This window comes from Streptomyces sulphureus DSM 40104 (genome assembly GCF_000381025.1).
Lineage (GTDB): Bacteria > Actinomycetota > Actinomycetes > Streptomycetales > Streptomycetaceae > Streptomyces > Streptomyces sulphureus.
In genome coordinates this window covers 229,398-341,915 of record NZ_KB905813.1, presented here as the reverse complement: position 1 = coordinate 341,915, position 112,518 = coordinate 229,398, and the positions used below count along the sequence as shown (strand labels likewise).

General features: G+C 72.0%; 105 protein-coding genes and 1 pseudogene (2 of these 106 running past the window's edge). 28 read left to right on the top strand and 78 right to left on the bottom strand.

What is annotated here, in order from left to right; translation table 11 throughout:
- The 3 genes from F603_RS0101540 to F603_RS0101525 all read right to left on the bottom strand — a co-directional run.
- Positions 1 to 180, bottom strand: the 5' portion of a protein-coding gene (locus F603_RS0101540; RefSeq protein ID WP_019544257.1) for a methionine ABC transporter permease. 495 nt of this gene lie to the left of the window's left edge; 180 of the gene's 675 nt are visible here — the first part of the coding sequence; the start codon lies at positions 178 to 180; its stop codon lies beyond the left edge, outside the window.
- Positions 177 to 1,280 (bottom strand): methionine ABC transporter ATP-binding protein, encoded by a 1,104-nt coding sequence (locus F603_RS0101535; RefSeq protein WP_019544256.1) that lies wholly within the window; start codon positions 1,278 to 1,280, stop codon positions 177 to 179. Before F603_RS0101535 ends, F603_RS0101540 begins: the two co-directional genes overlap by 4 nt.
- A 379-nt stretch (positions 1,281 to 1,659) precedes the next feature.
- Complete coding sequence (locus tag F603_RS0101525) at positions 1,660 to 2,313, bottom strand: HAD-IA family hydrolase (RefSeq protein WP_019544254.1); 654 nt, start codon at positions 2,311 to 2,313, stop codon at positions 1,660 to 1,662.
- Positions 2,314 to 2,407: 94 nt separating this feature from the next.
- Here F603_RS0101525 and F603_RS0101520 point away from each other — a divergent pair, with 94 nt between their 5' ends.
- Both F603_RS0101520 and F603_RS0101515 read left to right on the top strand, forming a co-directional pair.
- Positions 2,408 to 2,779, top strand: coding sequence for a hypothetical protein (locus F603_RS0101520; protein WP_019544253.1), 372 nt, complete (start codon positions 2,408 to 2,410; stop codon positions 2,777 to 2,779).
- Complete coding sequence (locus F603_RS0101515; protein WP_019544252.1) at positions 2,769 to 3,233, top strand: hypothetical protein; 465 nt, start codon at positions 2,769 to 2,771, stop codon at positions 3,231 to 3,233. The genes F603_RS0101520 and F603_RS0101515 overlap by 11 nt, the downstream gene beginning before the upstream one ends.
- A 51-nt stretch (positions 3,234 to 3,284) precedes the next feature.
- On the opposite strand, the gene F603_RS0101510 is transcribed toward F603_RS0101515, so the two are convergent.
- Positions 3,285 to 3,773 carry a GNAT family N-acetyltransferase gene (locus F603_RS0101510; RefSeq protein WP_019544251.1) on the bottom strand — a complete coding sequence of 163 codons (489 nt, stop codon included), beginning with the start codon at positions 3,771 to 3,773 and terminating at the stop codon, positions 3,285 to 3,287.
- Between the two features lie 269 nt (positions 3,774 to 4,042).
- A complete protein-coding gene (locus F603_RS0101505) occupies positions 4,043 to 5,185 on the bottom strand; it encodes a glycerophosphodiester phosphodiesterase (RefSeq protein ID WP_019544250.1) in 1,143 nt (380 codons plus the stop codon).
- A gap of 406 nt (positions 5,186 to 5,591) precedes the next feature.
- Here F603_RS0101505 and F603_RS0101500 point away from each other — a divergent pair, with 406 nt between their 5' ends.
- Positions 5,592 to 6,272, top strand: a complete 681-nt coding sequence (locus F603_RS0101500; protein ID WP_019544249.1) for a lysophospholipid acyltransferase family protein — start codon at positions 5,592 to 5,594, stop codon at positions 6,270 to 6,272.
- Between the two features lie 127 nt (positions 6,273 to 6,399).
- Here F603_RS0101500 and F603_RS0101495 read toward each other — a convergent pair whose 3' ends face one another.
- From F603_RS0101495 to F603_RS0101465, 7 genes are all read right to left on the bottom strand, one after another.
- Positions 6,400 to 7,938, bottom strand: coding sequence for an MFS transporter (locus F603_RS0101495; RefSeq protein WP_019544248.1), 1,539 nt, complete (start codon positions 7,936 to 7,938; stop codon positions 6,400 to 6,402).
- On the bottom strand, positions 7,935 to 8,483 hold the full coding sequence (locus tag F603_RS0101490) for a TetR/AcrR family transcriptional regulator (RefSeq protein WP_019544247.1): 549 nt from the start codon (positions 8,481 to 8,483) through the stop codon (positions 7,935 to 7,937). Before F603_RS0101490 ends, F603_RS0101495 begins: the two co-directional genes overlap by 4 nt.
- 34 nt (positions 8,484 to 8,517) lie before the next feature.
- The gene (locus F603_RS0101485) at positions 8,518 to 9,486 is read right to left on the bottom strand and encodes an aldo/keto reductase (protein ID WP_019544246.1); all 969 of its coding nucleotides are present in this window, start codon (positions 9,484 to 9,486) and stop codon (positions 8,518 to 8,520) included.
- 104 nt (positions 9,487 to 9,590) lie between these two features.
- Positions 9,591 to 11,057, bottom strand: a complete 1,467-nt coding sequence (gene argH / locus F603_RS0101480; protein ID WP_019544245.1) for an argininosuccinate lyase — start codon at positions 11,055 to 11,057, stop codon at positions 9,591 to 9,593.
- A gap of 175 nt (positions 11,058 to 11,232) precedes the next feature.
- Positions 11,233 to 12,426: an argininosuccinate synthase gene (locus F603_RS0101475; RefSeq protein WP_019544244.1), complete on the bottom strand. Its 1,194-nt coding sequence runs from the start codon at positions 12,424 to 12,426 to the stop codon at positions 11,233 to 11,235.
- A gap of 115 nt (positions 12,427 to 12,541) precedes the next feature.
- Positions 12,542 to 12,919, bottom strand: a complete 378-nt coding sequence (locus F603_RS0101470; protein WP_019544243.1) for a DUF488 domain-containing protein — start codon at positions 12,917 to 12,919, stop codon at positions 12,542 to 12,544.
- Positions 12,920 to 12,968: 49 nt separating this feature from the next.
- Positions 12,969 to 13,565, bottom strand: a complete 597-nt coding sequence (locus tag F603_RS0101465) for a TetR/AcrR family transcriptional regulator (protein WP_019544242.1) — start codon at positions 13,563 to 13,565, stop codon at positions 12,969 to 12,971.
- Between the two features lie 147 nt (positions 13,566 to 13,712).
- Here F603_RS0101465 and F603_RS0101460 point away from each other — a divergent pair, with 147 nt between their 5' ends.
- The gene (locus F603_RS0101460; RefSeq protein WP_019544241.1) at positions 13,713 to 14,393 is read left to right on the top strand and encodes a pyridoxamine 5'-phosphate oxidase family protein; all 681 of its coding nucleotides are present in this window, start codon (positions 13,713 to 13,715) and stop codon (positions 14,391 to 14,393) included.
- A 9-nt stretch (positions 14,394 to 14,402) separates the two neighbouring features.
- Positions 14,403 to 15,299, top strand: a complete 897-nt coding sequence (locus F603_RS0101455) for an SCO6745 family protein (protein ID WP_019544240.1) — start codon at positions 14,403 to 14,405, stop codon at positions 15,297 to 15,299.
- A gap of 87 nt (positions 15,300 to 15,386) precedes the next feature.
- Here the strand turns inward: F603_RS0101455 and F603_RS0101450 are convergent, their stop codons facing one another.
- The 8 genes from F603_RS0101450 to F603_RS0101405 form a co-directional block, all read right to left on the bottom strand.
- Positions 15,387 to 16,460, bottom strand: coding sequence for a class I mannose-6-phosphate isomerase (locus F603_RS0101450; RefSeq protein WP_019544239.1), 1,074 nt, complete (start codon positions 16,458 to 16,460; stop codon positions 15,387 to 15,389).
- The gene (locus F603_RS0101445) at positions 16,457 to 17,296 is read right to left on the bottom strand and encodes an SDR family oxidoreductase (RefSeq protein ID WP_019544238.1); all 840 of its coding nucleotides are present in this window, start codon (positions 17,294 to 17,296) and stop codon (positions 16,457 to 16,459) included. The genes F603_RS0101450 and F603_RS0101445 overlap by 4 nt, the downstream gene beginning before the upstream one ends.
- Positions 17,297 to 17,612: 316 nt before the next feature.
- A complete protein-coding gene (locus F603_RS0101435; RefSeq protein ID WP_019544236.1) occupies positions 17,613 to 18,143 on the bottom strand; it encodes an arginine repressor in 531 nt (176 codons plus the stop codon).
- A gap of 34 nt (positions 18,144 to 18,177) precedes the next feature.
- A complete protein-coding gene (locus F603_RS0101430; protein ID WP_106431224.1) occupies positions 18,178 to 19,332 on the bottom strand; it encodes an acetylornithine transaminase in 1,155 nt (384 codons plus the stop codon).
- A 62-nt stretch (positions 19,333 to 19,394) separates the two neighbouring features.
- Entirely contained in the window at positions 19,395 to 20,357 is a 963-nt protein-coding gene (argB, locus tag F603_RS0101425; protein ID WP_019544234.1) for an acetylglutamate kinase, read from the bottom strand.
- On the bottom strand, positions 20,354 to 21,505 hold the full coding sequence (gene argJ, locus F603_RS0101420; RefSeq protein ID WP_019544233.1) for a bifunctional glutamate N-acetyltransferase/amino-acid acetyltransferase ArgJ: 1,152 nt from the start codon (positions 21,503 to 21,505) through the stop codon (positions 20,354 to 20,356). Before argJ ends, argB begins: the two co-directional genes overlap by 4 nt.
- A 97-nt stretch (positions 21,506 to 21,602) precedes the next feature.
- Complete coding sequence (gene argC / locus F603_RS0101415) at positions 21,603 to 22,631, bottom strand: N-acetyl-gamma-glutamyl-phosphate reductase (RefSeq protein ID WP_019544232.1); 1,029 nt, start codon at positions 22,629 to 22,631, stop codon at positions 21,603 to 21,605.
- A gap of 306 nt (positions 22,632 to 22,937) precedes the next feature.
- Complete coding sequence (locus F603_RS0101405; protein WP_019544230.1) at positions 22,938 to 23,876, bottom strand: alpha/beta fold hydrolase; 939 nt, start codon at positions 23,874 to 23,876, stop codon at positions 22,938 to 22,940.
- A gap of 104 nt (positions 23,877 to 23,980) precedes the next feature.
- Between F603_RS0101405 and F603_RS0101400 the strand changes: the two genes are divergently transcribed.
- Both F603_RS0101400 and F603_RS0101395 read left to right on the top strand, forming a co-directional pair.
- Complete coding sequence (locus F603_RS0101400; RefSeq protein ID WP_019544229.1) at positions 23,981 to 24,640, top strand: TetR/AcrR family transcriptional regulator; 660 nt, start codon at positions 23,981 to 23,983, stop codon at positions 24,638 to 24,640.
- A gap of 98 nt (positions 24,641 to 24,738) precedes the next feature.
- Positions 24,739 to 25,107: a hypothetical protein gene (locus F603_RS0101395; RefSeq protein WP_019544228.1), complete on the top strand. Its 369-nt coding sequence runs from the start codon at positions 24,739 to 24,741 to the stop codon at positions 25,105 to 25,107.
- 19 nt (positions 25,108 to 25,126) lie between these two features.
- On the opposite strand, the gene F603_RS0101390 is transcribed toward F603_RS0101395, so the two are convergent.
- Genes F603_RS0101390 through F603_RS0101370 form a run of 5 tightly spaced genes read right to left on the bottom strand, consistent with a single transcriptional unit; the run spans position 25,127 to position 29,522 of the window.
- Positions 25,127 to 25,924: a putative hydro-lyase gene (locus F603_RS0101390; protein ID WP_019544227.1), complete on the bottom strand. Its 798-nt coding sequence runs from the start codon at positions 25,922 to 25,924 to the stop codon at positions 25,127 to 25,129.
- A gap of 41 nt (positions 25,925 to 25,965) precedes the next feature.
- Positions 25,966 to 26,874 carry a 5-oxoprolinase subunit C family protein gene (locus F603_RS0101385; RefSeq protein ID WP_019544226.1) on the bottom strand — a complete coding sequence of 303 codons (909 nt, stop codon included), beginning with the start codon at positions 26,872 to 26,874 and terminating at the stop codon, positions 25,966 to 25,968.
- A complete protein-coding gene (locus F603_RS0101380; RefSeq protein ID WP_019544225.1) occupies positions 26,871 to 27,479 on the bottom strand; it encodes a 5-oxoprolinase subunit B family protein in 609 nt (202 codons plus the stop codon). Before F603_RS0101380 ends, F603_RS0101385 begins: the two co-directional genes overlap by 4 nt.
- Before the next feature lie 6 nt (positions 27,480 to 27,485).
- A complete protein-coding gene (locus F603_RS0101375) occupies positions 27,486 to 28,250 on the bottom strand; it encodes a LamB/YcsF family protein (protein WP_211231009.1) in 765 nt (254 codons plus the stop codon).
- A gap of 39 nt (positions 28,251 to 28,289) precedes the next feature.
- Positions 28,290 to 29,522 carry an NRAMP family divalent metal transporter gene (locus F603_RS0101370; RefSeq protein ID WP_019544223.1) on the bottom strand — a complete coding sequence of 411 codons (1,233 nt, stop codon included), beginning with the start codon at positions 29,520 to 29,522 and terminating at the stop codon, positions 28,290 to 28,292.
- Positions 29,523 to 29,738: 216 nt separating this feature from the next.
- Between F603_RS0101370 and F603_RS0101365 the strand changes: the two genes are divergently transcribed.
- Complete coding sequence (locus tag F603_RS0101365) at positions 29,739 to 30,437, top strand: GntR family transcriptional regulator (protein WP_019544222.1); 699 nt, start codon at positions 29,739 to 29,741, stop codon at positions 30,435 to 30,437.
- Between the two features lie 256 nt (positions 30,438 to 30,693).
- Positions 30,694 to 31,269 carry a hypothetical protein gene (locus F603_RS0101360; RefSeq protein ID WP_019544221.1) on the top strand — a complete coding sequence of 192 codons (576 nt, stop codon included), beginning with the start codon at positions 30,694 to 30,696 and terminating at the stop codon, positions 31,267 to 31,269.
- 5 nt (positions 31,270 to 31,274) lie between these two features.
- Here the strand turns inward: F603_RS0101360 and F603_RS0101355 are convergent, their stop codons facing one another.
- Positions 31,275 to 32,072: a class I SAM-dependent methyltransferase gene (locus F603_RS0101355; RefSeq protein WP_019544220.1), complete on the bottom strand. Its 798-nt coding sequence runs from the start codon at positions 32,070 to 32,072 to the stop codon at positions 31,275 to 31,277.
- 598 nt (positions 32,073 to 32,670) lie between these two features.
- Here F603_RS0101355 and F603_RS0101350 point away from each other — a divergent pair.
- Positions 32,671 to 33,087: a CBS domain-containing protein gene (locus F603_RS0101350; protein ID WP_026328050.1), complete on the top strand. Its 417-nt coding sequence runs from the start codon at positions 32,671 to 32,673 to the stop codon at positions 33,085 to 33,087.
- Between the two features lie 144 nt (positions 33,088 to 33,231).
- Entirely contained in the window at positions 33,232 to 33,492 is a 261-nt protein-coding gene (locus F603_RS0101345; protein ID WP_019544218.1) for a CDGSH iron-sulfur domain-containing protein, read from the top strand.
- A 5-nt stretch (positions 33,493 to 33,497) separates the two neighbouring features.
- Here F603_RS0101345 and F603_RS0101340 read toward each other — a convergent pair whose 3' ends face one another.
- The 4 genes from F603_RS0101340 to F603_RS0101325 form a co-directional block, all read right to left on the bottom strand.
- The gene (locus F603_RS0101340) at positions 33,498 to 34,532 is read right to left on the bottom strand and encodes an iron-containing redox enzyme family protein (RefSeq protein WP_019544217.1); all 1,035 of its coding nucleotides are present in this window, start codon (positions 34,530 to 34,532) and stop codon (positions 33,498 to 33,500) included.
- A 138-nt stretch (positions 34,533 to 34,670) separates the two neighbouring features.
- Positions 34,671 to 35,468, bottom strand: a complete 798-nt coding sequence (locus tag F603_RS0101335) for a GNAT family N-acetyltransferase (RefSeq protein WP_019544216.1) — start codon at positions 35,466 to 35,468, stop codon at positions 34,671 to 34,673.
- 137 nt (positions 35,469 to 35,605) lie between these two features.
- The gene (locus F603_RS0101330; protein WP_026328049.1) at positions 35,606 to 36,175 is read right to left on the bottom strand and encodes a histidine phosphatase family protein; all 570 of its coding nucleotides are present in this window, start codon (positions 36,173 to 36,175) and stop codon (positions 35,606 to 35,608) included.
- A gap of 67 nt (positions 36,176 to 36,242) precedes the next feature.
- Complete coding sequence (locus F603_RS0101325) at positions 36,243 to 36,689, bottom strand: GNAT family N-acetyltransferase (protein ID WP_037955186.1); 447 nt, start codon at positions 36,687 to 36,689, stop codon at positions 36,243 to 36,245.
- 155 nt (positions 36,690 to 36,844) lie between these two features.
- Here F603_RS0101325 and F603_RS0101320 point away from each other — a divergent pair, with 155 nt between their 5' ends.
- A complete protein-coding gene (locus tag F603_RS0101320) occupies positions 36,845 to 37,051 on the top strand; it encodes a DUF1918 domain-containing protein (RefSeq protein WP_019544213.1) in 207 nt (68 codons plus the stop codon).
- A 22-nt stretch (positions 37,052 to 37,073) separates the two neighbouring features.
- Here the strand turns inward: F603_RS0101320 and F603_RS0101315 are convergent, their stop codons facing one another.
- The 3 genes from F603_RS0101315 to F603_RS0101305 form a co-directional block, all read right to left on the bottom strand.
- Positions 37,074 to 38,249, bottom strand: a complete 1,176-nt coding sequence (locus F603_RS0101315) for a GDSL-type esterase/lipase family protein (RefSeq protein WP_019544212.1) — start codon at positions 38,247 to 38,249, stop codon at positions 37,074 to 37,076.
- 50 nt (positions 38,250 to 38,299) lie between these two features.
- Positions 38,300 to 38,869 (bottom strand): TetR/AcrR family transcriptional regulator, encoded by a 570-nt coding sequence (locus F603_RS0101310; protein ID WP_019544211.1) that lies wholly within the window; start codon positions 38,867 to 38,869, stop codon positions 38,300 to 38,302.
- A 99-nt stretch (positions 38,870 to 38,968) separates the two neighbouring features.
- Positions 38,969 to 40,222, bottom strand: a complete 1,254-nt coding sequence (locus tag F603_RS0101305; protein WP_019544210.1) for a glycoside hydrolase family 10-like protein — start codon at positions 40,220 to 40,222, stop codon at positions 38,969 to 38,971.
- A 226-nt stretch (positions 40,223 to 40,448) separates the two neighbouring features.
- Here F603_RS0101305 and F603_RS0101300 point away from each other — a divergent pair, with 226 nt between their 5' ends.
- Positions 40,449 to 41,306, top strand: a complete 858-nt coding sequence (locus F603_RS0101300; RefSeq protein WP_019544209.1) for a 3-hydroxybutyryl-CoA dehydrogenase — start codon at positions 40,449 to 40,451, stop codon at positions 41,304 to 41,306.
- A gap of 1,164 nt (positions 41,307 to 42,470) precedes the next feature.
- On the opposite strand, the gene pheT is transcribed toward F603_RS0101300, so the two are convergent.
- The 7 genes from pheT to infC form a co-directional block, all read right to left on the bottom strand.
- Positions 42,471 to 45,008, bottom strand: coding sequence for a phenylalanine--tRNA ligase subunit beta (gene pheT, locus F603_RS0101285; protein WP_026328048.1), 2,538 nt, complete (start codon positions 45,006 to 45,008; stop codon positions 42,471 to 42,473).
- Positions 45,008 to 46,156: a phenylalanine--tRNA ligase subunit alpha gene (gene pheS, locus F603_RS0101280; protein ID WP_019544205.1), complete on the bottom strand. Its 1,149-nt coding sequence runs from the start codon at positions 46,154 to 46,156 to the stop codon at positions 45,008 to 45,010. Before pheS ends, pheT begins: the two co-directional genes overlap by 1 nt.
- Before the next feature lie 232 nt (positions 46,157 to 46,388).
- Entirely contained in the window at positions 46,389 to 47,603 is a 1,215-nt protein-coding gene (locus F603_RS0101275; protein ID WP_019544204.1) for a sensor histidine kinase, read from the bottom strand.
- Between the two features lie 187 nt (positions 47,604 to 47,790).
- Positions 47,791 to 48,615 (bottom strand): TrmH family RNA methyltransferase, encoded by an 825-nt coding sequence (locus tag F603_RS0101270; RefSeq protein ID WP_019544203.1) that lies wholly within the window; start codon positions 48,613 to 48,615, stop codon positions 47,791 to 47,793.
- A 115-nt stretch (positions 48,616 to 48,730) separates the two neighbouring features.
- Positions 48,731 to 49,114: a 50S ribosomal protein L20 gene (gene rplT / locus F603_RS0101265; RefSeq protein ID WP_016905387.1), complete on the bottom strand. Its 384-nt coding sequence runs from the start codon at positions 49,112 to 49,114 to the stop codon at positions 48,731 to 48,733.
- Positions 49,115 to 49,193: 79 nt separating this feature from the next.
- Complete coding sequence (gene rpmI / locus F603_RS0101260; protein WP_019544202.1) at positions 49,194 to 49,388, bottom strand: 50S ribosomal protein L35; 195 nt, start codon at positions 49,386 to 49,388, stop codon at positions 49,194 to 49,196.
- 107 nt (positions 49,389 to 49,495) lie between these two features.
- Positions 49,496 to 50,116, bottom strand: coding sequence for a translation initiation factor IF-3 (infC, locus tag F603_RS0101255; RefSeq protein WP_078495568.1), 621 nt, complete (start codon positions 50,114 to 50,116; stop codon positions 49,496 to 49,498).
- Between the two features lie 363 nt (positions 50,117 to 50,479).
- Between infC and F603_RS0101250 the strand changes: the two genes are divergently transcribed.
- A complete protein-coding gene (locus F603_RS0101250) occupies positions 50,480 to 50,851 on the top strand; it encodes a DUF1844 domain-containing protein (RefSeq protein WP_019544201.1) in 372 nt (123 codons plus the stop codon).
- Positions 50,852 to 50,957: 106 nt separating this feature from the next.
- Here the strand turns inward: F603_RS0101250 and F603_RS0101245 are convergent, their stop codons facing one another.
- The 4 genes from F603_RS0101245 to F603_RS31375 all read right to left on the bottom strand — a co-directional run bounded on the left by F603_RS0101245 (position 50,958) and on the right by F603_RS31375 (position 54,969).
- The gene (locus F603_RS0101245) at positions 50,958 to 51,716 is read right to left on the bottom strand and encodes an MIP family channel protein (RefSeq protein ID WP_019544200.1); all 759 of its coding nucleotides are present in this window, start codon (positions 51,714 to 51,716) and stop codon (positions 50,958 to 50,960) included.
- 114 nt (positions 51,717 to 51,830) lie between these two features.
- Positions 51,831 to 52,589 carry an SseB family protein gene (locus F603_RS0101240; RefSeq protein ID WP_019544199.1) on the bottom strand — a complete coding sequence of 253 codons (759 nt, stop codon included), beginning with the start codon at positions 52,587 to 52,589 and terminating at the stop codon, positions 51,831 to 51,833.
- A gap of 56 nt (positions 52,590 to 52,645) precedes the next feature.
- Complete coding sequence (gene mycP / locus F603_RS0101235) at positions 52,646 to 53,791, bottom strand: type VII secretion-associated serine protease mycosin (RefSeq protein WP_019544198.1); 1,146 nt, start codon at positions 53,789 to 53,791, stop codon at positions 52,646 to 52,648.
- A gap of 86 nt (positions 53,792 to 53,877) precedes the next feature.
- Entirely contained in the window at positions 53,878 to 54,969 is a 1,092-nt protein-coding gene (locus tag F603_RS31375) for a hypothetical protein (protein WP_019544197.1), read from the bottom strand.
- Positions 54,970 to 55,348: 379 nt separating this feature from the next.
- On the opposite strand from F603_RS31375, the gene F603_RS0101225 reads away from it, so the two are divergent.
- The gene (locus F603_RS0101225) at positions 55,349 to 56,563 is read left to right on the top strand and encodes an amino acid deaminase/aldolase (RefSeq protein WP_026328046.1); all 1,215 of its coding nucleotides are present in this window, start codon (positions 55,349 to 55,351) and stop codon (positions 56,561 to 56,563) included.
- A 36-nt stretch (positions 56,564 to 56,599) separates the two neighbouring features.
- Here the strand turns inward: F603_RS0101225 and F603_RS0101220 are convergent, their stop codons facing one another.
- The 4 genes from F603_RS0101220 to F603_RS0101205 form a co-directional block, all read right to left on the bottom strand.
- The gene (locus F603_RS0101220) at positions 56,600 to 57,505 is read right to left on the bottom strand and encodes a DUF2510 domain-containing protein (RefSeq protein WP_078503492.1); all 906 of its coding nucleotides are present in this window, start codon (positions 57,503 to 57,505) and stop codon (positions 56,600 to 56,602) included.
- 66 nt (positions 57,506 to 57,571) lie between these two features.
- Entirely contained in the window at positions 57,572 to 58,351 is a 780-nt protein-coding gene (locus F603_RS0101215) for a helical backbone metal receptor (protein ID WP_019544194.1), read from the bottom strand.
- Positions 58,352 to 58,457: 106 nt separating this feature from the next.
- Positions 58,458 to 61,076 carry an ABC transporter permease/substrate binding protein gene (locus F603_RS0101210; protein WP_019544193.1) on the bottom strand — a complete coding sequence of 873 codons (2,619 nt, stop codon included), beginning with the start codon at positions 61,074 to 61,076 and terminating at the stop codon, positions 58,458 to 58,460.
- A complete protein-coding gene (locus tag F603_RS0101205) occupies positions 61,069 to 62,166 on the bottom strand; it encodes a quaternary amine ABC transporter ATP-binding protein (RefSeq protein ID WP_245600656.1) in 1,098 nt (365 codons plus the stop codon). The genes F603_RS0101210 and F603_RS0101205 overlap by 8 nt, the downstream gene beginning before the upstream one ends.
- 298 nt (positions 62,167 to 62,464) lie before the next feature.
- On the opposite strand from F603_RS0101205, the gene F603_RS0101200 reads away from it, so the two are divergent.
- Together F603_RS0101200 and F603_RS0101195 are read left to right on the top strand one after the other, a co-directional pair.
- Positions 62,465 to 63,388, top strand: coding sequence for a 5'-3' exonuclease (locus tag F603_RS0101200; protein ID WP_026328044.1), 924 nt, complete (start codon positions 62,465 to 62,467; stop codon positions 63,386 to 63,388).
- Between the two features lie 124 nt (positions 63,389 to 63,512).
- The gene (locus F603_RS0101195) at positions 63,513 to 64,379 is read left to right on the top strand and encodes a siderophore-interacting protein (RefSeq protein ID WP_019544190.1); all 867 of its coding nucleotides are present in this window, start codon (positions 63,513 to 63,515) and stop codon (positions 64,377 to 64,379) included.
- Positions 64,380 to 64,495: 116 nt separating this feature from the next.
- Here the strand turns inward: F603_RS0101195 and F603_RS0101190 are convergent, their stop codons facing one another.
- The 11 genes from F603_RS0101190 to F603_RS0101140 form a co-directional block, all read right to left on the bottom strand.
- On the bottom strand, positions 64,496 to 67,321 hold the full coding sequence (locus F603_RS0101190) for a DEAD/DEAH box helicase (protein WP_019544189.1): 2,826 nt from the start codon (positions 67,319 to 67,321) through the stop codon (positions 64,496 to 64,498).
- A gap of 71 nt (positions 67,322 to 67,392) precedes the next feature.
- Complete coding sequence (locus tag F603_RS0101185) at positions 67,393 to 68,289, bottom strand: diacylglycerol kinase (RefSeq protein ID WP_019544188.1); 897 nt, start codon at positions 68,287 to 68,289, stop codon at positions 67,393 to 67,395.
- A gap of 17 nt (positions 68,290 to 68,306) precedes the next feature.
- Positions 68,307 to 69,287 carry a twin-arginine translocase subunit TatC gene (gene tatC / locus F603_RS0101180; RefSeq protein ID WP_026328043.1) on the bottom strand — a complete coding sequence of 327 codons (981 nt, stop codon included), beginning with the start codon at positions 69,285 to 69,287 and terminating at the stop codon, positions 68,307 to 68,309.
- Between the two features lie 39 nt (positions 69,288 to 69,326).
- A complete protein-coding gene (gene tatA / locus F603_RS0101175) occupies positions 69,327 to 69,623 on the bottom strand; it encodes a Sec-independent protein translocase subunit TatA (protein WP_026328042.1) in 297 nt (98 codons plus the stop codon).
- Between the two features lie 213 nt (positions 69,624 to 69,836).
- Entirely contained in the window at positions 69,837 to 70,055 is a 219-nt protein-coding gene (locus F603_RS0101170) for a hypothetical protein (protein ID WP_016905368.1), read from the bottom strand.
- A 71-nt stretch (positions 70,056 to 70,126) separates the two neighbouring features.
- On the bottom strand, positions 70,127 to 71,089 hold the full coding sequence (locus F603_RS0101165) for a helix-turn-helix transcriptional regulator (RefSeq protein WP_019544185.1): 963 nt from the start codon (positions 71,087 to 71,089) through the stop codon (positions 70,127 to 70,129).
- Positions 71,090 to 71,100: 11 nt separating this feature from the next.
- Complete coding sequence (locus tag F603_RS0101160) at positions 71,101 to 72,123, bottom strand: helix-turn-helix transcriptional regulator (protein ID WP_019544184.1); 1,023 nt, start codon at positions 72,121 to 72,123, stop codon at positions 71,101 to 71,103.
- A gap of 277 nt (positions 72,124 to 72,400) precedes the next feature.
- On the bottom strand, positions 72,401 to 72,775 hold the full coding sequence (locus F603_RS0101155; RefSeq protein WP_019544183.1) for an FKBP-type peptidyl-prolyl cis-trans isomerase: 375 nt from the start codon (positions 72,773 to 72,775) through the stop codon (positions 72,401 to 72,403).
- 88 nt (positions 72,776 to 72,863) lie between these two features.
- Complete coding sequence (locus F603_RS0101150) at positions 72,864 to 73,832, bottom strand: FKBP-type peptidyl-prolyl cis-trans isomerase (RefSeq protein ID WP_019544182.1); 969 nt, start codon at positions 73,830 to 73,832, stop codon at positions 72,864 to 72,866.
- Between the two features lie 167 nt (positions 73,833 to 73,999).
- Positions 74,000 to 75,361, bottom strand: a complete 1,362-nt coding sequence (gene pafA / locus F603_RS0101145; RefSeq protein WP_016905363.1) for a Pup--protein ligase — start codon at positions 75,359 to 75,361, stop codon at positions 74,000 to 74,002.
- Between the two features lie 63 nt (positions 75,362 to 75,424).
- Entirely contained in the window at positions 75,425 to 76,642 is a 1,218-nt protein-coding gene (locus F603_RS0101140) for an MFS transporter (protein ID WP_019544181.1), read from the bottom strand.
- Between the two features lie 120 nt (positions 76,643 to 76,762).
- On the opposite strand from F603_RS0101140, the gene F603_RS0101135 reads away from it, so the two are divergent.
- Complete coding sequence (locus F603_RS0101135) at positions 76,763 to 77,824, top strand: LacI family DNA-binding transcriptional regulator (RefSeq protein WP_019544180.1); 1,062 nt, start codon at positions 76,763 to 76,765, stop codon at positions 77,822 to 77,824.
- A gap of 111 nt (positions 77,825 to 77,935) precedes the next feature.
- Here the strand turns inward: F603_RS0101135 and prcA are convergent, their stop codons facing one another.
- The 8 genes from prcA to F603_RS0101095 form a co-directional block, all read right to left on the bottom strand.
- Positions 77,936 to 78,688 carry a proteasome subunit alpha gene (prcA, locus tag F603_RS0101130; protein ID WP_019544179.1) on the bottom strand — a complete coding sequence of 251 codons (753 nt, stop codon included), beginning with the start codon at positions 78,686 to 78,688 and terminating at the stop codon, positions 77,936 to 77,938.
- Between the two features lie 3 nt (positions 78,689 to 78,691).
- Entirely contained in the window at positions 78,692 to 79,540 is an 849-nt protein-coding gene (gene prcB, locus F603_RS31370) for a proteasome subunit beta (RefSeq protein WP_051096080.1), read from the bottom strand.
- A 312-nt stretch (positions 79,541 to 79,852) separates the two neighbouring features.
- Positions 79,853 to 80,071, bottom strand: coding sequence for a ubiquitin-like protein Pup (locus F603_RS0101120; protein WP_016905358.1), 219 nt, complete (start codon positions 80,069 to 80,071; stop codon positions 79,853 to 79,855).
- A 220-nt stretch (positions 80,072 to 80,291) separates the two neighbouring features.
- On the bottom strand, positions 80,292 to 81,803 hold the full coding sequence (gene dop / locus F603_RS0101115) for a depupylase/deamidase Dop (RefSeq protein WP_078503490.1): 1,512 nt from the start codon (positions 81,801 to 81,803) through the stop codon (positions 80,292 to 80,294).
- 253 nt (positions 81,804 to 82,056) lie between these two features.
- Positions 82,057 to 83,823: a proteasome ATPase gene (gene arc / locus F603_RS0101110; protein WP_019544176.1), complete on the bottom strand. Its 1,767-nt coding sequence runs from the start codon at positions 83,821 to 83,823 to the stop codon at positions 82,057 to 82,059.
- 320 nt (positions 83,824 to 84,143) lie between these two features.
- Positions 84,144 to 84,683, bottom strand: a complete 540-nt coding sequence (locus tag F603_RS0101105) for a hypothetical protein (protein ID WP_026328040.1) — start codon at positions 84,681 to 84,683, stop codon at positions 84,144 to 84,146.
- Positions 84,684 to 84,869: 186 nt separating this feature from the next.
- Entirely contained in the window at positions 84,870 to 85,763 is an 894-nt protein-coding gene (locus F603_RS0101100; protein WP_019544174.1) for a tRNA (adenine-N1)-methyltransferase, read from the bottom strand.
- A gap of 53 nt (positions 85,764 to 85,816) precedes the next feature.
- Positions 85,817 to 87,496 (bottom strand): site-2 protease family protein, encoded by a 1,680-nt coding sequence (locus tag F603_RS0101095; protein WP_019544173.1) that lies wholly within the window; start codon positions 87,494 to 87,496, stop codon positions 85,817 to 85,819.
- A gap of 241 nt (positions 87,497 to 87,737) precedes the next feature.
- Between F603_RS0101095 and F603_RS0101090 the strand changes: the two genes are divergently transcribed.
- On the top strand, positions 87,738 to 88,583 hold the full coding sequence (locus F603_RS0101090) for a RecB family exonuclease (RefSeq protein ID WP_019544172.1): 846 nt from the start codon (positions 87,738 to 87,740) through the stop codon (positions 88,581 to 88,583).
- 96 nt (positions 88,584 to 88,679) lie between these two features.
- Positions 88,680 to 89,351 carry a response regulator gene (locus F603_RS0101085; protein ID WP_016905351.1) on the top strand — a complete coding sequence of 224 codons (672 nt, stop codon included), beginning with the start codon at positions 88,680 to 88,682 and terminating at the stop codon, positions 89,349 to 89,351.
- A gap of 72 nt (positions 89,352 to 89,423) precedes the next feature.
- Here the strand turns inward: F603_RS0101085 and F603_RS0101080 are convergent, their stop codons facing one another.
- From F603_RS0101080 to metH, 3 genes are all read right to left on the bottom strand, one after another.
- Complete coding sequence (locus F603_RS0101080; RefSeq protein ID WP_026328039.1) at positions 89,424 to 91,019, bottom strand: ABC transporter substrate-binding protein; 1,596 nt, start codon at positions 91,017 to 91,019, stop codon at positions 89,424 to 89,426.
- A gap of 399 nt (positions 91,020 to 91,418) precedes the next feature.
- On the bottom strand, positions 91,419 to 92,129 hold the full coding sequence (locus F603_RS0101075; RefSeq protein WP_019544170.1) for an HAD family hydrolase: 711 nt from the start codon (positions 92,127 to 92,129) through the stop codon (positions 91,419 to 91,421).
- Between the two features lie 95 nt (positions 92,130 to 92,224).
- Positions 92,225 to 95,740, bottom strand: coding sequence for a methionine synthase (metH, locus tag F603_RS0101070; protein ID WP_019544169.1), 3,516 nt, complete (start codon positions 95,738 to 95,740; stop codon positions 92,225 to 92,227).
- 254 nt (positions 95,741 to 95,994) lie between these two features.
- Between metH and F603_RS0101065 the strand changes: the two genes are divergently transcribed.
- From F603_RS0101065 to F603_RS0101040, 6 genes and pseudogenes are all read left to right on the top strand, one after another.
- Positions 95,995 to 96,780, top strand: coding sequence for an IclR family transcriptional regulator (locus tag F603_RS0101065; RefSeq protein WP_019544168.1), 786 nt, complete (start codon positions 95,995 to 95,997; stop codon positions 96,778 to 96,780).
- 404 nt (positions 96,781 to 97,184) lie between these two features.
- Positions 97,185 to 97,973 carry an MIP/aquaporin family protein gene (locus F603_RS0101060; RefSeq protein ID WP_019544167.1) on the top strand — a complete coding sequence of 263 codons (789 nt, stop codon included), beginning with the start codon at positions 97,185 to 97,187 and terminating at the stop codon, positions 97,971 to 97,973.
- 73 nt (positions 97,974 to 98,046) lie between these two features.
- Positions 98,047 to 99,571 (top strand): annotated as a pseudogene (gene glpK / locus F603_RS31365) (glycerol kinase GlpK).
- A gap of 5 nt (positions 99,572 to 99,576) precedes the next feature.
- On the top strand, positions 99,577 to 101,187 hold the full coding sequence (locus F603_RS0101050) for a glycerol-3-phosphate dehydrogenase/oxidase (RefSeq protein ID WP_019544166.1): 1,611 nt from the start codon (positions 99,577 to 99,579) through the stop codon (positions 101,185 to 101,187).
- A gap of 85 nt (positions 101,188 to 101,272) precedes the next feature.
- On the top strand, positions 101,273 to 102,445 hold the full coding sequence (locus F603_RS0101045) for a glycoside hydrolase family 18 protein (RefSeq protein WP_019544165.1): 1,173 nt from the start codon (positions 101,273 to 101,275) through the stop codon (positions 102,443 to 102,445).
- A 45-nt stretch (positions 102,446 to 102,490) separates the two neighbouring features.
- Positions 102,491 to 103,162, top strand: a complete 672-nt coding sequence (locus tag F603_RS0101040; RefSeq protein ID WP_019544164.1) for a FadR/GntR family transcriptional regulator — start codon at positions 102,491 to 102,493, stop codon at positions 103,160 to 103,162.
- A 37-nt stretch (positions 103,163 to 103,199) separates the two neighbouring features.
- On the opposite strand, the gene F603_RS0101035 is transcribed toward F603_RS0101040, so the two are convergent.
- From F603_RS0101035 to F603_RS0101020, 4 genes are read right to left on the bottom strand one after another with little or no spacing between them, the layout of a single operon-like run.
- Positions 103,200 to 104,006: an enoyl-CoA hydratase-related protein gene (locus F603_RS0101035; protein WP_019544163.1), complete on the bottom strand. Its 807-nt coding sequence runs from the start codon at positions 104,004 to 104,006 to the stop codon at positions 103,200 to 103,202.
- Positions 104,007 to 104,059: 53 nt separating this feature from the next.
- Entirely contained in the window at positions 104,060 to 106,207 is a 2,148-nt protein-coding gene (locus F603_RS0101030; RefSeq protein WP_019544162.1) for an acetate--CoA ligase family protein, read from the bottom strand.
- Positions 106,207 to 107,367: an acyl-CoA dehydrogenase family protein gene (locus F603_RS0101025; protein WP_019544161.1), complete on the bottom strand. Its 1,161-nt coding sequence runs from the start codon at positions 107,365 to 107,367 to the stop codon at positions 106,207 to 106,209. The genes F603_RS0101030 and F603_RS0101025 overlap by 1 nt, the downstream gene beginning before the upstream one ends.
- A gap of 11 nt (positions 107,368 to 107,378) precedes the next feature.
- Positions 107,379 to 107,936, bottom strand: a complete 558-nt coding sequence (locus F603_RS0101020; protein ID WP_026328038.1) for a thioesterase family protein — start codon at positions 107,934 to 107,936, stop codon at positions 107,379 to 107,381.
- Positions 107,937 to 108,115: 179 nt separating this feature from the next.
- Between F603_RS0101020 and F603_RS0101015 the strand changes: the two genes are divergently transcribed.
- On the top strand, positions 108,116 to 108,937 hold the full coding sequence (locus F603_RS0101015; RefSeq protein WP_019544159.1) for an IclR family transcriptional regulator: 822 nt from the start codon (positions 108,116 to 108,118) through the stop codon (positions 108,935 to 108,937).
- A 76-nt stretch (positions 108,938 to 109,013) separates the two neighbouring features.
- On the opposite strand, the gene F603_RS0101010 is transcribed toward F603_RS0101015, so the two are convergent.
- A complete protein-coding gene (locus F603_RS0101010; RefSeq protein WP_019544158.1) occupies positions 109,014 to 109,841 on the bottom strand; it encodes an SDR family NAD(P)-dependent oxidoreductase in 828 nt (275 codons plus the stop codon).
- Positions 109,838 to 110,056 carry a hypothetical protein gene (locus F603_RS0101005; protein WP_158678589.1) on the bottom strand — a complete coding sequence of 73 codons (219 nt, stop codon included), beginning with the start codon at positions 110,054 to 110,056 and terminating at the stop codon, positions 109,838 to 109,840. Before F603_RS0101005 ends, F603_RS0101010 begins: the two co-directional genes overlap by 4 nt.
- Positions 110,057 to 110,257: 201 nt before the next feature.
- Here F603_RS0101005 and F603_RS0101000 point away from each other — a divergent pair, with 201 nt between their 5' ends.
- Positions 110,258 to 111,301 (top strand): PAC2 family protein, encoded by a 1,044-nt coding sequence (locus F603_RS0101000; RefSeq protein WP_019544156.1) that lies wholly within the window; start codon positions 110,258 to 110,260, stop codon positions 111,299 to 111,301.
- A 48-nt stretch (positions 111,302 to 111,349) separates the two neighbouring features.
- On the opposite strand, the gene F603_RS31360 is transcribed toward F603_RS0101000, so the two are convergent.
- Together F603_RS31360 and mshC are read right to left on the bottom strand one after the other, a co-directional pair.
- Positions 111,350 to 111,700, bottom strand: coding sequence for a YrhK family protein (locus tag F603_RS31360; RefSeq protein WP_019544155.1), 351 nt, complete (start codon positions 111,698 to 111,700; stop codon positions 111,350 to 111,352).
- 140 nt (positions 111,701 to 111,840) lie between these two features.
- Positions 111,841 to 112,518, bottom strand: the 3' portion of a protein-coding gene (mshC, locus tag F603_RS0100990; protein WP_026328037.1) for a cysteine--1-D-myo-inosityl 2-amino-2-deoxy-alpha-D-glucopyranoside ligase. The gene runs 552 nt beyond the window's last position; the window shows 678 of its 1,230 coding nt (coding positions 553-1,230); its start codon lies off the right edge, out of view — the gene reads right to left on this strand; it ends in the stop codon at positions 111,841 to 111,843.

The following is a 112,518-nucleotide window of genomic DNA, read 5'->3' as shown; positions in this document are numbered from 1 at the left end:
GATCGCGCCGAGCACCTTGTTCACCACGGCGTTCTGGAGCAGCCCGCCGCGCTCGGTGAGGACGAGCAGCACCCCGATCGGCAGCCCGACGAGGACGGCGACCAGCGTCGACCAGGCGACCATGTAAACGGTGTCGATCACGCCCTGCCACAGCAGCGGCTGCATCTCGCCCCAGCTCATCGGCGGCCCTCCTCGCTCAACTCGGCGCCCGTCGCCGGGCGCTCCTTCGCGTCCTGGTCCTGAGCCGAGGCGCCGGAGAGCACCGAGGCCGGCTCGGGCCCGTCGACGACCGTCACGGTGAGTCCCTGCTCACGCAGGTAGCCGATGGGTACGACGTTGTCGTCGAAGCCGCCGGGCAGCGCGATCCGCATCCGGCCGACCTGCTTCCCTCCGACGGTGTCCATCGCGGCCCCGAGGATCGAGACGTCGATGTTGTAGGTACGCGAGAGCTTGGAGACGACGGGCTCGGTCGCGGTGCCCCCGTGGAAGGTGACGTCCACGACGGTGCGGTCGTCGCCCGAGGAGCCCCCGCCGACCGGGAAGAGTTCACCGGCGAGTTCGGAGCCCGGCGTCGCCAGCAGTTCGGAGACGGTGCCCGACTCGGTGAACCGGCCGTTCTTCATCAGGGCAGCCGAGTCGCAGACCGACTTCACCACGTCCATCTCGTGCGTGATGAGGAGGACGGTGAGGCCGAGCTTGCGGTTGAGGTCGCGCAGGAGTTGGAGGACCGAGCGCGTCGTCTCGGGGTCGAGCGCCGAGGTCGCCTCGTCGGAGAGGAGCACCTTCGGGTCGCCCGCGAGGGCGCGTGCGATGCCGACGCGCTGCTTCTGGCCGCCCGAGAGCTGCGCCGGGTAGGCGCGCGCCTTCTCGGAGAGGCCGACGAGGTCGAGGAGTTCGAGGGCCTTGCTGCGGCGCTGCTGCCCGCTGTAGCCGAGTATCTCCAGCGGCAGCTCCACGTTCCCCCGCACGGTGCGCGAAGAGAGCAGGTTGAAGTGCTGGAAGACCATGCCGATCCGGCTGCGCGCGGCCCGCAGCTCGCGCCCGGCGCGGGACCGCTTGCCGGCGAGCGCCGTGAGGTCCTCGCCGTCGACGGTGACGGTGCCGGACGTGGGGCGCTCCAGCAGGTTGACGCAGCGGATCAGGGAGGACTTCCCCGCTCCGCTCTGGCCGACCACGCCGAAGACCTCGCCTTCGTTCACGTGGAGGTCGACGCCGTCGAGTGCAGTGATCTCGCGGTCACGGGTGCGGTAGACCTTGGTGAGGTCCTTGGTGGTAATCACAGGGTTTCCGTCGTCGTGTGTGGGTGTGCCCGCGCGTGAGGGAGCCGGCGCGTGGCGCGGCTGCCCGGCAGGGGCGTGCTGGCTGAGCTCGGGACTTCCGGGCGCTTCGGCGCCTGTCGGGGGGTGCGCGGGGGCGCGCTCAGGACTCGCTTCGGGGCGCGGGTCCGCTTCGTCCGGCTCGGGTGAGGGCCCTCAGTGGGCGCACATTCGACGCATCGCACGGCGACAACGAGCACCGGGCGCCATCTTCGCCTCGGTCGCAGGGGTGCGGCAGCTCGTCGCGTTCATGCCTGTCAGTAAACCAGAAGGAAGCCGCACGGTCACCGGCTCGTGGACAACAGTGTCCGCATCGCGGACATGTGCCCGTGCGTCGCCCCCGTCAGGCCGCCGCGGAGACCTCCAAGCCGACGTCCGTGACCTGCACGGACAGCCCCGCGAGATCGGGTACGACGAGGTCGGCCTTGAGCTCGTCGGCACGGTGGGTTGTGGCCAAGCCCACGGTCCACATTCCGGCGGCCCGGCCGGCCTCCAGCCCCGCGGGGGCGTCCTCGAAGACGACGCACTCCGAAGGCTCGCACCCCAGCCGCTCCGCACCGAGGAGGTACGGCTCGGGGTCCGGTTTGCCGTGCGTGATGTCGTCGGCCGCGACGAGCACGGGCGCCTCGATGCCTACGCGGTGCAGCCGCGCCGACGCGAGCTCGCGAGTGGCCGAGGTGACCACGGCCCACACGTCGCGGGGCAGTCCCCGCAGCACCCTGGCGGTCCCCGGCAGGGATTCGACGCCGCCGCCCCGGCTGACGTCCTCCAGCTCCAGCGCGGCGATCCGCTCGACCGCCTCGGGTACCTGCTCGGGAGGGAGAAGGTCGGCGACGATCTCCGCGGCCGGGCGGCCGTGGAGCCCGACGCGGGCGTAGTCCTCGGCGGTGACGCCGTACTCCTCGGCCCATCGGGTCCAGCAGCGCACCACCGAGTCGAGCGAAGAGACGAGTGTGCCGTCGTTGTCGAACAGCAGGCCGGTGCCGTGGATCTTCATGAGCAGCCAGGCTACTTCGCTGCTCGCGCCCCGCCTCGGGTGGGGCACCGGGCCCGGGCGCAGGCGGCGGCCCGCGGCTGCATAGACTCGGCGCATGCTCACCCCGCTGACGGTCGCGCTGGCCGTTGCCGCGCTGGCGCTCGCCGCCTGGTGCGGCTGGGCCGCCTACCGCGACCAACCCACCAAGGACTGGCACTTCGCCGGCATGGCGGTCGTCTTCGCGCTGACGGTGGTGCAGTTGGTCGTCGGTATCGTGCAGTTGGCGCGGGGCGAGCACCCCGACGACGGAACGGTGATCTTCGTCTCGTACCTGCTCGGCGTCTTCGCGTGCATCCCCGTCGTCGGACTGCTCTCCCTCACCGAGCGGACGAGGTGGGGCTCGCTGACGGTGGTCGCAGGGGCGGTCGTGCTGGCCGTGCTCCAAGTGCGGCTCTACGACATCTGGGGAGGCGGAAGTGGCGCCTGACCACTCCGAGGGCGCGGTACGCGCCGAGCACGGGACAACCGCGGAAAGCACGGACGCGCCGCGCCCGCGGCGCCGTCTCGCCAGCGGACCGGGGCGGCTCCTCGTCACGCTCTACGGGATCTTCACCGTCGGCGCCGCCTCACGTTCGCTCGTACAGGTGACGACCCGCTTCGACGAGGCACCGCTCGCCTATGTGCTCTCGGCCGTCGCCGCACTCGTCTACGCCTTCATCACCGTCTCGCTCGTACGGGGCGGCGAGGGCGCGCGGAGGGCGGCACTCGTCTGCTGCTGCGTCGAGCTGCTCGGCGTCCTCGCGGTCGGCACCTGGACGCTCGTCGAGCCGGACGCCTTCCCCGACGCGACCGTCTGGTCCGACTACGGCATGGGTTACCTCTTCATCCCCGTCCTGCTGCCGCTCACCGGGCTGTGGTGGCTGCGGCGCGAACACGCCTGAGCCGCACGGGGGTTGGCGGCACCCGCGCGGAGCGGGTGCCGCGGGGAGCGCTCAGACGCCGGCCGGCTCGGCGGCGTCCTTCACCATCGTGAGCAGGACGACGTCGCGATCCCGCTCGGTGCCGGCCGGTGTGTACCCGTAACGGCGGTAGAGCCGCTGGTTCCCCTCGCTGCGCCCGCCCGTGACGAGCCGGTAGCGCCGGGCGCCCGCCTCCGCGAGCCGCTGCTCGACGCCGGCGAGGAGCCGCCCGCCGAGTCCGTGCCGCTGGAGCCTGGGATGGACGATGAGACGGCCCACGCTGACCGTGCCGTCCTCGTCGAGGCTCGCGCGTACGGCGCCGACGATCTCCTCGCCGAGCCTCGCCACCAGCACCGTCGTGCGGGCGAGTTGGGCGCGGAACTCCTCCTGCGTCTCGGTGAGCGGGGCGATGCCGTAGTCGCCGTACCGTTCGGCCTCGCTCTGGAAGCAGAGGTACTGGAGTTTGAGTATCTGTTCGGCGTCCCGCTCGCCCGCCGCAGAGATGGTCACGCTGGTGCCCATGTGCGCATGCCTCCCCAATGCTCGTCTCACCCGGGCGTCAAGCGATCGAGGGTCTGCCGCACCGGGTCGGTGGCACCGGCCCGGCCGGTCGCCTCTCGCACCATTCCCCCGGGCCGCCGCAGCGGAACCTCGCTCGTGGGCATTGTGCGCAGGCATCGGGGACAACGGGAACGTGGCGGGGCGCCGTGTGACTTTGCCAACTCCCCACGGACGCACGGGTTTCGCACGCCCCGGAGGCGGCCCCGGCGCGCTCGCGCCGGGGCCGTTCCTCAGCCGCGGAACTCCTCGGCGGCGAGCAGGGCTGTGTCGCAGTTGTCCGAGAAGAGGCCGTCGATGCCGGTGGCGTAGAGCTTCCGGAAGTAGCCGAAGGCGTCGCCGTAGGCGTTGGGGTCCTCGCCCCTGCGGAAGTCGGCGGGGAGGAAGCTGTTCTCGTTGCGGACGGTGTACGGGTGGACGACGAGGCCGGCGTCGTGCGCGTCGTCGACGAGGCTGCTCGGCTCGTCGAGGGTGTCGTCCTCGCGGCGCGGGATGACGAGTTCGAGCGTCGGGCCGATGCCTGCGGCGTACCCGGCGATCTCGGCGAGGCCCTCCGGCTCGACGAGGTCGGCGACGGTCCGCGGGTCGCCGGACTCCACGAAGTCCCACGGCTGCGAGTCGGCGTCGGAGAGCAGCACCACGCCCGGGCAGGCGACGAGGTGCGAGAGCTGCTCGATGCTGCTCGGCTCGAAGGACTGCACGAAGTTCGGCGAATCGGCCCGGTGGCGGCCGTACTTGCGGAGCAGCCTCGCCAGCGGCTTCTCCAGGGCGAGACCCAGTCCGCGGAAATAGGTGGGGTGCTTGGTCTCGATGTGGAGCCAGATCGGGCGCCCGCGCTCGCGGCCCTTCTCGCGCGCCCATCGCAGGACCTCCTCGAAGGTGGGCACCTCCCAACGGCCGTCGTAGAGCGTGTTGTGCTGGCGCTGGTCCGGGATGCGCTCGACGGCGCGGAGCGTCTTGAGCTCCCGCAGCGTGAAGTCCTCGGTGAACCAGCCGGTGAGTTCGGCGCCGTCGACGCTCTTGGTGGTCCTGCGGTCGGCGAACTCGTCGTGGTCGGCGACGTCGGTGGTCGCGGTGATGTCGTTCTCGTGACGGCACACGAGGTGCCCGTCCTTGGTCGGGACGAGGTCCTGCTCGATGACGTCCGCGCCCATCTCGAGCGCCAGTCGGTACGAGCCGAAGGTGTGCTCCGGGCGGTAGCCGCTCGTACCGCGGTGCGCGACGACCGCGGGGAACGGCAGCCCCTTGCCCCCTCGCCGGTGCGCGCGGGACGCCGCCTGGGCGCCGCCCGCCGTCCCGATCGTTGTCGCACCTGCGGCGCCGAGCACCGCGGCCGAGAGCAGGGTTCTTCGACCCGGACGCAACTCCTGACCCATGGGCCCTCCTCAACTCCGTGACGAGACGTGCATGGCGTTGCCGGCGTGCCGGACGCCCCGTGTCGCCGTCGCTGTACGGAACGGCACACGCGGGGTGCGTGGTACGCCTGTCCGCTGCCGTGCCGGCGGACGGGCCGATCGTAGGCGCGCCCCCGGTACGTACGGGAGACCTTGATGCGAACGCGCGGCGAACGAACGGGGGTCACGGCCCGTGTCGCCTGCGTCAACTTCCCGTACCGACCCGGTGAACCCGGTGTGCAACCTGCGGGTAGCGGCGAGTATCGTCCTCAACCGCGCGTTCCTGCGCTGCTGTCGGCCGGCCTCCGCGGTCGGCCCGGCGGGGCGGGAGGCGTCCAGCAAGTGCCGCCGGGCGAGGCGGCGTAGGCGAGAGTGGGCGGAGGATACGTTGTCCCGTTTCCTGCTGATCAAGGCAGTGCTCGGCCCGGTCCTCCGGGTGCTCTTCCGGCCGAAGGTCGAGGGCGGCGACCGCATCCCCGACGAAGGCCCCGTCATCCTCGCGGGCAACCACCTCACGTTCATCGACTCACTGATCCTTCCGCTCGTCACCAAGCGGCAGGTCTTCTTCATCGGCAAGGACGAGTACGTCAGCGGGAAGGGCTTCAAGGGCCGCCTCATGGCGTGGTTCTTCACCGGAGTCGGCATGATCCCGGTCGACCGGGACGGCGGGCGCGGCGGCGTCGCCGCACTGATGACCGGCCGGCGGGTGCTGGAGGAGGGGGGCCTCTTCGCGATCTACCCCGAGGGGACCCGCTCCCCCGACGGCCGCCTCTACCGCGGGCGTACGGGCATCGCCCGCCTGACGCTGATGACCGGAGCGCCCGTCGTGCCCTTCGCGATGATCGGCACCGACGAGGTGCAGCCGGGCGGGAAGGGCCTGCCCCGACTCGGTGGCGGACGGCGCATCCGGGTGCGCTTCGGCGAACCGCTCGACTTCTCCCGCTACGACGGCATGGACCGCGACCGCTACGTCCTCCGCGCCGTCACCGACGAGGTGATGAGCGAGGTCATGGAGCTCTCCGGTCAGGAGTACGTCGACATCTACGCCACCAAGGCCCAGGCGGCCTGACCCGGGCACGTCGGCCGACTGCCCTGCTGCTCGGGCGAGTCGGCTGCCCGGGCGCGAGGCGGCCGCGTCTCGCTCGACGGGCCGCCGTACCGCTCCCCCGGCAGCGGAGCCGCGCGCCGCGCGACCCTCACTCCTCGGGGACCGTCCCCAGCCGTTGCCCGCGCAGCAGGTGCCAGGCGAGCACCGCCGCACCGAGGAGGACGACGGCACCGGTGCCGGCGCCCGCGCGCAAGCCCTCGGTGAAGGTCCCGCGCGCCGCGTCGAGAAGCTTCGCCCCTTCCGCGGGCGGGAGTTGGTGCGCACGCTGCACCGCCTCCCCCAGCGACTCACGTGCTCCTTCGGCCGTCGACTCGTCGACGCCGTGCGGTGTGGGGAAGGAGCGGTAGAAGCCGGTGACCACGGAGCCGAGCAGCGCGATGCCGAGCGCCGAGCCGAGTTCGTATGCCGTCTCCGAGACGGCGGAGGCCGAGCCGGCCTGCTCCTTGGGGACGCTGGAGAGGATGACGTCCGCCGTGACCGTGAACGCGAGTCCCGCCCCTACGCCGACGGTGAGGAGCACCGCGCCGAGGAGCCAGTACCCCGTCGTCGCCTGGAGCCACACGCAGGCGCCGAGCGCGACGCCGACCGCAGCGAGTCCCCCGGAGACGGCGCCGCGCACCGAGGTGCGCCGCGCCACCCGGCCGGCGAGCAGCCCCGCGACCACGGAACCCACCGTGGCGGGCAGTTCGGCGAGCCCGGCCTGCAACGGCGAGCGCCCCTGCACCATCTGAAGGAACTGCGAGAGGAAGAAGACGAGACCCGCGAGGCCGAGGATGGTGAGCAGGTCGGCGAGGACGGCCCCGCTGAACCCGCGGTTGGCGAAGAGCCGCATGTTCAACAGGGGCGCGTCGAGCCGGAGTTGGCGCCGCACGAAAACGGTGACCGCGGCGACGCCGAGGACGACGGCCACGCCCGCCGGAAGCGTCGGCCCGTGCGCCGCCGCCTCCTTGATCCCGTAGACGACGGCGATCATGCCGATGGTGGAGAGCCCCACGCTCGGCAGGTCCCACGGCCCCGGATGGGGGTTCCGCGACTCGGGCAGCAGCCTGGCGCCGACGACGACGAGCACCGCCATCACGGGAAGGTTGATCAGGAAGACCGAGCCCCACCAGAAGTGCTCCAGCAGGAAGCCGCCGACCACGGGCCCGAGCGCGGCACCCGCCGAGGCCATCGCGCCCCAGATCCCGATGGCGAGGCTGCGCTCCTTCGGGTCGGGGAAGATGTTGCGGATGAGCGCCAGCGTCGACGGCATGAGCGTGGCACCCGCGACGCCGAGCAGCGCCCGCCACACGATCATCGCCTCGGGGCTGTGCGCGTAGGCGGTGAGCACCGAGACGACGCCGAAGACGGCCGCCCCCGCCAGCAGCAGCCGCTTGCGGCCGATCCGATCCCCGAGGCTGCCCATCGAGACGAGCAGCCCCGCGATGACGAACGAGTAGATGTCGCCGATCCACAGTAGCTGCGTGCTGGTGGGCCTGAGGTCCTCGCTGAGGAAGGGCGTCGCCAGCCCGAGCACCGTGGCGTCGACGGCGACGAGGAGGACGGCGAGCACGAGCACCGTGAGCGCCAACCAGCGGGCGCGGCGGGAGAGCGGCGCGGCGGTCGCGGGGAGCGGCGCCCCGCTCATCGGGCCCTCCGCAGGGCGCCGCCGAGGAGGAGTTCCGCCGTCATCGGGGTGGCGCTGCGGGCCGCTACCTTGCCGTCCTGGACCGCCCAGGCAGCGGCCGTGATCAGCGCGTACAGCGCCTCGGTGAGGAAGGCGGCCGTCAGGTCGACGCGGAAGTGCCCCGACTCCTGGCCGCGTGTGAAGAGGGCGCAGAGCCGGTCGTCGATGCGGCGCCAGCCCTCGTGCTGCCGGCCGGGCTCGAAGAGCTGGTTCTCCGTGATGAGGAAGGCGAGGAAGCCCGCGAGCGGCTCGGTCCCGGCGATCACGCGGCGGACGGCGTCCTGCGGATCGCCCTCCTCGGGGCGGACGGCGTCGAGTGCCGTGTCGAGCCGGCTGAGGGCGAGCTCTTCGAGGGCGCGCACGAGGGCGTCGCGGCCTGCGTAGTAGCGGTGGAGCGTGGCGCGGCTGACGCCGGCCGCCTTGGCGATCTCGTCCATGGAGGCCGCCGGGCGGCGGGTGAGCAGCTCCGCCGTGGAGCCGAGCAACGCCTCTCGATCGGTGGTCATGAGACGAGACTACACCGCGTGAGACACCCTCGTCTCACGTCCAGGGAAGCCCCGCCCGGTGCGCCCAGTACGCCTCCGCGTCCTCCGCGAGGCGACTCAGCCCGGTCTGCAACGTCGACCCCGGCTCTGCGACGGCACCGAGATTGCTCCCCAACTCCCCGACCGTCGCGGCTCCCGAGAGCACGACACCCGCCCACGGCTGGAGCAGGACGGCGGCGAGCGCGACGGCGTCCGGACTCTCGCCCACCTGCTCGGCCGCCGCAAGCAGTTCGGCGGGCGCGGCCCGGCCCGCGAGCCTGCCGTTGGCGAGCGCCTCCTTGACGATCACGGTCAACCCGGCTCCGTGCGCCTCGGCGAGCGCGTCCGACGCCGAGGGCTCCAACAGGTTCCAGGTGGACTGCACGGTACGGAAGAGCGGCGCCCCACCGCTCTCGATGCGCAGCGCGGCGCGGATCGCGTCGGCCTGCGCCGGCCCCGAGGTGGAGAAGCCGACGGTGGTGCCCTCGGCCGCGAGTTCGGCGAGGAGGCCGTGGAGCTCGGGGTCGGTGAGCGCCGGGCTGTCGGGGGTGAGCGAGTGGACCTGGTACAGGTCGAGGCGGTCGCCGAGGAGCGCGCGGGTCTCCTCGATCTGGCGGCGGTAGGCGGCCGTGCTGTGGTCCTTCACCTCGTGCACCTCGGCGTCGGTGCGCCACTCCCCGACGTAGGTGTAGCCCCACTTGCTCCCGACGACGAGGTCGGACGCCTCCGGGTGCGCATCCAGCCACTCGGCGAGGAACTCCTCGGCCCGCCCGTACGAGCGTGCGGCGTCGACGTACCGGACGCCCTGCGCGTAGGCGGCGTCGAGGAGTTGGTGCGTGCGGGCCCGCAGCGCCTCGACGGTGCGCGGGGCGGGAAGCTCGCCGTCGCGGCCGAGGGTCAGGTAGGCGGGGCGTCCGACGGCGGCGAGGCCGAGGCCGACGTGCGCGGTCGGGGTGGTCGCTGCGGCGAGGCGGGTGAAGGACATCGCAGGCTCCTGCGCGGTCGGTTTACGGGGAAGGGCCGCACCCCGCGCGCCGCGGAGCGCCGCACCACCGTACCGGCCGAAGCTGCAAGAAGGCGGACGCCCCGTCAGCGCAGCGGCGCCTCGGCCCACTTGCGCTGCGCCGCGAGGTCGGCGCGGAACTCCGCGAGCTGACGTGCGACGGCCTCGGGCGCCGTACCGCCGCGCCCGTTGCGCGCCGCCAGGGCCCCGGGGACGTTGAGGACCTCGCGCACCTCGGGGGTGAGGTGCTCCGAGATCTCGGCGAACTGCGCGTCGGTGAGCGCGTCGAGCTCGATCCCCTCGCGCTCGCAGACCTGTACGCACTCCCCCGCGACCTCGTGCGCGACGCGGAACGGCACGCCGCGCTTGACGAGCCACTCGGCGATGTCCGTCGCCAACGAGAAGCCCGCAGGCGCCAGTTCGGCCATCCGCTCCTCGTGCACGGTGAGCGTCGCGAGCATGCCGGTGAACGCGGGCATGAGGATCTCCAGCTGGTCGCAGGAGTCGAAGACGGGCTCCTTGTCCTCCTGCAGGTCGCGGTTGTACGCGAGCGGGAGCGCCTTGAGGGTGGCGAGGAGTCCTGTGAGGTTGCCGATCAGGCGGCCCGACTTGCCCCGCGCCAGCTCGGCGATGTCCGGGTTCTTCTTCTGCGGCATGATCGACGAGCCGGTGGAGAAGGCGTCGTCGAGCGTGACGAAGGAGAACTCCTTGGTGTTCCAGAGGATGACCTCCTCGGCGATCTTGGAGAGGTCGACGCCGATCATCGCGGTGACGAAAGCGAACTCGGCGACGAAGTCGCGCGAGGCCGTCCCGTCGATGGAGTTCGCCGAACTGCCGCCGTCGAAACCGAGTTCGGCGGCGACCGCCTCCGGGTCGAGGCCGAGCGAGGAGCCGGCGAGGGCCCCTGAGCCGTACGGCGAGACGGCGGTGCGCTCGTCCCACTGGCGCAGCCGCTCGGCGTCCCGCGCGAGGGCCTGCGCGTGCGCGAGGACGTGGTGTGCGAAGAGGACGGGCTGCGCGTGCTGGAGGTGGGTGCGCCCCGGCATGGCGGCCTCGGGGTGCTCCTCGGCGAGCTTGACGAGCGCGCCCTGCACATCGGCGAGGAGGCCGCCGATGAGCCTGGCGTGGTCGCGCAGGTACATCCGGAAGAGCGTCGCCACCTGGTCGTTGCGGGAGCGGCCCGCGCGCAGCTTGCCGCCGAGTTCGGCGCCGAGGCGCTCCAGCAGGCCCCGCTCCAGGGCCGTGTGGACGTCCTCGTCGGCGACGGTTCCCGTGAACGCGCCGGACTCGACGTCGGCGAGGAGCCGGTCGAGGCCCGCGTGCATCTGCTGGAGCTCCTCCTCGCTGAGGAGACCCGCCTTGTGGAGGACGCGGGCGTGGGCGCGGGAGCCGGCGATGTCGTAGGGGGCGAGGCGCCAGTCGAAGTGGACGGAGGCCGAAAGCTTCTCCAGCGCCTCCGCGGGCCCGTCGGCGAAACGTCCGCCCCAGAGCTTCACGTCGCCGCTCTGCTCCCCGCTGCCGACTGCCTGCTGCGGCTCGTCGCCCTTGCTCACGTGGTGCTCCTCTGTTCCCTGCGGGCCGCCTGCGCGGACATGTGCCCGCGCGGACCGGCCGTCGCGGCGCGTTTCGGTGGTGGGGTACGCGTCCGCCTCCCCGCGGGGCGAGGAGGCGGACGGAGTTGCGCGCGGGCAGGCTACCGCCCGCGGGGCGGGGCGTGCCCGTCGCCGGTCAGGACTGGTCGCGCTTGGCGGCGATCTTCGACGAGAGGCCGAAGATGTCGATGAAGCCCTTGGACATCGACTGGTCGAAGGTGTCGCCCGTGTCGTAGGTGGCGAGGTTGAAGTCGTAGAGCGACTGGCTCGACTTCCGGCCGGTGACGACGGCGCGGCCGCCGTGCAGCGTCATGCGCACGTCGCCGGAGACGTGCTGGTTGGACTCCTCGACGAAGCCGTCGAGCGCCTTCTTCAGCGGCGAGAACCAGAGCCCGTCGTAGACCAGCTCCGTCCAGCGCTGCTCGACCTGCCGCTTGTACCGCGCGAGCTCCCGCTCGACCGTGACGTTCTCCAGCTCCTGGTGCGCGGTGATCAGCGCGATGGCACCGGGCGACTCGTAGATCTCCCGGGACTTGATGCCGACGAGCCGGTCCTCGACCATGTCGATCCGGCCCACGCCCTGCGCACCCGCGCGCTCGTTGAGCTGCTCGATCGCCTGGAGGACGGTGACGGGCCTGCCGTCGACGGCGACCGGGACGCCCTTGTCGAAGGTGACGACGACCTCGTCGGCCGCACGCTGGGTGGCCGGGTTCTGGGTGTACTCGTAGACGTCCTCGACGGGGGCGTTCCAGATGTCCTCCAGGAAACCCGTCTCCACGGCGCGGCCGAAGACGTTCTTGTCGATCGAGTACGGCGACTTCTTGGTCGTCTCGATCGGGAGGCCCTTCTCCTCGGCGAAGGCGATCGCCTTGTCCCGCGTCATCGCGTAGTCCCGGACGGGGGCGATGCACTTCAGGTCGGGGGCGAGCGAGGAGATGCCGGCCTCGAAGCGGACCTGGTCGTTGCCCTTGCCCGTGCAGCCGTGCGCGACGGTGTCGGCGCCGTGCTTCCTCGCGGCGGCCACGAGGTGCTTGACGATGGTGGGCCGGGAGAGCGCCGAGACGAGCGGATAGCGGTCCATGTAGAGCGCGTTGGCCTTGATGGCGGGGAGGCAGTACTCGTCTGCGAACTCCTCGCGGGCGTCCGCGACCTCGGCCTCGACGGCGCCGCACGCCAGCGCACGCTTGCGGATGACGTCCAGATCCTCGCCGCCCTGGCCGACGTCGACGGCGACGGCGACGACCTCGGCCCCGGTCTCCTCCGCGATCCAGCCGATGCAGACGGAGGTGTCAAGGCCGCCTGAGTAGGCGAGTACGACGCGCTCGGTCACGGGGTTCTCCTTACGGTGCATGCGCTGACAGGTATAAGTATGCACCGCCCCGTATGGTTCGTCAACGCGCGAGGTCACGCGCCCGACGACGCCGAGGAGACCCGGACCGGAGGTGTCAGCGGGTGTGCCGCAGCTCCTCGGCGAGCACCTTGGTATGGCCGTGCTCCGGGTCCTTGACCGCGGTGAGGAGGGTCAGGGTGCCGGTCCCCGCTCGCTTGCGGAGGTCGTGGAGCGCCTCGCGCATCTCGGGGGTGGCCAGCTCCTCGCGGTAGCGGCGGGTGAACTCCGGCCAGCGCTGCGGGTCGTGGCCGTACCACTTGCGCAGCTCCGTCGAGGGGGCGATCTCCTTGTCCCACTCGTCGAACTCGGCGTCCGCCTTCGCGATGCCGCGCGGCCAGACGCGGTCGACGAGGACGCGCATCCCGTCGTGCTCGTGGTCCGGCTCCTCGTAGATGCGGCGCACTCGGACGTCGAGCTTCGGTTTCGTACTCATGCCTCCAGGCTGACGCAGGCCGGCGCGGACCGCAGCTCGCCCGCAGGAGCTACCCGGCGGCGCGCGAGAGGAGCTCCTCAGCGCGGGCCCGCGCCGTGTCGAAAGCCCCGTCGAAGAGGCGCATGCCGTACGCGACGAGCGCGCCCTCGTAGAGCAGGAGCAGGCTGCGGCCGAGCTCCGCCGCCGACTCGGGGGCGACTTCAGCGGCGAGCTCGGTGAAGCGGGAGAGCATCCAGCGCTTCGCCTCCTCGATGAGCGCGAAGGCCGGGTGGGCCGGGTCGCTGATCTCAGCGTGCGCGTTGACCATGCTGCAGCCCCTCGGGCTGTTCTCACCGGCCCACTCCTCGGCCGCGTCGAAGACGGCGCGGACACGGTCGGACGGGGAGCCTGCGGCCTCGACGCGGTCGGCGAGGAGGGCGCGCCAGCGGTCGTCCCGCTCGGCGAGGTACTCGACGACGATCCCGTCCTTCGAGCCGAAACGGTCGTAGAGCGTCTTCTTGGTGACGCCGGCCTCGGCCGCGATGAGGTCGACGCCGACGGCGTGGATGCCGCGCTCGTAGAAGAGCCTGCCCGCGGCTTCCCGCACCCGTAGGGCGCCGGGGGTCATCACGATCCGGTCCGGTCGCTGCGTCGTCTCGGCGGTCATGGCGTCGAGTGTAGACCGACCTGTATAGTTCAAGCCAGTCGGATTCGGGGGCGGTCGCCGTCCGGCCGCCGATCCCCTTGCCGTGGCAGCGGGTTCACCGAGCCGGCTCCGAATGCCGGGGTACGGGCGCGGGGCAGTACTGACCGTATGGGAAAGACATATCCGGGTATCGAAGGCCGGCTTCGGGACTTCATACTCGCGCAGCCCGTCTTCTTCACGGCCACCGCCCCGCTCTCGCCGGACGGCACCGTCAACCTCTCCCCCAAGGGCCTCTCCGGCTCGCTCGCCGTCCTCGACCCGCACACCCTCGCCTACCTCGACTTCGCCGGGTCCAACGCCGAGACCCTCGCGCACCTCCGGGAGAACGGACGCATCACGCTGATGTGGTGCGCCTTCCGCGGGCCGCCCACCATCGTGCGGGTACACGGCACGGGTGAGCCCGTCTTCCGCGACGACCCCCGGTTCGTTGCGCTGCTGGACCGCTTCACCGCGATCGACCCGGCAGACCACGGGCTGCGGGCGATCGTCCTCGTCCACGCCGAACTCGTCAGGGACACCTGCGGGTTCGCCGTTCCGCTCATGGAGTACGTCGAGGACCGCACCCTGCACGGCTCCCGCTTCGCACGCGAGGACGACGCCTCCCTCGACGCCTACTTCCACGGCAAGGAGCACGTCGCCCGCAGCATCGACGGCCTGCCGGGCCTGCCGCTTCCCCTGCCGCCCTCCCCCACAACCGACGCCGGAAAGACGCGAGTTGCCGAGCACACCGCCCCAACTCGGGGCGGACGAAGGCGGATCGGGGTGGCAGGCACCGATCAAGAACCCTAGCCTGACGGGATGACCGGTGCAGACGACCTCCCGACGCTCGCCCGCCACGTGTGGCAGCACCTCGAACCGCTCTACGCAGGCGTGTACTTCGCACCCGAGGTGGGTGAGGAGGTCGCGGCGCTCGGATACGGGACACAGGCGCGCTGGCCCTCCTACTTCGCTCTCCGGGCAGCGCCCCTGGGGCGCGCGACGGCGGAGCTGACCACGGCGACGTTCTACAGCTTCGCCCCGGCCCGCGTCGCCGCACACGTGCCGGCCGCCTGGCAGGTCGCCGACCCCGATGCAGTGCTCGCCGCCCGCACCCGCGGCGTCGACCGGGCGCTGCGCACTCTGCTCGGCCCCTCGATCGGCAGCGAGGGGCTCGAGGAGGCCGCCCGGCTCGCGCGTACCGCCGCGGAGTCGGCCGACGTCGCCGGGCGCCCTCTCGCCGCCGCCAACAGGGCGCTCGGATGGCCGCAGGAGCCGCACATGGTGCTGTGGCAGGCCGCCAACGTACTGCGGGAGCACCGCGGTGACGGCCACCTCGCCGCGCTCCTCGGTGCGCCCCTCGACGGCTGCGAGGCGCTCGTCTCGCTCGGCTCGACGGGAGCCGTACCCGTCGCCAACTTCGCCTCGCGCGGGTGGAGTTCGACCCAGTGGGAGGCAGCGGAGGAGCGGCTGCGCGTACGCGGCCTCGTCGACGCGGAGGGGAGCGCCACACCGGCCGGCCACCGCCTCCGTGCCGACGTCGAGCGGACGACGGACGAACTCTCGGCGGCTCCGTACGCGGCACTGGGGCGGCCGGCGTGCGAGCGGCTCGTCGAGCTGCTGCGTCCCCTCGTCCTCGACGTGGTGCAGTCGGGGTTGCTGCCGCAGGAGTCGACGCTCGGCATCCTCACGGTTCCGGCTCCCGGGCCGCGGGAGTAGCGTCCCTCGTCCACGACTGGCGGGCTGCGCCGGGGAGTTGGGCCGGTGGGCGCCCCCCCCCCGCTCGCGGTGGTGCCGTTCCGCGGGTCAGCAGGCGCCGAGGCGGGCGATCGCGTCCGGCGGGTAGCCGGCTTCCCGCAACGGTCCGCGGACGTCGCGGGCGAGGTCGGGGAGGTAGCCGAAGAGGACGTCGGCAGGCCCGCGGATCTCGACCTCGCCGCAGACCGCGGGCAACAAGAACGTCTGCGCCGGGCCCAGTTGCTCGCTGTGGCCGCCCGTCCGCACGTGTACGGTCGAGCCGACGTTGGAGAGGACCTGCCCGGTCGCGAAGGAGCGGCGCAGGGGCTCCGCCGTACCGGCGCGCCAGCGCTCCAGGGCGAAGTGCGGTCCCGCGGAGAGGAAGACGCGGTCCACCCCGTCACCGACCGCGACGCCGAGCCCGGGCGTGAACTCCGGTCGCGACGCCATGTCGACCTGCTGCATCAGCATGTCGAGGTTGGCGTCGAACTCGGCGTCGCCGACGGTCGAACCGTCCTCCATTCTCCAACGCATCGCGTGCTGTTGGATGTCGGACGTCTGCTCGATCTCGTAGACGAGCGTGTCGGGACCGAAGGTGTGCGGCGTGCCGCCCGGCACGTAGACGGTCTCCCCCGCGCGGACGGGCAGGCGGCGCAGTACCGCGTCGAAGTCCTGGGCCTCCAGCGCGGCGCGCAACCGGTCCGGCGTCACCCCGTCGCGGACGCCGCAGAGGGCGGTCGCGCCGGGGGCGGCGTCGAGGATGTGCCACGCCTCCGTCTTTCCGTTGTGCTGACCCTCCAGTCGGCGGGCGGCCTCGTCGTCCGCGTGCAGGTGCACCGGGAGGGCGCCGGTCGCGTCGATGAACTTGGTCAGCAGGGGGAAGTACCGGCCCGACCATCCGGCGCCCATCACTTCCTCCGGGTGGTCGATGAGCACCCGGCGCAACGTCCTGCCGGCCAGGGGCCCGGACTCCACGAAGGACTCGGAGCCGGTGACGTCGCTGCACTCCCACGTCTCCGCGACGCTCCGGTCCGGGAGGCCGCGCTTTCCCAGACGGCGGGCGATCGCCCGACCGCCGAAGACGAGCGACTTGGTGGGGGTCGTCAGCCGCAGCGGGTACGGGCCGACGCCGTACCGGCTCACAGGATCGGCTGCCCGCCGGTGACGGCGATCCGGGCGCCGGAGACGTAACTGGCCTCGTCGGAGGCGAGCATCACGTAGACCGGCGCCAGTTCGGTCGGTTGTCCCGGCCGCCCGAGCGGGACGCCGGACCCGAAGCTCTCCACCTGCTCCGGCGGCATCGTCGACGGGATGAGCGGTGTCCAGATGGGCCCGGGCGCCACGCTGTTGACGCGGATGCCCCTCGGCCCGAGTAGCTGCGACAGCGAGCCGACCATGTTCGCGATCCCCGCCTTGGTGACGTTGTACGGGAGCAGTTGGGGCGGTGGGGCGTCGGAGTTGACCGAGGTGCTGCCGATGATCGCCGCACCGGGCTCCATGTGCGGGACGGCCGCCTTGGTCAGGTGGAAGAAGGCGCTGATGTTGATTGCGAGCGTCCGGTCCCACTCCTCGTCGGGCACGTCCTCGATCGAGTCGTGCGTCATCTGGAACGCGGCGTTGTTCACGAGTACGTCGATGCGGCCCAGCTTCTCCAGGGCCTCGGCGATGACGGCCCGGCAGTGCGCGGGTTCGGCCACGTCCCCGGGGACCAACAGGCACCGGCGGCCCGCCTCCTCGACCCAGTGCCGCGTCTCGGACGCGTCCTCGTGCTCGTCGAGGTAGGAGAGGAGGATGTCCGCCCCTTCCCGCGCGTACGCGATGGCGACCGCGCGCCCGATCCCGCTGTCGCCACCGGTGATGACGGCCGCCTTGCCGGCGAGCCGCCCGCTTCCCCGGTAGCTCCGCTCGCCGTGGTCGGGGTGGGGGTCCATCTCGGAGGTGGTACCGGGCGGGGACTGCTGCTGTCGGGCCTTCGACATGGTGCCTCCGATCCCCGTGCGAGCAGGGTGGGAGAGTCGGCGGTGCTGCCTCACCCATGCTGCCCGGCGAGCGGGCCCGCCACCACCTGGACGACGGCGGTGCGCTCCGCTGCGGGCGCGTCGCGGACGGCGCGGACGGGCGCGAGACGGATCCGCATCGGGCGAAGGGCGTCGCGCCACGAGGGGGCTCGGCCCTGCCGAACCCCAACCGCCTTTTCCGCAGCCACGTCGCACGGCGAGAAGGGGGCACCCGGACACGGCGCCCAACTGCTGCCCGCTCCGCGCGACTTCACGAGAAGGTCCTCGCCGCAGCGGGTCAGCTCTCCTTCTGGGCCAGCGCGAGGAGGTGCCCGGCGAGTGCGTGACCGCCCTCGGGGTCGCGGCTGATGAGGAGCAAGGTGTCGTCGCCCGCGATGGTGCCGATGATCTCGTGGACGCCGGCCTGGTCGATCGCGGAGGCGAGGAACTGGGCCGCGCCGGGCGGGGTGCGGAGTACCACGAGGTTCGCGGACGCCTCGGCGCTGATGAGGAGTTCGCCCGCGAGCCGCGCCATGCGGGCCTCGCTCGCCGACTCGCCGAGCGGGGCCCGCGGTGTCGGGTCGCCGCCCTCCGCGGGGACGGCGTAGATCAGCTCGCCGCCGGTGTTGCGGATCTTCACGGCGCCGAGCTCGTCGAGGTCCCTGGAGAGCGTCGCCTGGGTGACGTGGAGCCCGTCGTCGGCGAGGACCTTCGCCAACTGGCTCTGGGAGCGCACCGGTTGACGGTTGAGGATGTCGACGATCCGTCGATGCCTCGCCGTGCGGGTCTGCGGTACGGCCAGGCCCCCCGTCTGCTGCTCGTCGCTCATCGTCCCCGGTCCTCCGTGGTTCCTCGTCGGCTCTTCACCCCCGTCCCGCCGCTTCCGCGGCCGACTGTGCGGCGTCGAGGACGGCGGGGAACGCCCGTACCAGCGCGTCCACCTCTTCCTCGCCCGCGATCAGCGGCGGCGCCAGCCGGATGACGTGCGGGGCCGGGGCGTTCACGAGGAAACCGGCCTCCTGCGCGCTCTGCTGGACCTGCGGCGCCAAGGGTTCGGTGAGCACGATACCGAGCAACAGTCCCCTACCGCGCACGTGGTCGAGGAGCGGGTGGGCGAGTTGGGTGAGGCCCTCGGCGAGGCGGGAGCCGAGGCGCTTCACCTCGTCGAGGAGGCCGCCGTCGAGGGTGTCGAGGACGGCGAGCCCGGCGGCGCACGAGACGGGGTTGCCGCCGAACGTCGAACCGTGCTGGCCGGCCGTGAGCAGCTCGGCCGCCTCGCCGAAGGCGAGCGTCGCGCCGATCGGGAGGCCGCCGCCGAGCCCCTTGGCGAGCGTGATGACGTCGGGCTCGACGCCCTGGGCCTGGCAGGCGAACCACTGACCGGTGCGGCCGATGCCGGTCTGCACCTCGTCGAGGATCAGCAGCGCCCCGGCCTCCCGCGTGATCTCGCGTGCCGCGGCGAGATACCCCTCGGGCGGTACGACGACGCCGTTCTCACCCTGGATCGGCTCCAGAATGACGAACGCGGTGTCCTCGTCGACGGCCGCGCGCAGCGCCTCGGTGTCGCCGTAGGGCACGTGCGTGACGTCGCCGGGGAGCGGCTCGAACGGCTCCTGCTTGCCCGGCTGCCCGGTGAGCGCCAGCGAGCCCATGGTGCGCCCGTGGAAGCCGCCGTCGCTGGCGACCATCCGGCGGCGACCCGTCCGGCGGCCGATCTTGAAGGCCGCCTCGACCGCCTCCGCACCGGAGTTGGAGAAGAAGACGCGGCCCTCGCGCCCGGCGATCCCGAGCAGCCGCTCGGCGAGGCGGACGGTCGGCTCGGCGACGAAGAGGTTGGAGACGTGGCCGAGCCTCGCCACCTGCGCGCTGACGGCGCCGACGACGGCGGGATGCGCGGTGCCGAGCGCGTTGACGGCGATGCCGGCGAAGAAGTCGAGGTACTCGTTGCCCTCCGCGTCCCGTACGCGCATGCCCTCGCCTTCCACGAGCGGGAGGCGCGGGGTGCCGTAGTTGTCCATCAGCGCCGCCTGCCAGCGGGCGGTGAGGGCCTGGTTGGCTGCGGGGGTCGGCTCTTGGGACGTCACGGTGTCTCCTCGGAAGCGGGTACGGCTCCGGTCCCGCCGGGTGTCCGCGGGGCCGGGGGCGGGTCGGGGAGCACCATGGTGCCGATCCCCTCGTCGGTGAAGATCTCCAGCAGGATGCTGTGCGGCACCCTGCCGTCGAGCACGCGTGCGGTGTGCACGCCGTTGCGGACGGCGTGGAGGCAGCCCTCCATCTTCGGCACCATGCCGCTGGCGAGGTCGGGGAGGAGCTTCTCCAGCTCGGCCGCGGTGAGTTGGCTGATCACGTCGTCGCTCCGGGGCCAGTCCGCGTAGAGCCCCTCGACGTCGGTGAGGACGATGAGCGTCTCGGCGTCGAGCCCCGCGGCGAGCGCGGCGGCGGCGGTGTCCGCGTTGACGTTGTAGACCCCGGGGTCCTCGCCCGCGCCGGTGTCCACGCTGCGGGCGATCGAGGAGATCACCGGGATGCGGCCGTCGTCGAGGAGAGCCTGGACGGCGCCCGTGTCGACCTCGGTGATCTCGCCGACCCGGCCGAGGTCGACGCGCTCGCCTTCCACCTCGGCGTAGTGCTTCGTCGCCGCCATGATGTGCGCGTCCTCGCCCGTCATACCGACGGCGAGCGGGCCGTGCCGGTTGAGCAGGTTGACGAGCTCGCGTTGGACCTGCCCCGCGAGGACCATCCGTACGACGTCCATCGTCTCGGGCGTGGTGACGCGGAGCCCGGCGCGGAACTCCGACTCCAGGCCGAGCCGGTCGAGTTGGGCGCTGATCTGCGGTCCCCCGCCGTGCACCACGACGGGGCGGAGGCCGGCGTGCCTGAGGAAGACCACGTCCTGCGCGAAGGCGGCCTTCAGCTCCTCGTCGACCATGGCGTTGCCGCCGAACTTCACGACGACGGTCTTGCCGTGGTGCCTGGTCAGCCAGGGCAGCGCCTCGATGAGGGTGCGGGCCTTGGGCAGGGCTGTGTGTTTGCGGGTGCTCATGAGGAGTAGGCGCTGTTCTCGCGGACGTAGTCGGCGGTGAGGTCGTTGGTCCAGATCGTCGCCGAGGCGTCGCCCGCGGAGAGGTCGGCGGTGATGTGCACCTCGCGGAAGCGCATGTCGACGAGGTCGCGATCCTCGCCGATGGCGCCGCCCCGGCAGACCTGTACGCCGTTGATGGCGACGTCGAGCGCGTCGGGGTCGAAGGCGGCGTCCGTCGTGCCGATCGCGGCGAGCACGCGGCCCCAGTTCGGGTCCTCGCCGTGGATGGCGCACTTGAGGAGGTTGTTGCGGGCGATCGTGCGGCCGACGAGGACCGCCTCGCTCTCGCTCGCCGCTCCCACGACGTCGACGCGGATGTCCTTCGAGGCGCCCTCGGCGTCCCTGATCAACTGCTGCCCCAGGTCGTCGCAGACCGCGCGGACGGCCTCTGCGAACTCCTTCTCCTCGGGGACGACGCCGGACGCGCCCGAGCCGAGGAGGAGAACGGTGTCGTTGGTGGACATGCAGCCGTCGGAGTCGACGCGGTCGAAGGTGGTGCGGGTCGCCTCGCGGAGCGCACGGTCGAGGGTTCCGGTGTCGGCATCGGCGTCGGTGGTGAGGACGACGAGCATGGTGGCGAGTCCGGGCGCGAGCATGCCGGCGCCCTTGGCCATGCCGCCGACCGTCCAGCCCTCGCCCTCGGCGACGGCGGTCTTGTGCACCGTGTCCGTCGTCTTGATCGCGAGGGCCGCCTTTTCGCCGCCGTGCGGGGAGAGCGCCCCTGCCGCCGCGTCGACGCCGGCGAGTAGGCGGTCCATCGGCAGGCGCGTGCCGATCAGCCCCGTCGACGCCACGGCGACCTCGCCGGCGCTGTGGCCGAGGACCTCCGCGACCCGCTCGGCCGTCGCGTGCGTGTCCTGGAAGCCCGCCGCCCCCGTACAGGCGTTGGCGCCACCGGAGTTGAGGACGACGGCCGAGACCTGGCCGCCCTTGAGGACCTGCTCGGACCAGAGCACGGGCGCCGCCTTGACGCGGTTGCCGGTGAAGACGCCGGCGGCGGTGAGGCGCGGCCCGGTGTTGACGACGAGCGCGAGGTCGGGCCCTCCGCTCTCCTTGATCCCGGCGGCTACGCCGGCAGCCGTGAACCCCTTGGCAGCGGTCACGCTCATGTGGATTCCTCGTTTCTCGTCGGGCCGCCGGAGGGCCCGCGCGGGGCAGGTCGGGGTACGGGCGCCGCCGTACGGCCGGCACCCGGGATGCGTTCCGTCAGGGGGCGACGGCTGCGGCGGGGAGGCCGAGGGTCTCGGGGAAGCCGAGAGCGAGGTTCATGCTCTGGACCGCGCCGCCCGCCGTGCCCTTGGTGAGGTTGTCGATGGCGCTGATCGCGATGATCCGGTCGGCGGCCTCGTCGTGGACGACCTGCACCTGTGCCGAGTTGGCGCCCTGGACGGCGGCCGTCGTCGGCCAGGTGCCCTCGGCGAGGAGGCGGACGAACGGCTCGTCCCCGTACGCCTTCTCGTAGGAGGCGCGCAACTGTGCACCGTCGGCGCCGGGGGCCGCCTTGGCGCTGCACGTGGCGAGGATGCCGCGGGACATCGGGGCGAGCGTCGGCGTGAAGGAGACGGTCACGGGCTCGCCCGCGGCCGCGGAGAGGTTCTGCGCCATCTCGGGGGTGTGCCGGTGGACGCCGCCGACGCCGTACGGGCTCATCGAGCCCATGACCTCGCTGCCGAGGAGGTGCGGCTTCAGCGACCTGCCGGCGCCCGAAGTGCCCGTCGCCGCGGTGATCACGGCCTCGGGTGCGGCGAGTCCCGCCGCGTAGGCGGGGTAGAGCGCGAGCGAGACGGCGGTGGGGAAGCAGCCGGGCACGGCTATGCGGCGGGCGCCGCGCAACGCCGTACGGGCGCCGGGGAGTTCGGGGAGGCCGTACGGCCAGGTGCCGGCGTGCTCGGTGCCGTAGAACCGCTGCCATGCTTCGGCGTCGGAGAGGCGGAAGTCGGCGCCGCAGTCCACGACGAGGACCTCCTCGCCGAGAGCCGCCGCGACCGCGGCCGACTGGCCGTGCGGCAGCGCGAGGAAGACGACGTCGTGCCCCGCGAGCACCTCGGGCGACGTCTCCTCCAGCACGCGGTCGGCGAAGGGCGCCAGGTGCGGCTGGAGTTCGCCGAGGCTGCGCCCGGCGTTGGACCCACCGGTGAGCGCGCCCACCTCGACCTGCGGATGCGCGTCGAGCAGGCGCAGCACTTCACCGCCCGCGTATCCGCTCGCCCCCGCCACCGCTGCTCGCACTGCCATGAGACCTCCATCCCTCGATGGATGACTATACGTATTTCAGCAGTGTTATGCAATGGTGGCGATGATCACCCGCGGAGCAGCGCCGACGCTGAGCCGCTCGCTCGGTTGGCCGCCGAGGAGATCGGCGAGACGCTCACGGACGCCAGGAGGCCCGCGACGGCAACCTCCGCCCTGGTCGCGCTGACGGCCACTCGTCCCTGATCCGCCCCGGACGGCACCGTCCGCACTAGGAAGCCGCGGCTCGCCCGAGGACGCGCCGCCCAGCCCTCGTGGCGAGCGGTCGCCGTATCCCGAGCTCGTCGCACGTCAACCGGCCCGTGGAGACGGGGAGTCGTCGGCACCGTCCGCCAGCCGGCGCACCTCCGATACGACGCGCGGCCAGCAGGGCTCGGGGAGGTCGTGCCCGACGCCGGGAAGCAGCGCCAGCCGGGCGCCCGGTATCCGCGCCGCTATCGCCTCGGCTGCGCGGGGCTTGATCAAGGGGTCGTCGGCGCCGTGCAGCACGAGCGCGGGCCGCGTGATCCGTTCGATGGCGCCGCCGTGCCACACGGCGCCGATCTGCCGGCTCTGCGCCTGCGCGTCGTGGACGCCTCTGTCGGCGTTGCGCACGGCGGCGGCCCGCGCCGCGCGCTCGTCGAACGGGTGCGAGGGGGAGGCGAGAAGGCGGGAGACGGCGACGCCCGCTTCGACGGCGCCCTCGCGGGTGTCGGGGAACCTGAGCCGCGCGAACCGCAGGAGGGTGGAGAGGCGCACGTACCGCAGGGCGCGCAGCCCCGCGGCGTCGCCCGGCACGGCCGCCATCGAGGTGAGCGTGCGGACGCGCGTCGGGTGCCGCAGCGCGACGCGCTGGGCCACGGCGCCGCCGAGTGAGACGCCGAGCAGGTGCGCCGTCCGCCACCCGAGGGCGTCGAGCACGGCGACCGCGTCGTCGGTCATCTCCTCGGCGGTGTAGGCGACTTGACGCCCGCGGACGAGCGCGGAGACGGGGTTGCGCGTGGGGGCGGGCGGCAGGTGCGTCGACTCGCCGCCGTCCCGCTGGTCGTAGCGGGCGACGGCGAACCCCTGTGCTGCCAGGAGCCGGCCGAGACCTTCAGGGAACCAGCGCCGGTTCGCGCCGAGCCCCGCGACGAGGAGCAGCGGCTCGCCTTCGCCGCCTTCCGTCAACTGGTCGTAGGCGAGGCGGACCTCGCCGTTCTCCGCCCAGCGCGTCGGGGTCCACGGTCGGTCGGGCGGGGAAGCAGGCACGGGGACTCCCAAAACCGAGAACACTGTTCGCGGTTTTTATACTAGGCGGCCGGACGTCGGCACGGAAGGGCGGGTGAAGAGGCGTGGCCGAAGGAGCGCCGAGCGTGTGGTCGCGCCCGGAGCAGGGCGCACGCGGCCCGGCTGCCGCGTACAGCCGGGCCGAGCTCACCGCGGCCGCCGTCGACTTGGCCGACCGCCGCGGCCTGTCCGCGGTGTCCATGCGACAGGTGGCCGGAGCCCTCGGCATGGGGCAGGCGTCGCTCTACCGCCACCTCTCGGGCCGCGACGACCTGCTCGACCTGATGACAGACGCCGTGACGGGCGAGATCGCACTCGACGTCCCGCTCTCCGGCGACCCCGTCGCCGACCTGCTCGCCCTCGCCCGCCGGACCAGAACGGTGCATCTGCGCCACCCCTGGCTCTGCGAAGTCCCGCCGGAGCCCTTGCGGTTGGGGCCGCGCGGGCTCGACTTCCTGGAGTACGCGCTCGCCGCCACGGCACCGGCGCCGCTCTCGGGCCGGGCCAGGATGGAGGTCGTCGCGCTGACCAACGCGCTCGTCTCGCTCTTCGCCAGGACCGAACTGGCGGCGCACCAGGGGCGGACGGACCGCCGGGCTTCCCAGGCCGCCTACCTGGCGTCGGCGGAGGCCGGAGGCCATCCGTTCGTGGCGGCGGCGATGGCGGAGTCCGACACCGACGCCGACGTGCAGGCGCTCTTCGAGCGGGCGATGCACCGGGTCCTCACCGGGCTCCTCTCGCACTGAGGCGCAACCGCCTCTGTCACAGGGGTAGTCGGCACCCACGTCCCTCTGAGTATCCCGACGGATACCGGGGGAGACGGCGCCTCCGTAACGTCGACGGCATGGGAAGCCAGGAGACGGACACGGCTGAGCAACACGCCAACACCCGCCCGAGCGGGGCCGATTGGGCCGGACGCGCGGTGCTTGTACTGGTGCTCGTGGTGGCGGGCGCGTTCACCACCGTCTTCGGGCCGCTCTTCGCGGTGGCGTGTTCTTCCTCTTCTCCGTCGTGCGAGGACGGAATCCGGAGCTCGCTGCCGCTCGACGGCGCGCTGGTGATGGCCTGCCTCTACCTCGCACCTGCGGTGACGCTCGCCTCCGTCGTCGGTGTCCTCGTGCCGCGCGGCGGCGCCAAGGCGGGAGCGGTCGGACTCGCCGCGCTGGTCGGGGTGTTCGTGCTCACGGTCGCCTCCGGTGCCGCGGCGAGTTGAGCCGTCCGCCGTCTTGGGCCTACGGAACCTGGAACCCGCTGTCCCGCGCGTCGGTGATCGCCATGTGGCCCGGCGCGTGGCCGATCGCGAAGGACGGGCGCGAGTGCATCACGGCCGCCTGCGGGGTGACGCCGCACGCCCAGAAGACCGGTACCTCGCCGGGAGCGACCTCGACCCGGTCGCCGAAGTCCGGCACGTCCAGGTCGTCGATGCCCAACTCCCCCGGCGCCCCGACGTGGACGGGCGCACCGTGCACCGCGGGATACCGCGAGGTGACCCGGACCGCCGTCGCGACCTGGTCGGCAGGGACGGGGCGCATCGAGACGACGAGCGGCCCCGCGAGCGCACCGGCCGGACGGCACGCGCGGTTGGTGCGGTACATCGGGACGTTGCTCCCCGCCTCGATGTGCCGGACGGGGACGCCTGCCTCCAGCAGCGCCGCCTCGAAGGTGAAGCTGCACCCGATGAGGAAGGAGACGAGGTCCTCCCGCCACACACCGGTGACCTCGGTGCGCTCCTCGGCCAACTCGCCGTCCCGGTAGACGCGGTAGCCGGGCAGGTCCGTCCGCAGGTCCCCGGCGAATATCGACGCGGACGCCTCACCCGGCTCCGTCACGTCGAGGACGGGGCACGAGCGGGGGTTGCGCTGGGCGAAGAGGAGGAAGTCGTACGCCTCCGCACGGGGCAGGCAGAGCAGGTTCGCCTGTGTCCAGCCCGCGCTGTACCCGGAGGTCGGCGCCTTGAGCCCGCCGCGGAAGGCCGCCCGCGCCTGCTCGGGGGTGAGCTCGCGGGGCGCAGGGTGCGGGACGTGGGTCATCTTGCCCTCACTTCTCTGCTTGTCGGGACGGGTGCACCGCGTCAGTGGGTGCGGTGGCGCGACGCACGCGACGGGCTCACGGTGAAGCGGACGCGCTGCCCCGGCCGCGCCTGCGCCGCCCGGTCGACGTCGCGCGAGGCGACGACGGCGATCACGGGGTAGCCACCGGTGACGGGATGGTCGGCGAGGAAGAGCGTCGGCTGCCCCGAGGGCGGCACCTGGAGCGCGCCCGCGACCATCCCCTCGCTCGGCAGCTCCTCGGCGCGCACACGCTCCAAAAGGGGCCCGTCGAGCCGCATGCCGACACGGTTGCTCTCCGACGTCACCTCGTACGCGCTGCTCAACAGGGCGTCGAGCGCCGCCTGCGTGAACCACTCGGCGCGCGGCCCGGGCACGACGCGGAGGGTGAGCTCCCCGGAGACGGGCGCCTCGACAGGCGCGAGGTCGATGCAGGGGAACCGTTCCGGCGGCGGCCCCACGGGCAGATGCGTCCCCGCGGTGAGGGGGTCGGGGCCGAGCCCGGCGAGGACGTCGGTCGCCCGCGAGCCGAGCACCGGATCGACGGTGAGGCCACCACGTACCGCCAGGTAGCTGCGCAGCCCCGACTGCGGTACACCGAGCCGCAGTTCGGCCCCCGCCGGCACCCGCACCACCGAGTGGGGCGCGGCGGCGACCCCGTCGACGGTGACGGGGCAGGGCGCACCGGTGACGGCGACGACCACCTCACGCACGGCGCGGACGGCGAGCCCGCCAAGCGTCGCCTCGATCGCCGCCGCGCTCTCGGGGTTGGCGACGAGCCGGTTGGCGAGGCGCAGAGCCCCGCGGTCGGCGGCGCCCGAGGCGCCGACGCCGATGTGTGCGAGGCCGGGACGGCCGAGGTCCTGGAGCGTCGCGAGCGGGCCCGTCGAGACGACCTCCAGGGCTTCGCGCGCGGGGGCGTCCGTCGTCATGAGACCTCCTCGAAGCGGACGCGGACCCCGGGCCGCAGCAGGGCCGGAGGGTCGCGGTCCACCTGCCACATGGGCAACTCCGTCCTGCCGATCAACTGCCAACCGCCTGGCGACTCCCGCGGGTAGACGCCGCTGAACTCGCCCGCGAGCCCGACGGCGCCCGCCGGCACGCGCGTCCGCGACTCGGCGCGCCGCGGCACCGTCAACTCCGGTGGACCGCCTGCGAGGTAGCCGAAGCCAGGTGCGAAGCCGCCGAAGGCGACCGTCCACTCGGCCGCGGTGTGGCGGTCGACCACCTCGCGCCGGGTGAGTCCGGTGAGCTCGGCGACCTCGCCGAGGTCCGCCCCGTCGTAGACGACGGGGACGCGCAGCAGTTGGCCCTCGCCCTGCGAACCCGCCGAGGGCTCCGCCTCGCGGACCGCGCGCTCTACGCCGCCCGCGTCGGCGTCGGCGGCGAGGTGGAGGAGGAGGGTGCGGGCCGCGGGTACCAGGTCGGTGACGCCCGGCGGCGGCTCCGCCCGAAGAGCGGCGTAGAGCGCCAGGACCTCGTCGAGGTCGGCGAGTTCGACGAGCAGGCCGTGGTCGGCGCAGCGCAGGAACCGCAACGCGGGTCACATCTCCCGCTCTGCCGCGAAGGAACGCAGGGCGACGCCCTCCGACCGCAGCCGGTCGCGCACGGCCTCGGCGATCTGCACGGCGCCGGGGCTGTCGCCGTGCACGCACAGCGAGTCGGCGGTGACGCGGAGCGCGGACCCGTCGATCGCGGTGATCGGCTCGCCGGCGGCGATGCGGACGCAGCGGTCGGCGATCTCCTGCGGGTCGTGGAGGACGGCCCCCGGCTCCCGTCGCGGGACGAGGGTGCCCTCGGGCGTGTATGCGCGGTCGGCGAACGCCTCGCGGTGGACCGGGAGTCCGGCTCGCTCGGCCTGCGCCAGCCACTGCGAGCCGGGGAGGCCGAGCACGGCGCACTCCGGGTCCCAGGCCCGCACCGCTTCGACGACGGCGGCGGCCTGTTCGGCGTGGTGCACGAGTGCGTTGTAGAGCGCGCCGTGCGGCTTGACGTACCGGACCCGCGTGCCCGAGACGCGGGCGAGGCCGTCGAGCGCGCCGATCTGGTAGAGGACGTCGTTGGTGAGCTCCGGCGGTGGGACGTCGATGAACCTGCGCCCGAACCCGGGAAGATCGCGGTATCCGACCTGGGCGCCGACGGCGACTCCGTGGTGCGCCGCCTGCTCGCATGCGCGGCGGATCACCGTGGCGTCCCCCGCGTGGTAGCCGCAGGCGACGTTGGCGCTGGTGACGATCGCCAGCAGCGCCTCGTCGTCGCCGAGCTCCCAGCGGCCGAAGCCCTCCGCGAGGTCCGAGTTCAGGTCCATGCTCACCTCAGTTCTCCACAGCCCGGCCGTGCCGGGGCACTAGTTCCACAGGTCGGCGATGCCGGTGATCGAGTTGGCTCCCAGGTAGACGGTGAGGGCGAAGACCAGGATGCCGACCACCAGCAGCCACCTCGGGTAGCGGTACCCGTGGAGCAGGTCGCGGCGGCGCCAGGCGATCCACATCAGCACCCCGAAGCCGATCGGGAGGATCAGGCCGTTGAGCGCGCCGGCGAGCACCAGCAGCGTCGTCGGGGCCTGGTCGAGGACGAGGAAGACGAGCAGCGAGATCAGGATGAACCCGAGCACGAGCCAGTTCCGCGAGCGCTCCAGCCTCGGCGTGAAGCTGGAGACGAAGGAGATCGAGGTGTAGGCGGCACCGATGACCGAGGTGATGCCCGCGGCCCACATCACCATCCCGAAGAGCCGCAGCCCGACCTCGCCCGCCGCGTGCTGGAAGGCCGAGGCCGTCGGGTTGGCCTCGGCGAGCGAGACGCCCCCGCCCACGACACCGAGGAGCGCGAGGAAGAGCAGGACGCGCATGACACCCGTGACGAGCATGGAGATCACCGAGGTGCGGCTGATCTCCTTGACCCGCTCGGGCCCCGAGACACCTGCGTCCACGAGGCGGTGGGCACCGGCGTACGTGATGTAGCCGCCGACGGTCCCGCCGACGAGCGTGGTGATCGCGAGGAAGCTGACGGTGTCGGGGAGCACGGCTTGTTTCATCGCCTCGCCGACCGGTGGCTCCGAGACGATCGCGACGTACGCCGTGAGCAGGATCATCAGCGCGCCCAGGGCGACGACGAGCTTGTCCATCGCGGCGCCCGCGCGCTTGCTGAGGAAGATCCCGACGGCGATCAGCGCGGAGAGGGTGCCGCCGATCTTCGTCTCGAGGCCGAACATGGCGTCGAGCCCGAGCGAGGCACCCGCGACGTTGCCGACGTTGAAGACGAGCCCGCCGAAGACGACGAGCGCGGCCATCAGGTATCCGAGGCCGGGCACGACCTTGTTCCCGAGGTCCTGGGCCTTCATCCCCGAGACGCCGATCACGCGCCAGACGTTCAGCTGTACGGCGATGTCGACGACGATCGACAGCAGGATCGCGAAGGCGAAGGCGGCCCCGAGTTCCAGGGTGAACTCGGTGGTCTGGGTGATGAACCCGGGCCCGATCGCGCTCGTCGCCATCAGGAAGACGGCGCCCATGAGCGCGCCGCGCTTCGCCGGCGAGCGGCGGGGCGGCGCTGTCTCGACCTCGTCTATCTCGTCAGCCATGGCTCTCCGATCCACGGGGCACCGCCGGCCGGCGGTGCTGGAGCACTGAAAACCGGCCACGGTGGCGCGGTTCGGCTCAACGTAGAGGATTGTTCAACAATCCTGCAATGGACGGAGCGGAATTTCCTCGGTCTGGGGCCGAGGCCGCTCGATACTCGCTGTGAAAATTCCTCGTTACACTGCGCTCCAGGCCGAGTTAGTCGAGATGGGGGGACGATGACCGCCACGGACAAGTGGATGGATCTGCTTGCCAACGATCGGCTGCTGCTCGACCGCGCCAGCACCGCGGAGCGGGTCGCCGACATACTCCGGCAGCGGGTGATCGACGGTGCGCTGACGCCCGGGACGCAGCTCTCCGAGGAGGGGGTGGGCAAGGCGCTCGCCGTCTCCCGCAACACCCTGCGTGAGGCGTTCCGCCTGCTCGTCCACGAGCGTCTGGTGGTCCACGAGTTCCACCGCGGGGTCTTCGTCCGGGTGCTCTCCGTGGACGACGTCGTCGACCTGTACCGCATACGTCGGCTGCTGGAGACCAGCTCGGTGCAGCGCGCAGCCGGGGCGCCGAAGGCGCTGGTGGAGGCGGTCTCCGAAGCCGTCGCCGAGGGCGAGCGGGCCGCGCGGGATGAGCGCTGGTGGGACGTCGGCACGGCGAACATGCGCTTCCACGAGGCCCTCGTCGCGCTCGCGTGCAGCCCCCGCGCCAACGAGACCATGCGCCAGGTCCTCGCCGAACTCCGCCTCGCTTTCCATGTGATGTCCCGCCCCCGCGAGTTCCACGAGCCCTACCTCGGCCTCAACCGCGAGATCGCCGACCTCCTCGCCGCCGCCTCCTGGCGCACCGCCGCCGAGCGGCTCGACGCCTACTTCGACACCGCCGAGACCCAGCTCGTCGAGGGGTACGGCTCGTACCGGGCGTGAAGGGCCCCGGCGGCCCTCCGATCGTCCGGCTCGGCGGGCCCCTGGCGCCGGCAAGACGACGGTCGCGCGGCTTCTCTCCCGCCGCCTCGGGCTGCGCTGGTACAGCGCCGACGCACACACCTGGGAGCACCGCGACCGCGCACTCGCCGCCGGCCACGAGGCCGCGGCCCACTGGGAGTCGACGGCGCGCGAGGAGCGGTGGCGTGCGCCGGACGGGCGGCTCCTCGCCGAGTCGCTGCACCGCGAGCGCGGTGCGATGGTCGAGGAGGACCTCGCGCGCCTTCCCGCCGCCCCGCTCGTCCTCGCCGAGGGGACTCCCCTGACGCCCGCCGCGGTCGGGGTCGAGCGCGCCGTGTGGCTCCTCCCGACCGCCGCGGTGCAGCAGCGGCGGCTCCGTCGGCGGGGACTGGAGCCGGACCAAGGCGCCTTCCGCCTCTACGAGTTGCTGCGCCGTGACATCGCGGCGGAGGTTGCGGCCGCGGGCGGCGCCGTCGTGCACGTCGACGGCGAGCACGGCGCGGAGGCGACGGCGGCGCGGGTGCACGCGGCGCTGGAGCAGCCGCTGGCGGCCGGGCCGCACGCGCGAGATGCGGCGGGTCGGCGGAAGTTGGCGAGGTATGCCAACCGTGCACCCGTCGCGCAGTACCGCCAGTTCTTTGCGCGGCCGTGGGCACCGGTGTGGGAGTCGGTGCGGCTCACCCTGTGCTGCGAGTGCGGGGCCGCCGGATGCCTCGCCGACGTCGAGCGCAACCTCGCCTCGCTGCCCGTCGGTTGGGAGGAGCGGGGGCCGCTCGTGGCGACGGCGCAGGGGCACCGCGCGCTCCGGGTGTGACGGCCTCAAGCCCGCCCGGAGACGAGCACTGCGGCGTGGGGCAGCGCCAACTCGCCGCCGTGGGCGGCGAATCGGCGGCTCAGTCGCACGAAGGCGTGCTGCGCCTCCTCCTGTACGGCCCGAGGTTGGGCGCGCAGTGCGTGGCCCGTCGAGCCGACGCCCGCCGCCTGGGCTCCCCACCACTCCGCGTGGGTCGTGCGGTGTGTCCAACGCAGCGTCGTACAGCGGACGTCGGAGAACCCGGCGGCGTACGAGAGCTCCCGGAGCCCCTCCTCGGTACGGGCGAACTCCTCCCGCTCCGCCAACCGCGGCCGCTCGCCGGCGCCGGCCTCGTCGAGGGCGCGGCCGACGAGCGCCTGCCCGGCGGCGGGCGGTGCCGCCCAGACCGTCGCGGCGAAGCGGCCACCCGTGCGCACCACGCGCCGCATCTCCCGGAGCGCGGCCCCGGGGCGTGCCACGTGGTTGACGACGAAGTTGGCCACCGCCGCGTCGAAAACGCCGCTGCGGAAGGGGAGTTCGGGAAGCGCACCGACGAGGACCGGCGCCTGCCGCAGGGCGTCGGCAGCACGCGCGGCCATATCGGGCTCGGCGTCGAGCGCGACGACGGAGGCGCCGCGCGCACGGAGACCACCGGCTGCCGCCCCGGTGCCGGTGCCCACGTCGAGCGCGGCATCCCCTGCGGACACACCGGACGCTGCGAGGAGCCGCGGCACGGGGAAGGCGCAGAGCCGGGCGAGACCGGCAGCGTAGGCCGCACCACTGCCGGCCCAGACCTGCCGCTCCCACCTGTCGAACGGGTCCACCGCGCCCTCCGACTCGCCTACGCTTCCGGGATGTTGGGCCGCCGACCTCCAGGCTAGCGGCGGGAGCTGACGGCTGAGGCTCCGTGGGTGCGCCCGGTCTTCGCGAGGGCCCGGCGGCCTTCGGCTCGGCCCCGAAGGCCGGGCTCAGCCAGCAGTCGTGAGCGCCGACCACCATGCAGCGGTCGGCCGACGTAAGCCGCTCGCTGGGCAGCGGCAATCTTCCCGCGCATCGTCCGGCTCGTCGGGCAGGTCGTCGCCCAGGGCGTCCCGCGACCGGTCCGGAGCTCGGCTCGTCGTCGTGTGTACCGACCGTCCGACCAACAGCGGTGCAATACAAGGTGCTTGCACCGCATGGCACCCCGCCCACCCGTCGCGCGGCGCGCAGCAGCCTGAGCGGGTTTCGGCCCGGGGCCGAAGGGCACCCGTCCGCCAGGCCGTCCCAGCCGGGGCGCAGGGCGCTCGTCAGGCCGTCGCGCCGCAGGCTGGGGCCCGTGCCCGCCCGGACCGGAACCGGCGCGGGGCGCAAAAGCGAAGTGAGCAGGGGAAGTTGGCCGACATCGCGACCACGGCGTCGGCCGTCCCCGTGGAGGTGAGCACCATGACCGTCGCACGCGACGTGATGTCCCCCGGCGCGGTCTGCGTACAGAGCGACGAGACCGCAGGTGACGCAGCGCGCCTCATGGCTCAGCACGGCCTCGGCGCCCTGCCGATCTGCGGCAAGGACAACAAGCTGAAGGGCGTGGTCACCGACCGCGACCTGGTGACGAAGGTGCTGGCCCCCGGCCGGGACCCGGGAGGCATGGCCGCCGGCAGCCTCAACCAGGCCGAGGCCGTCACCGTCGGAGCGGACGACGACGCCGGGGAGGTGCTCGACACGATGACCGAGCACAAGGTCCGCCGGCTCCCGGTGATCGACGGCGACGCGCTCGTCGGCATGATCGCCCTCGCCGACGTCGCCCGCACGCTCCCCGAGTCCGAGACGGGGCGCCTCGTCGAGGCCGTCTCCGCCGACTGAACAGCGACGGAAGCGAGCGGCAGGGCCGCGGGCCGGACGGACGGGCCGCGGCCCTGCCGCGTTTGTCTGCGCTTCCCGCAGGTACCCGGGCGGGGAGTCCGCCGGTACGAGCCGGCGGCAGACCGTAGGAGTGGGTGATCGACGGTGCCGAACGCCCCGCAGTTGGAGCCCGATCGCGACCGCCAGCCCGGCGACGCGGACGCCCGGCGCGTCATGATCGACCCGGCCGGCCCGATGCTCGTTGAAGGCCCCGTGGAGATCGCACTCCCCGGCGGCGGGACTGCACGCTCCGAGCGCTTCATGGTGGCGCTCTGCACCTGCCACCGCAGCGCCGACTTCCCCTGGTGCGACACGAGCCACCGCCGCCGCCCGTGCCGCCGGGAGAAGAAGGGTTCCGCCGAGTAGAAGGGTCAGTCGGCGAGGGGGCGCCGAAGCGAGGAGGCCCCGTCGTCCCAGGCCCGCGTCAGGTGCGCGGCGAACCGGTCCTCCATCAACTCCGCTGCCTGGAGGCCGAGTACGACGTCCCCGGCGAGGTGCGGTTCCTCGTCGAGGAGGCCGTCCACCACGTCCCGCCGCAGGAGCTGCTCGTGGACCGCGTCGGCCGACACGTGCTCCCGGTAGAAGTGCACGCACTCCTCCGGTGCCTCCAACTCTTCCAGGGCACGGGCCAGGCGGGCGCACGCGGGCGAGGAGGTGATCTCGACCGCGGCGTAGTGCCCGACCATGGCGCCCCGCAGCGAGCGGTGGAGGCCGAAGAGGCTCATCGTGTTGACGATCGCGAGTGCGGGCGCCGAGGCGTGGTCGAGGTAGCGCAGGTATCCGGCGTCGAGTCCCGCGCCCGTCAGCAGGTCGGCGTAGAGGCGGGCGTGGACGCGGGTCTCGTGCCCGGCGCCGAACTCGTCGAACTCCACGGCGACGAGGCCCGACTTGGCGCGTCCGCCGAGGCGCGGAATCACCCAGAGCTGCGGGTCCGCCTCCTTGAGGTGGTAGACGGAGCGGTGCGCGAGGAACTCCTGCATCTGCCACCAGCTACGGTCGTCGAGGAGCCGCCCCGAGAGTCCGGCGGCGCCCTCGGGCTCGGTGAGGAGGGCGGCGAGTGCGGACTGCACGTCGTCTCCCCCGCTGACGGAGGAACGGACGCCCATGAGGAACGTCCGCTCCGCCGCCGAGCGCATCGCCAGCAGGCCCGGGTCCCATTCCCACTCCGGGTCGGCGCCCGCGAGGCCGCGGTAGTGCAGCTCGTAGCAGAGGTAGAGGGTCAGTTGGAGGTCCTCGCCGAACGGATCGGCGCCGTCGACGAGGCGCTGCCAGTCGCCGAGCCGGCTGCCGGCGGGCCCCGCGCCGAGCACGCCGACCAGCAGCTCCGAGAGCGGGCCCCGGGGTTCCGGCAGGGGTACGAGGCCGTCGGTCTGCGGGGTTGCGGAGGGCGCGTCTGCTGTCTTCATGGCGGACTCCCGGCACCGGTGGTGGCTGGCGCGCGCCCACTACCCGGCGCGCGCCCCGTGTGCGACCGTCAGGGACGGCCGCACAGCCTACGGAACCCGCGTTCCTCGGTTCCGGTGCGGCAAACCAGGAGCCGCCTTCTACGGCGCGTAAGGGATCGTCGTCGTGAGCTTGACGAAGCCGAGGCGCTCCAAAATGGGTCGGCTCTCCTCGGACGCGTCGACGTACAGGTAGGTGTACCCCCGCTCGACGGCGACGGCGGCACGGTGCGCGATGAGGGAGCGATAGACGCCGCGCCCGCGCCACCCTGGGAGGGTTCCGCCGCCCCAGAGCCCCGCGAAGCGCCCCCGCGGCGGCAGCTCCAATCGCGCCGCGCTCACGGGCCCCTGCGGCCCCTCGGCCGTCACGACGACCGTCTCCGCGTACAACCCCGCCTCGTCGGCGGCGAGTTGGGATGTGAGCCGATCCCGGAGCCCCGGCATGGGCCGGCCGAATGCACGCTCGTGCACCTCGCAGACCGCATCGATGTCTCCCGGACCCGCCGTGCGTATGCGCACCCCCTCGGGCAGCGCCTCGGGGACGGCCGTCGCCGCCGCCGGCGCGACCATCACCGTCTCCGGCGTACCCGGGCACAGGCCCGCAGCGCGGAGGACGTCCGGAAGGTGCGCCGGACGGTCGTGGGCGTACAGCTTCCACTCGAAGCCGTGCCCCAATCCGGTCAGATACGCGCACTGTTCGCGTACGACGCGATCCGCGTCCTCGGCAGCGAGATCGCTGTGGAGGACGGCGTTGCTCTCGCCGGGGCCACCGACCTGGCGGACGACGCCGCCCACCGCCTCCACTCGTGCGCCCGGCACGTCGGGCGCCGCTCCCCGCCGGACCTCCGCGTCGAACATCGCAAGCAGCGCGGTCCGTTCGTCCTGCAGCTCACTCGTCATGGCCCTCCTCTGCCGCCGTCCGGCCCGTCTTCGAGCCGTGCAGCGCAGCCAACACCGGGGCGCGAGGAGCCGCAACCGTAATACGGCGCCTCGACTCCCGTCGCACGCCGTCCCGTTGGCGCTCAGCACCGTGGGGCTCACGCCTCCAGGCCGAGGCTCCAGTCCCCCGCTCTCCCGACGAGCGAGACGGAACTGAGCGGGTTGGCCTCGATCCGCCAGTACGCGTGCGGCGGCGCCTTGAGTGCGTAGCACAGGGCGGCCCGCACGACCGCCGGCTCCGCCACGGCGACGATCCAGCCCGTCTCACCGAGCGGACGGGTGTCGAGCCATCCCCCGATCCGCTGGATGAAGCCGAGGAGCGACTCCCCGCCGTGCGGCGCGCTGCGCGGGTCGGCGACCCACTGGTCGACGGAGTGCGACTCGACGGCCGCGACCTCCTGGAGCGTGTAGCCGCGCCAGCGGCCCATGTCGCAGTCGCGCAGGGCCGGTTGGGCGAGCGGGGCGAGCCCGAGGAGGTCGCCGGTCTCCCGGCAGCGGGGAGACGGTGAGCAGTACCGCATCTCCGCCGCCGCGAGGTGCGCAAGGAGCGGGACCCTGCGGCGCACCTCGTGCCACCCGGGTTGGTCGAGCGGACGCTCGTCGTCGAAGCGCACGTCGAGCAGGCTCGAACTCCGCCCCGCCGCAAGCAGCGTCACACGAAGGTGCATTGGCCGATACTAGGCGCGCCACGCCGGTTGTTCGAGACCCCGTCGGCAGTTCGGGAGCAGTACGGGGTCAGGTCCCCGTGCCTCCGAAGGCGGCCATCCACCGCTCGGGATCGGCGAGTTGGGAGAAACCGCTCTTACGGTAGAGGGCGTGCGCGTCCTCGGTGCACAGCAGGGTCCGCCGCACCCCGTACTCGTGCAGCCGCGCACGCACGGCCGCGACGAGCGCCGTCCCCACGCCCGCACCGCGCGCACCGCGCTCCACGTAGACGTCGCAGAGCCAGGCGAACGTCGCGCCGTCCGTCACAACCCGCGCGTACGCCACCTGCTCGCCCGAACCCGCGTCGTACACACCGAAGTTGAGCGAGCCGTCGATCGCCCTGTCCTGTGTCTCGCGGGGACGCCCCAGCGCCCAGTACGCGTCCTGCGAGAGCCAGCCGTGGACCTTGTCGCGGTCCAACCTGCCGACGTCGACCGAGAGTTCGTAGGGCGCTGGAAGGGTCGGCTGCTCGTCCATGGCGGCCATCGTGCCACGCTCCCCGCAGCCGCAACCACGCTACGTGAACGCGACGGGGGCCGCCCGTCGCCGTAGCCTGGGAGGAGAGCCATCCGCCGGCCACGCGACCGGGCGGTCGCGGTCCGCCGGCCCCTGCGAGCGGCAAGGAGGCTCCGATGCAGGCGACAGCAGGCGACCGGCTCCTGATGCACGGCAGGGCGGTCGGACAGCACGACCGCGCCGCGCAGGTCCTGGAGGTCCTCGGCACGGAGGGCGAGCCGCCGTACCGCGTGCGCTTCGAGGACGACGGCCACGAAGCCGTCGTCGCGCCAGGACCCGACTGCGTCAAGGAGACGCCGAACCAGCCGCGCCCCAACCGCTGAGCACCGTACGGCGGAGGCGGTTTCACTCCCTGCCGGCGAACACGCCGTCGCCGGTGAAGACGCGTCCGGCGAAGCGCTCGCCGATGCGGCGGTGCGTGGCCGCGTCCGGGTGGAGGCCGTCGGGGAGCGGCAGTTCGGACGCGTCCGCCTCGCCGTAGAGGTCGCGCCCGTCGAGGTAGGCGAGGTGCGCGTCCTCGACAGCCCGCTGCTCGACGATCCTGGCCAGCTCCTCGCGGACGACGTTGAGCGTGAGCTTCCCCGCGGCTCGCTCCTCCGGGTCGCCCGTCGCCCGGAATTGGAGTCGCCCCTCGGCCATCAGGGAGAAGTCGGGTGCGGCCGGCCCCGGGGTGTCCTCGTGTATCGGGCACAGCAGGGGCGAGACGACGAGCAGCGGCGTCGTCGGGTGGCCCTCACGGATCGTGTCGAGAAACCCGTGGACGGCGGGGACGAAGGCGCGCAGCCGCATCAGGTCCGCGTTGACGAGGTTGAGGCCGATCTTGACGCTGATCATGTCGGCGGGCGTGTCCCTGAGAGTCCGCGCCGTGAACGGATCGAGGAGGGCGCTGCCGCCGTAGCCGAGGTTGACGAGCTCCACGCCGCCGAGGGAGGCGGCGAGCGCGGGCCAGGTGGCCGTCGGGCTCGCGGCGTCGGAGCCGTGGCTGATCGAACTGCCGTGGTGCAGCCAGACGTTGCGCCCGCGGTCGGCTGCCGGCTCGACGGGCGCGTCGGTACGCAGGGCCACGAGCTCCGTCGCCTCGTTGTGCGGCAGCCAGATCTCGACGTCCTTCGCGCGGGCGGGCAGGCCGTCGAAGCGGAGGGTGCCGACCGGGCCGGTACGGGTCTCCGCGGTTCCGGCGGTCATGTCGATCACCAGGGTGCTGCCGCCCACCACGCTCCCCTGGTCCACCAGGCGGCCGTCGACGAGCAGGTCGTAGAGGCCGTCCGGACGCGGCGGGGCGCCCACGTAGGTGCGCTTGGTGGGAAGGGTGTCGAGCTCGACCGCGGTGGCCCGGGTGCGGAAGGCGAGCCGCACGCCCGACGTCTGGGCCTCGGCCATGAGGAGCTGCCCGTCGGCGCCCTGCGCGCGGGCGCGCGCCGGCAGCCTGTGCGGGCGGACGCCCTGGTCGGTGTACTCCAACTCCAGAGCTCCGCGCACGAGTTCGGGCGTCAGGGGGGTGGTGGTCCAGTCGTTGCTCATTGCCTCAGCCTGTCGGTCAGGGGCTCCGTCCGCCGCGGACGGAGGCGGGGTCAGGGAGTGGGACGGTGCCTTAGCAGCGCGTCGAGGCGGTCGAGGGCCCAGGCCCAGGACTCCTCGGCCGGGACGGCGGTGTGCTCGAATCCTCCGGAAGCCTCCAGGCTGATGTAGCCGTGGAAGACACTGCCCAACAGCCGGACGGCGTGGGTCTCTTCGGGTTCCGTCAGGTCGTAGCCGCGCAGGATCGCGCGCGTCATCTGCGCGTGTTTCACGCCTGCGCTCCTCGCCGCCGCCTCGGGGTCGAGGCGCAGACGCGCCGCTGTGTAACGGCCGGGGTGCTCTCGCGCGTAGTCGCGGTAGGCGTGGGCGAACGCGGCGAGCGCGTCCCTGCCCGCGCGGCCCGCGAGGGCGTCGGCGACGCGGTCGGCGAGCTCGTCGAGCGCCAGGAGGGCGATCCTCGTCCTGAGGTCGTGTGAGCCCTTGAGGTGCGAGTACAGGCTCGCGACCTTGACGTCGAACCGCCGCGCCAGCGCCGAGACCGTCACGTGCTCGAAGCCGACCTCGTCGGCGAGTTCCGCGCCCGCCTCGGTGAGGCGCTCGGCCGTGAGCCCTGCGCGTGCCATATGGTGCCTCCCGTTTTCCGACACCCACTCTGCATCCACCTAAGGGGTTTAGGCAAACAGGAGACGGCCCCCGCCCGCCGCGGGACGGGGGCCGCGCGTCTAGCGGAGCACCGCGCGGTGCCCGTAGTGATCGCGGACGACGGCGTCCATCGCCCCGATCACGTCCTGCGACACCTCCAGCGCGGAGAAGAAGGCGTGCCCCCGCACCTCGGGAAACCGCCGGCAGAGGGAGAGATGGCGCGAGAGCTCGTCCGGGTCCTGCCACTCAGCGGACTGCTCCGGATCACCGGCCTTGTAGAGGGCCTCGCCGACGTAGAGGTCGACGCCCGTACCGCGTACCGTCCGCACCCACCAGCGCGCCAACTCCGCGTAGTCGGCGGCGGGGAAGCCGATGTTCCAGTAAAGCTGCGGGACGAGGTAGTCGACCCATCCGCCGCGCGCCCACTTCCGGGTGTCCGCGTACAGGTCGTCGTAGGTCGTGACCCCCGCCTCCGTCGCCGACCCCCGCGGATCGGTGGCCGCGTTCCGCCAGACGCCGAAGGGACTGACGCCGAAGCGGACGCCCGGCCGCAACCGCCGCACCCGCAGCGCCGTCTCCTGAACGAGCAGGTCGACGTTGGCCCGGCGCCAGGAGGCGACGTCGGGAAAGCCGCGGCCGTACTCGGCGAACGCCGCCGCGTCGTCGAACTCCTCGCCCTCGACCGGGTACGGGTAGAAGTAGTCGTCCCAGTGCACGCCGTCGAGCGGATGCCGGCGGACGGCGTCGACCATCGCCACCTGCACGAAGCGCCGCACCTCGGGGATGCCCGGGTTGTAGTAGAGCTGCCCGCCGTAGGAGACGGCCCACTCGGGGTGCAGCCGCGCGGGATGGTCGGCGGCGAGCCGCGACGGGTCGTCGTGCAGCGCGATGCGGTACGGGTTGAACCACCCCTCGATCCGCAGCCCCCGCCGGTGCGCCTCCCGGACGGCGAACTCGACGGGCCGCCAGCCGGGGTCGCGCCCCTGCTCCCCCGTGAGCCACTCCGACCACGGCTCGTACGGCGATTCCCACAGCGCGTCGGCGGTCGGACGGACCTGGAAGTAGACGGTGTTCAGGCGGCGCTCGACCGCCGCGTCGAGATGGGCGAGGAGCTCGGCCCGCTGCTCGGCCGGCGGGAGTCCCGGGGCGCTCGGCCAGTCCCTGTTGTCGACGGTCGCGAGCCACATGGCGCGCACCTCCGTCGGCCTGTGCCCGGCTGCTCCGCCGGCCGTGCCGCGCTCCGTGGCGGCGGCCGGCGGCGCGAGGGCGCCGGTGAGGCCCGCCGCGGCGCCGAGGCCGCCGACCGCGAAGGTTCTTCGTGTGAGATGACCCATGGGTTCCCCTCGATCCTGGCCTCCCCGTTGAGGCCGCGCGGCAGATCATCGGCGCCCGCACCCAGCACGGACAACCCCGCGTGCACACCCGCACGCGGAGTGCTGCGTGCCGCGGGCCACACCCGACGCGTGTGCGGGCACAGTTCGGGGGTAACGTCGGGCGGCGAGACGGCGTGGGCCCGACCTGCGTCGGTGCAGGGGACCAGCGAGCAGCGAAAGGCACGATGTGACCGACATCGAACGCGTCGGAGTGGTGGGCTGTGGCCAGATGGGCGCCGGCATCGCCGAGGTCTGCGCCCGAGCCGGGCTGGAGGTCAAGGTCGCCGAGACCACGGGGGAGGCGCTGGAGTTCGGCCGTACACGGCTGGTGAACTCCCTCGAGAAGGCCGCGGAGCGCGGGAAGCTCAGCGCGGAGGAGCGGGACGCCGTCCTCGACCGCCTCACCTTCACCACCGACCTCGGCGACTTCGCCGACCGCGATTTGGTCATCGAGGCGGTGATCGAGAGCGAGCAGGTGAAGACGGAGATCTTCCAGGTCCTCGACCAGGTCGTCGTGCGGCCCGACGCGATCCTCGCCTCCAACACCTCTTCCATTCCGCTGGTGAAGCTCGCTGTGGCCACCTCCCGCCCGGACCAGGTCATCGGCATCCACTTCTTCAACCCCGCGCCCGTGCAGAAGCTCGTCGAGCTCATCCCCGCACTGACCACCGGCGAGGAGACGATCCGCCGCGCCGAGGCCGCCGTCGGGGAACTCCTCGGCAAGCACACGATCAGGGCGCAGGACCGGTCGGGCTTCGTCGTCAACGCGCTGCTCATCCCGTACCTTCTCTCCGCCATACGGATGTTCGAGTCCGGGATCGCCAGCCGGGAGGACATCGACAACGGCATGGAGCTCGGCTGCGCCCACCCCATGGGCCCGCTCAAGCTCTCCGACCTCATCGGCCTCGACACCGTCGCCTCGGTCGCCGACTCCATGTACGCCGAGTTCAAGGAGCCGCTCTACGCCGCTCCCCCGCTGCTCCAGCGGATGGTCGACGCGGGCCGCCTCGGCCGCAAGACGCAGGCCGGGTTCTACACGTACTGACCGTCCGGGGTGCTGCGGCTGCGGCCCCGGCCTCCCGCCGAGCGGGTCGGCCCCCACCTCTGCGGCATATCCCGCCGCTGGTCGCCGACTTGAACCGGCGGCATCACGCCTCCGTCCTGCTGCCGCGGTCGCTCGGGCAGGGGCCGTACCCGCCGATCGGCAGGTACGACTCGACGAACCCGCGTTGCTCGGCAGCGCTGCCCCCGGTTGCGACGCCCAACCGATTCCGCCCACGCGGCGATCGACCGGGCGAGCGTCGGCCCCTCTGCTGGTCCCCGGCAGGAGAGGAACGTCGTCGAGGGGACGATCAACGAGCTCGGGGCCCGGCTGGGCGCCACCGTCCGACAGTGTCCGGACGGCTGCCTCGCCATTCACATGCGCGCCTCGGTGATCTGGACGGAGGCCACCGGCAGCGTCGTGCTTCCCGAACGCCGGGCACGGGACTTCGTGGCTCTGCCCTGGCTGCGGGGTTCCGAGCCGCGGCCGCGGGCTTATTCAGGGGGCTTCAGCCCGACGGGCTGCCTCTCGCGGTCGGTGACTCCCATCCCCGCCGGTGCCGCGTTGCTCGACCTCGTGCGGCTGCGCGGGCAGGACCTCGCCGTGAGAAGGACGAGCGTGATGTGCTGCCGGCATGGCTGTGCACCTCGGCCGTGAAGGGGGAGTCGGGCAGCACGGGACGCTGCCGGTGGGCCGTCTGAGACGGTTTCTGCCGGCTCGACGCTGCCGCCGGGCAAGCGGTACCGGTGCGGCATGAGCGGGGTTTCCCGCGCGTACCGTGCGCTTGCGAGGCGGCTCGGGGCTGTGGCGAAAGAGAGCAATACGGAAGAAGCGCGCGGCGTGCGCGGGTGCATACGGTTTCTTCGGTGCGGGGCGAAGTCCCGCTCGTCCACCGTCAGTTCCAGCTCTCTGTTCGGAGTCCCCATGCCGCTCGAAGTGGTGCGTCTCGTCGCCCAGTGCCTCACCGGCGTCTTTCTCGCAAGGTGCCTCCCCGCTCGCGGCCGCCTTCCGATGGCGGCCACCCCGCTGTCGCCGGGTTCCACCGGCGTCCAAGGCGCACCGGAGACAGCCGAGCGGGACGCGCGACGCACCGGAGGGCGCTCCCCAGCGGGAAGCGCCCTCCGAAGGCGCGCCGGCCGACCGTCCGATCGACACGGCCGTGCACGCTCACACCCCCCGAAGCACCGCCCCCGTCTCCTCGACGGCGGCCGCTACCGCAGCGTCGCGGGCCTCGCTCGCCTCGGCCGCGGTGAGCGTCCGGTCAGCGGCGCGGAAGCGGAGTGCGTAGGCCAGGGACTTCCTCCCGGCACCGAGCTGCTCACCGGTGAACACGTCGAAGAGCCGCAGCGACTCCAGGAGTTGGCCGGCGCCGCGGCGCAGCGCCTGCTCGACCTCGACCGCAGGCACCTGTCCGTCGACGACGAGCGCCACGTCCTGCGTTGCCACCGGAAAGGTCGAGATGTGCCGCGAGCGGACGGGTCCGGAGCCGGCCCTTGCGAGGAGGTCGAGGTCGAGCTCCATCGCGCTGGTGCGGGCAGGCAGGCCGAGTTCCTTGAGCACCCTCGGGTGGAGCTCGCCCGCGTGGCCCACGAGCCGCCGCTCACCGTCGACCTGCACCGAGAGCACGGCGCACCTGCCCGGGTGCCAGGGCGCGTGCTGCCCGTTGCCGACGAGCAGTTCGGCCCCTGCCTCGTCCGCCACGCGGCGCGCCGCCTCCACGGCGTCGGCCCAACCGCCCGGCGTCTCACCGCCCCACCAGCCACCGCGATCGCGCGGTCCCGCGAGGACGGCGGCGACGTGCCGCGGCTGTTCCGGGAGAGCGGCGTCGAGCGCCGCGATCTCCTCGTCGGAGGGCCGACGGTCCACGGGGAGCCGCACGGCAGGCGGCTCCTCGCCGCTCGGCAGGAAGACCAGCCCCGTCTCGAAGAGCGCCACACCGGTGCCGTGCGCCTGGCTCCCGCGGCCTTCGTTGCGGCGGAGCGCCGTGAGCAGGCCGGGCAGCAGCGTGGTGCGCAGACCTGGCTCCTCCTCCGAGAGCGGGTTGGCGAGCATGACCGTCCGGCGCCTCGCATCGTCCGCCTCGAACCCGAGCGCGTCGAGGAGTTCCTGCCCGAGGAAGGGGTAGGTCGGCGTCTCCACGTACCCGTCGGCCGCGAGCGCCCGGCCCACCCTGCGGTGGAGCCGCTGCCGCTCGGTGAGGCCGCGGCCGGACGGCGGGCGGGGCAGCCGGACCGGCAGGTTGTGGTAACCCTCCAGCCGGATGACCTCCTCCGTGAGGTCCGCCGGGTCGGTGAGGTCCGGGCGCCAGGAGGGCGGCGTGACGGTCAACTCGTCCTGCCCGTAGACATCGCAGCCCACCTGGTGGAGGCGGCGCACCACCGTCTCGCGACCGTACTCCTGCCCCGCCGTGCGGTCGGGCAGGTCCGCGGGGATGACGATCGTCTGCGGCTCCCGTGCGCTGCTCACCTCGGTGACACCGCGCCCGGCCGTTCCGCCCCCGAGGAGCTCCAGAAGGTCGACGGTGCGCTGCGCCGCGGAGGCCGCAGCCTGCGGGTCGACACCGCGCTCCCACCGCTTCGCAGCCTCGCTCGGCAGCTTGTGGCGTCGCACGGACCGGGCGATCGGGACGGGCGCGAAGTGCGCCGCCTCGACGACGATCTCGGTCGTCCCCTCCCAGCGACCGCTCTCCGCGTCGAAGGCCGGGTCGACGATCTCGCTGTACGCCCCGCCCATCACGCCGGCGAGACCGATCGGCCCCCGCGCGTCGGCGATCACCAAGTCCTCGGCGTGCAGGGTGCGTTCGACGGCGTCCAGAGTGGTGAGCTTCTCGCCCCGCTCCGCGCGGCGCACGGTGATCGGCCCGTCGAGCCGGTCCCGGTCGTAGGCGTGGAGCGGACTGCCCAGCTCCAGCATCACGTAGTTGGTGATATCCACCGGCAGCGAAACGGGACGCATCCCCGCCTTCTGCAACCGGCGCTTCATCCAGATCGGGGTCCGCGCTTCCGGCCGCACACCGCTGACGGTCCGCGCCGTGAAACGGTCGCAGGCGTGACGGTCGACCACCTCGACGGGGTAACCGTCGGCGTTCGGCGCCGGCACGTCGATGAGCGCCGGGTCACGCAGCGGCACCCCGTAGGCGGTCGCGGCCTCGCGGGCGAGGCCGCGCAGCGAGAGGCAGTAGCCGCGGTCGGGGGTGACGGCGATGTCGAGGACGTCGTCGACGAGTTCGAGGAGTGCGACCGCGTCCGTGCCTGCCTCGTGCTCCGGCGGGAGCACGATGATGCCTGCGTGGTCGTCTCCCATCTCCAGCTCGCGCTCGGAGCAGATCATGCCTTCGGAGACCTTGCCGTAGGTCTTCCGCGCCGAGATCGCGAAGTCCCCGGGAAGCACGGCACCCGGCAGCGCCACGACGACCTTGTCGCCGACGGCGAAGTTGCGTGCGCCGCAGATGATGTTCTGCGGCTCGCCCGAGCCGTTGGCCTTCCCGACATCGACCTGGCAGTACCGGATCGGCTTCTTGAACTCCGTCAACTCCTCGATGGCGAGGACCTCGCCGACGACGAGCGGCCCGGTCAGATCGGCACCGAGCCGATCGACGGTCTCCACCTCGAGCCCCGCGTCGACGAGCCGGGCAGCGACCTGCCGCCCGGTCTCCCCCGCCGGCAGGTCCACGTACTCCCTAAGCCAGGAAAGGGGGGCGCGCATCAGATCTCCATCCCGAACGGCAGGGTGAAGCGCACGTCACCCTCGATCATGTCTCGCATGTCCTCGACGCTGTGGCGGAACATCAGCATCCGCTCGATACCGAACCCGAAGGCGAACCCGCTGTACCGCTCCGGGTCGACCCCGCATGCCCTGAGCACACGCGGGTTGACCATGCCGCAGCCACCGAGCTCGATCCACCCCTCGCTGTTGCAGGTACGGCAGGGCTGCTCTGGGTTGCCGACGGAAGCACCCCGGCACACGTAGCAGACCATGTCCATCTCGGCCGACGGCTCGGTGAACGGGAAGTAGCTCGGCCGCAGGCGCGTGTGCATGCCCTCGCCGAGCAGCGAGCGCACCATGTGGTCGAGGGTGCCGCGCAGGTCGGCCATGGTGAGGCCCTCGTCGATGGCGAGCAGTTCGACCTGGTTGAAGACCGGTGTGTGCGTGGCGTCGAGCTCGTCGGTCCGGTAGACCCGGCCGGGGCAGATCACGTACAGCGGCGGCTCGCGGTCGAGCATGCTGCGGATCTGCACGGGCGAGGTGTGCGTCCGCAGCACGACGCCGGAGTCCCCGGCAGCGCTACCGGAGTCCTTCGACGAGCGGCCCTCGCCCGCCTGGACGAAGAAGGTGTCCTGCATGGAACGCGCGGGGTGGTCGGGGTCGAGGTTGAGCGCATCGAAGTTGAACCACTCCGCCTCCACCTCAGGCCCCTCGGCGACGGAGTAGCCCATCGCCACGAAGACATCCTCGATCCGCTCGGAGAGGGTGGTGAGCGGATGGCGCGCGCCCCGCGGACGGCGATCGTAGGGCAGCGTGACGTCGACGGACTCCTCGGCGAGGACCCGCTCGTCCCGTTCCCGCTCCAGCTCCTCCTGCCGAGCCTTGAGCGCCTTGTTGACGGCGCCGCGCGCCTGCCCGACACGCTTGCCCGCCTCCGCCTTGGCGTGCGGGGGCAGCGCACCGATCTCGCGGTTGGCGAGGGCGAGCGGGGAACGGTCGCCCGCATGTGCGGTCTTGACCTCGCGCAGCTCCTCAAGATCGCCGGCCGCGGCGACGGCGGCGACGGCCTCGTCCCGCGCGCGGTCGATCTGTTCCGGTTTCAGTGCCTCGACCTCGACAGGGTCGTACGACTTGTTGGGTGCCGACATCTCTTCCCGTGTTTCCGATTGGATGGCTGCGCGCTCAGGAGGGCCGCTCGCAGACTGCCGTCCGGCTTCGTGCCGGTGCCGGTCGCGCCGGTCCCCGCGGCGTCCACACGCGAGTGTAATTGGGGGCGTCCGGCGCCCCTGAACGCGGATGACTTGGCGTACGGGCCGGGCACCTGCGGGAGAAGCGGGCGCGCGGCGGACACGCCGGCTGGGAGAGCCCGTGGGCGGCGCTTCAGGCCAGTACGGCCGGGGCGCCCACGGGCAGGGTAAATCGGAACTCGGCGCCGCCCGCGGGCGGGCGGCCGACGGTGATGGTGCCGCCGTGCGCCTCCACGATGCCCTTCACGATGTAGAGGCCGAGGCCGGTACCTCCGCGCTTGCTACCACGCCAGAACCGGGTGAAGACGCGGCTCATCGACTCCTCGGGGATGCCGGGGCCTTCGTCTCGCACGGTCACTGCCGTCCCTTCCTCCTGGGAGCGGTTGGGAGCCGAGGCCACCTCGATGGTGACCGTTCCCTCCCCGTGGCGCACGGCGTTTTCCAGCAGGTTGCCGAGCACCTGGTCGATCTTGTCCGGGTCGGCCCAGAGCGCCGGGAGCTCCTCCGAGATGTGCACGGAGAACCGTTCCGCCCGCTCACCCGCCGCCAGATAACCGTCGACGTGCCGCCGGACCGCCTGCTCCAACCGTACCGGCTGCCGACGCACCTCCAACCGCCCGGAGTCGATCCGCGAGATGTCGAGGAGCTCGGCGATGAGCCGGGTGACGCGGTTCGCGTCCGCGTGGACGGTCTCCAGCATCAGCCGCTTCTGGTCGTCGGTGAACCGCTGCCACTTCGCGAGGAGCGTGGCGGTGAACCCTTTCACCGAGGTGAGCGGCGAGCGCAGCTCGTGCGCGACGGTGGCGATCAGCTCCGCGTGGCTCCGCTCGGTCCGCCGCCGCGCCTCCGTCCCGCGCAGCGTGACGACGAGACGCTCGACGGGACCGAGCCGCCACGGTCTGACGTAGCGGGCGGAGACGAGCACCTCACGCCCGCCCGGCAGCAGCAGGTTCCGCTCCGGCTGACCGCTGCGGATCGCGATCCCGCCGTAGGGATCGGTCGAGGCCCACCAGCGGCAGCCCTCCATGTCCTCGAGCGGTAGGGCACGCTCGATCGGCTGCCCGATCGCGTCGCCGGCGCTGATACCGGTGATCCGTACAGCCGCCGCGTTGAAGCAGACGACGAGGCCGGCGTCGTCCGCGATGACGAGGCCGTCGGGAAGATCGTCCGGGTGGAGACCGGCGAGCGAGCGTCGGAGTGCCGCCGCGGCACCCGGCCCCGAGAGCCACGGCGGCTCAGTGCACGACTCGTCCGGCTCCTCGCCGGCACCCTCGACTCCGTTGCGCGGCGCCGCCCCCGCGCCCCGCGCGGCACCGTACGCACGGCCGCCCGAGGCCGTCACGTCCATACGGGACCCCCTAGTCGCCCCTCCCGCCGGGCTCGACAGCTCCCGACGCTCTGCGGGCCACACTACAAGCCATGGCCGACACGGGAACTCCCCGCAGTACAGCGGCAGATGGAGCGCTCCCGTCCACCGCGCGGAGGGGCGTCCGCACGCCCGGCGCAGGAGGCAGGGCCGCAGCAGGCGAAACGGGTCAGCGCTGTGCGCGGGCCGAGGCGTAGAGGCAGACCGCGGCCGCCGTGGCCAGGTTGAGGCTCTCCGCCCTGCCGTGGAGCGGAACCCGGACCACCTCGTCGGCGAGCGCCGCGGTCTCCTTCGGCAGCCCCCACGCCTCGTTGCCGAAGACCCAGGCGGTGGGGCGGCCCATGGCGCCGGCGTCGAGCTCCTCGTCGAGGTCGCGCTCGCCGCCCCCGTCGGCGGCGAGCACCCGCACCCCGGCCGCGTTGAGCTCCCGCACCGCCTGCTCGGCAGGTACGCCGACGGCGACGGGCAGGTGGAAGAGCGAGCCGGCCGAGGCGCGCACCGCCTTGGGGTTGTAGACGTCGACGGAAGCGTCGGTGAGCACGACCGCGTCGGCACCCGCGGCATCCGCGCAGCGCAGCACGGTCCCGGCGTTCCCCGGGTCGCGGACGTGGGCGAGGACGGCCACGAGGGTCGGGCGCGCACCCGCGATCTCGCTCATCGGCCGGTCGAGGAACCGGCAGACGCCGATGAGCCCCTGCGGCGTGACCGTCTGCGCGATGTCGGCCATCGTCCCGTCGGCGGCGAAGTGCACCCGCGCACCCGCCTCGTGGGCGGCGGCGAGGATCTCCTCGTACCGCTCCGCGGCGTCGACCGTCGCGAAGAGCTCGACGAGCGAGGCCCCTCCCTCGGGCCCGCGGTGCGCCACCGCCTCGCGCACCGCCTGCGGCCCCTCGGCGAGGAACCTGCGCTCCTTGGCCCGGAGCCCTCTGCGCGCCAGCCGCCGAGCCGCAGCGACGTGCGGGGAACGCGGGGAGATCGGCTGAGGGCTGGCCATGTGCGGCGGCTCGCTTCCGGTGGATGGGATGGCTGCGGAGAACAGGGCTCGACAGAACTGCGGACCCGCAGGCCGAGCCTGCGGGTCCGTCGCCGGGGACGCTAGGTCCCGGACGTCAGGCGGCCTTCGGCGCGTTGACGTCGCTCGGGAGGGCCTTCTGCGCCACCTCGACGAGGGCGGTGAAGGCGGGAGCGTCGTTGACCGCGAGCTCGGCGAGCATCTTGCGGTCCACCTCGACGTTGGCGGCCTTCAGGCCCTGGATGAAGCGGTTGTACGTGATCCCGTTGGCGCGGGCGGCAGCGTTGATCCGCTGAATCCACAGCTGGCGGAAGTCGCCCTTGCGGCGCTTCCGGTCGTTGTAGTTGTAGACGTAGGAGTGGGTGACCTGCTCCTTCGCCTTGCGGTACAGGCGCGAGCGCTGGCCGCGGTAGCCGCTGGCCTGCTCCAGGATCGCCCGGCGCTTCTTCTGAGCGTTGACTGCCCGCTTGACGCGTGCCACGTGAGTACTCCTTTAGGCGGGGTCGCGGAGCGCAAGGCTCACCGACCCATGACGGTGGGGTCCCGGTCGAGCGGGAGTCTTACTTGCCGAGAAGCTTCTTGACCTTCTTGGCGTTCGCCGGGGCCACCACGGTGTCGCCGGCGAGGCGACGCGTCAGCCTCGACGACTTGTGCTCGAGGTAGTGGCGGCGACCAGCGCGCTGGCGCTTCACCTTGCCAGAGCCGGTGACCTTGAAGCGCTTGCGGGCCCCACTGTGGGTCTTGTTCTTCGGCATGTCGCCGTAGTCTCCTCGTCACGGTGCCTCCGTCCGCGGGCAGCGTGCCCGGCACGCGGAAGCACCGACTGGTTCGGTTGGTTTCTGACGCGGTCCCCGGGGGGGGGTCACGCCTCGGCAGGCTCCTCGGCGGACTCCTCGTCCTCGGCGGAGTCCTGCTGACGGCCGGCCTTGCGCGCGGCCTGCGCCTCGCGGGCCTCCGCCATGGCCTCGGTCTTCTTCTTGTGCGGACCCAGAACCATGATCATGTTCCGGCCGTCCTGCTTCGGGTTGGACTCCACGAAGCCCAGGTCGGCCACGTCGTCTGCGAGCCGCTGGAGCAGCCGGAAGCCGAGCTCGGGACGGGACTGCTCACGACCACGGAACATGATCGTGATCTTGACCTTGTCACCCTGCTTCAGGAACCGGACGACATGACCCTTCTTGGTGTCGTAGTCGTGCGGATCGATCTTCGGCCGGAGCTTCATCTCCTTGATGACCGTGTGCGCCTGGTTCTTGCGCGCTTCACGAGCCTTCATGGCCGACTCGTACTTGAACTTTCCGTAGTCCATGAGCTTGCAGACCGGCGGGCGGGCGTTCGCCGCCACCTCGACGAGGTCGAGGTCGTACTCCTGTGCAAGCTCCAGGGCCTTGGCAAGCGGCACGATGCCGACCTGCTCGCCACTGGGACCGACGAGTCGCACCTCTGGGACGCGAATCCGGTCGTTGATGCGGGGCTCGGCGCTGATGGGGCCTCCTCGGGTACGCCGCGCGGCGGTCTGGCGGACGGCCGCGCTATGAGTCTGTGATCGGGATGACCGCCCGTACCCAGGCGCACAAAACGCCCCGGACGGAACACAGGCGGGGCTCCTCGTAGACCGGGAGCACCGCCGCGGAATCCGCGGGGCGCAACCTGACCTGAGACCCGGGTCCTGGGGACCCAAGGTGGGAGAACGGAGCCTCCACTTGCGGGCTGGGAAGATGCGGTACGGCGGCGGGCACCAGTGCTGCGGTCTTTCAGCCGGTCGGCTACCAACCATACCAGGGGCAGCGCGGTCGCCCACACGGACGCGGGGGCCTCTCCTGCCGGGCAGCGCCTTAGGCTTTCCCGCATGACCGACGCCGTACCCGCCGGCTCCTCCGGCGAGAACCCCGACTTCGACAGCATGACCCGCGACATCGCGGACGTCCCGGCGGTCGAGGTGATCACCACGGTGGCCGTGCACCTCATGAGCTCGGCCGCCGTCAACCTCGGCCTCGCCGAGGAGGGCGAGGAGCACAAGGACCTCGACGAGGCGCGGAAGCTGATCCACTCCCTCGCGGGGCTGGTCACGGCGAGCGCGACGGAGATCGGCTCGTACCACGCGGCACCGCTGCGCGACGGCCTCAAGTCGCTCCAGCTCGCCTTCCGCGAGGCGTCCACCGTCCCCGACGAGCCCGGACAGGGCCCCGGCGAGCAGTACACGGGTCCCGTCTTCGGCTGACCAGGCAGGCCCGGAGTCGTCCGGCCGTGAGCGGGGCAGCCGTCGAAACGACCGCCCCGCTCCGGCCCTTCCCTCCCCGGCCGTCCCCGGGGGTCGAGCCGCGCCTTCACTCGGGCTCGGCGTTGAGTGTCTCGGTGCCCCTCGTCACCTGGGGGTGCGTGAGGCGGTGCAGGGCGGCGGCGATCGCTCCGCCGATCAGCGGCGCGATGATGAAGAGCCACAGTTGCGTGATGGCGGCCCCGCCCGCGAAGAGCGCGGGGCCGATGCTCCGCGCCGGGTTGACGGAGGTGCCGGTGAGCGGGATGCCGACGAGGTGCACCGTCGCGAGCGCGATGCCCATGGGGAGCCCGTCGAAGCCGACCACGGCGATCTTGTGCGTCACCGAGAGGACGACGTAGACGAAGAGGCAGGTGAGCACCAGCTCCGCGACGAAGGCACCGCCGGTGTTGATCTGCACCGCCGAGCGGTCGGCGAAACCGTTGCTCCCGAAGGTCTCGTGGGTGTCCAGCCCCGGGACCTGCTTCGCGACGAGGAAGAGGAGCGCCGCGCCTGCGATGCCGCCGAGGATCTGTGCGATCCAGTAGCGGACCGCGCGCTCGACGCTGATGCGTCCCGCGAGGAGCATGCCGAACGTCACGGCCGGGTTGACGTGGCTGCCGGAGATCGAGCCGATCGAGTAGGCGAGGGCGAGCATCACGAAGCCGAAGGTGAGAGCGATGCCGAGGGTCCCGACGTACTCGCCGGAGAGGACCGCAGCGCCGACGCCGAAGAAGACGAGCAGCAGCGTCCCGAGGAACTCGGCGGCGAGCGGCTTGGGGTCCTTCTCCTGCTCTAGGAGCGCCGTTCTGATCTCCGTGGCCTGCATGGAGCCTCCCGTGAGGGATGCGGAGAGCGGGTGCGGTCCCGCTTGACCCTCACGAGCATGCGACAGCGCGCGGGGGCTCGCACGCCGAAAGCCACTCGCGCTGCCCCACGCCGGTCAGGTCCGGGGCCCGCGGCGGTAGAAGGGCGCGGCCGGCAGCTCGCTTTCGGGCGGCAGGAGGGCGAGGTCGAGGCCGTGGACGAGGCCGGCGCGCAGCGTCTCGTCGGCCGCGAGCGAATCGGCGAGCCCTCGGGCGACCTCGGGTGCGGCTTCCTCGGCGTCGAGGGCGAGGACGAGTGTGCCGTCGGAGTCGCGGCCGCCGGGGGCCAAGTGGGCGGCGCGCACCCGCGGTTGGTCCGCGAGGAGGCCGCGGAGAGCCGCAGCCACCTCCGGGTCCGCGGCGAGCGGGGTGCCGGTGCGGCCCGTGGCGAGGGCGCGCAGGGCGCGGCCCGTCACCTCGTAGGCGACGGGTCCCGAGAGGTCGAGGAGGAGCGTGTCCGCGCCCTCCTGCGCGAGCGCGTGGAGCGCCTGGCGCAGGGGGACGGCGACCGGGCGCGCGTCGGGGCGCCAGCGTGCGAGCGCGTCGGTTGAGGTGAAGGCGGGGAGCGCGCGGCTGCCGTCCGGCGCGGTGAGCGTGGGGACGGCCATGTCGCTGCTCTTCTCCTGCCGCAGGCCGCTCTCCGTGTGCTCCTCCTCCGTCAGGACGGCGACGACCGGCACCAACAGCCGCGCCCCCGCGAGTGCTTCGAGGACGCGGTCCTCGGCGTGCGGGGCCTCCGCGTCGGCGCGCCAGGCGGCGAGGGCGGCGGTGAGCTCGGGGTCGGCGGAGCCGTCGTCGTCGGCGAAAGCGGGGGCGGGGATGTTCTTCGTGGCCACCTCAGGAGCGTATCCGCAGGGCTGGGCGGGCCTGTGCCGTGGGTCGCACGGCCTGGTCAGCCGTTCTTCGGCCGTCTCATCGCGGCCGGGACGCCGCCCCGCCACAGGGCGAGGGAGGCGGCGATCAGCACGGCGCCCGAGACGGCGGCCACGGGAGCGAACCAGCCTATGCCGGAGCCGTCCGTCGGTCCGTCGCCGAAGTACTGCTGCTTGTGCGGCTGCGGACTCGGCAACTGCTTCCGGGGTTTGACGTTGGTGCCCATCTCGATCGCCGCCGCCGGATCGACGACGCCGGTTCCCAGCGCGTCACTGCGTCCGCCCTCCGGGGTGTTCCGCGCGGTGTCGGCGAGGAGTTCCTTGACCTGTGCGGGGCTCAGCTCGGGGTGCGCCGCGCGGACGAGTGCGACGGCGCCCGAGACGAAGGCCGCTGCCGCGCTGGTGCCCCAGCCCTCGTAGTAGTCGCGGTCGGGGTCGGCGATGAGGACGTCCTTGCCGGGCGCCGAGACGGTGGCGTACCAGCGGCGGGTGGAGAAGGCCGCACGTGCGTCGTAGCGGTCGACGGCGGCGGCAGCGATCACGCCGGGGTAGGCGGCCGGGTAGGAGACGTGGTCGCCCTTGGCGCCTCCGTTGCCGGCCGAGGCGACGACGACGGCGCCCTTGCGCAGCGCGTACCGCACCGCCGCGTCCTCGTGGGCGTCCGGGTGCGCCGAGCTGCTGTCGTCGCCGAGGCTGAGGTTGATGACGTCCGCGCCGTGGTCGGCGGCCCAACGGATGCCCTCCGCAAGGGCGTTGGGGTGCTTCTTGCGGGCCGCGCCGCGTTTGGAGTCGGTGTCCTCCAGCAGCACGCGGACGGGGAGGATCTTCGCCTCGGGGGCGACGCCGAGCACGCCCTCCTTGCCGTCCTTCCCGTGGCCGTGCCCTGCGACGATCCCCGCCATGGCGGTACCGTGCCGGGCCCAGGCGCGGTCGCCGCGCGAGGCGCCCATGTCGAGCACGTCCTTGCCTTGGACGGTGTTCTGTTCCAGGTCGGGATGGGTGGCGTCGACACCGGTGTCGAGGACGGCGACGGTGACGCCGCTGCCCTTCGTCGTCTTCCACGCGTCCTTGGCCTGGATCGCCTTCAGGCCCCACTGACGGGCCTGGATGTCGCCGTCCTCCGCGTGCGCCGCCGGGGCCGCGACGCCGGCGAGCAGCAGCGCCACGGCGCCCGATGCGGCGTACGCCCTCCAACTGCGCCCTTGACAGGGCGTCTTGCGCCCGGGCTTCCCCGACACCTCGGCTCCTTCCTTCACCGCGCCGACGAACGGTGCGTGCGCGTACCGCCCCCGCCGTCCTCGCCCGTGCCAGAACCGCCGTCCGTGGCACCGGGGACGGCGTCCGGGTCGCCCGCCGCCTGGCGGAGCGCCTGTTCGACGCGGTCGGCGACGCCCTGCGCGTCGTGTCCCAGCCCGGACTGGGCCGCCGCTGACGTCTCGCCCTTCTCCGTCGCCTCGGCCGCCGCCTGCGGGTCGCTGACGACGCGTCCGTCGGCGAAGCCGGTGACCGAGTAGACGACGACGGGCGCGTCCGCGAGCACGTGCACGGTCCAGCTCGCCCGCTGCGCGTCGCCGAAGTCGGCGGCGACGGTGCCGCGCGCCGCGTAGGGACGGGGCATCAAGTCGGTGCGCTCGGTGAGGTTCTCGACCGCGAAGCGCTTCCGCAGCGCCTTCATGCCGTCCTCGTCGGCCTTGGTGAAGAGCATGCCGACGGTGGTGACGCCGCTGGTCGTCTCGTCGACGTAGGTGGCGCGGACCAGGCGGCCGCAGCCGACCTGCGAGAGCGCCTTGGTGAGCATGGGGTCGAAGGCGTAGGCGCAGCCGCTGTCGGGGGCGACGGCGACGCGGGTCCACCTCCGGTCGGAGCCGCCGGGGCCCGCGGCCTCGCTCCGCAGCACCTCGGGGAAGAGTTCGTCGACGGGTACGTCACGCCACAGGGTGCGCGCGCTGTTGAAGTCGTCGGGGCCGCCCGGTCCGCCCGAAGGGCCGGAGAGCCAGGCGCCCGCCGCCGCGCCGCCGAGGAGGCCGATGCCCACGACGAGGCACACCGCGGCCGCGAGGGTGCGCGGCGCGGGGGCACGGCGCTCGCCTTCGCGCCGGGGCAGCAGGCGTCGGGAGCCGTGGAGTTGGGGACTCGGAGGCGGATCGGTCGGCGGCTCCGGAGCGGGAGGGGGCTCCTGCCGAGTGCGGGAACCCGGCGTCGTGCGGGGGCGCGCGGCGCCGAGGGGCTCGCCGGTGGGCGGCGCCGGTTGCGGGGGCACGGCGGACACGGGCGGTCGTGCGCTGCGGTCCGGCGCGAGGGGCGCTGCATCCCTGCGCCCCTCCGCCTCCGGGTACTTCGGCATCGGTCCTGTCGGCTCGGCTTCCGTTCTCTGCGCCCCGCCGCTCCGCTCAGACCTGCCACGCGTCGGCCCGGTCCCCCGGGGCGGGGAAGCGGGCGGCGGCGGGAACTCCGTGCCGGGGGCCGCGCTCGGGCGCGGTGGTGCTGCCGGGGGCGGTGGTATGCGCGGGCGGCCCGAGTCCCTGCTCACCCTGTGCACTCCTCCCGGCCGGTACCACCCCACGCGAACGCCCGCTGGACGCAGGCATGTTCGCATCGGACAGCACACCGGTGCACCCTCGGGCACGGCGTGCTGCGTCACTCTACGGTGCCCACAGGGAGGGTCGGCAACCCGGAGCCCGGTCGGGGTGTGCTGCGTGCTCCCGCTCTGGCAAGCTGCTGTCGTGTTCGATACCAGCAGGCAACTCCCCGCGGACCGGCTGCGATACGACCGTGCGACGGCCCACCTCGACGCCCCGTTCGCCGTCGTCGACCTGGACGCGTTCGACGCCAACGCGGCCGCCCTCGAACGCCGGGCCGCCGGCAAGCCGTTGCGGGTGGCGAGCAAGTCGCTGCGCTGCCGCGCGCTCCTCGACAGGGCGCTGGCCCGCGAGGGCTTCAGCGGCGTCATGGCCTTCACCCTCCGCGAGGCGCTGTGGCTGGCGCGCTCGGGGATCGAGGACGTGCTCGTCGCCTACCCTTCGGCGGACCGCGCTTCCTACGCCGAACTCGCGGCGGACCCGAAGCTCGCGGGCGCCGTCACCGTGATGGTCGACGACCCCGCCCAACTCGCGCTGATCGACGCCGCGCGAGAGGGCGGCGCCGAAGAGGTCCGCGTCTGCCTCGAGTTGGACGCCTCGCTGCACCTCCTCGGCGGCCGGGTGCGCATCGGAGCGCGGCGCTCCCCGCTCCACTCCCCCGCCGAGGTGGCCGAGTTGGCGCGCCGGGTGGAGGCGCGGCCCGGCTTCCGCGTCGTGGGGCTGATGGCGTACGAGGCGCAGGTGGCGGGCGTCGGCGACGCGGTGCCCGGGCGGCCGCTCCGCTCGCGGGCGGTGCGACTGATGCAGCAGGCGGCCAGGCGCGAACTCGCGACGCGGCGCGACGCCGTGGTGCGCGCGGTGCGCGCCGTCTGCCCCGGGCTGGAGTTCGTCAACGGGGGCGGTACGGGCAGTGTGCAGCACACGGCCGCGGAGCCGGCGGTGACCGAGGTGGCGGCCGGCTCGGGGCTCTACGTGCCGCGGCTCTTCGACAACTACCGCTCCTTCACCGGGACTCCGGCGGCCCTCTTCGCCGCGCCCGTGGTGCGGCGCCCGGGCGTCGGCGTCGTCACGGTGCTCGGTGGCGGGTACCCCGCCTCCGGTGTCGCGGGGGCCGACCGGCTGCCCCAGCCCTATCTGCCGGAGGGGCTGCGGTACGACCCGCAGGAGGGCCCGGGCGAGGTGCAGACGCCGCTCCTCGGCCCCCCCGCGGACGACCTGCTCCTCGGCGACCGCGTGTGGTTCCGGCACGCCAAGTCCGGTGAACTGTGCGAGCGTTTCGACGCGCTTCACCTGATCGAGGGCGACCGCGTACGCGAGACCGTGCCGACCTACCGGGGCGAGGGGCACACCTTCCTCTGACGGCGTCCGGGGGCCGACGCCCCCGGACGCCGCCGCTCAGACGGCTTCGCCCGAGCCGCCGTCGTCGGAACCACCGTCGTCCGGACCGCCCTCGGACGGCCCGCCGTCGCCTTCACGCAGCCCCGCGATGAGCCGGGAGAGGTCGCTGAGCGGGGGCGAGTCGGTGTGGAGGTCGATGCTGGAGCGGACGACGAGGATCTGCCCCGACCCGTCCGGGTGCGGGAAGGCGACCGACTCGACGTATCCGTCCGGGTTCAGCTTGTTGTCTATCTTCCACCGGACCCGGTAGCCGATCTTGCCGGCGATCTTCGTGCGCCCCGAGGTGACGACGGAGTGCGAGGTGATCCCCCCGAATGTCTCCGTGCTGTAGGAGCGGGCCGCGTTCTCCCGTATGTCCCGCTTGGCCACCTCGGCGAGGTCGCCCTCCGTCGTCGCCTCTATGACGAGTGCGGAGCCGCGCACGCAGCGCTTCCCGTCGCCGCCTGGACAGGTGTACTCGCCGCTGCTGACGGCGATCCCGTCGAGGTTCTCGCTGGGCTCCCATCCCTCGGGGACCGGAAGGCGGACGCCGCGCGCAGGGTCGGGGTCCACCCCCGTGTCCCTCTCGCCGGGTTGGCCCTCGCCGTCCTCGGAGGAGCCCGGCCCTGGCTTGCCCCGGCCTGCCTCGTCGTCGGTGCCGCCCGGCAGGAAGAAGAGGACGGTGCCGACGAGCAATGCGGCCACGAGCACCGCCGCCCCCGTGATCATCGCGATCATGGGCGCCCGGCGACTCGCCCGCTCCGGCTGGGGCACGTGGGGCGGGGGACCGTAGGGCGGTGGGGAGCCGGGCGGGAGGGCCGGGCGGCTCTGCTGCGTCCAGGTGGCCCCGTCCCACCAGCGTTCCTGCGGTGGGGAGTTGGGGGGCTGCGCGGGGTCTGGGTACCAGCCGGGGGGCGTCGACATGCTCACGGAAACGACCTTAGGCCAACACGTGTGCGAACCGCAGGGCGCCCGGAAAGCTCCGCGCGCTCAGCCGAGCGCCGCGCGCAGCGCGCGCCGGAGCACCTCCGGCGCCTCCCGCAACGACGGCCCGTACCAGGTGAGTTCACGCCCCGGGACGAGGGCGGCGGGCAGTCCGGGGAACGCCTCGGGGCCGTCCTGCGCGGAGAACGGGTACGGCTCGTCCGGCAGGACGACGAGCCCGGCACCGGCGGAGCCGAGCTCCTCGACGGGGACGCGCGGGTACCGCTCCGGGTGGGAGGCGAGGATGTTGCGGACGCCGAGCCGGGCGAGGAGCGCCCCGGCGAAGGTCTCCCGACCCAACGCCATCCAGGGACGCCGCCAGATCGGCACGACGGCCGGGACGTCGAACTCGGCCGGCGTCGCGGCCCACGCCTCCTCCGCCTCGTCGAGCCAGGCCGGACGGCGCAGTCGGCAGCCGACCGTGAGCGCACGGTCGAGCTCGGTGAACGCCTGGGGCAGCGACCGCACTTCGGTGACGAGCACGGGCAGCCCTGCGGCGCGCAGTGCGTCGAGGTCGGGCGCGCGGTTCTCCTCCTCGTTGGCGAGGACGAGATCGGGCGCGAGTGCGGCGACGCGGCGCACGTCGGGGTTCTTCGTGCCGCCCACGCGCGCCGCGTCCAACTCGGCAGGGTGCGTACACCAGTCGGTGACGCCGACGAGCAGCCCCGGCTCCGTCACCGCGACCGCCTCCGTCAGCGAGGGGACGAGCGAGACCACCCGGCGTACGCGCGGAGCACTCCCCGCGTACAGGCTGCCGCTCGCGCCCTGTGCGTCCTCGTCCGCCATGCCCGGCACTCTACGCGCCCCTGCACACGCGAGTGCCGCCGGCGATCCTTGCGGGACCGGCGGCGGCACTCGCGAGTGGGAACCGTGAACTAGCAGTCCAGCGGCGTCACTTCACCGGTGCAAGCTTGTCGACGAGCCCGGGCCGGGCGTCCATCCACTTGCGAACCGACTTCTTCTCCTCGCCCTTGGCGCCGTTCTGGATCTCGGCTTCAAGGGAGTTGAGGTCGTCCTCGGACATCTTGAAGTCCTTCAGCCAGCCGTGCAGCTCGGGGAAGTCCTTCTTGAAGTCCTTCTTGGCGGTCACGCGGATCGAGTCGCCCTCGCCCCACGCGCCCTTCGGGTCCTTGATCTTCTTCAGCGGGTACTTGTTGTAGACCCAGTGCGGAGACCAAGTCGTCGCCAGGACGGGCTTCTTCTGCTTCACCGAGCGCTCGACCTCGGCGATCATCGAGGAAGTGCTGGAAGAGACGACCTTGTACTCCTTGTCGAGGTCGTACTCCTTGAGCACATCCTTGAGGATCTTCATCTCACCGGCGCTCGACTCGATGCCGGTGATCTTGTTGTCGAAGAGATCGCCCTTGCCCTTGAGGTCCTCCATCGAGTTGATCCCCTTGACGTACTCGGGGGTCGACAGCTCCAGGGAGGTCTCGTCGTACCAGGCGCCCAGGTCGGACATCTTCGAGCCGTACTTCTTCCAGTACTGCTCGTGCGTGGTCGGTAGCCAACCGTCCGTCTGGAAGTCCATCTCGCCCTGGGCGAGCGAGGTGTAGAGCGGGCCCGGGTCGAGCTGCTTGACGTTCGGCTTGTAGCCGCGGTCCTCCAGGACGTTCTCCCAGAGGTACGTCGTCGCGATCGCCTCGTCCCACGGGAAGAAGCCCATGTTGACGGGCTTCCCCGCGTCCTTGCCCTTCTTGACGTCACCGCCGGGGACCGGAGCCGCCTTGTCGGCGAAGTCCGGGTTGTCCTTCAGCCAGGTCTTGACGCCTTCCTGCTCCTGCCCCTTGGGCGCGTTCTGGATCTCGTTCTCCAGCGACGTCAGCTCGTTCTCCGTCATCTTGAAGTTGGAGAGCCAGGAGGCGACCGTCGGGTTCTCCTCGGAGAAGCCCTTGCGCGAGACGGTGTGGAGCTTCTCGCCCTCACCGAAGGCGCCCTTCGGGTCCTTCAGCTTCGTCAGGTCGTACTCGTTGTACGCCCAGTGCGGCGACCAGAGCGTGACGACGACGGGCTCCTTCTTCTGGTACGAGCGCTTCAGCTCGGCGAGCATCGAGGAGGTGCTCGACGAGACCACGTCGTACTCGCCCTCAAGGCCGTACTCGGGGAGCACCTTGTCCTTGAGGATCTTCATCTCGCCCGCGCTGGACTCGATGCCGATGATCTTGCCGTTGAACTTCTTGCCCTGACCCTTCAAGTCCTCAAGGGAGTTGATGCCCTTGACGTACTCGGGGGTCGCCAGCTCGAGCGACGTGGGACCGTACCAGTCGCCCAGGTCCTCCATCTTCGACTTGTACTTGCTCCAGTACTGCTCGTGGGTGGTCGGGAGCCAGGCGTCCGTCTGGAAGTCGACGTCGCCCTGCGCGATACCGGAGTACAGCGGGCCGGCGTCGAGCTGCTTGACGTCGGGCTTGTAGCCGCGCTGCTCGAGCAGCTCCTTCCAGAGGTACGTGGTGGCGATGCCCTCGTCCCACGGGATGTACCCCATGCTGACCTTTTCGCCCTTGCCGACGTTGGACGAGCCGCCGCCTGCGGTGTCGTCGTCCCCGCTGCCGGCGATGTTGATCCCGCCGGCGACGAGCGCCAGGACCACGACGCCGCTGAGCGCGACGGCGGTGCCCGGCTTGTACCTGACGAAGCGCATGCTGCCCAAGGCAGCGGCGGCCTTGGCCGCAGCACGCCGGCCGAGCGGCGAGACGCGCTGGTTGAGCGCGCCCGTCATGCGGTCGAGGTACATCGCGAGAATGACGACGGCGATGCCGGACTCGACGCCGAGACCCACCTGGACCTGCGTCACCGCCGCGTAGACCCGCTCACCGAGGCCGGAGGCACCGGACATGCCGGCGATGACGACCATCGAGAGCGCGAGCATGATGACCTGGTTGATACCGGCCATGATCGTCGGGAGCGCCAGCGGGAACTGGACCCTGGTGAGGGTCTCCCGCGGGCTGGTGCCGAACGCCTCGGCCGCCTCGACGAGCTCGCCGTCGACCTGCCGCACGCCGAGCTCGGTCATGCGGACGCCGGGCGGCATCGAGAAGATGATCGTGGCGATCAGACCGGGCGTCGTACCGATCGAGAAGAACATGACGCCCGGAATCAGGTAGACGAACGCAGGCATCGTCTGCATCACGTCGAGGACCGGGCGGAGCACTCCGCTGACGGCCTTGTTCCGGGCTGCCCAGATACCGAGCGGTACGGCGATCGCGATGGTTATCACCGCTGCGGCGATGACCAGCGACAGCGTCGACATCGCGTCGCTCCACAGACCGAACGAGTCGATCAGGGCGAATCCGACGAAGGTGGCGACTGCTCCCAGCAATCCCCTCAGCCAGAACGCGATCACGGCGAAGATGCCGGCCATCAGCAGCGGTTCGCCCCCGCCGAGCACGGCGTTGACACCGTCGTACAGACCGGTGAGAACCGAGTTGATGAAGTCGAAGAGCCAGGCGAGATGCCCCTGCAGCCAGTCGACCGCGCTCTCGACCCACTCTCCGGGGTGGAAGTCAGGCACCTGCCTTCACCTCTGTCCCGTCCTCCTGTTCTCCGTCGCGCGGCCCGTTGGAGCCCTGCGCGACCTGTGGCTCTTCGGCGAGCGCGCTGAGCAGCCGCTCGCGGTCGACGACGCCGACCGGGGTGCCGTTCTCGTCGGTGACGACCATCTCGGCGTCGTCACTGGCGAGCGGGTTGAAGAGGTCGGCGAGGGGGGTTTCGGCCGTGACGTGGGCACTCCCCGCGCCGTCGACCGAGGCACCTCCCCGGCGGCCCTCCATGATCGAACCCGCGGTGAGCACCCGGGAGCGGTCGACATCCTGAATAAAGGAGGCCACGTAGTCATTGGCGGGACGCACGAGGATGTCCTCGGCCGTCCCCGTCTGGACGATGCGGCCGTCGCGCATCACCGCGATCCGGTCACCGAGGCGCATGGCCTCGTTGAGGTCGTGGGTGATGAAGACGATCGTCTTCTTCAACGTCTTCTGCAGTTCGAGCAGTTGGTCCTGCATATCGCGGCGGATCAGCGGGTCGAGCGCGCTGAACGACTCGTCCATGAGCATCAGCTCGGCGTCGGTCGCGAGCGCACGAGCCAGGCCGACGCGCTGCTGCATACCGCCGGAGAGCTCGTCGGGCCAGGACTTCTCCCAGCCCTTCAGCCCGGCCAGCTCGAGCGCCTCCAGCGCACGCTCCTGCCGCTCCTCGCGCGGGACGCCCTGGACCTCGAGCCCGTAGGCGGCGTTCTCCATCACGCTGCGGTGCGGGAAGAGCGCGAAGTGCTGGAAGACCATGCTGATCTGCTTCGAGCGGACCTCACGCAGCTCCTTCGGAGGGAGCGACGTGACCTCCTGCCCGTCGAAGAGCACACGGCCCGAGGTGGGCGGCAGCAGTCCGTTGAGCATCCGGAGCAGCGTGGACTTGCCGGAGCCTGACAGGCCCATCACCACGAAGATGTGGCCCTCTTCGACCTCGAAGGAAGCGTCGACGACGGCCGCAGTAGTGCCCTCGCCGCGCAGCTCCTCGCGATCCGCCCCCTGCTGGAGCCGGGACACCGCTTCTTCTGGCCTTCGTCCGAAGACCTTGTACAAGTGCTCGGCTTTGAGCCTAGACACATTCACCTCTTGGGTCAGACGACAGAAAAACCCGGCACCCCTCTCAGGGGAGAAACAGCACACTTCAACAGTAAAAGGTGCATACCAGAACTACGCACCTTACATCAGAGGCGCACCAGGCCGCGCCTGCTCGGAGCCCACCAGTCCAAACAAGACGTGACCCAATCTTTACGCACTTCGATGCACGGTGCACAGAATTCCTGCTCAGAGGCTGCTCGGGGACCGTCCGCTTCCTCCGTCGGGCATCATCGGGCGCGTGACGACCAACACAACCGACACCGCATCGTTGCCGAAGCTGATGCTCCTCGACACGGCCTCGCTCTACTTCCGGGCCTACTTCGGCGTCCCCGAGAGCGTGCGCAGCCCCGACGGCACCCCCGTCAACGCCGTGCGGGGCCTCCTCGACTTCCTCGCCAGGCTCCTCCGCGACCACCGCCCGGACGCCCTCGTCGCCTGCATGGACGCCGACTGGCGCCCCCAGTGGAGAGTCGAGCTGCTCCCGAGCTACAAGGCCCACCGGGTCGCCGAGCCGGACGCGGGACCCGGCGGCGTCGACGTCGAGGAGACGCCGGACACCCTCGCTCCCCAGGTGCCCGTGATCGAGCAGGTACTCGACGCGCTGGGCCTGGCGCGGATCGGCGCAGCCGGGTACGAGGCCGACGACGTCATCGGCACGCTCTCGGCGCGCGCCACGGGGCCGGTCGACGTCGTCACGGGCGACCGCGACCTCTTCCAGCTCGTCGACGACGCCCGCGGCGTCCGCATCCTCTACCCCGTCAAGGGCGTGGGCAACCTGGACGTCTACGACGAGGCGGCGCTGCGCGCCAAGTACGGCGTGGACGGGCGCAGCTACGCCGATCTCGCGCTGCTGCGCGGCGATCCGAGCGACGGCCTCCCCGGCGTGCGGGGCATCGGCGAGAAGACGGCGGCGCGGCTGCTGGAGACCTACGGCGATCTGGGTGCGATCCGTGCCGCCGTCGACGACCCCGCCTCGGCGCTCACCCCGGCGCAGCGCCGCAGGCTCCACGAGGCGAGCGACTACCTCGACGTCGCGCCCGACGTCGTCAGGGTCGCCAGGGACGTCGACCTGCCCGCGCACGACGCGACGGTGCCCGGCGCAGCGCGCCACCCCGAAGCGCTCGCCGCGCTCGCCGAACGCTGGGGCCTGGGCGGTTCGTTGGAGCGCCTGCTTTCAGCGCTCGGGGAGAACGCCGGAGAGTAGGGGCAGCACGGCGGCCGCGACCGGAACCGTGTGGAGCACGCCACCTCGTTGCGCGACACAACGGCCACTACAGGTACGGTTAGGTATACCTAAGTTGCCGTCGCCGCAGTCGCTGGAGGCCCACGTGCCCGATCGTCCCGCCCGCAAGCAGCCGCAGCAGCACCGCGCGACGGTGCTGCACACGGAGCGACTCACCCCGCACATGGTGCGGGTGGTCCTCGGCGGCGAAGGGCTCTCCGCCTTCGCCGCCGGGGAGTTCACCGACCACTACGTCAAGCTCGTCTTCCCCCGGCCCGAGGTCACCTACCCGCAGCCCTTCGACCTGGCCCAGGCACGCGCCGAACTCCCCCGGCACGAGTGGCCGCTCACGAGGACGTACACCGTGCGCTCCTGGGACCCCCAACTGCGCGAGCTCGCCATCGACTTCGTGGTCCACGGCGACGAAGGGATCGCCGGGCCCTGGGCGGAGGCCGCCCGCCCCGGCGACGAGCTGGTTTTCGCCGGCCCCGGCGGCGCGTACCGCCCCTCCCCCGAGGCCGACTGGCACCTCCTCGCCGGTGACGAGAGCGCGCTGCCCGCCATCGCCGCGTCGCTCGAAGAGATGCCGGAGGGCGCACGGGCCAGCGTCCTCGTCGAGGTGGCAGGGCCCGAGGAGGAGCAGAAGCTGACGGTGCCCGAAGGTGCCGAGCTCGTGTGGCTGCACCGGGGCGCGGCGCGGGTCGGCTCGTTGCTCACCCGGGCGGTGCGCGAACTCGACTGGCCCCAGGGCGACTTGCAGGCGTTCGTGCACGGGGAGGCCGGCTTCGTCAAGGAGCTCCGACGGTACCTGCGCGTCGAGCGCCAGGTGCCGAGGGAATGGCTCTCCGTCTCCGGGTACTGGCGCCTCGGCTCCGACGAGGACGGCTGGCAGGCGGCGAAGCGGGAGTGGAACGCACAGGTCGAGGCGGAGCAGGAGAGCGGCGGAACCGTCAGCGCTCCGGCCGGCCGCTAGGGCAGGGGCCGCGGGGGCACGGTGACCGGGCACCGGCCCCGCACGGCTCGGCGGTGCAGTCGCAGCCGTGGCGTGCGGCGCCGGGGCCCGGTCGACACCCCGCGCGAGGCGCAGGTTCAGCCGACGCTCGTGTACGCCACGACCCCGCGCTTCATCGCGTCCATCGCCTTGCGCGCGTTGGTGCGCACCGTCCCGCCCTCCGGGGCGGCGACGGCGATCTGCCCGAGGACGTCGAGGACCTGCTTGCACCAGCGGACGAAGTCGCCTGCCGGCATCTCCGCCTCGCGCAGCACCTCGTCCAGGCCGTGGCCCTCGGCCCAGCGGTAGGCGGGCCAGGCGAAGCCGAGGTCCGGCTCGCGCTGGCCCACGCCCTCCGTGGCGTTGATGCGGTGCTCCTCCTCCAGCGCGTCGAGGCGTCCCCAGATCCGGACCATCTCGCCCAGCGCCGAACGGGCCCTGCCACCCGGCAGCTTGGGCGGCATCGCGTCGTCGCCGCTGCGCGCCTCGAAGACGAGCGCCGAGATGCACGCGGCGAGCTCCGACGGCGGAAGCCCCTCCCAGACGCCCTCGCGCAGGCACTCGGAGGCGAGGAGGTCGAGCTCGCCGTAGAGGCGGGCGAGGACCTTGCCGTCGTCGGTGACGTGGTCGCCTTCGAGGTAGTCGAGATCGGAGAGGAGGGCGTAGACGCGGTCGAAGGTGCGCGCGATCGTGTTGGTGCGCCCCTCCACGCGTCGCTCCAACTGCCGCGTGTCCCGCTTCAGTCGGTGGTAGCGCTCCGCCCACCGTGCATGGTCCTCGCGCTCCTCGCAGCCGTGGCAGGGATGCTGGCGGATCTCCCGGCGCAGGCGTGCGATCTCCTCGTCCTCGGCGGCCTCCGAGCGACGGCGCCTGTGGCGCGGAGGCGCGTAGTGGCCGGCCTTGGTGCGCAGGGCCGAAGCGAGGTCACGGCGGGACTGCGGGCTGCGCGGGTTGAACGAGCGCGGGATACGCATCCGCTCGAACGGCTCGACGGCGGCCGGGAAGTCGATCAACGCCAACCGCTTCACCTGCCGTTGGGCAGTGAGGACGAGCGGACGCGGGCCCTCCGGGTGGTCGTCGTGGCCGCCCGCCCTGCGCCGGTGCCCAGGACCCTGCGGCGAACCGCCGGTGCCCGGGTCGAGGACGAGTGCGAGCCCGGCGAACTTCCCCGTCGGGACGTGGATGACGTCGCCCGGCTTCAGCTTCTCCAGCGACGCGGCTGCCTGCGCCCTGCGCTGCGCCGTGCCCTGCTTCGCCAGCTCCGTCTCGCGGTCCTTGAGCCGGCGGCGCAGCTCCGCGTACTCCCCGAAGTCACCGAGGTGGCACGTCATCGACGTGCGATACCCCTCCAGGCCCTCCTCGTTGCGCTGGATCTGGCGCGAGATCCCGACCACCGAGCGGTCGGCCTGGAACTGCGCGAACGACGTCTCCAGCAGCTCGCGCGAGCGGTGGCGCCCGAACTGGCCGACGAGGTTCACCGCCATGTTGTACGACGGCTTGAACGAGGAGCGCAGCGGATAGGTACGCGCTCCCGCGAGCCCGGCCACGACCCCCGGGTCCATCCCGCGCTGCCAGAGCACGACCGCGTGCCCCTCGACGTCGATGCCCCGGCGCCCCGCGCGCCCCGTGAGCTGCGTGTACTCGCCGGGCGTGATGTCGGCGTGCTGCTCGCCGTTCCACTTGACGAGCTTCTCCAACACCACGGACCGCGCAGGCATGTTGATGCCGAGCGCGAGCGTCTCCGTGGCGAAGACCGCCTTCACGAGGCCGCGGACGAAGAGCTCCTCGACGACCTCCTTGAAGGTGGGAAGCATCCCCGCGTGGTGTGCGGCTATGCCGCGCTCCAGCCCCTCCAGCCACTCGTAGTAGCCGAGGACGTGGAGGTCGGCGTCGGGGATGTCGGCCGTGCGCTCCTCGACGATCTGGCGCACACGGGCGCGCCCGGCGTTGTCGTTGAGCCGCAGTCCTGCGGCGAGGCACTGCTGGACGGCCGCCTCGCAGCCGGCGCGGCTGAAGATGAAGGTGATCGCCGGGAGGAGCCCCTCGGCGTCGAGCCTGTCGATCACTTCGGGTCGGCTGGGTGTCCAGATCCGAGCACGCTGCCGCCGTTCCCGCTCCCGGTCGGCCTCGCGCTTGGGGCGGCCGCCGCGACGCCGGTCCCTGACGCTGGTGGGGCGGGTGTTCTCCATCCGCGCCATGCGCACCAGATCGGGGTTGACCTCCTTCTTCTCCCCCTTCTCCTCGAAGAGGTCGTACATCCGCCGCCCCGCGAGCACGTGCTGCCACAGCGGGACCGGCCGGTGCTCGGAGACGATCACCTTTGTGTCACCGCGGACGGTGTCGAGCCAGTCCCCGAACTCCTCCGCGTTGGAGACGGTCGCGGAGAGCGAGACGAGCGTGACCGACTCGGGAAGGTGGATGATCACTTCCTCCCACACTGCGCCCCGGAAGCGGTCGGAGAGGTAGTGCACCTCGTCCATCACGACGTACCCGAGACCGATGAGCGACTGAGAGCCCGCGTAGAGCATGTTCCGCAGCACCTCTGTCGTCATCACGACGATCGGCGCCTCGGAGTTGACGCTGTTGTCCCCGGTGAGCAGGCCGACCTTCTGCGCGCCGTACCGCTTCACGAGGTCGCCGTACTTCTGGTTGGAGAGCGCCTTGATCGGCGTCGTGTAGAAGCACTTGCGGCCCTGGGAGAGGGCCAGGTGGACGGCGAACTCGCCGACGATGGTCTTGCCCGAGCCGGTCGGCGCGGCGACGAGCACCCCGGAGCCGGCCTCGAGGGACTGGCAGGCCTCGATCTGGAAGCCGTCGAGGTCGAAGTCGTACAGGTCCTGGAAGGGAGCGAGAGCGGTGGCCTGCTCCGCCGCCCGCCTGCGCGCGGCAGCGTAACGCTCTGCTGGGGAGAGGTCGTCGGTCATCGTGCCTACGACCCTACCGGTCATGGCCCGGATAGCTCACGATCTTTACTGGGCCATGAGCCGGGACGTGCTCAGGAAACGCTGGTCAGCAGGCGTACGGCGGCCGGATACGACTCCGCTGTCAGAGGAAGCGGACCGAGTGGTTCACCGTCCGCGTACCCGGTCACGCCGGGCGCCTCCAGAGTGACGCTTTGTGCGCGATGGAGGGTGACGAGCGGGTGGTCGAGGTGGGTCCCGCGGTAGATGCGCGGGAAGGCTCGGAGAAGTTCCGTACGGCTGCACGCGCCGACGACGGCGACGTCGAAGAGGCCGTCCTCCATCGACGCCGCCGCGCATATCCGCATCCCGCCGCCGTACGACGGGCCGTTGCCCACCGCCACGAGGGTCGCGCGCAGCTCCATGGGCTCGCCCCCGTCGAGCGTCAACCGGTAGTCGAAGGCGCGGAGCGCCGCCACCTCGGCGAGGACGGCGAGGTCGTAGCGGAGCTTGCCCTTGGGCCAACGCATGCGGTTGCCGCGGTCGTTGACCCGGGAGTCGAGTCCCGAGGCGAGCACCGAGCCGAACCAGCGGCCTCCGACTCGCCCCAGGTCGAGCGGTCGGGTGCGGTCCTCCTTGAGCGCCTCGGCGACGACCCTGCCGGCCGCGGCGGGGTCGAGCACCGGGAGCCCGGTGGCGCGCGCGAAGTCGTTCCCCGTGCCGACGGCGACCATGCCCAGCGGCGTCCCGGTGCAGGCGACGGCCTGCAAGGCGAGCGACGCCATGCCGTCGCCGCCGACGGCGATCAGTGCGCCCGTGCCCTCGTCGACGGCTTTGTGGGCGAGGCTGAGCGCGTCATCGGCGTCCTTGCCGACGAGCATGCGGACGGAGAAACCCGCTGCACAGAGCACCTCGGCCGCGGCCCTGGCACCTTGCGCGCCTCGGCCGCGGCCGGCCACCGGGTTGACGAAGAGGGAAACTTCGCTGGTCACGAGCGGAGGTTAGCGGGTCAGGTGGCGTCGTCGTAACCGCCGGTGCCGCTGTCGTCGCCGTCGTCGCGGCGGCGCCTTCCCTGCTCGTCCTCGCTGAGTCCACGCGGCGGGGGCACGGTGTCGGTGCCGATCGATTCGGGACGGTGGTCGAGGCTCGACGCCTCGTCGTCGTCGAGACCGGCGTACGGATCGTTGTGTGCACGGCGCCTGTCGTTGAAGAAGCAGATGCCGACAGCCGCGAAGTAGAGCACGACGATCGGTGCCGCCAGCGCCAGCATGGTGAGCGGGTCGCCGGTCGGGGTGGCGACGGCCGAGAAGATCGTGATGCAGAGGACCATCACGCGCCACCAGCCGAGCAGCCGCTTGCCCGTGAGGATGCCGCCGAAGTTCAACATCACCAGCAGCAGCGGGAGTTCGAAAGCGAGACCGAAGACGATCACCAGCCGCGTGACGATGTCGAGGAAGTCGTCGAGCGGGATGAGGTTGCCCGTGCCCTCGGGGCTGAAGTCGAGCAGTGTGCGCGCGGCGGCGGGGAGCAGGATGTAGGCGAGGCAGGCGCCGCCCACGAAGAGCGGGACGCCCGCGGCGACGAAGGAACGCGCGTACTTCTTCTCGCTCTTGTGCAGACCGGGCGCGAGGAAGCCCCAGAGCTGGTAGAGCCAGACGGGCGAAGCTGCGACGACACCGGTGGTGAGCGCCACCTTCAGCATGATGGTGAAGGGGGCGATCAGGCCGTTGATGGTGATCTCGGCGCAGGTCTCGCCGTCCTTCGCGGCCTCGCCGAAGCCTTCGGTACAACCGACGGCGTCCCGGACCGGGCCCATGAGGAAGTCGGCGATCTGCTGGTAGAAGACCATCGCCACGATGGTGACGACGAGCACGGCCAGCACGGACTTCAAAAGCCGGTTGCGCAGCTCCCGCAGGTGGTCGGCGAGGGGCATGCGCCCCTCGGGGTCCTTGCCATGGCTACTGCCCTGTTTCCGGGCGGACTTGAGCACCCCACGTCCTCGGTGTCGAAGTGTCGGAACGGGCCTGGATCAGTTCTTCTGCTGCTGCGTCTCGTTGACGGGGCGGGCGCTGGTGACGTCGCCGGGGGCGGCCTGGATGGTCCGGGGAGCGGCCTGCGTCTCGCTGCTCTGCGCCGGCTCGCTCTCCTCGCCGCTGCCGCCGCCGCTGCTGCCGCCCTCCTTCTTCATCTGCTTGGCTTCGCTCTTGAGGATCCGCGCCGACTTGCCGAGTGAACGCGCCATGTCGGGGAGCTTCTTGGCGCCGAACAGCAGCAGGATGACAACGAGGATCAGAACGATCTCCATGGGCTTCAAGTTGCCAATCATGTGCCACTACCTTCTCGCCGGGGAGGCGTGTGTCCGTGCCTGCCGAGTGATTCGGACGGGTGCGTCAGCTTTTCGTGCTCCGAGAGATCGTACCCCCGGGGTGTGAACGCTAGGCAATCCCCATGCGTCCTCCGCCTGGCGCACGCAGCGTCCGCCGGGCGCTCGGCCGCAGCCCCGGCGGCACCGCCCCCTCGACGGGTGACAGCAGCGGGGCTACCGCCGTGTCGGGCCCTGCCCGCGTGCCTGGCCGGTGCGGGCGGCAAGAGGCTCAGCCGACCGCTCCAACTCCTCGGCCGCGACAGCGATCCGCTCGGCGCCGTCCCCGACCGCCTTGGAGAAGCGGCGCACCTCCAGTCCGACGCGGACGGCGAGGACGCCGAGGACCGCGATGCCGCAGAACGCGAATGTGAGGAAGAACATGGGCCAGAGCATGCCCGCAGCCTAACGAAGCCGCTCGGCGGACCCACCGGCCGCGCCCCCGACCCCGGCGCCCCGGCGCCGGCTCACTCGCCGTACGCCGCGAGTGCCTCGCGCGACGCCGCACGCGCGCGCTCCGCGAGCTCGGGCGGCGAGACGATGCGCCCGTCGGCGCCGAGCCGGAGACCGAGCCGGCGGAGCGAGGACGGGTCGGGGGTCCGCAGCGTGATGCGGAGCCCGCCGTCGGGCAACTCCTCGGCGCTGTCGTGCGGGTAGTACTCGGCGACCCAGCGCCCGCCGGGGCCGACCTCCACGACGACCTCCGGGTCGTCGGCGGACGGCTGGACGAGCCCGGCGCTCAGGTCGCGCGGCTCGACGCGCGGCGGGTCCGCGGCCTCGTCGAGGAGCCGTATCTGCGCGACGCGATCGAGGCGGAAGGTGCGCCGGTCCTCGGAGAGCCGGCACCACGCCTCCAGGTAGGTGCGCCCGACGGTGAAGAGGCGGACGGGGTCGACCTCGCGCTCGGTCAACCGGTCGCGCGCCGGCGAGTAGTAGCGCAGCCAGACGCGGCGGCGCTCGGCGATCGCCCGGTCGAGGTCGGCGAAGACGCCGCCCTCCGACTCGAAGGTGACCGAGAGCCGGGAGCTGGCGCCTGCGCTCTCACCCGCCGCGGCCTCCAGCTTCGCGGTCGCACGCTGGAGCGCCTCCCGGTCGCTCTCCCGCAGCCCCGGCAGGTTCGCCACGGCGCGTGCGGCGACGAGCAGGGCCGTCGCCTCGTCGGCCGCGAGGCGCAGCGGCTGCGCGGTGTCGGCGCCGAGCGCGTCGGCGTTGCGCCACCAGATGTGCTCACCGTCGGACTCGATCTCCAGGAGGTCCCCGCCGCGGAAGCTGGTGCCGCACATCGGCAGGACGTTGAGGTCGGAGATGAGCTCGTCCGCCGTGATGCCGAACGCGCGCGCGACCTCCTCGACGGCGGCACCGGGCCGGTCGCGGAGATAGGTGACGAGGGAGAGCATCCGTCGGGTCTGGTCGATGGCGTTGGTGGCCATGTCCGCTCCTCCTAGTCCTTCGCCACGGCGCGGAGCCGGTCGACGACCTCGGCGCGCAGCTCGTCGGGGGCGAGGACGACGACGTCCGGGCCGAACTCGACGAGCCAGGCGTCCATGCCGTGTCCGTACGGCAGCTCCAACTCGTCCCACTCGTCGTCGAGTCGGCGCTGGGCGGTGGCCCGGGCGCGGAGCGGGTAGCCGCAGCCGCGCCGCAGCCTGATCCGCGCGCTGCCCGTCGTGCTCTCCCCCGCCCAGTGCTCCACCGTGCCGCGGACGCTGACCTGTTCGGGCACCGGCGCGGTGAAGGCGCCGGCGCGCGACCGGACGGCGGAGGTGATCCGCGAAAGGCGGAAGACGCGCTGCTCCCCGCGGTCCCTGTCGAAGCCGGCGAGGTACCACTGGCCCCGCCAGCACTCCAGCTTCCAGGGCTCGACGAGCCGGCGCTCGGGGCGGGCCGCGTTGGACTTGCGGTACTCGAAGGCGACGGCGCGACGGTCCCGGCAGGCGAGCATCAGCGGCTCGAACGCGGCCTCGCGCGCGGGGATGTGCGGCTCCAGCGAGCTGTACGGCTGCCGCTCCGCAGCGCCGCGGCCGCCCGCACCGTCCGCGGGCGCCGGCATGCCGCCGGCGGCGTGCAGCTTCTGGAGCGCGCCGCTCGCCGCGCCGGCGAGCCTGGCCTGCTGCCAGACGCGCGCCGCGAGTCCGAGCGCCGCCGCCTCCTCCGCGTCGAGGGCGACGGGCGGCAGGCGGTTGCTGTCGCGGTGCGCGAGGTACCCCGTCTCCCCCTCGTCCGTCTCCAATGTCTCGATGACGAGGCCGAGTTCGCGGAGGTCGTCCTTGTCCCGCTCGAACATCCGGTTGAAGGCGTCGTCGCCACCGGCCTCCGCATGCTGGCTGGGGAGGCGCCCGGAGGGGCCGAACGCTTCCAGGTATGCCTCGATGGAGTCGCGGAGCTCCCTTTTGGTGAGCGCGCGGCTCGCACCGAGAAGGCACAGCGCGAGGTTCATCAGCCGCTCGGCCTTGGCGATCGCCATGGGTCCTGGGTGCCTCTCTCACGCTCTCGTGCTGTGGTTACGTACGCGGCCCGCTGCCGGCTCGGAGGGGTTCCGGTCGAAGGGGGCGGTCTCCGCCCCGCCCCGCGGACCGCCTGCGACAGACTCCCGACCGTACCGCCCGCGGGAGACCGGGAAAAGCCGAGGGCCCCGCCGAAGCGGGACCCTCGCGGCCGCGGTCACCATCGGACCGCGGCATCGGAAGCGATCGGTCGGACCCGGACGCTTACGGTCTGTTCCGAACCGATGCAGCGGCCGCTCAGACCGCGATCAGGTCGCAGACGAAGATCAGCGACTCGTTGGGCTTGATCCGACCGCCGCCCGCACCCTGCTCGCCGTAGGCGAGGTGCGGCGGGATGGTCAGCCGGCGCCGGCCTCCGACCTTCATGCCCTGGACCCCGCGGTCCCAGCCGGCGATGACCTGCCCGGTCCCGAGCTGGAACTGGAGCGGCTTGCCCCGGTTCCAGCTCGCGTCGAACTCCTCACCGGTCGAGAAGGAGACCCCGACGTAGTGCACGGAGACGGTGTCCCCTGCCTTCGCCTCGGGCCCGTTGCCCTCCCACAGGTCCTGGATCTCCAGATCGCTGGGGACGGGGCCTTCGGGGAACTCGACCTCGGGCTTGTCGATGCTCACGGATTAGCTCCTACGTACGTAATCGGGGACAACCGCGCCAGTCTGCCACGGCACGGGAGTCGGGCTCGCTCCGCGCCCGTCCCGCAGGTCAGTTGATGTCGAGGATGTCGACGGAGAAGACCACGCCGGACTTGAACTGCTTCTGCTGCTGCTTGGGGAACTCGCTGCCGGGGACGGAGAAGACGACGCGGCTGCCCGCCTTGGCGCCCTTCAGTCCCTCCTTCCAGCCGGGGATCTGGTCGAGCGCGATCTCCTGCGGACCGCCCTGCTCCCAGGTGTTGTCGAGCTGCTTGGAGTCCTTCCAGAGCTTCGCCGTGAAGTGCGCGAGGACCGTCTTCTTCTTGCCGACCTTTTCGCCGTCTCCCTCGACGACGGTCTGCTTCACGAGCTCGTCGGGTCCTTCCTCCTTGCCCTTCGGCATCTCGATCTTCGGGGCCTTCCCCTTCTCCACCTTGCTGCTCACCGCAGGCAGCTCGGAGTTGGGCTCCTCCTCGGAGGGCTTGCCGTCGATCTGGCTCGGCATGATCTTCTTGAGGTCGACGACGAAGACGAGCGTCGAGTTGGCCGGGATCGTCGGCGGCTGCCCCTGCTTGCCGTACGCCTTCGCCGGCGGCGCGATGATCTGGACGCGGCTGCCGATCTTCTGACCGACGAGCGCCTCGTCCCAACCCTTGATCACCTTGCCGGTGCCGATCTCGAAGGTGGTCGGGTCACCGCGCTTCCAACTGCTGTCGAACTCCTTGCCGTTCCAGAGCTGTCCGACGTAGTGGGCGTTGAGCGCGTCGCCCTTCTGCACCTTTTCGCCCTTGCCCTGCTTGAGGACCTTCGACTCCAGCTTCTTCGGCGGATCGCCCTCCGCCTTCTTGATCTTCGGCTTCTGCTCCAGGGCGCCGGTGACGACGGGGCGGGAGTTCTTGTCGTCGGAACCGTCCTCGTTGCCGCAGGCGGCCGCGGTGAGCAGCAGCGGGAGCGCCAGCAGAGCGGTGGCGGAGCGGCGCACGGTCTGCCGTGCCGGACGGGGTGCGCGGGGGGACTTGCCCCCGGAACGTTGCAGCATGAGTCCAACTCGCGGTGTGTAGGGGTGTGGGTCAGGCAGTCACGCCAGCCTACGACTCCACGCGCCCCTCGCGGACCACCGGCGACACGTTCGGCGCACCCGCACACGAGCGCGCCCCGGGGCGCAGCTTCCGCGCTCCCCGGGGCGTCTCTCCGCGACCGTCGCCCTCACATGCCGGCGATCAGCTTCTCCACCCGCTCGTCGACGGAGCGGAACGGGTCCTTGCACAGGACGGTGCGCTGCGCCTGATCGTTGAGCTTGAGGTGGACCCAGTCGACGGTGAAGTCGCGCCGCTGCTCCTGGGCGCGGCGGATGAAGTCGCCGCGCAACCGCGCCCGCGTCGTCTGCGGGGGCACGGACTTGCCCTCGAAGATCTTGACGTCGTTGCAAATGCGCTTGGCCCTGCCGCTCCGCTCCAGCAGGTAGTAGAGGCCGCGTCGGCGGTGGATGTCGTGGTAGGCGAGATCTATCTGCGCGATCCGCGGGTGCGACATCGTGATGTTGTTGCGTTCGCGGTAGCGCTCGATGAGCTGGTACTTCATCACCCAGTCGATCTCGGTGTTGATGCGGTCGAGCTCCTGGGTGCGGATCGCCTCCAGCGTGCGGCCCCACAGCTCCAGCACCTGCTCGACCAGGCCGCTGCGGATGCCGCGGCGCTCGCAGAAGTCGACGGCCTTCTCGTAGTACTCCTCCTGCACCTCCAGTGCGGAGGCTTCGCGTCCGCTGGCTAGGCGCACCTTGCGCTGCCCCGTGGTGTCGTGGCTGACCTCACGGATCGCGCGGATCGGGTTCTCCAGGGTGAGGTCGCGCATCACGGTGCCCGCCTCGATCATGCGGAGCACCAGGTCGGTCGCGCCGACCTTCAGCAGCATCGTCGTCTCGGACATGTTGGAGTCGCCGACGATCACGTGGAGCCTGCGGTAGCGCTCGGCGTCCGCGTGCGGCTCGTCCCTGGTGTTGATGATCGGGCGGGAGCGGGTCGTCGCCGAGCTGACACCCTCCCAGATGTGCTCGGCACGCTGGCTGACGCAGTAGACGGCGCCGCGCGGCGTCTGGAGCACCTTGCCCGCGCCGCACATGAGTTGGCGGGTGACGAGGAAGGGGATGAGGACGTCGGCGAGCCGGGAGAACTCCCCGTGCCTGGCGACGAGGTAGTTCTCGTGGCAACCGTAGGAGTTGCCTGCTGAGTCGGTGTTGTTCTTGAAGAGGTAGACGTCGCCGGCGATCCCCTCCTCGTGGAGCCGGCGCTCGGCGTCGACCAGCAGTCCCTCGAGGATGCGTTCGCCGGACTTGTCGTGGGTGACCAACTCGGTCACGCTGTCGCACTCGGGAGTCGCGTACTCCGGGTGTGAGCCCACGTCCAGGTAGAGGCGGGCGCCGTTCCGCAGGAAAACATTGCTGCTGCGGCCCCATGACACGACACGGCGGAAGAGGTACCGCGCCACTTCGTCGGGGGACAGCCGCCGCTGTCCCCGGAACGTACACGTGACGCCGTACTCGTTCTCCAGCCCGAAGATTCGGCGGTCCATGACTGAACATTACGCCCGATGCCCTGATCTGAAACCGGGTTCGGGGCACCGTTGCGATCATTTTCAGCTAGCGGAGCGGGACGCACCGGCGGAGCCCGACACGGGTTCGACGGGGGCGAGAACGCGCCGCGTCGCCGCGAGGACGAGGAACGCGGCCACGCCTGCGGCCCCCGCGACGGCGAACCCCAGTGCGGCACCGCCGCGTTCGACGGCCGGCCCCGCAGCAGCGGTGCCGACCGCCGCCCCCACCCCGAACGTCGTCACGAGCCAGGAGAACGCCTCCGTGACGGTCCCCACGGGCGCGTGCCGGTCCACGACGACGAACGAGCAGGCGAGCGCCGGCGCGAGAAAGAGGCCCGCGACCCCCGCAAGGAGCGTCATGGCACCGACGCCGCCGGGCGTCAGTGCGAGCGGCAGGTACCCGGCGGCGAGCGCCACCGAGAGCCGCCGCAGCCGTACCTCGGGGACGCCCGGCCACTGCCGCGCCCCGTAGACCAGGCCGCCGAGGAGCGCACCGGCGCCGTTGGCGGCGAGCAGGTAGCTGGAGACGCGCTCGCTCCCCACCTCGTCGGCGTAGGCCACCGCGTCCACCGCGATCGAGCCGAGCGCCAGGCCGACGAAGAAGAACGCACCGAGCAGCGCGAGCAGGCCCCGGGAGCGCAGGGCGCCGAGCCAGTGCGCGGTGCGCGGCGCCGACCGCCAGGCGCGTGAGGGGCGGGAGAGCACCACCGACAGGGCACCGAGCACCCCGATCACGTTGATCACGAGCAGCGCGGCGCCGGCGCTCCAGAACCCGACGAGAAGAGTGACGAGCAACGGGCCGACCGTGAACATGACTTCCTGTGCGGCCGCGTCCAACGCGTAGGCCGCGTGCACCCGTTCGCCGCGTCCGAGGACGTCGGGCCAGAGCGCGCGCAGCCCGCCCTCCAGCGGCGGGGTGCAGACGCCTGCGAGCAGCACGGCGAGGTAGGCGAGCACGACCGGCTCCACTCCCACGACCGCGAGAAGGCACATGCCGCCGGCCGACAGCACGGCCGCGGGGAGCATCACGACCGGTTGCCCGTAGAGGTCGACGAGCCGTCCGAGCGCCGGCTGCCCGACGGCCGTCGCGACGCCGTAGACGGCGGCGAGGGCGCCGGCGAGGCTGTAGCTGCCGCCCTCGGAGCGGACGAAGAGGACGACGGCGAGCGCCGCGGTGGCGTTGGGGAGCCGCCCCACGAGGGTGCCGGCGAGGAGTCGGGCGGCGTACCGCACCCGGAGCAGCTCCCAGTAACCCGCCATCGCGCGCTCCTTCCCACCGGGTACCCGACCCGAAGTGATACGTATGAACAGGACCCGTCATACGTATCATCGACGCCAACTCCCGGTCCACCCGGTTGTGTTGCGTCGGAAGGAGGCCGCGTGCCGCAAGGTCAACCGGACCCCGCACTCGGACGGGCCCGCCCCACCAGCAAGGACGTGGCCCAGGACGCCGGGGTCTCGCAGGCGACCGTCTCGCTCGTCCTCTCGGGCAAGGGCGAGGGGCGGATCTCCGCGCGCACCTCGGAGGCCGTGCGCCGGAGCGCGGCCCGGCTCGGCTACCGGCCCAACCTTGCCGCGCGCACCCTGCGCGCGGGACGCACCAGGACCGGGATGCTCGTCGTGCCCGCGCTCAACAGCGACTTCTTCGCCCGGGTGCACTTCGGCGCCGCGCGCGAGGCGGCCCGGCACGACTTCGGCCTGCTCCTGTACCCGACGCACTCGACACCGCCCGCGCCCGGCGCGACCCAGTCGGACACCGGCGGCCTCGTCCAGGACCCGCTCGGCTCCGCCGGCGCCGCGCTCGACGGCGTGATCGCCTCCTCGCTCACGCCTGGCACCCTGCCGGCGCTGCGCAGCAGCACACCCGTCGTGATGCTCGACGACGATCCCGCGCTCAGCGGCGTCGCGGCCACCGTCAACCTCGACATCGCCGACGGAATGCGCCAGGCCGCCGAGCACCTTCTCGCCCTCGGGCACCGCAGGATCGGACACGTCGCGGCGGCGATCGACTCCTGGACGTTCCGGGTACGGGCGCACGCGCTGGGGCGCACCCTCGCGGACGGGGGCGCCGCCCAACCGCCCACGGCGGCGGCACCGTTGAACATCCCCGGCGGACTCCGCGCGGCCACCGAACTCCTCACGGCCGACCCGCGCCCGACCGCACTCATCTGCGACGACGGCTTCCTCGCCGCCGGCGCCTCCAAAGCCGCCGGCCGCCTGGGACTGCGCGTACCACAGGACGTCTCGCTCACCGGCGTCGACGGCGTCACGCTCGCGACCGCGCTGGAGCCGGAGCTGACGACGGTGGACCTGCCGGCCGAGGAGTTCGGCGCCGCGGGCATGCGCGCCCTCCTCGACGTCGTCGACGGGCGCGTGCCCCGGCGCGGCTTGCTGCCGGTGTCGCTCGCCGTCCGCGGGTCCACGGGTCCCGCGCCCGCCTGAGCCACTCCGGCCGTACGGCGGGCGCGGGGCGCCGGCGGGCACAAACGCGGGGCGGGGCGGGCCCGTTCGGGCCGCCCCGCCCCGTGCGTCCTCAGCAGGGCGGGCGGAGGATCAGTCCTCGGAGTCCTCCGCGTCGCCGGCCTCGTCCTCCGAGGAGGAGCCGTTCGAGCCTCCGAGAAGCCTGGCGACCTGCGTCGCGGCGACCCGCTTGAACTTGCGCTGCTGCGGGCGGGAGCGGTCGAGGAGGGCGACCTCCAACTGGTCGGCCGTCAGCTCGCGTTCGCCGCCGCTGCCGTCCCTGACGAGCCCCGCGACCGCCAGCTTCAGCGCCTCGCCGAGGGACATGTCCTCGCGGTAGTTCTGATCGAGGTGGCTCCCGATCTGGTCGGAGTTGCCGCCGACGGCGACGGAACCGTGCTCGTCGACGATCGAGCCGTCGTGCGGGAGGCGGTAGATCTGGTCCTCGGAGGAGTCGGCACCGACCTCGGCGACGATCAGCTCGACCTCGTACGGCTTCTCCGCGTTGGCCGAGAAGATGGTGCCCAGCGTCTGCGCGTAGACGTTGGCGAGGCCCCTCGCCGTCACGTCGGTGCGGTCGTAGGTGTAGCCGCGCAGGTCCGCGTAGCGGACGCCGCCGATTCTGAGGTTCTCGAACTCGTTGTACTTGCCGACCGCCGCGAAGGCGATCCGGTCGTAGATCTCGCTGACCTTGTGCAGTGCCCGCGAGGGGTTCTCGGCGACGAACACGATGCCGTCGGCGTACTGCAACACGACCACGCTGCGACCGCGCGCGATGCCCTTGCGGGCGTACTCGGCGCGGTCCGCCATGGCCTGCTGGGGTGAGACATAGAACGGCGTCGACACCGGCTATCCGTCCCTTCCTGTCCGTCTGTCGGGGTGGGCCTGAGAGAGCGGGGCCTGCGGCCCGTTGGGGAGCTGGAGACGGCCCTCGTGCACGCGCCGTACGAGGCGGGAGACCTCGGCCTGCTCCAGCCTGCGGTAGCCGTCCTCGGTGATCGCCGCGACCACCGGGGGGATCTGCCTGCCGGCGTCGGAACCTCCCGCGGCCGAGTCGTCTGCGGCGTCGTGGAGAGCCTGCACCACCGCGGTCGCCGCCTGCTCCTCGCTGACGCCCTCGCCGTGCAGCTTCTTCAACGAGCCGCGGGCGTGGACGGAGCCGGGGCCGAGCGCCGCGAACCCGGCCTCCTCGGAGCGCCCACCCGTCGCGTCGTACGTGAAGAGGCGGGCCTTGCGGCGCTCCTTGTCCCAGCCGGCGAAGAGCGCGACGACCGCGAGGCCCTGCAACGCCCCGCCGAGGTGTCCGCGGACCAGCCCGGCGAGGCGGTTCGCCTTGCCCTCCAAGGAGAGCGGGGAGCCTTCCACCTTCTCGAAGTGCTCCAGCTCCGACTGGAAGAGCCGACCCGCATCCACCGCGGGGCCGGGCGCGCCCGCGATGCCGAGGCCGGAGTGCTCGTCGGCCGGGAAGACGTGCTCCGGGTTCTGTTGCGAGAGAGTGCTGCCCGTCGTGGCCCGGCGGTCGCAGGCGAGCACGACGCCGCCGGGGAACGTCGCAGCGACGACGGTGGTGCCGTGCGGGGCCTCCTCGGACGGCATCGGGCGGTCTCCCGGAAACCACCAGGGCATGTGCGCAGAGGGCGAGCCCGGCGTCAGGAAGGCTGCCGGCGCGCGCCCGGCGCTACGAGTTTCGGCTGCCACACGTTTCCTTCCTGCTGGACGACGGCCCGGTTCGCCGCTCCCCGGTTTCCATGTGCCCGGCGCTGACTCCCGGTTGGGGCGCGGTGCACGCCGGGACTCTACCCGCCGCATGATCGTGAACCACGTGCTCCGGCGAACCGCGGGGCGGACGCCGACAGTAGCCGACCGCACGGTCGGTGCCGTGCCCCGGCGCCGCACCGGGGGAGACAGCGCCCGGCGGACGGACGGCGCACCGGCGGACCGGTGCGCCGTCGAGCGAAGTCCGCCTGCGCCGGGGCCGGTTCGGCCGCTCGGCACCGTCGGGCACGGGACCTACTCGCCGCCCTTCTGCACGAACGACCTGACGAAGTCCTCGGCGTTCTCCTCCAGGACGTCGTCGATCTCGTCGAGGACCGAGTCGACGTCGTCGGAGAGTGCCTCCTGGCGCTCCTTGAGGTCCTCGGACGCCTGTGCGTCCTGGGTTTCCTCCTCGGTCTCCTCGGTCTGCCGGGTGGACTTCTGCTGTCCGCCGCCGGTGTCCTTGGTCGCCATTTCCCTCACCCCGCTCGGTTTGGTTGTACGCGAGACGTACAAGATCAGACCCTACAAGCCGCGACTGACTTCGGCCCCTCGGTTGGTGCAACGTCCGGGGTCCCCCGCAGTGATTCCCCGCCTGATGGTGATTCCCCGAGAACGGCGACCGCGCACCTGGTGAGGGCGGGTTCGTGAACTCTCGGTATCGGAAGAAGACCCCTGAGCAGTCCGGGAACGGTCAGTTTCCGGACAGCACGCGCACAAGTTCGTCCGCCGTTCTGCATCGGTCGAGCAGGTCCTTGACGTGTTCCCGCGTGCCCCGCAGCGGCTCGAGGGTGGGGACGCGCTGCAGGGAGTCGCGGCCCTGGAGGTCGAAGATGACCGAGTCCCACGACGCCGCTGCGACGTCGTCCGCGTACTGCTCCAAGCAACGCCCGCGGAAGTACGCCCTGGTGTCCTCGGGCGGGCGCAGTACGGCCCTGTCCACCTCCTCCTCCGTGAGCAGCCGCTGCATCTTTCCGCGGTTGGCGAGCCGGTTGTAGAGGCCCTTGTCGGCGCGGACGTCGGCGTACTGGAGATCCACGAGGTGCAGGCGGGCCGCGTCCCAGCCGAGGCCGTCGCGACGGCGGTAGCCCTCCAGGAGTTCGCGCTTGGCGACCCAGTCGAGCTCGCCGCTGAGGCTCATCGGGTCGTCCTCGAGGCGCGTCAGCACCGACTCCCAGCGACTGAGGACGTCCTTCGTCTGCTCGTCGGCGTCCTGGCCCCAGCGCTCCTCGACGTACTTGCGGGCCAGCTCGCAGTACTCCATCTGAAGCTGGACGGCCGTGAGCCGGCGCCCGCTGCGGAGCGTGACGAGGTGCCCGAGGCCGGCGTCGTGCGAGACCTGGTGGAGCGTGCGCACGGGCTGATCGACGGCGAGGTCGACCGCGATGAAACCGTCCTCGATCATCGAGAGGACGAGGGAGGTCGTGCCGAGCTTGAGGTAGGTGGAGACCTCGGAGAGGTTGGCGTCGCCGACGATGACGTGGAGTCTGCGGTACTTTTCCGCGTCCGCGTGGGGCTCGTCCCTGGTGTTGATCAGCGGGCGCTTCAGGGTGGTCTCCAGGCCCACCTCGACCTCGAAGTAGTCGGCTCGCTGGCTGAGTTGGAAGCCCTGCTCGGTGCCGTCCTGACCGATCCCGACGCGGCCGGCGCCGCAGACGACGGGCCGGGAGACGAAGAACGGTGTCAGGTGTCGGACGATGTCGGAGAACGGGGTCTCCCGCTTCATCAGGTAGTTCTCATGGGTGCCGTAGGAGGCGCCCTTGTTGTCGGTGTTGTTCTTGTACAGGTGGATGGGCTGCGTGCCCGGCACCTCGGCGGCGCGCAGCGCGGCTTCCGCCATCACGCGCTCCCCCGCCTTGTCCCAGAGCACGGCGTCCATGGGGTTGGTGACCTCGGGAGCGCTGTACTCCGGGTGCGCGTGGTCGACGTAGAGGCGGGCGCCGTTGGTGAGGATGACGTTGGCGAGGCCGATGTCCTCGTCGGTGAGCTGGCTGGCGTCGGCGGTCTCGCGCGCGAGGTCGAAGCCGCGCGCGTCGCGCAGCGGGTTCTCCTCCTCGAAGTCCCAACGCGCGCGGCGGGCCCGCTGCATCGCAGCCGCGTAGGCGTTGACGACCTGCGAGGAGGTGAGCATGGCGTTCGCGTTGGGGTGGCCCGGAACGGAGATCCCGTACTCGGTCTCGATGCCCATTACCCGCCGTACGGTCATCGCATTCTCCTTGCGTGGATACACGGCACTGTCAACGCGCATTGCCAAGGTACTGCCCGGCACCGACATGCCTGCGGCGTGCTCCGGGCGCCGCATACGGCGGCGAGTCCGATGAGACTACCCCCGGGGCGCGCGCCGGGGGGCCCACCGGCGGCATCCGTACGCCGAGGCAGCCGGCGTCGCGCCGCCAGGCGCCAGGGCCCCGCCTGGTGGGCGGGGCCCTGGGCCGCGGCGTCGGTGGGGGCGGTGCCTGCTAGAGGTACTGGCCCGTGTTGGCGACCGTGTCGATCGAGCGGCCGGTGTCCGCACCCTGCTTGCCGGTGACGAGGGTGCGGATGTAGACGATCCGCTCACCCTTCTTGCCGGAGATGCGGGCCCAGTCGTCGGGGTTGGTGGTGTTGGGGAGGTCCTCGTTCTCCTTGAACTCGTCGACGCAGGCGGCGAGGAGGTGGGAGACGCGCAGGCCCTTCTGGTTGTGGTCGAGGTACGCCTTGATCGCCATCTTCTTCGCCCGGCCGACGATGTTCTCGATCATGGCGCCGGAGTTGAAGTCCTTGAAGTACAGGACCTCCTTGTCCCCGTTGGCGTACGTGACCTCCAGGAAGCGGTTCTCCTCGGACTCCGCGTACATCTGCTCGACGACGGACTGGATCATCGCCGCGCAGGCCGCCTCGACGTTCCCGCCGTGCTCTGCGACGTCGTCGGCGTGCAGCGGCAGGTTCGCCGTGAGGTACTTGGAGAAGATGTCCTTCGCCGCCTCGGCGTCCGGGCGCTCGATCTTGATCTTCACGTCGAGGCGACCGGGCCTCAGGATCGCCGGGTCGATCATGTCCTCGCGGTTCGAGGCGCCGATGACGATGACGTTCTCCAGGCCCTCCACGCCGTCGATCTCGGAGAGGAGCTGCGGCACGATGGTGTTCTCCACGTCCGAGCTGACGCCGGAGCCGCGGGTGCGGAAGAGGGAGTCCATCTCGTCGAAGAAGACGATGACGGGCGTCCCCTCGCTTGCCTTCTCGCGCGCCCGCTGGAAGACGAGGCGGATGTGCCGCTCGGTCTCGCCGACGTACTTGTTGAGCAGCTCGGGGCCCTTGATATTCAGGAAGTAGCTCTTCCCCTGCGGCTTGCCCGTGACCTCGGCGACCTTCTTGGCAAGCGAGTTGGCGACCGCCTTCGCGATGAGCGTCTTCCCGCAGCCGGGCGGGCCGTAGAGCAGAACGCCCTTGGGGGGCCTGAGTTCGTGCTCCTTGAAGAGGTCCGGGTAGAGGTAGGGGAGTTCGACGGCGTCGCGGATCGCCTCGATCTGACCGCCGAGGCCACCGATCTTGTTGTAATCGATATCGGGGACTTCTTCGAGGACGAGCTCCTCGACCTCGCTCTTGGGGATGATCTCGAAGACGTAGCCGGAGCGCGGTTCGAGCAGCAGCGCGTCCCCTGCGCGCAGGGTGCTGCTCAGCAGCGGCTCGGCGAGGCGCACGACGCGCTCCTCGTCGGTGTGGCCGACGACGAGGGCCCGCTCGCCGTCCTCCAGGACCTCCTTGAGGGTCACGATGTCGCCGGCCGTCTCGAACTCCATGGCCTCGACCACGTTGAGCGCCTCGTTGAGCATGAGCTCCTGGCCGCGGCGGAGTTCGTCGAGTTCGACGTTGGGGCTGACGTTCACCCTGAGCTTGCGGCCCCCGGTGAAGATGTCGGCGGTGCCGTCCTCGTTGGGCTTGAGGAAGACGCCGAACCCGGCGGGGGGCTGCGCGAGGCGGTCGACCTCCTCCTTGAGCGCCACGATCTGGTCGCGGGCTTCGCGCAGTGTGTTGGAGAGCCGTTCGTTCTGCGCGGAGACCCCGGCCAAGTTGGTCTGGAGCTCGACGATCCGCTCTTCGAGAGCCCGAGTGTGCCGCGGAGAGTCGGCGAGCTTCCGGCGCAGGACGGCGATTTCCTGCTCTAGCTGGGCAACCTGGCCTTCCGGGTCCTCTGAACCCCGACCGGCCTTGATGCCGCGGTTGATGTCGTCGTCGTGGGCTGCCACGGTCCTCACCTCCTCCAGGGGGAGCTGGACGCTTCGACCCTACCTGGGCCGGTGCGGGTTGAAACCCCTAGATCACAAAGACGTAAGGGGAGTGTCCGATCTTCACCCTTGCGCGCTCCCTCCCGTCTGGGGGATACCCACGAGTTCCGGTCCGAAAGCGGCCCGCTTTGTGCTTGCGCACCCCAACACCCTTACGGGGGTGCGGATTCCGTCCTTCTGCTCGGAGCGGGAGGACGCGGCGGGACACGGCCAGCGCGCTCCGCCACTGCCTCCGCATGCTCGACGCGCGTACGTCGCAGGGGTTTTGGACCCGACCGCCCTCAGGCTGCGCCCGCGACCGGCCCCGGCACCAGCACGAACCGCCCGTCGCGCCACTCCCAACGCACCTTGCGCTGCTTGTCGGGGCAGCACCTCGGGACGTCGGTCGAGGAGTAGCCGAGGAGCGTCGCCGAGACCGCGTGCGGGGTGACCTTCAGCCCCTGCACGCTCATGCCCTCGCTCGCCGGGACGAGCGTGGCGACGACCTCGGGCCGCTCGTCCTCCGCTGCCGGCGCGAGGACGAAGACCGCGCTGGGCGGCGTCCCGCCCGCCGAGCGGCACCGCGCGACCGCCACGGCCTCCGCGCGCCCGTCCCCGTCGAAGTCGGCCGAACCGCTCGCCAGTACCTCCGCCTCGTCCGCACCGCAGTCGAGCGGGTAACGGGCCGTTTCGGGGTCGGGGCCGCGGGCCGCCTCGCCTGTCGGGTTCGCCGTGGCGCCGGACGGTTGGAGGAGGGCCGTACCGCCGAGGAAGGCGGCGAGCGCGAGGGCGGTGGCGGCCCAGTGGGCCGCGCGGGGACGGGTGTGCGGCAGTGCTGTCACGCGGGGCGACTCCTGGGCGTGCTCGAACGCGCCGGCGCGGCGGCGCGGAGGGCTGGCGGGTGCCAGCATGGTGCCATACGTCACACCGCGGCGGAACGGCGGGTCTCCGGCCCGCTTCTTCTCAACGCAGCGGCCCCGCAGCGGAGTTCCCCGTCGGAACGGTGCTGCGGGGCCTGGTCGGTCGTGTCAGCGGGAGGTGCTGCCGGGGCCCTTGTAGTCCTCGCCGTACGCGCCCTTGGACGGGCGGCGGCGCCGCAGCGGCGGCTCGACGCCGTCGGCGAGGCGGCGGGCGGTGAGCAGGAAACCGGTGTGCCCGATCATGCGGTGGTCGGGGCGGACGGCGAGGCCCTCGACGTGCCAGTTGCGGAGCATCGTCTCCCACGCCTGCGGCTCGTTGAAGGTGCCGTGCTCGCGGATCGACTCGACCATGCGCGCCATCTGGGTCGTCGTGGCGACGTAGCAGCAGACGATGCCGCCGGGTACGAGCGCCTTGGAGACGGCGTCGAGGCACTCCCAGGGGGCGAGCATGTCGAGGATGACGCGGTCGACCTCGGTGTCGGAGAGGTTGTCCTGGAGATCGCCGACGGTGAGCGTCCACGCCGGGTGCGGGCTGCCGAAGTACCGCTCGACGTTCTGCCGGGCGATCTCCGCGAAGTCCTCGCGACGCTCGTACGAGTGGAGCATGCCCTGGTCGCCGATGGCGCGCAGCAGGAACGCGCTGAGCGAGCCAGAACCGACACCTGCCTCGACGACACGGGCGCCGGGGAAGATGTCGGCCATCGCCAGCACCTGCCCCGCGTCCTTGGGGTAGACGACGGCCGCTCCGCGCGGCATGGACAGGACGTAGTCGGGGAGCAGGGGGCGCAACGCCAGGTAGGCGACGTTGCCCGTGGTGCGGACGACGCTGCCCTCGGGCGCACCGATCAACTCGTCGTGCGGGAAGGCTCCCTTGTGGGTGTGGAAGCTCTTCCCCTCTTCGAGGGTGATCGTGTAGTGGCGGCCTTTGGGGTCGGTGAGCTGGACCTGGTCCCCGACCTGGAAGGGCCCGCGACGGCGGGCGGCACCGGTCGGTTCGGACATGCGGACACACTAACGGGTCGTCGGAGCTGCCCTGCGCGGAGGGCCGGCGCCGGTCAGGAGGGGTGCTTCGCCATCGCCTTGACGAAGGCGCGCTCCACGTCGCCGGTCGAGAGGACGCCGTAGATCGCGCCCGTCTCCTCGACGACGAGGTACTCGGTGGCCGGCGTCGTGCGCAGGTACTCCAGCAGCTCGTCGCCCGAGAGCTCCACCGGCACCCGCATCCCCTCCTTGAGGTCCTGCGCGAGAGTGCTCACCGCGACCCACGGCCGCCGGTGCTCCGGTACCCCGACGATCGCGGACTCCCGTACGAGCGAGAGCGGCTCGCCCCTGCCGCCCACGACGACGAGCGCCCTGGCGCCCGCGTCGTTGGCGCGCCTGAGCGCCTCGGAGAGCGGGGTGTCGCCGGAGACGGGGACGGCTCGACGCGTCAGCGCACGGGCACTCAACTCCGGGAGCCGCTCGCGGAGTCGCGCCATCCGGAGGCTGTTGCCCGCGCCCGTCCAGATGATCGCGGCGAGGATCGCGGCGAGAAGGGCGTCGGTGAGCGTCGAGACTCCGCCCATGCCCTCCGTGCCGGCGCGGGAGCGCGTGGCGAGCGGCAGTCCGACGAGCACGGCGAGCGCGAGCACCCGGCCCGTCCACACCGCGGCGACGGTGCCGGTCATCGGCCGGCCGCTCAGCTTCCACACGACGGCGCGCAGCATCCGCCCGCCGTCGAGCGGCAGCCCCGGAAGGAGGTTGAAGACGGCGACGATCAGGTTGGAGAGCATCAGGGCCGCGAGGATGACGCCGGGCACGGTGCCGGCCTCGACCCCCTGCATCGCGCCGTAGAAGACGGCGGCGAGCACCAGGGAGAGCAGCGGCCCGACGAAGGCGAGAACGAACTCTCTGCCCGGCGTCTCCGCCTCCTTCTCGATCTCCGAGACGCCGCCGAAGAACTGGAGCTGGATACGGCGCACCGGCAGCCGGAAGCGGAGCGCGGCGACGGTGTGCGCCAGCTCGTGGACGAGTACGGAGGCGTAGAAGGCGACCGCGAAGAAGAGGGCGATGAGGTAGCGCTCGATGCCCAAGTGCGGGAGGACCCGGTCGAGTTGCCCGCCGAAGACCCAGGTGATGAGCGCGGCGACGAGGAACCAGCTCGGTGCCACGTAGACGGGCACGCCGAAGGGTCGCCCCATGAGGAGGCCGCCACCGCGCGGACGTGCGCCCGCGCCCTTCGTCTCACCGGGACGGCCGGTGCCGGGCTGCCCCGCGCCGGGGAGGCCGGGGGGCGTGGGCCCGGGTTGCCCTGGCTCGTTTGTGGGGTCTTCGCTCCGGGGGGCTCCGTCCGGACGGGTGTGCTCCTCCTCCGGGGGCTCGGGGCGTGCCGACTGTGCGTCGGGGCGCGGCTGTTCGGGCGGGCGGTGCTCGTCCGCTCCGGCCGGCTGCGGGGCGTCCGCGGGTCCGCTCGGGGACGCCGACGGGCGGTCGGGTGACGGTTCGCCCGAGGGCTCCCGCTCGCCGGTGTCCGCGTCCGTGACGGGGCGTCGGGTGCCTTCGGGCTCTTCGGCGGCGGACGGGCGCTCGGCGTCCGTCTCCTGTTCGCCTGCGTCGGTTCCGCCGGGGGCGGGCGCCGGCTTCTCAGCGCCGCCGTGCGGCGCGGGCGACGCGGTACGCCGGGGCGTGCCGCCCTCGCCGTCCGTGCCCTCGGGGCCGCCGGCCCGCGGTTTCCCGCCGCTGTCCGTGTCCGCCACGGGTTCCCCTCTGCCGCTTGCCTGGTGTCCCCCGCCCGCCTGCACGGTCGCACGCGGTGGAGGTGTGGTGATCATGCAGGGTGAGCGCTGCTGCCGTCCGAGGACGATGGTATGTGCCCGGTGTCGGTGACGGGGCTTAGGGTCGTTGCCCATGAACACCGGTGCCTCCTCCCCCTCCCCCGCGGACGCCCGCCGCCCGGCCCCGCCGAACGGCCTTTCCCCTTCCCGTGCCGGTGACTTCATGCAGTGCCCGCTGCTCTACCGCTTCCGGGTGATCGACAAACTGCCCGAGGAGCCGTCCGCCGCAGCCACCCGCGGCACCGTCGTCCATTCGGTCCTGGAGCGCCTCTTCGACGCGCCGGCGGCCGAGCGCAGCATCGAGCGGGCTCGGTCGATGGTCGGGCCCGAGTGGGAGAAGCTGCTCGCCAAACGGCCCGAGCTGGCCCGGTTGTTCGCGCCCGCCTCTCCCGCCGAGCCGCCGGAGCAGGAGGAGGCCCAGAACCCGGCGCCCGACGCCGCGCAGCTCGCCGAGTGGCTCGCGGAGGTCGAGGCGCTCGTCGAGCGCTGGTTCGAACTGGAGGACCCGACCCGCCTGGAGCCCGCCGAACGCGAGCTCTTCGTGCAGACGACGCTCCCCTCGGGGCTGCGCCTGCGGGGTGTGATCGACCGGGTCGACGTCGCTCCCACCGGCGAAGTCCGCGTCGTCGACTACAAGACGGGCAAGGCTCCCCGCCCCGAGTACGCCGAAGGACCGCTCTTCCAGATGAAGTTCTACGCGCTCGTGCTCTGGCGCCTCCGCGGAGTCGTCCCCCGGCGGCTGCAACTCGTCTTCCTCGGCAGCGGGGACGTCCTCACCTGGGACCCGGAGGAGTCCGAGCTCCTCGCCGTCGAGCGCAAGCTCCACGCGCTGTGGGACGCGATCACCCGCGCCACCGAGACCGGCGACTGGCGCCCGAGACGCAGCAAGCTCTGCAACTGGTGCGACCACCGCTCCCGCTGCCCCGAGTTCGGCGGCACCCCGCCCGAGTACCCGCTGACGATCCAACCGCGCCTCCCGATGCCCCGCGAGGCCGAGGAACCGGCCTGAGCGTCCGACCGGCGCCCGAAAGCCCGGCGGTGTACGCGCCGCGGGGTGGGTGAGAATGGGAACGCCCGCCGCCTGCCGCCCCTTGGAGGAGATCCCGTGGCAATCCGCGTACTGCTCGTGGACGACCAACCGCTGCTGCGTACCGGCTTCCGGATGATCCTGGAGGCCGAGCAGGACGTGGCGGTGGTGGGCGAGGCCGGTGACGGTCAGCAGGCGCTCGACCAGGTGCGCGCGCTCCAGCCCGACGTGGTGCTGATGGACATCCGGATGCCGCGCATGGACGGCGTCGAGGCGACGCGGCGCATCACGGGCCCCGAGAAGGACGGCCCCGCGAAGGTGCTCGTGCTCACCACCTTCGACCTCGACGAGTACGTGGTCGAGGCGCTGCGCGCCGGGGCGAGCGGCTTCCTCCTCAAGGACGCCCCGGCCGACGAACTCGTCCAGGCGCTCCGGGTCGTGGCCGCGGGCGAGGCGATGCTGGCGCCGAGCATCACCCGCCGCCTGCTCGACAAGTACGCGGAGAAGCTGCCCTCCGGCGAGGAGCCCGTCCCCGACAGCCTCGACCAGCTTACCGAGCGCGAGGTGGAGGTGCTGAAGCTCGTCGCGCGCGGCCTGTCGAACGCGGAGATCGCCGCGGACCTCTTCGTCAGCGAGACGACCGTCAAGACGCACGTCGGGCACGTGCTCACCAAGCTCGGCCTCCGCGACCGCGTGCAGGCGGCGGTCTACGCCTACGAGAGCGGGCTCGTACGCCCCGGCGCCGCCTGAGCCCCGTACGCGGAGCGGGCTCCCGCCCGGGCGCGGCGCGCCGGGGACGAGAGCCCGTCGAGGAAGGGTCCGTCAGTCGGAGACGCCGCGGCCCAGCTCCCAGAACTGGTTGATCGACGAGGCGTTGAGCGCCCATTCGACGCCTGTGATGTCGTCGCGCGCGGCAACGTACTGCTTGCCCTGCCAAAGCGGGAGGAGCGGCACGTCCTTCGCCACGAGGTCCTGGGCTCGGCCGAACTGCTTGGCGGCGTTCGCGCGTTCGGTCAGGCGACGGCTCTCGGGGATGAGCTTGTCGCGGATCTCCCGGTTGACGTAGGGCGAGTGGAGGACGTTGTTCTCCTCGAAGAAGGGCGCCAAGTAGCTCTCGGCGTCAGGGAAGTCGGGGAACCAGCCGAAGCCGTAGATCTGGAAGACCTTTTTGGCCGTGGCCGGGTGGAAGGTCTTCCACTTGGTGCCCTTCGTCGTCACCTCGAAGAGCCCGGTGTCATTGAGCTGCTTCTTCAGGACCTTGAACTCATCGGTCGTCACCTCGCCGTAGTGGTCGGTGGTGTAGTCGAGTTGCACCTTCACCGGGGTGTCGATGTTCGCCTTGCTGAGCGTGGCGCGGGCGGCGGCGACGCTGGGCTGGCCGTACTCGTTGAAGAACGAGTTCTTGTGGCCGGGCAGGCCGCTGGGCACGATCGAGTAGAGCGCCTCGGAGGCGCGCGAGTACGCGTCGCGCACCAGCTTCTGACGGTCGATCACCTGCGCCATCGCCTGGCGTACGGCCTTTCGGCCGACGACGCGGTCGTCGGTGTCGAAGACGAGGTAGCGGATCTCCTGACCCGACTGCTCGACGAGTTGGACACCCTTGTCCTTCGCCGTGCCGAGCCGATCCACCTGGCTCGGCGAGATGGTCCGGTTCATGACGTCGATGTCGCCTGCGGTGAGCGCCTGCTCCATGCTCTTCGCGCTCTTGAAGAAGCGGAGCTCGATTTCCTTGTTCCGGACGTCCAACCCGCCGTCGTATTTGGGGTTCCGGCTGAGGACGGCCTTGCCGTCCGAGGGCTCGAAGGAGTCGACCACGTACGGGCCCGAACCGGTCACGGAGAAGCCGTCGACGAAGCCGTCCTTCGGATACGTCTCGCTGTCGACGATCGCGGCCGCCGGGGTGGTGAGCTTCAGCGGGAAGGTCGCGTCCGGCTTCTTGAGGTGGAAGACGACCTGCTTCTCGTCGACCGCCTCCACCTTGTCGACGTTGGCGAAGAGCGAGGCCGGGCCGTTGACGTAGTTGATGGAGAGCTGCCGGCGAATGGAGAACTCGACGTCCTCGGCGTCGAGTTCGTTGCCATTGGAGAAACGCTGACCTTCCTTGAGCGTGCAGCGGTACTGCTCGTTGTGCGCGTCGGTGAAGCTGCACTTCTCGGCCGCGTCGGCCTCCGGCTCGGTGCCGGAACGGGGTATGCGCACCAGGGTCTGGAAGGTGTTGCGCATGATGTTCCACGCGGCGACGTCGTACGAGGCGGCCGGATCGAACGGCGCCGGGGTGTCCTTGCTGACGGCGAACTCGTCGGTGGTGCCCACGACGACGGTGTCATCCCCGCCGCTCCCCGACCCGTCCCCACAGGCGGCGAGCAGAGGTGCGAGGAGCCCGGCCAGCACGGGCAACACCACGGTTTTTCGGTTCATGGTCGACGATCTCCCTCGTCCGGCCGCGAGTTGTGCAGGAATGGAATGGCCGGGCAACAGACATTAGTAGTCCGCTCGGACAGCCCCTGAAGTGGAAGGCGCGGAGCGGTTTCACGGACCGATATCGCTGCGCCACCATCCGCTATGCGGACATGGGAACGTACCGCACCTTCGGTGAACCAATGCGGACACATAGGCAACCGCCCGAAGCGCACGAAGGGCCGCGGAGCAGGTCCGCGGCCCTCTGTCGACTTTGTTTCCCGTGACAAACGTCACACGATCAACTCACCTGTGCGCACTGGGAATTGACGGGTCCACAGTCACCGAAAATGAGCACTCCGGCGCACCAGGTTTCCCCGGCTATTCACCCACGGGAAGGGCGCAGCGCCTTCCCTACACTCAGTGCGCAACCGCTCTCAGAGAGCGCAGAAATGCGAGATCGACTTCTTCGAGTGATCGGACGATCGTCCGCCCGGGCGCCGGTTCGATCGGCGCGACCGACGGCACGGCGACGACCCGGCACCCGGCCGCCTCCGCCGACGCGACCCCCGTCGCGGTGTCCTCGAGCACCGCGCACCTGCGCGGGTCGACGCCGAGCTGCTCGGCGGCCGTCAGGTACGGGTCGGGGTGCGGCTTGGTGCGCGCCAGCTCGTCACCCGCCACCGTGCAGGCGAAGTTGGCGTGCCCGAGCGAGCCGAGCATGTGGTCGACGACGTGGCGGTGCGAGGCGGAGACGAGCGCCGCGGGCAGCCCGTGCGTCGTCAGCTCGGCGAGCAGCCGGCCCGCGCCCGGCATCAGCGGCACGCTCTGGCCCATCCGTGCGACGCACTCGACGAACCGGGCGTTGAGGAGCCTGCTCACCTGCTCCAGGCCGATGTCGGCCTTGGTCGCCTCGATGAGGAAGCCGGCGCTGCGCGCCATGGGCCCGCCGACGACCACCTGCCGCCACTCCTCCCGCAGCGAGTGCCCCAGCTCGGCGAAGACCTCCCGCTCGGCCTGCCACCAGCAGCCCTCGGTGTCCACCAGGGTGCCGTCCATGTCGAGCAGGACGGCCTGTAGGCCCGGCCCCTCCTCCAGAAGGGTGCCGAGCGCCGAGACGGAACTGGACATCCGCATGCACCTCCCACGGGGCGAGAAGGCCGGCCGCCCGCTGTACGGCGAGGGCGGCCGGCCTGTTGTCGGATCGATCAGTCTACGTCCTGTGCTTACCGGGCGTTGAAGTACTTCGCCTCGGGGTGGTGCAGGACGATGGCGTCGGTCGACTGCTCGGGGTGGAGCTGGAACTCCTCGGAGAGCTCGACGCCGATCCGCTCCGGCTGGAGCATGTCCGCGATCTTCGCGCGGTCCTCCAGGTTCGGGCAGGCACCGTAGCCGAGCGAGAAGCGGGCGCCCCGGTACTGGAGGTCGAACATGCCCTGCATCTGCGCCGGGTCCTGGCCGGAGAAACCGAGCTCGTTGCGGACGCGGGCGTGGAAGTACTCGGCGAGGGCCTCGGCCAACTGGACGGAGAGGCCGTGGAGTTCGAGGTACTCGCGGTAGGCGTTCGCCTCGAAGAGCTCCTGCGTGACCTCGCCGATGCGGTTGCCGACCGTCACGACCTGGAAGCCGACGACGTCCGTCTCCCCCGACTCCTCCGGACGGAAGAAGTCAGCGAGGCAGAGCCGGCGACCGCGCCGCTGCCGCGGGAAGGTGAAGCGGGTCCGCTCGGAGCCGTCCTCGTTGAGAACGATCAGGTCGTCGCCCTTGGAGTGGCACGGGTAGTACCCGTAGACGACGGCGGCCTCCAGCATGTTCTCGGTGTGCAGCCGGTCGAGCAGGCCGCGCAGCCGCGGCCGGCCCTCGGACTCCACGAGGTCCTCGTAGGACGGGCCGTCGCCCTTGCGCGACTCCTTCAGGCCCCACTGCCCCTTGAAGAGCGCGCCCTCGTCGATCCAGGCGGCGTAGTCCCGCAGCCCGATGCCCTTGACGACACGGCTGCCCCAGAACGGCGGCTCGGGGACCGGGTTGTCCACGGCGACGTCGGAGCGCACGGAGCCGTCGTTGGGCGGGGGCTCCTCGATCTGGAGGTCGCGCTTGGGCACGCGCCGCTGCTTCAGCGCTGGCAGCTCGGCACCGGGGACGCCGCGCTTGACGTCCATCAGCTTGTCCATGAGCGAGAGGCCCTCGAAGGCGTCCTTCGCGTAGCGGACCTCGCCCTCGTAGACCTCGTGGAGGTCCTGCTCGACGTAGGCGCGGGTGAGCGCGGCGCCACCGAGGATGACGGGGAAGTCCGCCGCCATCTTCCGCTGGTTCAGCTCCTCCAGGTTCTCCTTCATGATCACCGTGGACTTCACCAGCAGGCCCGACATCCCGATCACATCGGCCCTGTTCTCCTCCGCCGCCTCCAGGATCGCCGAAACCGGCTGCTTGATACCGATGTTGACGACGTTGTAGCCGTTGTTGGAGAGGATGATGTCCACGAGGTTCTTGCCGATGTCGTGGACGTCGCCGCGGACGGTGGCGAGCACGATCGTGCCCTTGCCCTCGTCGTCCTCGCTCTTCTCCATGTGCGGCTCCAGGTGGGCCACCGCGGTCTTCATCACCTCGGCGGACTGGAGCACGAACGGTAGCTGCATCTGCCCGGAGCCGAAGAGCTCACCGACGACCTTCATGCCCTCAAGGAGCGTGTCGTTGACGATGTCGAGGGCCGGACGCTCCTGGAGCGCCTCGTCGAGGTCGGCCTCCAGGCCGTTGCGCTCGCCGTCGATGATGCGCCGTTGGAGCCGCTCCTCCAGGGGCAGTTCGAGGAGCTCCTCGGCCCTGCCCGCCTTCATCGACTTGGTGTCGACGCCCTCGAAGAGCTCCAGCAGCTTCTGGAGCGGGTCGTATCCCTCGCTGCGGCGGTCGTAGATGAGGTCGAGCGCGACCTGGACCTGCTCCTCCTCCAGCCGTGCGATCGGCAGGATCTTCGAGGCGTGGACGATCGCCGAGTCGAGTCCGGCCTTGACGCACTCGTCGAGGAAGACGGAGTTGAGGACGATCCGCGCGGCCGGGTTGAGGCCGAAGGAGATGTTGGAGAGCCCGAGGGTGGTCTGCACGTCGGGGTGGCGGCGCTTGAGTTCGCGGATCGCCTCGATCGTGTGGATGCCGTCCTTGCGGGACTCCTCCTGACCCGTACAGATGGTGAAGGTGAGGCAGTCGATGAGGATCGCCGACTCGTTGAGGCCCCAGTTGGTGGTGAGGTCCTCGATGAGCCGCTCGGCGATGGCGACCTTGTGCTCGGAGGTACGGGCCTGGCCCTCCTCGTCGATGGTGAGCGCCATGAGCCCGGCACCGTGCTCCCGCGCGAGGCCCGCGACCTTGGCGAAGCGGGACTCGGGGCCGTCGCCGTCCTCGTAGTTGACGGAGTTGATCACGGCGCGGCCGCCGAGCTTCTCCAGCCCGGCGCGGATCACCGGGACCTCGGTGGAGTCGAGGACGAGCGGCAGCGTGGAGGCGGTGGCGAACCGGCCGGCGAGCTCCTCCATGTCCGCGACGCCGTCCCGGCCGACGTAGTCGACGCAGAGGTCGAGCATGTGGGCGCCCTCGCGGATCTGGTCCTTCGCCATCTCCACGCAGTCCTCCCACCGCCCTTCGAGCATCGCGGTACGGAACTTCTTCGAGCCGTTGGCGTTGGTCCGCTCACCGATCGCCATGTACGAGCTGTCCTGGCGGAACGGGACCGTCTGGTACAGCGAGGCGGCTCCCGGCTCGGGCTGCGGGGAGCGCGGCGTCTGCTCCGCGCCACGGACGCGCTCGACGAGCTGGCGCAGGTGCTCGGGCGTCGTGCCGCAGCAGCCGCCGACGAGCGAGAGGCCGTAGTCCCGTACGAACCCCTCGTGGGCGTCGGCGAGTTCGGGTGCGGTGAGCGGGTAGGTGGCGCCGTTCTTGCCCAGTTCGGGGAGGCCGGCGTTGGGCATGCAGGAGAGCGGGACGGTGGAGTGCTGCGCGAGGTAGCGCAGGTGCTCGCTCATCTCCGCAGGCCCGGTGGCGCAGTTGAGGCCGATCATGTCGATGCCGAGCGGCTCCAGCGCGGTGAGCGCCGCGCCGATCTCGGACCCGAGCAGCATCGTGCCCGTGGTCTCGACGGTCACGGAGCAGAGCAGCGGCACCCGGTAGCCGGCCGCCTCCATGGCCCGGTGGGCGCCGATGACCGCCGCCTTCGTCTGGAGGAGGTCCTGCGTCGTCTCGACGAGCAGCGCGTCGGCGCCGCCTGCGAGCATGCCCTCGGCGTTCTGCTGGTACGCGTCGCGGAGGGTCGCGTAGGGCGCGTGCCCCAGCGTCGGCAGTTTGGTGCCGGGGCCCATCGAGCCGAGGACCCACCGCATGCGGCCGTCCCCCGACTCGAACTCCTCGGCGGCGTCGCGGGCGATCCGCACGCCCGTCTCGGAGAGTTCAAAGATCCGTTCGGTGATGTCGTACTCGCCCAGCGCCGCGTGGTTGGCGCCGAAGGTGTTGGTCTCCACGCAGTCGACTCCGGCCGCGAAGTACTCGTCGTGCACCGCGCGGATGATGTCGGGCCGGGTGACGTTGAGGATCTCGTTGCAGCCTTCGAGCTGCTCGTAGTCGTCGAGGCTGGGGTCCTGGGCCTGGATCATCGTCCCCATCGCGCCGTCGGCCACCACCACGCGTTCGGCGAGGGCCTGACGTAGGGCGTCTGCCCTGGTGGAGTTGGCTGCGGACGTACTGCTCGGCGAGGCCATGGAAGTGCTCCCTGAGGTGCGACGGCTGTCGGCTATGCGTGATCATCGACTTCCTCGGCGATGCAACGCACCCGGTCAGCGTATAGGGCGGGCGCAAGAGGACGCTCGGGTGTACCGCTGAGCGGACACTCTGCGGGGTCGACTGCTCCCGTTCTGCGGCTGAAGTCCGACTACCGCTGGGTCGTCAGTAAGGGATACCGTTCGACATTGTCGACCCGTGGACGTCTGTCGACAGAAAGGCCAGGGAGGTGCCGATGGCCCGGACCATTCAGTCCCTGGAGCGCGCGGCCGCGGTGCTGCGCCTCCTCGCAGGAGGTGAGCGCCGGCTCGGCCTCTCCGACATCGCCTCCACTCTGGAGCTCGCGAAGGGCACGGCGCACGGGCTGCTGCGGACGCTCCAGCAGGAGGGGTTCGTCGAACAGGACCCGCTCTCCGGCAAGTACCAGCTCGGGGCCGAGCTGCTCCGTCTCGGCAACAGCTACCTCGACGTGCACGAACTGCGTGCCCGCGCCCTGGTGTGGGCCGACGACCTCGCGCGCTCCAGCGGCGAGAGCGTCTACCTCGGCGTCCTGCACCAGCAGGGCGTCCTCATCATCCACCACGTCTTCCGGCCGGACGACAGCCGTCAGGTTCTGGAGGTCGGGGCGATGCAGCCGCTCCACAGCTCGGCGCTCGGCAAGGTGCTCTCCACCTATGACCCGGTGGCCCACAGCGATGCCCTCGAAGGAGAGCGCCGGCGGTTCACCGCGCACACGGTCACGGACCCGAAGAAGCTGGAGCAGGTCCTCGCGCTGACGAAGGGGCGGGGCTGGGGCTCGGACGTCGAGGAGACGTGGGAGGGGCTCGCCTCCGTCGCGGCTCCGATCCACAGCAGGCGCGGGCTGCTCCTCGGCGCGGTCGGCGTGACGGGCGCCGTCGAGCGGGTCTGCGACGCCGGGGAGCTGCGGGCGCGCATCGTCGCCTCCGTTCGCGACTGCGCGCGGGCCATCTCCAGGGACCTGGGCGCCGGGCGGTTCCAGGCGGGGCGGGGCGCCGTCTAAGTCGGGCCGGCAAACGGAAGTTGACGCTCCGAGGGAGCGCCGACCGGCATGTTCGGCGGGGTTGCCGCGCACCCCCTTCCCAGTTCACCTCCGCGGGCCGATCCTGCCCGTCCGAGGTCTCGCCGGCCCGCCGGTTCGGGCATCGGACGTCGGGCAGCGGAGCAGGAGGCGGCGGCAACCACCGGGTTGGCGTCGTCCCGGATGCCGCGGTTGCGTCGCGGGTTGAGGATGGACGGCCATGGAGTGCTGTGTCACACCCTCTTGACGCAAGCTTCACCAAAGAGAAAACTGCCGATCATCGGTCGACATTGTCGAACAACGAACGGCTAAGGAAGCAGGGCTGGTTCGTGGCTCAGGCTGCGTAGGTCCGTGTTCCCTCTGGACGAAGGACAAAGGAGTCGCGGGTGTCCAGCACCGACATCTTCGTAGGGGAAGTGGTCGGCACCGCGGTGCTGATCCTGCTCGGTGGCGGCGTGGTCGCCGCCGTCACGTTCAAACGCTCCAAGGCGTACGAGGCGGGCTGGGTGGCCGTCGCGTTCGGCTGGGGCATGGCGGTGCTCTCGGGCGCCTACATCGCCACCGGCGTCTCCGGCGCCCACCTCAACCCCGCGGTGACGCTGGGACTTGCGATCGAGGGCGGCACCGCTTGGAGCGACGTTCCGCTCTACCTCTTCTCCGAGATGCTCGGCGCCATCATCGGCGCCGTCCTCGTCTGGCTCACGTACTACGGGCAGTTCCGCTACCACCTCACGACGCCGCCGATCACGGGCGACGAGCTCGACCACGGAAGCCCCACCGCGGCCAGCAACGAGCCGGGCCCCGTGCTCGGCGTCTTCTCGACCGCGCCGGAGATCCCGCACAAGCTCCAGAACCTCGTCACCGAGATCATCGCGACCTTCGTGCTGATCATCGCGATCCTCACCCAGGGCCTCAACGACGACGGGAACGGGCTCGGCCCGCTCGGCGCCCTGATCACCGCGCTGGTCGTCCTCGCCATCGGCCTCTCGCTCGGCGGGCCCACGGGGTACGCCATCAACCCGGCGCGCGACCTGGGGCCGCGCATCGTGCACGCGCTGCTGCCGCTGCCCAACAAGGGAAGCTCCGACTGGCAGTACGCGTGGGTCCCCGTCGTGGGACCGCTGATCGGCGCCGCTCTCGCCGGCGGGCTCTACAACCTCGCCTTCGCCCCGTGAGCAGCACCGCAGGCGACCGGGGAGAGCCGGCCGCGGAGCAGAACCACAGACCAACCGAGCATCGGAGCACACCGTGAGCGACATCCACTCCACCGGCCCGTTCATCGCAGCGATCGACCAGGGCACGACCTCCAGCCGCTGCATCGTCTTCGACAAAGACGGCCGGATCGTCTCGGTCGACCAGAAAGAGCACGAGCAGATCCTGCCGAAGCCGGGCTGGGTCGAGCACGACGCCACCGAGATCTGGCAGAACGTCCAGCAGGTGGTCACGGGCGCGCTCGACAAGGCCGGCATCACCAAGCAGGACGTGTTGGCGCTCGGCATCACCAACCAGCGCGAGACGACGCTGCTGTGGGACAAGAACACGGGCGAGCCGGTGCACAACGCGATCGTCTGGACAGGACACCCGCACGGACGCGCTCTGCCGGGAGCTCGGCCGCAACGTCGGTCAGGACCGCTTCCGGCGGGAGACGGGACTGCCGCTCGCCTCGTACTTCGCGGGGCCGAAGATCCGCTGGCTGCTCGACAACGTCGAGGGGCTGCGGGAGCGCGCCGAGCGGGGTGAGCTCCTCTTCGGCACGATGGACTCATGGGTGATCTGGAACCTCACCGGCGGCGTCAACGGCGGCGTGCACGTCACGGACGTGACCAACGCGTCGCGCACGATGCTCATGAACCTCCACACGATGAGCTGGGACCCCAAGATCTGCGCCTCGATCGGGGTGCCGATGTCGGTGCTGCCGGAGATCCGCTCCTCCGCCGAGGTCTACGGCGAGGCCACGGGCGACCTCGCGGGACTGCCCGTCGCCTCCGCGCTCGGCGACCAGCAGGCGGCGCTCTTCGGGCAGACCTGCTACGAGGTCGGCGAGGCGAAGTCGACGTACGGGACCGGCACGTTCCTGCTGATGAACACCGGGCACGAGCCGGTCAACTCGTACAACGGTCTGCTGACCACCGTCGGCTACCGCATCGGCGACCAGGACCCGGTCTTCGCGCTGGAAGGCTCGATCGCGGTCACCGGTTCGCTCGTACAGTGGATGCGGGACCAGATGGGCATGATCAACAGCGCCGCGGAGATCGAGACGCTGGCGAGCTCCGTCGAGGACAACGGCGGTGCCTACTTCGTGCCGGCGTTCTCCGGCCTGTTCGCGCCGTACTGGCGCTCGGACGCGCGCGGTGTGATCGCGGGGCTGACCCGCTACGTCACCAAGGCGCACCTCGCGCGCGCCGTACTGGAGGCGACCGCGTGGCAGACGAAGGAGATCGTCGACGCCATGCACAAGGACTCCGACGTCGACCTGACCTCGCTCAAGGTCGACGGCGGCATGACAGCGAACAACCTGCTGATGCAGACCATCTCGGACGTGCTCGACGCGCCGGTGGTCCGCCCGATGGTGGCCGAGACGACCTGCCTCGGCGCCGCGTACGCCGCCGGGCTCGCCGTCGGCTTCTGGTCGGACACCGACGAGCTCCGCGCCAACTGGAAGCGGGCTGCCGAGTGGACACCGCAAATGGACGCGGCCGTCAGGGACCGCGAGTACAACAGCTGGCTCAAGGCCGTGCAGCGGACCATGGGTTGGCTTGAAGAGGAGAGCTGAGAGAGATGAACACCCCGCTGAGCGCCCCCGCCCTGGGGACGCACCCGGCTGCCGGCAGCAACCCCGGCCGCACCGAGACCAGGGACCTGCTCGCGCACGCGACGTACGACCTGCTGGTCGTCGGCGGCGGCATCCTGGGCACCTCGGTCGCCTGGCATGCCGCGCAGTCGGGGCTGCGGGTGGCCATGGTGGACGCGGGCGACTTCGCGGGAGCCACGTCGTCCGCGTCCTCCAAGCTGGTGCACGGCGGTCTGCGTTACCTGCAGACGGGCGCCGTGAAGCTGGTCGCGGAGAACCACCACGAGCGGCGGGTGCTGGCGAAGGACGTCGCACCGCACCTGGTCAACCCGCTCACCTTCTACCTGCCCGTCTACAAGGGCGGGCCGCACGGGGCGGCGAAGCTCGGTGCCGGTGTCTTCGCCTACTCGGCGCTCTCGGCCTTCGGTGACGGCGTCGGCCGCGTGATCTCCCCGTCGAAGGCCGCGGCCGACAACCCCGGCCTGCGGACGGAGAACCTCAAGGCGGTCGCGGTCTACGGCGACCACCAGATGAACGACTCGCGCATGGCGGTGATGACGGTCCGCGCCGCCGTCGACTCCGGCGCCGTCGTGCTCAACCACGCCGAGGTCACGGGGTTGCGCACCACCCGCGGCCGCGTCACGGGCGCCGAGCTGCGGGACCGCCTCGACGGCACCGAGTTCGGCATCGACGCACGCCTGGTCCTCAACGCGACCGGGCCGTGGGTCGACCACCTGCGCGCGATGGAGGACAGCGCGGCGGACCCGTCGATCCGGCTCTCCAAGGGCGCCCACCTCGTCCTCAAGCGCAAGGCTCCGTGGAGGGCCGCGATGGCGACGCCGATCGACAAGTACCGGATCACCTTCGCGCTTCCATGGGAGGACCAGCTCCTGCTGGGCACCACGGACGAGGAGTACACGGGCGACCCCGCGGACGTCCGCGCCACCGAGTCCGACATCCAGCAGATCCTCGACGAGGCGGCGTTCTCCGTGCGGGACGAGCACCTCGACCGCGACCTGATGACCTACGCGTTCGCCGGACTGCGGGTGCTGCCGGGCGGTCCCGGCGGTGTCGAGTCGGCGAAGCGCGAGACGGTCGTCAGCGAGGGGCGCGGCGGGATGCTCTCGGTCGCCGGCGGCAAGTGGACGACGTACCGGCACATCGGTCGCACTGTCCTCGACAAGTTGACGAAGCTGCCCGGCGGGGCACTCGCCGAGGACATGGAGCCGGTGAAGCGGCTCGTGCGCCACACTCCGCTGCCGGGCGTCTCCAACCCGAACGCGGTGGCGCACCGTCTGCTCGTCGACCGCGAGCCGGGTGCCCGCATGGACCCGCTCACCGCACGGCAGTTGGCAACGCACTACGGGTCGCTCTCCTTCGACATCGCCCGGCTCGTCAACGAGGACCCGGCGCTCGGCGAGCGCATCCACCCCGACGGACCCGAGGTCTGGGCACAGGTCGTCTACGCACGCGACCACGAGTGGGCGGAGACGGCGGACGACGTGCTGCGTCGCCGCACCACGCTCACCATCCGCGGGCTCGACACCGACGAGGTGCGCGCAAAGGTGCAGCGGATACTCGACGACCGTCGCGGCTGACACCGCGCGGTCAACGTCCTTACGGCGGCGGTGCGTTCCGGGGTTTCGGATCGCACCGTCGCTTCTGCGTGGCAGCATCCGACCCATGTTCGGTGAGCAGCGGGCGGACGACGAGAACGGGCCGGCGGGAACCGGCGGCCCGGAAGCAGCCGAGGGCGGACGGACGGAATCGACGGCCGAGCGCCGGGCGTACGCCGGCGGGGTCCCGTCCCCGACGCTCCGGCGCAGGCTGCTGCTGTGGGGGTTGCCCGCGCTCGGCGCCGCCGTCCTCCTCCCCGCGGCCACCGCGGCGACGGCGCTGCGCCTCTCCTACGCGGGCGACCTCCCCGCAGGGGCGCACACGCGCGGACGCGACGCCGTCTGGCTGGGCCACGCCTGGGTCGACGGCCGCAAGGGCGCCGAGGACCTGGCCCGCCTCGGGCGCCGCATCGAGGGCACCGGCGTGCGCGATCTCTACGTGCACACAGGACCGTTGGAGCACGACGGCACGCTCGACGCGAGCCGTGCCCCACGGACTCCGTGGCTGCTCGGCGCCGTCCGCAAGAAGCTGCCGGGGGTCCGTGTGCAGGCGTGGCTCGGCGACGTCCTCGTCTACGACGAGGCCGGCGAGCGCGCGGGGAAGGGGCTGCGCCTCGCCAACCCGGCCTCGCGGCGCGCGGTGGTGGCGAGCGCGCGGCAGGTGATGCGGGCGGGGTTCGACGGCGTCCACTTCGACCTGGAGCAGATGCACTCGGGCAACGAGGACTTCCTGCGCCTTCTCGATCGGCTCGGCCCCGTGGTCTCCGGCGCGGGCGGCGTGCTCTCCGTAGCAGCGCACCAGATCGACCCGCTACCCGAGGCACACCGGGTTCTGGGTGCGGTGAGCGGTCGGGGCAAGTACTGGTCGCAGGGGTACTTCGGGGAGGTCGCACGGCGGGTCGACCAGATCGCGATGATGTCGTACGACACCTGGATGCAGACGGAGAGCCACTACGGCGGACTCGTCGCGCATCTCACGGAGTTGGCCCTGGAGGCGACGCCGCGCGGGACCGATCTCCTGATGGGGCTGCCCTTCTTCCACACCGACAACCTCGCCCACCGCGCCTCTGCGGAGACCGTGCCGGCCGCGGTGCGCGGTATCCGGCTGGGCCTCGGCCGCGGGGACGTGCGGCGCAGGCGGTTCGGTACGGCGGCGTACGTGGATTTCGCCGCCGACGAAGCCGACTGGACTGCCTACCGCAGGAGTTGGTGCGAAGTCGCAGGGAGGAAACCCCCATAATGGCGAGGGATCGGATGTCTGGGCGGTCGGGGGAAGGACGGCGCTGTGGCGGTCACCGACGAGGCGATCGAGAAGATCCGCGGCATGATCGTCTCCGGGGCGCTCAGGCCCGGTGACCGCTTGCCCAAGGAGAGTGTGCTCGCAGGCGAGTTGGGCCTCTCCCGCAGCTCGCTGCGGGAGGCGGTGCGCGCACTCTCGCTCGTGCGCGTCCTCGACGTGCGCCAGGGCGACGGCACGTACGTCACCAGCCTCGACCCCCGACTGCTGCTCGAGGCGCTGGGGTCGGTCGTGGAGCTCCAGCGGGACGGCGCCGTGCTCGACTACCTCGCGGTGCGGCGCATCCTGGAGCCGGCCGCGACCGCGCTCGCCGGCTCCAGGATAGGCAGGGACGAACTCGACGCCCTACAGGCGCGCTTGGAGTCGCTGGGTGGGGACTCCGCCGTCGAGCAGCTCGTCGAGGCGGACCTGGAGTTCCACCGCCGCACCAACGCCGCCTGCGGCAACCCGGTGCTCCGCTCGCTGCTCGACGCGCTCGCGGCGCCGGCGACACGGGCCCGGGTGTGGCGCGGCCTCGCCCGGGAGCACGCCGTCGGCCGTGCGCTCGACGAGCACCGGCAGATCCTCGCGGCGCTGCGGGACGGCGACGCCGAGGCGGCGCGCTCCTGGTCGACCGTGCACCTCGCCGGTGTCGAGCGGCGGCTCCGCTCGACACCGTGAGGGGCCCCGACTCCCCCGCTGTCGGAGGCAGTTCGGCTCACGCGCCCTTCCACACCGGCGTGCGCTTCTCGGCGAAGGCACGCGGTCCCTCCTCCGCGTCGGTTGAGCGCAACATGGCGTCGTAGCGCGGAAGTTCGCCGCTGCGCATCCGCGTGAACCCGGCTTCCACGTCCAACGCCTCGGTCTCCCTGAGGACTTCCTTGACGGCGGCGAGCGCAAGCGGTGCGCCCTGCGCGAGCTCCCCGGCCAGGGCCACCGCGCGTTCCAGGACGGCCCCCGGCTCCGCCACCTCGTTGACGAGGCCCCAGCGAGCGGCCTCCGTCGCGCTGAGGCGCTTCCCGGTGAGCAGCAGCTCCGTCGCCACCGCCCGCGGGAGGCGCCTCGGCAACCTGAGCACCCCGCCGGAGTCGGCGATCATGCCGATCCGCACCTCGGGGAGCGCGAACTCGGCGTGCGGTGCGGCGACGATCAGGTCGGCGGCGAGGGCGAGTTCGAAGCCGCCGCCGAAGGCGAGGCCGCCCACGGCGGCGATCACCGGCTTGTCGAGCCGGTGCAGCTCGGTGAGCCCGGCGAAGCCGCCGGGACCGTGGTCGGCGTCGATCGCCTCGCCCTCGGCTGCGGCCTTCAGGTCCCATCCGGCCGAGAAGAACCGGTCGCCGGCGCCCGTGATCACGGCCGCCCGCAGCCCCGGGTCCTCCTGCAACCGTGTGAACTGCGCATGGAGCGCGCGGCTGGTGCTGGTGTCGATGGCGTTCGCCTTCGGCCGGTCGAGGGTGACGACGAGGACGCCGTCCTGCTCCTCGCTGCGGACCGCCTCGTGGGCCGCGTCCGTTGTGCTCTGCATTCTCTCCTCCTGGTCGGTTTCTGTGAGGCCGCCCGACGCATCGGCGGCGCGCGTCAGGCGGTTCGCCCGTCCTGCTCCCCGTGTGCGTAGGGCGGTTGGCGGCGCACGAGGACGTCCGCTGCGACCGCTCCTTCGCCTTCGGGGAGTACCAGCAGCGGATTGACGTCGAGTTCGGCAACGTCGTCGTGGTCCGCGGCGTAGGCGGCCACGGCCTCGACCGCCGCGACGGCCGCCCGCACATCGCCCGCCGGCCTGCCGCGTACACCGCGGAGCACGGGCCACAGCCGGAGCGAGGAGAGCGCCGCCTCGATCTCCTCACGCCCGGTGGGGAGCAGCAACGTCGCGGTGTCCGCGGCGACTTCGACGAGGACGCCGCCGGCCCCGAGGGTCAGCGCCGTACCGAAGACCGGGTCCCTGTGCACCCCCACGAGGAGTTCGGCGACGGCGTCCGGCACCATCCGCTCCACGAGAAAGCGGTCGGCGAGCGCGGACATCTCCCCCACCGCGCACGCCACTTCGTCCTCGGTCCGCAGCCCCAGCCGCACGCCTCCCGCCTCACTCTTGTGCGCGAGCCCAGGGGCGAGCGCCTTGACGACGACGGGGAAACCGACCTCGTATGCCGCGGCGGCTGCCTCCGCCCGTCCCGCCACGACACCGTGCGGCACGGCGACGCCGTACCGGGCGAGCGCCGACTTGCCCGCGTGCTCGTCGGCCAACTCACCCTGCTCGGACGACCGTCGGGGCGCCGGGGGCAACGGCGCCGCCAGCGGGCTTCCGTCCTCCTCCGCCGTGTGCAGCCGGGACCGCGCGACGCCGATCGACCGCGCCGCCGCTATCGCCCGCAGACAGTCGGAGAGCCCCTGCATCGGTGCGACGCCCGCGGCGAGAAGGCGGCGGGACTCCTCCTCCGGCAGGCCCTCGGGGAGCGAACTCGCCACGCAGCAGCGGGAGTCGGTGGCCTCGCGTGCCGCCGTGAAGGCGTCGAGCGTCGTGGCCCAGGGGTCGCCCTCGGGTGCCCGGGTGCGCGGCATGTCGAGGAGGAGGACGTTCATGTCGTGCTCGCCGCCGGTGAGCGTCGTGAAGCAGGCGCGCTGGGCCTCGAAGTCGCCCCATATGTAGGCGTGGTAGTCGAGCGGGTTGCTGATGTGGACGTGTTCGCCGAGGAGTTCGGCCATCGTCGCGGCCTGCTCCTCGCCGAGCGGCGGCAGTTCGACGCCGTGCCGCGCGGCGGTGTCGGCCATCAGCGCGGCCTCGCCTCCGGAACAACTCGCCGAGGTGATGCCGGCGCGCCCGTCCTCGCCCGCGCCCGGGCCCTCCAACGGGCCGTGCACGTGCAGGAGTTTGAGCGTCTCGACGAAGGCGGGGACGTCGCGCACCCTCGCCACGCCCGTCCGTGCGAAGAGCGCGTCGCACAGGACGTCGGAGCCGGCGAGGGAGCTGGTGTGGCTGAGGGCGGCGCGGGCACCGAGCTCGGAGGTGCCCGTCTTCAACGCGACGACGGGCACCCCGCGGCGCAGCGCGGAGCGTGCGGCGCGGGAGAACTCGGCGGCGTCCGAGATCCCTTCGAGGTGGAGCCCGATCGCCGTGACGCGCGGGTCGGCGGAGAGGTGGTCGATGAGCTGCGGCACGCCCGTCACCGCACCGTTGCCGTTCGTGACCACGTAGGCGAGGGGAAGCGCGCGGCGCTGCATGGTGACGTTCTGCCCGATGTTGCCGCTCTGGGTGATGAGCGCGACTCCGCTGGAGACCCGCTCGCCGCCGTGCCGGTCGGCCCAGAGCGCCGTGCCGTCGAGGTAGTTGAGGATGCCGATGCAGTTGGGGCCGATCACGGGCATGCCGCCGGCCGCACGCCGCAACTCGGCCGTACGGCGTGCCCCTTCGGCGCCCTCCTCGGCGAACCCGGAGGCGTGGCAGACGGCACCGCCCGCGCCCCGCGCGGCGAGTTCGGCGACGACGTCCACCGTCCGGTCCGCGGGAACCGCCACGAAGGCGGCGTCGGGCGGCTCGGGCAGCTCGTCGGTGGTGCGGTAGCACGGCAGCCCCTCGATCTCCTGCCGGCGCGGGTTGACCGGCCACAGCTCGCCCTCGTAGCCGACGGCCCGGCACTGCCGTACGGCCTCGGCGACGGCCGCGCCGCCGTAGAGCGCGAGGTGCCGCGGGCGCAGCAGGCGTGCGAGGCCCGTCTCTTCTGCGCCCCGCATCAGGCGCCCAACGGGCGCAGCAGCGAACGGGAGATGATGTGGCGCTGGATCTCGCTGGTGCCGTCCCAGATCCGCTCGACGCGCGCGTCGCGCCAGTACCGCTCGATCGGCAGCTCCGCCATGAGGCCCATGCCGCCGAAGGTCTGGAGCGCCTGGTCGGCGATGCGCCCGAGCGCCTCGGAGGCGTAGAGCTTCGCCATCGCCGCGTCCCTGTCCGTCATGCCGCCGTTGTCCTGCTTCCAGGCGGCGCGCAGCGTCAGCAGCTCCGCCGCCTCCAGCTCCGTCGCCATGTCGGCGAGCGGGAATGCGACGCCTTGGAAGCGCCCGACCGGGCGCCCGAACTGCTCGCGCTCCGCGGCCCATTGGAGCGTGAGGTCGAGGATGCGCCGGGCTCGCCCGACGCTCGTCGCGGCGACCTGGAGCCGGCTCGCGCCGAGCCACTCGCCCATGAGCGCGAAGCCGCCGCCCTCCTCGCCGAGCCGCTGGGACACCGGTATCCGGCAGCCGGTGAAGGCGAGCTCGCACTGGTGGTAGCCGCGGTGCGAGACGCAGTCGGAGCCTCGCCGCACCTCGACGCCCGGCGCGTCGAGGTCCACGAGGAAGGCGGTGATGAGGCTCTTCGGCCCGTGCGCCGTCTCCTCGCTCCCCGTCGCGGCGAAGACGACGGCGAAGTCCGCCATGTCGGCGTGCGAGATGAAGTGCTTGGTGCCGTCGAGTACGTACGCGTCACCGCTGCGTACGGCGCTGGCGCGCATCGAGCGGATGTCCGAGCCCGCGCCCGGCTCGGTCATGGCGAGGCAGTCGTGGCGCTCGCCGCGCACCGCGGGCAGCAGGTAGCGCTCGCGCTGCTCGCCCTCGCATGCCTGGAGGATGTTGCTGGGGCGGGCGACGAGGGACTGGAGCGCGAAGCTCGTCTTCCCCAGCTCCCTTTCCACCAGCGTCATGCTGACCGCGTCGAGCCCGCCGCCGCCGATCTCCTCGGGCATGTTGGCGGCGTAGAGCCCCGCAGCGAGTGCCTTCTCCCGGATGGAGCGGGCGAGTTGGTCGGGCACCTCGTCGAGCCGCTCCACCTCGTCGGCGTGCGGGTCGAGTTCGGCGGTGACGAAGGCGGAGACCGTCTCCGCGATGAGGCGTTGCTCGTCGGTGAGTGCGAAGTCCACTGGGTGCTCCCTCAGTTGGTGCGGCTGCGGCGGATGCCCATGGGCCTGCCCGCGGCTTCCGGCGCGGGCAGGGCGGAGTGGGCGGCGCGGACGGCGTCGAGCCTGCGGAGCAGCTCGTCCGGGAGCGCGGTGGCGCGTCCCGCCGCCACGTCGACGTGGAGCAGCATCTGTTCGGCCGTGGCGAGCACGGTGTCCTCGGTTTCGTTCCGCATCTCGTGGAAGACGTGGAGGCGTTTCGCGTCGTGGTCGAGGAGGCGGAGGGTGACGACGAGGGGGTCGCCGACGACGGCCTCGCGCAGGTTCCGCAGGTGCGTCTCGACCGTGTAGAGCGAGTGCCCCGCCGCCCGGTACTCCTCGCCGACTCCGAGGTAGCGGAAGAAGGCGTCGGAGTTGTCGCCGAAGACGAGCAGGTAGCACGACTCGCTCATGTGCCCGTTGTAGTCGGCCCATTGGGGCCGCACCGGCGTGCGGTGGAGGGCGAGCGGCGTCGGCACAGGGGCGCCGTCGTCCCAAGGGCGCACGCCCGTCCCCTCGTACGGCGTGGTTACTCGGCGCGGGCTGGCTTCCATGGGTTCACCTGTGACGTGATGCGGGGTTGGCGGGCATTTGCTCTGCACAATGTGCGGCAGTTGTTCGTAGTGCGCGACAATAGGAGCGGGCGCTTCCGCACGTCAAGGCGTGCGATCCGGCCGCCGCCCGCGGCGACTACGCTTCCGGGGCGACAGAGCGAGACAGCGGAGGCACAGGAATGGACGTGGCGGAGGAAGCGGCGACCGAGGCGAAAGGCCGGCCGGGCGGCGGCAGGGTGCAGTCGCTGGAGCGGGCGATCGCCCTGCTCAATGCCGTTTCGGCGAGCGCCCCCGAAGGACGCAGCGTCGCGGAGCTCGCCGAGGTGTGCGACCTCAACCGCGCCACCGCCTGGCGCCTCCTCGCCACGCTGGAACACCACGCACTCGTCGAGCGCGACCCCGCCGCCAACCGGTACACGATCGGCCCCGCGGTGAGCCGCATGGCGTCGACCGCCGGCGTAGAGGGGCTGGTGCGGCGCTCGCACGACGTGTTGCAGCGCCTCTGCGAGACGACCGGCGAGACCGCGAACCTCGCCGTGGCCCAGGGCGGGGGCGGCATCACGTACGTCGACGAGGTGGTACCGCCCGCCGTGCTCACCGCCCGCTGGCTCGGCCGCGAGGTCCCCATCCACGCGACGTCGGCCGGCAAGGCGCTCCTCGCATGGGAGCCTCGCGCCGAGGTCGAGGCGCTCCTCTCCCGTCGGCTCGCCGGGTACACCGCAACGACGCAGACCGACCGCGAGGCGCTCTACGCCGAGTTGGCCGCGGTGCGGGAGCGCGGGTACGGCATCAGCGTCGGCGAGCTGGAGGCGCAGCTCAACGGGGTCGCCGCGCCGGTGCTGGACGCCGGCGGGCGGCCGGTCGCCGTGGTCTGCGTCTGGGGGCCGCACGACCGGGTGCCTGAGAGCCGGTTCGCCGAACTCGGGCCCCAGGCGCAGGAGGCGGCGGCCGAGATCCGCCGCCGCCTCGCTCCGGGCGCCGCCGCGCCGCTCGCCCGCTGAGCCGGGCGGCGCGTCGACTCGCCCGCCCGTACGGGGAGTCGGCGGCTCCCTGACGCCGACTCGGCCGAATCCGCGGCTATGTGGCCCCACTGCCTCCGGGCGCGTCAGGTCTCAGCCGCACGCCCTGCATGCCGCCGTCGACGGCGAGCGATTCGCCCGTGACGGAGGCCGCGTCAGGGCCCGCCAAGTAGGCGACGGCGCGGGCGACTTCGGCCGCCCGCACCAGCCGACCCGCCGGCTGCCTGGCCTCCGGCGCCGCCCGCCCGGCCGCCGGGTCCGCCGCCCGGTCGAGGAGGCGGCCGACCCAAGGCGTGTCCGCGGTACCGGGGTTGACGCAGTTGACGCGGACTCCCTCGCGGATGTGGTCGGCCGCCATCGCCAACGTGAGCGAGAGCACCGCACCCTTGCTCGCCGCGTAGAGCGCCCGCTGCGGCAGCCCTGCGGTGGCCGCGATGGAGCAGGTGTGCGTGATGGAGACCCGCCCGGGACGGTCCGCCGCGCAGCGCCGGAGGTGCGGAAGCGCGGCCCGGTCGGTACGGACGAGGCCGAGGAGGTTGACGTCGAGCACGCGCCGCCACTCCTCGTCGTCGTTCTCCTCGACCGTACCGACGGCGCCGACGCCCGCGTTGCCCACGACGGTGTGCAGCCCGCCGAACTCGGCGGCTGCCCGGTCCACGGCACGGCGCACCGCGTCCTCGTCGGTCACGTCCGCCTCCAGCGCCAGCGCTCCCGGCGGCGCGCCGCCGGGCTCCGCGTCGAGGACGGCGACGTCGGCGCCCCGAGCGAGGAGGAGGCGTGCCGTCGCGGCGCCGATACCGGACCCGCCGCCGGTGACGAGCGCCGCCGTGCCCGCGAAGTCGGGTGCCTCAGCGGTGGGTTCGGCCGCCGTTGTGGGGAACGTCATGCGGGCGCCTCCTGCCTGTCGCACGGTGCGGGACGGTCGGTGACACGGGTCGCCGCGGCGATCGGGCAGACGCCGTGGGCGCGCAACTCGGGTCCGGGCACGGACGGTTGCGGCGTGTGCACCATGCGGCGTAGCGGCGGGAGCGGTGGCGCCGCGGAGGCGTGGGGGCGGTCAGAGGTGGGGAAGCGGATGTCGCGGACCTCGATGGGTGTCAAGCTGCACATCGGACCTCTGGTCATAGGTCCGATGTATAGCCGCGCCGACACGAACCGTCGAGAGGTGTGCACGGAACGGACCGGATGCGTGCGGGGGCTGCGGCAGCACCCCGCTCACGCCGTAGGCTGGGCGGGCACGCAAGGAGAACGGTCTCCGGTGCCGGGGCCGAGTGCCTCGCACTGGACGGAAGGAGGCGCTGGGTGATCGAGCTCGAGAACGTTCCCGAGCTGGTCGACCCGGTCATGGTGGCCGCGTTCGAAGGCTGGAACGACGCCGGCGACGCCGCCTCCAGTGCGGTCGCGCACCTGGAACGGGAGTGGAAGGGCGAGGTCTTCGCGGCGCTCGACGCCGAGGACTACTACGACTTCCAGGTCAATCGGCCGCACGTCTGGCTCGACGAGGGCGTCCGCCGGGTTACCTGGCCCACGACGCGGCTCTCCGTGGTCCGCGTCGGGGAGTCCTCGGGCGGGCGTCCGCGCGACCTCGTCCTCGTGAGGGGCATCGAGCCGAGCATGCGCTGGCGCACCTTCTGCAACGAACTCCTCGGCTTCGCCCACGAGTTGGGCGTGGAGATGGTCGTCGTGATGGGCGCCCTCCTCGGCGACACCCCGCACACCCGCCCCGTCCCCGTGACGGGTCTCACCTCCGACGCCGACCTCGCGCGCACGCTGAGTCTGGAGGAGACGAAGTACGAGGGACCGACGGGCATCGTCGGCATCCTCCAGGAGGCGTGCACCCACGCGGGCGTCCCGGCCGCGAGCCTGTGGGCCGCCGTCCCGCACTACGTCTCGCAGCCGCCCAACCCCAAGGCCGCGCTCGCCCTGCTCAACCGCCTCGAGGACCTGATCAAGGTCGACATGCCGCTCGGCGACCTCCCCGAGGACGCCAGGGCCTGGCAGCTCGGTGTCGACCAACTCGCCGCCGAGGACAGCGAGGTGGCCGAGTACGTGCAGTCGCTGGAGGAAGCGCGGGACACGGCCGAACTCCCCGAGGCGTCAGGGGAGGCGATCGCCAAGGAGTTCGAGCGCTACCTGCGCCACCGGGACGACGACCCCGGCGAGAGCGCCCCCCGTGGCAAGAGCAGAGAGAGCCACAGACCGCGCCCGGGCGAAAAGGAGCCCAGCGCCTCCACCGGTGACCCGGACACCGCGGCCACCGACGAGGAGAGCGACGACGAGAGCAGCGAGGCGCGCAGGGACCGCGGCGGCCGCGACCGCCCCGACGAGGAGGGCGAGGGCGGCTGACAGCGCCCAACGGCCCGTCCTCGCCGGTGAGTCGGGCCGGGTGCCGCGTCAGTAGTCCTCCGCGGTCTCCCGCGGGACGGTGCTCCCCCGCGGGCGGAAGCGCTTGAGGTGGAACTGGCGGGAGAGGCGGATCAGCGGACGGATCAGGAGCTCCACGCTGCCGGCGAGGAAGCAGAACGTGCCCGTCGTCGTCCAGGCTTCGGAGAAGAACATGATGCTGCCGAGGATGAACCACACGGCGATGAGCACGTCGTTGCAGATGCTCGCCGCCTCGTAGCGGCGGCGGACGATCAACTCCGCGTGCCCCAGCGAGAAGACGAGTGCCTGCTTGTGCGGAGCCCGGCCGTCCGCCGACCCTTCCTGCTTCGGCCCCTCGGGCTTCGGTTCCGTCCCCGCCATCTGCGCCTCCCGGCAGTCGCCTCCGAGCCGGACAGGCGTACCACGGTCGGAGCCGCGGCACGGCGTTCGGCACGCCGCGGACCGCGGCGCGCACCTGCGCGGAGGCGCACGGCAGAAGACCGTGCCCTCCGCGCCGACGCTCAGAGCGAGACGCCGAGCAGCGCGTCCACGGTGCGCGAGACGAGGCCGGGGGCGCCGGTGTCGCTGCCGCCCGAGGCTTCCTGCTCGGCCGCCCAGCGGTCGACGGCCGCGAGCGCCGCCGGGGTGTCGAGATCGTCGGCGAGGGCCGCGCGCACCTCGTCGAGCATCCCCTCGGCCGCGGGCCCGTCGGGGCGGGAGACGGCCGAACGCCAGCGTGCCAGGCGCGCGTTGGCCTCCTGGAGCACGGCGTCCGTGTACTCCCAGTCCGAGCGGTAGTGGTGCGCGAGGAGGGCGAGCCGTATCGCCGACGGGTCGACGCCGTCCTGCCGCAGCTTCGAGACGAAGACGAGGTTCCCCTTCGACTTCGACATCTTCTCGCCGTCGAGCCCGACCATCCCCGCGTGCACGTACGACTTCGCGAAGGGGTACTCGGCGGTGAGCACCTGCGCGTGCGAGGCGCCCATCTCGTGGTGCGGGAAGGCGAGGTCGCTGCCGCCGCCCTGCACGTCGAAGCCCATCCCCAGGTAGTGCAGTGCGATTGCGACGCACTCTATGTGCCACCCGGGTCGGCCGGGCCCGAGCGAGCCGCCGTCCCAGTGCGGATCGCCCTCGCGGGCCGCCATCCAGACGATCGGGTCGAGCGGGTTCTTCTTGCCGGGGCGGTCCGGGTCGCCCCC

Excerpts from the sequence above, each read along its gene's own strand:
- F603_RS0101525 (WP_019544254.1), bottom strand. The coding sequence starts at position 2,313 with ATGAAGATCCACGGCACCGGCCTGCTGTTCGACAACGACGGCACACTC.
- F603_RS0101520 (WP_019544253.1), top strand. The coding sequence starts at position 2,408 with ATGCTCACCCCGCTGACGGTCGCGCTGGCCGTTGCCGCGCTGGCGCTC.
- F603_RS0101510 (WP_019544251.1), bottom strand. The coding sequence starts at position 3,773 with ATGGGCACCAGCGTGACCATCTCTGCGGCGGGCGAGCGGGACGCCGAA.
- F603_RS0101505 (WP_019544250.1), bottom strand. The coding sequence starts at position 5,185 with ATGGGTCAGGAGTTGCGTCCGGGTCGAAGAACCCTGCTCTCGGCCGCG.
- F603_RS0101495 (WP_019544248.1), bottom strand. The coding sequence starts at position 7,938 with ATGAGCGGGGCGCCGCTCCCCGCGACCGCCGCGCCGCTCTCCCGCCGC.
- F603_RS0101490 (WP_019544247.1), bottom strand. The coding sequence starts at position 8,483 with ATGACCACCGATCGAGAGGCGTTGCTCGGCTCCACGGCGGAGCTGCTC.
- F603_RS0101485 (WP_019544246.1), bottom strand. The coding sequence starts at position 9,486 with ATGTCCTTCACCCGCCTCGCCGCAGCGACCACCCCGACCGCGCACGTC.
- F603_RS0101470 (WP_019544243.1), bottom strand. The coding sequence starts at position 12,919 with ATGAGTACGAAACCGAAGCTCGACGTCCGAGTGCGCCGCATCTACGAG.
- F603_RS0101465 (WP_019544242.1), bottom strand. The coding sequence starts at position 13,565 with ATGACCGCCGAGACGACGCAGCGACCGGACCGGATCGTGATGACCCCC.
- F603_RS0101460 (WP_019544241.1), top strand. The coding sequence starts at position 13,713 with ATGGGAAAGACATATCCGGGTATCGAAGGCCGGCTTCGGGACTTCATA.
- F603_RS0101455 (WP_019544240.1), top strand. The coding sequence starts at position 14,403 with ATGACCGGTGCAGACGACCTCCCGACGCTCGCCCGCCACGTGTGGCAG.
- F603_RS0101445 (WP_019544238.1), bottom strand. The coding sequence starts at position 17,296 with ATGTCGAAGGCCCGACAGCAGCAGTCCCCGCCCGGTACCACCTCCGAG.
- F603_RS0101435 (WP_019544236.1), bottom strand. The coding sequence starts at position 18,143 with ATGAGCGACGAGCAGCAGACGGGGGGCCTGGCCGTACCGCAGACCCGC.
- F603_RS0101430 (WP_106431224.1), bottom strand. The coding sequence starts at position 19,332 with ATGGACAACTACGGCACCCCGCGCCTCCCGCTCGTGGAAGGCGAGGGC.
- argB (WP_019544234.1), bottom strand. The coding sequence starts at position 20,357 with ATGAGCACCCGCAAACACACAGCCCTGCCCAAGGCCCGCACCCTCATC.
- argJ (WP_019544233.1), bottom strand. The coding sequence starts at position 21,505 with ATGAGCGTGACCGCTGCCAAGGGGTTCACGGCTGCCGGCGTAGCCGCC.
- argC (WP_019544232.1), bottom strand. The coding sequence starts at position 22,631 with ATGGCAGTGCGAGCAGCGGTGGCGGGGGCGAGCGGATACGCGGGCGGT.
- F603_RS0101395 (WP_019544228.1), top strand. The coding sequence starts at position 24,739 with ATGGGAAGCCAGGAGACGGACACGGCTGAGCAACACGCCAACACCCGC.
- F603_RS0101390 (WP_019544227.1), bottom strand. The coding sequence starts at position 25,924 with ATGACCCACGTCCCGCACCCTGCGCCCCGCGAGCTCACCCCCGAGCAG.
- F603_RS0101385 (WP_019544226.1), bottom strand. The coding sequence starts at position 26,874 with ATGACGACGGACGCCCCCGCGCGCGAAGCCCTGGAGGTCGTCTCGACG.
- F603_RS0101375 (WP_211231009.1), bottom strand. The coding sequence starts at position 28,250 with ATGGACCTGAACTCGGACCTCGCGGAGGGCTTCGGCCGCTGGGAGCTC.
- F603_RS0101370 (WP_019544223.1), bottom strand. The coding sequence starts at position 29,522 with ATGGCTGACGAGATAGACGAGGTCGAGACAGCGCCGCCCCGCCGCTCG.
- F603_RS0101365 (WP_019544222.1), top strand. The coding sequence starts at position 29,739 with ATGACCGCCACGGACAAGTGGATGGATCTGCTTGCCAACGATCGGCTG.
- F603_RS0101360 (WP_019544221.1), top strand. The coding sequence starts at position 30,694 with ATGGTCGAGGAGGACCTCGCGCGCCTTCCCGCCGCCCCGCTCGTCCTC.
- F603_RS0101350 (WP_026328050.1), top strand. The coding sequence starts at position 32,671 with ATGACCGTCGCACGCGACGTGATGTCCCCCGGCGCGGTCTGCGTACAG.
- F603_RS0101340 (WP_019544217.1), bottom strand. The coding sequence starts at position 34,532 with ATGAAGACAGCAGACGCGCCCTCCGCAACCCCGCAGACCGACGGCCTC.
- F603_RS0101335 (WP_019544216.1), bottom strand. The coding sequence starts at position 35,468 with ATGACGAGTGAGCTGCAGGACGAACGGACCGCGCTGCTTGCGATGTTC.
- F603_RS0101330 (WP_026328049.1), bottom strand. The coding sequence starts at position 36,175 with ATGCACCTTCGTGTGACGCTGCTTGCGGCGGGGCGGAGTTCGAGCCTG.
- F603_RS0101325 (WP_037955186.1), bottom strand. The coding sequence starts at position 36,689 with ATGGACGAGCAGCCGACCCTTCCAGCGCCCTACGAACTCTCGGTCGAC.
- F603_RS0101320 (WP_019544213.1), top strand. The coding sequence starts at position 36,845 with ATGCAGGCGACAGCAGGCGACCGGCTCCTGATGCACGGCAGGGCGGTC.
- F603_RS0101315 (WP_019544212.1), bottom strand. The coding sequence starts at position 38,249 with ATGAGCAACGACTGGACCACCACCCCCCTGACGCCCGAACTCGTGCGC.
- F603_RS0101310 (WP_019544211.1), bottom strand. The coding sequence starts at position 38,869 with ATGGCACGCGCAGGGCTCACGGCCGAGCGCCTCACCGAGGCGGGCGCG.
- F603_RS0101305 (WP_019544210.1), bottom strand. The coding sequence starts at position 40,222 with ATGGGTCATCTCACACGAAGAACCTTCGCGGTCGGCGGCCTCGGCGCC.
- pheT (WP_026328048.1), bottom strand. The coding sequence starts at position 45,008 with ATGCGCGCCCCCCTTTCCTGGCTTAGGGAGTACGTGGACCTGCCGGCG.
- pheS (WP_019544205.1), bottom strand. The coding sequence starts at position 46,156 with ATGTCGGCACCCAACAAGTCGTACGACCCTGTCGAGGTCGAGGCACTG.
- F603_RS0101275 (WP_019544204.1), bottom strand. The coding sequence starts at position 47,603 with ATGGACGTGACGGCCTCGGGCGGCCGTGCGTACGGTGCCGCGCGGGGC.
- F603_RS0101270 (WP_019544203.1), bottom strand. The coding sequence starts at position 48,615 with ATGGCCAGCCCTCAGCCGATCTCCCCGCGTTCCCCGCACGTCGCTGCG.
- rpmI (WP_019544202.1), bottom strand. The coding sequence starts at position 49,388 with ATGCCGAAGAACAAGACCCACAGTGGGGCCCGCAAGCGCTTCAAGGTC.
- F603_RS0101250 (WP_019544201.1), top strand. The coding sequence starts at position 50,480 with ATGACCGACGCCGTACCCGCCGGCTCCTCCGGCGAGAACCCCGACTTC.
- F603_RS0101245 (WP_019544200.1), bottom strand. The coding sequence starts at position 51,716 with ATGCAGGCCACGGAGATCAGAACGGCGCTCCTAGAGCAGGAGAAGGAC.
- F603_RS31375 (WP_019544197.1), bottom strand. The coding sequence starts at position 54,969 with ATGCCGAAGTACCCGGAGGCGGAGGGGCGCAGGGATGCAGCGCCCCTC.
- F603_RS0101220 (WP_078503492.1), bottom strand. The coding sequence starts at position 57,505 with ATGTCGACGCCCCCCGGCTGGTACCCAGACCCCGCGCAGCCCCCCAAC.
- F603_RS0101215 (WP_019544194.1), bottom strand. The coding sequence starts at position 58,351 with ATGGCGGACGAGGACGCACAGGGCGCGAGCGGCAGCCTGTACGCGGGG.
- F603_RS0101200 (WP_026328044.1), top strand. The coding sequence starts at position 62,465 with ATGCTCCTCGACACGGCCTCGCTCTACTTCCGGGCCTACTTCGGCGTC.
- F603_RS0101190 (WP_019544189.1), bottom strand. The coding sequence starts at position 67,321 with ATGACCGACGACCTCTCCCCAGCAGAGCGTTACGCTGCCGCGCGCAGG.
- tatA (WP_026328042.1), bottom strand. The coding sequence starts at position 69,623 with ATGATTGGCAACTTGAAGCCCATGGAGATCGTTCTGATCCTCGTTGTC.
- F603_RS0101170 (WP_016905368.1), bottom strand. The coding sequence starts at position 70,055 with ATGCTCTGGCCCATGTTCTTCCTCACATTCGCGTTCTGCGGCATCGCG.
- F603_RS0101165 (WP_019544185.1), bottom strand. The coding sequence starts at position 71,089 with ATGGCCACCAACGCCATCGACCAGACCCGACGGATGCTCTCCCTCGTC.
- F603_RS0101160 (WP_019544184.1), bottom strand. The coding sequence starts at position 72,123 with ATGGCGATCGCCAAGGCCGAGCGGCTGATGAACCTCGCGCTGTGCCTT.
- F603_RS0101150 (WP_019544182.1), bottom strand. The coding sequence starts at position 73,832 with ATGCTGCAACGTTCCGGGGGCAAGTCCCCCCGCGCACCCCGTCCGGCA.
- pafA (WP_016905363.1), bottom strand. The coding sequence starts at position 75,361 with ATGGACCGCCGAATCTTCGGGCTGGAGAACGAGTACGGCGTCACGTGT.
- F603_RS0101140 (WP_019544181.1), bottom strand. The coding sequence starts at position 76,642 with ATGGCGGGTTACTGGGAGCTGCTCCGGGTGCGGTACGCCGCCCGACTC.
- F603_RS0101120 (WP_016905358.1), bottom strand. The coding sequence starts at position 80,071 with ATGGCGACCAAGGACACCGGCGGCGGACAGCAGAAGTCCACCCGGCAG.
- dop (WP_078503490.1), bottom strand. The coding sequence starts at position 81,803 with ATGACCGTACGGCGGGTAATGGGCATCGAGACCGAGTACGGGATCTCC.
- F603_RS0101100 (WP_019544174.1), bottom strand. The coding sequence starts at position 85,763 with ATGTCCGAACCGACCGGTGCCGCCCGCCGTCGCGGGCCCTTCCAGGTC.
- F603_RS0101090 (WP_019544172.1), top strand. The coding sequence starts at position 87,738 with ATGCAGTGCCCGCTGCTCTACCGCTTCCGGGTGATCGACAAACTGCCC.
- F603_RS0101080 (WP_026328039.1), bottom strand. The coding sequence starts at position 91,019 with ATGAACCGAAAAACCGTGGTGTTGCCCGTGCTGGCCGGGCTCCTCGCA.
- F603_RS0101075 (WP_019544170.1), bottom strand. The coding sequence starts at position 92,129 with ATGTCCAGTTCCGTCTCGGCGCTCGGCACCCTTCTGGAGGAGGGGCCG.
- metH (WP_019544169.1), bottom strand. The coding sequence starts at position 95,740 with ATGGCCTCGCCGAGCAGTACGTCCGCAGCCAACTCCACCAGGGCAGAC.
- F603_RS0101065 (WP_019544168.1), top strand. The coding sequence starts at position 95,995 with ATGGCCCGGACCATTCAGTCCCTGGAGCGCGCGGCCGCGGTGCTGCGC.
- F603_RS0101050 (WP_019544166.1), top strand. The coding sequence starts at position 99,577 with ATGAACACCCCGCTGAGCGCCCCCGCCCTGGGGACGCACCCGGCTGCC.
- F603_RS0101045 (WP_019544165.1), top strand. The coding sequence starts at position 101,273 with ATGTTCGGTGAGCAGCGGGCGGACGACGAGAACGGGCCGGCGGGAACC.
- F603_RS0101035 (WP_019544163.1), bottom strand. The coding sequence starts at position 104,006 with ATGCAGAGCACAACGGACGCGGCCCACGAGGCGGTCCGCAGCGAGGAG.
- F603_RS0101030 (WP_019544162.1), bottom strand. The coding sequence starts at position 106,207 with ATGCGGGGCGCAGAAGAGACGGGCCTCGCACGCCTGCTGCGCCCGCGG.
- F603_RS0101020 (WP_026328038.1), bottom strand. The coding sequence starts at position 107,936 with ATGGAAGCCAGCCCGCGCCGAGTAACCACGCCGTACGAGGGGACGGGC.
- F603_RS0101015 (WP_019544159.1), top strand. The coding sequence starts at position 108,116 with ATGGACGTGGCGGAGGAAGCGGCGACCGAGGCGAAAGGCCGGCCGGGC.
- F603_RS0101010 (WP_019544158.1), bottom strand. The coding sequence starts at position 109,841 with ATGACGTTCCCCACAACGGCGGCCGAACCCACCGCTGAGGCACCCGAC.
- F603_RS31360 (WP_019544155.1), bottom strand. The coding sequence starts at position 111,700 with ATGGCGGGGACGGAACCGAAGCCCGAGGGGCCGAAGCAGGAAGGGTCG.